Annotated in this window: 111 protein-coding genes, 1 tRNA gene and 1 pseudogene (1 of these 113 only partly in view); 38 read left to right on the top strand and 75 right to left on the bottom strand. The window is 68.9% G+C overall.

From position 1 onward, the window contains the following. From AB0B72_RS09655 to AB0B72_RS09605, 11 genes are all read right to left on the bottom strand, one after another. Positions 1-45: the start of a type II toxin-antitoxin system VapC family toxin gene (locus AB0B72_RS09655; protein ID WP_367738172.1), read on the bottom strand. It extends 381 nt beyond the left edge of the window; the window shows 45 of its 426 coding nt (coding positions 1-45); its start codon is at positions 43-45; its stop codon lies beyond the left edge, outside the window. Further along, a complete protein-coding gene (locus AB0B72_RS09650; RefSeq protein ID WP_367738171.1) occupies positions 35-262 on the bottom strand; it encodes an AbrB/MazE/SpoVT family DNA-binding domain-containing protein in 228 nt (75 codons plus the stop codon). The genes AB0B72_RS09655 and AB0B72_RS09650 overlap by 11 nt, the downstream gene beginning before the upstream one ends. A 143-nt stretch (positions 263-405) precedes the next feature. Next, on the bottom strand, positions 406-705 hold the full coding sequence (locus AB0B72_RS09645; protein WP_367738170.1) for a DUF1416 domain-containing protein: 300 nt from the start codon (positions 703-705) through the stop codon (positions 406-408). After that, positions 705-1544, bottom strand: coding sequence for a sulfurtransferase (locus tag AB0B72_RS09640; RefSeq protein ID WP_367738169.1), 840 nt, complete (start codon positions 1542-1544; stop codon positions 705-707). Before AB0B72_RS09640 ends, AB0B72_RS09645 begins: the two co-directional genes overlap by 1 nt. Next, complete coding sequence (locus AB0B72_RS09635) at positions 1541-1951, bottom strand: DUF4395 domain-containing protein (RefSeq protein ID WP_367738168.1); 411 nt, start codon at positions 1949-1951, stop codon at positions 1541-1543. The genes AB0B72_RS09640 and AB0B72_RS09635 overlap by 4 nt, the downstream gene beginning before the upstream one ends. A 55-nt stretch (positions 1952-2006) precedes the next feature. Continuing rightward, positions 2007-2090: a putative leader peptide gene (locus AB0B72_RS09630; RefSeq protein ID WP_352231756.1), complete on the bottom strand. Its 84-nt coding sequence runs from the start codon at positions 2088-2090 to the stop codon at positions 2007-2009. Between the two features lie 32 nt (positions 2091-2122). Then, on the bottom strand, positions 2123-2587 hold the full coding sequence (locus tag AB0B72_RS09625; protein WP_367738167.1) for a thioredoxin family protein: 465 nt from the start codon (positions 2585-2587) through the stop codon (positions 2123-2125). 63 nt (positions 2588-2650) lie between these two features. Next, the gene (locus tag AB0B72_RS09620; protein WP_367738166.1) at positions 2651-3427 is read right to left on the bottom strand and encodes an anti-sigma factor; all 777 of its coding nucleotides are present in this window, start codon (positions 3425-3427) and stop codon (positions 2651-2653) included. Then, positions 3424-3936 (bottom strand): sigma-70 family RNA polymerase sigma factor, encoded by a 513-nt coding sequence (locus AB0B72_RS09615; RefSeq protein WP_367738165.1) that lies wholly within the window; start codon positions 3934-3936, stop codon positions 3424-3426. The genes AB0B72_RS09620 and AB0B72_RS09615 overlap by 4 nt, the downstream gene beginning before the upstream one ends. A gap of 49 nt (positions 3937-3985) precedes the next feature. Then, positions 3986-4669, bottom strand: coding sequence for a DUF2993 domain-containing protein (locus AB0B72_RS09610; protein WP_367738164.1), 684 nt, complete (start codon positions 4667-4669; stop codon positions 3986-3988). Positions 4670-4712: 43 nt separating this feature from the next. After that, positions 4713-4961, bottom strand: coding sequence for a MoaD/ThiS family protein (locus AB0B72_RS09605; RefSeq protein WP_367738163.1), 249 nt, complete (start codon positions 4959-4961; stop codon positions 4713-4715). A 254-nt stretch (positions 4962-5215) separates the two neighbouring features. Between AB0B72_RS09605 and AB0B72_RS09600 the strand changes: the two genes are divergently transcribed. Next, positions 5216-5932 carry a winged-helix domain-containing protein gene (locus AB0B72_RS09600; RefSeq protein ID WP_367738162.1) on the top strand — a complete coding sequence of 239 codons (717 nt, stop codon included), beginning with the start codon at positions 5216-5218 and terminating at the stop codon, positions 5930-5932. A 134-nt stretch (positions 5933-6066) separates the two neighbouring features. On the opposite strand, the gene AB0B72_RS09595 is transcribed toward AB0B72_RS09600, so the two are convergent. After that, the gene (locus AB0B72_RS09595) at positions 6067-7788 is read right to left on the bottom strand and encodes a bifunctional UDP-sugar hydrolase/5'-nucleotidase (RefSeq protein WP_367738161.1); all 1722 of its coding nucleotides are present in this window, start codon (positions 7786-7788) and stop codon (positions 6067-6069) included. 131 nt (positions 7789-7919) lie between these two features. Here AB0B72_RS09595 and mshD point away from each other — a divergent pair, with 131 nt between their 5' ends. Further along, positions 7920-8825 carry a mycothiol synthase gene (gene mshD / locus AB0B72_RS09590; RefSeq protein ID WP_367738160.1) on the top strand — a complete coding sequence of 302 codons (906 nt, stop codon included), beginning with the start codon at positions 7920-7922 and terminating at the stop codon, positions 8823-8825. 117 nt (positions 8826-8942) lie between these two features. Here the strand turns inward: mshD and AB0B72_RS09585 are convergent, their stop codons facing one another. The 3 genes from AB0B72_RS09585 to dcd form a co-directional block, all read right to left on the bottom strand. Beyond that, a complete protein-coding gene (locus AB0B72_RS09585; RefSeq protein WP_367738159.1) occupies positions 8943-9941 on the bottom strand; it encodes an anion permease in 999 nt (332 codons plus the stop codon). A gap of 15 nt (positions 9942-9956) precedes the next feature. Beyond that, on the bottom strand, positions 9957-10574 hold the full coding sequence (locus AB0B72_RS09580) for a DUF47 domain-containing protein (RefSeq protein ID WP_367738158.1): 618 nt from the start codon (positions 10572-10574) through the stop codon (positions 9957-9959). A gap of 162 nt (positions 10575-10736) precedes the next feature. Next, on the bottom strand, positions 10737-11312 hold the full coding sequence (gene dcd, locus AB0B72_RS09575) for a dCTP deaminase (RefSeq protein WP_367738157.1): 576 nt from the start codon (positions 11310-11312) through the stop codon (positions 10737-10739). A gap of 141 nt (positions 11313-11453) precedes the next feature. Here dcd and AB0B72_RS09570 point away from each other — a divergent pair. Then, positions 11454-11527 (top strand) — tRNA-Gly (locus AB0B72_RS09570). Between the two features lie 80 nt (positions 11528-11607). Here AB0B72_RS09570 and AB0B72_RS09565 read toward each other — a convergent pair. Further along, positions 11608-11886, bottom strand: a complete 279-nt coding sequence (locus tag AB0B72_RS09565) for a tyrosine-type recombinase/integrase (RefSeq protein ID WP_367738156.1) — start codon at positions 11884-11886, stop codon at positions 11608-11610. Between AB0B72_RS09565 and AB0B72_RS09560 the strand changes: the two genes are divergently transcribed. Next, the gene (locus tag AB0B72_RS09560; protein ID WP_367738155.1) at positions 11803-12069 is read left to right on the top strand and encodes an inositol monophosphatase; all 267 of its coding nucleotides are present in this window, start codon (positions 11803-11805) and stop codon (positions 12067-12069) included. The two genes, AB0B72_RS09565 and AB0B72_RS09560, sit on opposite strands and share 84 nt — an antisense overlap. 119 nt (positions 12070-12188) lie before the next feature. On the opposite strand, the gene AB0B72_RS09555 is transcribed toward AB0B72_RS09560, so the two are convergent. Beyond that, entirely contained in the window at positions 12189-12557 is a 369-nt protein-coding gene (locus tag AB0B72_RS09555; RefSeq protein WP_367738154.1) for a hypothetical protein, read from the bottom strand. 502 nt (positions 12558-13059) lie between these two features. Between AB0B72_RS09555 and AB0B72_RS09550 the strand changes: the two genes are divergently transcribed. Then, positions 13060-13656, top strand: a complete 597-nt coding sequence (locus AB0B72_RS09550) for a DUF6461 domain-containing protein (RefSeq protein WP_367738153.1) — start codon at positions 13060-13062, stop codon at positions 13654-13656. 292 nt (positions 13657-13948) lie between these two features. Here the strand turns inward: AB0B72_RS09550 and AB0B72_RS09545 are convergent, their stop codons facing one another. After that, the gene (locus tag AB0B72_RS09545; protein WP_367738152.1) at positions 13949-14323 is read right to left on the bottom strand and encodes a hypothetical protein; all 375 of its coding nucleotides are present in this window, start codon (positions 14321-14323) and stop codon (positions 13949-13951) included. Between the two features lie 76 nt (positions 14324-14399). Between AB0B72_RS09545 and AB0B72_RS09540 the strand changes: the two genes are divergently transcribed. Beyond that, positions 14400-14984 (top strand): hypothetical protein, encoded by a 585-nt coding sequence (locus AB0B72_RS09540; protein WP_367738151.1) that lies wholly within the window; start codon positions 14400-14402, stop codon positions 14982-14984. A gap of 707 nt (positions 14985-15691) precedes the next feature. Here AB0B72_RS09540 and AB0B72_RS09535 read toward each other — a convergent pair. From AB0B72_RS09535 to AB0B72_RS09520, 4 genes are all read right to left on the bottom strand, one after another. Beyond that, complete coding sequence (locus tag AB0B72_RS09535; protein WP_367738150.1) at positions 15692-16180, bottom strand: hypothetical protein; 489 nt, start codon at positions 16178-16180, stop codon at positions 15692-15694. A 234-nt stretch (positions 16181-16414) separates the two neighbouring features. Next, complete coding sequence (locus tag AB0B72_RS09530) at positions 16415-16696, bottom strand: hypothetical protein (protein WP_367738149.1); 282 nt, start codon at positions 16694-16696, stop codon at positions 16415-16417. A gap of 354 nt (positions 16697-17050) precedes the next feature. Continuing rightward, positions 17051-17602, bottom strand: a complete 552-nt coding sequence (locus tag AB0B72_RS09525) for a GNAT family N-acetyltransferase (protein ID WP_367738148.1) — start codon at positions 17600-17602, stop codon at positions 17051-17053. A gap of 359 nt (positions 17603-17961) precedes the next feature. After that, positions 17962-18276: a replication initiator gene (locus AB0B72_RS09520; RefSeq protein ID WP_367738147.1), complete on the bottom strand. Its 315-nt coding sequence runs from the start codon at positions 18274-18276 to the stop codon at positions 17962-17964. 108 nt (positions 18277-18384) lie between these two features. On the opposite strand from AB0B72_RS09520, the gene AB0B72_RS09515 reads away from it, so the two are divergent. Genes AB0B72_RS09515 through AB0B72_RS09505 form a run of 3 tightly spaced genes read left to right on the top strand, consistent with a single transcriptional unit; the run spans position 18385 to position 19392 of the window. Then, on the top strand, positions 18385-18711 hold the full coding sequence (locus AB0B72_RS09515) for a PadR family transcriptional regulator (protein ID WP_367738146.1): 327 nt from the start codon (positions 18385-18387) through the stop codon (positions 18709-18711). Continuing rightward, the gene (locus AB0B72_RS09510; protein WP_367738145.1) at positions 18708-19064 is read left to right on the top strand and encodes a DUF1048 domain-containing protein; all 357 of its coding nucleotides are present in this window, start codon (positions 18708-18710) and stop codon (positions 19062-19064) included. Before AB0B72_RS09515 ends, AB0B72_RS09510 begins: the two co-directional genes overlap by 4 nt. Before the next feature lies 1 nt (position 19065). After that, positions 19066-19392, top strand: coding sequence for a DUF1048 domain-containing protein (locus tag AB0B72_RS09505; protein WP_367738144.1), 327 nt, complete (start codon positions 19066-19068; stop codon positions 19390-19392). Between the two features lie 430 nt (positions 19393-19822). On the opposite strand, the gene AB0B72_RS09500 is transcribed toward AB0B72_RS09505, so the two are convergent. The 7 genes from AB0B72_RS09500 to AB0B72_RS09470 form a co-directional block, all read right to left on the bottom strand. After that, positions 19823-20716, bottom strand: a complete 894-nt coding sequence (locus AB0B72_RS09500; protein ID WP_367738143.1) for a LysR family transcriptional regulator — start codon at positions 20714-20716, stop codon at positions 19823-19825. 573 nt (positions 20717-21289) lie between these two features. Beyond that, complete coding sequence (locus AB0B72_RS09495) at positions 21290-21721, bottom strand: DUF6247 family protein (protein ID WP_367738142.1); 432 nt, start codon at positions 21719-21721, stop codon at positions 21290-21292. A 395-nt stretch (positions 21722-22116) separates the two neighbouring features. Beyond that, entirely contained in the window at positions 22117-22938 is an 822-nt protein-coding gene (locus AB0B72_RS09490; RefSeq protein WP_367738141.1) for an NAD-dependent epimerase/dehydratase family protein, read from the bottom strand. A gap of 383 nt (positions 22939-23321) precedes the next feature. After that, positions 23322-23942: a hypothetical protein gene (locus tag AB0B72_RS09485; protein ID WP_367738140.1), complete on the bottom strand. Its 621-nt coding sequence runs from the start codon at positions 23940-23942 to the stop codon at positions 23322-23324. Between the two features lie 2 nt (positions 23943-23944). After that, entirely contained in the window at positions 23945-24235 is a 291-nt protein-coding gene (locus tag AB0B72_RS09480) for a hypothetical protein (RefSeq protein ID WP_367738139.1), read from the bottom strand. A gap of 331 nt (positions 24236-24566) precedes the next feature. After that, on the bottom strand, positions 24567-25541 hold the full coding sequence (locus AB0B72_RS09475) for a phosphotransferase (protein WP_367738138.1): 975 nt from the start codon (positions 25539-25541) through the stop codon (positions 24567-24569). A 219-nt stretch (positions 25542-25760) separates the two neighbouring features. Then, entirely contained in the window at positions 25761-26000 is a 240-nt protein-coding gene (locus AB0B72_RS09470; protein ID WP_367738137.1) for a winged helix-turn-helix domain-containing protein, read from the bottom strand. Between the two features lie 73 nt (positions 26001-26073). Between AB0B72_RS09470 and AB0B72_RS09465 the strand changes: the two genes are divergently transcribed. Further along, the gene (locus AB0B72_RS09465; protein ID WP_367738136.1) at positions 26074-26511 is read left to right on the top strand and encodes an NUDIX domain-containing protein; all 438 of its coding nucleotides are present in this window, start codon (positions 26074-26076) and stop codon (positions 26509-26511) included. 665 nt (positions 26512-27176) lie between these two features. Here AB0B72_RS09465 and AB0B72_RS09460 read toward each other — a convergent pair. Next, entirely contained in the window at positions 27177-27398 is a 222-nt protein-coding gene (locus tag AB0B72_RS09460; RefSeq protein WP_367738135.1) for a helix-turn-helix domain-containing protein, read from the bottom strand. Then, positions 27398-27883 carry a DUF2975 domain-containing protein gene (locus AB0B72_RS09455; RefSeq protein WP_367738134.1) on the bottom strand — a complete coding sequence of 162 codons (486 nt, stop codon included), beginning with the start codon at positions 27881-27883 and terminating at the stop codon, positions 27398-27400. Before AB0B72_RS09455 ends, AB0B72_RS09460 begins: the two co-directional genes overlap by 1 nt. 301 nt (positions 27884-28184) lie before the next feature. Here AB0B72_RS09455 and AB0B72_RS09450 point away from each other — a divergent pair, with 301 nt between their 5' ends. Then, a complete protein-coding gene (locus AB0B72_RS09450; RefSeq protein WP_367738133.1) occupies positions 28185-28562 on the top strand; it encodes a VOC family protein in 378 nt (125 codons plus the stop codon). 401 nt (positions 28563-28963) lie between these two features. Beyond that, entirely contained in the window at positions 28964-29332 is a 369-nt protein-coding gene (locus AB0B72_RS09445) for an ankyrin repeat domain-containing protein (protein ID WP_367738132.1), read from the top strand. Between the two features lie 588 nt (positions 29333-29920). Here AB0B72_RS09445 and AB0B72_RS09440 read toward each other — a convergent pair. From AB0B72_RS09440 to AB0B72_RS09410, 7 genes are all read right to left on the bottom strand, one after another. After that, a complete protein-coding gene (locus tag AB0B72_RS09440) occupies positions 29921-31648 on the bottom strand; it encodes an IlvD/Edd family dehydratase (protein ID WP_367738131.1) in 1728 nt (575 codons plus the stop codon). Between the two features lie 50 nt (positions 31649-31698). After that, a complete protein-coding gene (locus AB0B72_RS09435) occupies positions 31699-32574 on the bottom strand; it encodes a carbohydrate ABC transporter permease (RefSeq protein ID WP_367738130.1) in 876 nt (291 codons plus the stop codon). After that, positions 32574-33515 (bottom strand): carbohydrate ABC transporter permease, encoded by a 942-nt coding sequence (locus tag AB0B72_RS09430; protein WP_367738129.1) that lies wholly within the window; start codon positions 33513-33515, stop codon positions 32574-32576. The genes AB0B72_RS09435 and AB0B72_RS09430 overlap by 1 nt, the downstream gene beginning before the upstream one ends. 73 nt (positions 33516-33588) lie before the next feature. After that, complete coding sequence (locus AB0B72_RS09425) at positions 33589-34980, bottom strand: extracellular solute-binding protein (protein WP_367738128.1); 1392 nt, start codon at positions 34978-34980, stop codon at positions 33589-33591. A gap of 194 nt (positions 34981-35174) precedes the next feature. Then, entirely contained in the window at positions 35175-37340 is a 2166-nt protein-coding gene (locus AB0B72_RS09420) for an alpha/beta hydrolase (protein WP_367738127.1), read from the bottom strand. 186 nt (positions 37341-37526) lie between these two features. Further along, complete coding sequence (locus AB0B72_RS09415; protein WP_367738126.1) at positions 37527-38522, bottom strand: LacI family DNA-binding transcriptional regulator; 996 nt, start codon at positions 38520-38522, stop codon at positions 37527-37529. A 342-nt stretch (positions 38523-38864) separates the two neighbouring features. After that, positions 38865-41270 (bottom strand): glycoside hydrolase family 3 N-terminal domain-containing protein, encoded by a 2406-nt coding sequence (locus AB0B72_RS09410; protein WP_367738125.1) that lies wholly within the window; start codon positions 41268-41270, stop codon positions 38865-38867. 320 nt (positions 41271-41590) lie between these two features. On the opposite strand from AB0B72_RS09410, the gene AB0B72_RS09405 reads away from it, so the two are divergent. Continuing rightward, positions 41591-42460, top strand: coding sequence for a fumarylacetoacetate hydrolase family protein (locus AB0B72_RS09405; RefSeq protein WP_367738124.1), 870 nt, complete (start codon positions 41591-41593; stop codon positions 42458-42460). A 102-nt stretch (positions 42461-42562) separates the two neighbouring features. Here AB0B72_RS09405 and AB0B72_RS09400 read toward each other — a convergent pair whose 3' ends face one another. From AB0B72_RS09400 to AB0B72_RS09390, 3 genes are all read right to left on the bottom strand, one after another. Next, positions 42563-45424, bottom strand: a complete 2862-nt coding sequence (locus AB0B72_RS09400) for an AAA family ATPase (protein WP_367738369.1) — start codon at positions 45422-45424, stop codon at positions 42563-42565. Between the two features lie 200 nt (positions 45425-45624). Next, a complete protein-coding gene (locus AB0B72_RS09395; RefSeq protein WP_367738123.1) occupies positions 45625-46905 on the bottom strand; it encodes an MFS transporter in 1281 nt (426 codons plus the stop codon). Positions 46906-46916: 11 nt separating this feature from the next. Further along, complete coding sequence (locus AB0B72_RS09390; protein WP_367738122.1) at positions 46917-48026, bottom strand: MerR family transcriptional regulator; 1110 nt, start codon at positions 48024-48026, stop codon at positions 46917-46919. Between the two features lie 227 nt (positions 48027-48253). Here AB0B72_RS09390 and AB0B72_RS09385 point away from each other — a divergent pair, with 227 nt between their 5' ends. The 3 genes from AB0B72_RS09385 to AB0B72_RS09375 all read left to right on the top strand — a co-directional run bounded on the left by AB0B72_RS09385 (position 48254) and on the right by AB0B72_RS09375 (position 50076). Then, positions 48254-48889 carry a DJ-1/PfpI family protein gene (locus AB0B72_RS09385; protein ID WP_367738121.1) on the top strand — a complete coding sequence of 212 codons (636 nt, stop codon included), beginning with the start codon at positions 48254-48256 and terminating at the stop codon, positions 48887-48889. A 207-nt stretch (positions 48890-49096) separates the two neighbouring features. Then, positions 49097-49354, top strand: a complete 258-nt coding sequence (locus AB0B72_RS09380) for a hypothetical protein (RefSeq protein WP_367738120.1) — start codon at positions 49097-49099, stop codon at positions 49352-49354. A 53-nt stretch (positions 49355-49407) separates the two neighbouring features. Continuing rightward, complete coding sequence (locus AB0B72_RS09375) at positions 49408-50076, top strand: class I SAM-dependent methyltransferase (protein ID WP_367738119.1); 669 nt, start codon at positions 49408-49410, stop codon at positions 50074-50076. Positions 50077-50262: 186 nt separating this feature from the next. Here the strand turns inward: AB0B72_RS09375 and AB0B72_RS09370 are convergent, their stop codons facing one another. The 3 genes from AB0B72_RS09370 to AB0B72_RS09360 form a co-directional block, all read right to left on the bottom strand. Then, on the bottom strand, positions 50263-53118 hold the full coding sequence (locus AB0B72_RS09370; protein WP_367738118.1) for a glycoside hydrolase N-terminal domain-containing protein: 2856 nt from the start codon (positions 53116-53118) through the stop codon (positions 50263-50265). A 93-nt stretch (positions 53119-53211) separates the two neighbouring features. Beyond that, entirely contained in the window at positions 53212-53382 is a 171-nt protein-coding gene (locus AB0B72_RS09365; protein ID WP_367738117.1) for a hypothetical protein, read from the bottom strand. Between the two features lie 348 nt (positions 53383-53730). Then, positions 53731-54726: a zinc-binding alcohol dehydrogenase family protein gene (locus tag AB0B72_RS09360; RefSeq protein ID WP_367738116.1), complete on the bottom strand. Its 996-nt coding sequence runs from the start codon at positions 54724-54726 to the stop codon at positions 53731-53733. Between the two features lie 88 nt (positions 54727-54814). Here AB0B72_RS09360 and AB0B72_RS09355 point away from each other — a divergent pair, with 88 nt between their 5' ends. The 3 genes from AB0B72_RS09355 (at position 54815) to AB0B72_RS09345 (ending at position 58940) form a co-directional block, all read left to right on the top strand. Further along, on the top strand, positions 54815-55162 hold the full coding sequence (locus tag AB0B72_RS09355; RefSeq protein WP_367738115.1) for an ArsR/SmtB family transcription factor: 348 nt from the start codon (positions 54815-54817) through the stop codon (positions 55160-55162). Positions 55163-55215: 53 nt separating this feature from the next. Continuing rightward, entirely contained in the window at positions 55216-55716 is a 501-nt protein-coding gene (locus tag AB0B72_RS09350) for a GNAT family N-acetyltransferase (protein WP_367738114.1), read from the top strand. A 113-nt stretch (positions 55717-55829) separates the two neighbouring features. Then, entirely contained in the window at positions 55830-58940 is a 3111-nt protein-coding gene (locus AB0B72_RS09345) for a BTAD domain-containing putative transcriptional regulator (RefSeq protein WP_367738113.1), read from the top strand. Positions 58941-58946: 6 nt separating this feature from the next. On the opposite strand, the gene AB0B72_RS09340 is transcribed toward AB0B72_RS09345, so the two are convergent. The 9 genes from AB0B72_RS09340 to AB0B72_RS09300 all read right to left on the bottom strand — a co-directional run bounded on the left by AB0B72_RS09340 (position 58947) and on the right by AB0B72_RS09300 (position 68427). Continuing rightward, the gene (locus tag AB0B72_RS09340) at positions 58947-59795 is read right to left on the bottom strand and encodes an ABC transporter permease (RefSeq protein WP_367738112.1); all 849 of its coding nucleotides are present in this window, start codon (positions 59793-59795) and stop codon (positions 58947-58949) included. Beyond that, positions 59792-60760 (bottom strand): ATP-binding cassette domain-containing protein, encoded by a 969-nt coding sequence (locus AB0B72_RS09335; protein WP_367738111.1) that lies wholly within the window; start codon positions 60758-60760, stop codon positions 59792-59794. The genes AB0B72_RS09340 and AB0B72_RS09335 overlap by 4 nt, the downstream gene beginning before the upstream one ends. Before the next feature lie 142 nt (positions 60761-60902). Further along, complete coding sequence (locus AB0B72_RS09330; protein WP_367738110.1) at positions 60903-61346, bottom strand: DUF4259 domain-containing protein; 444 nt, start codon at positions 61344-61346, stop codon at positions 60903-60905. An 85-nt stretch (positions 61347-61431) separates the two neighbouring features. Then, complete coding sequence (locus tag AB0B72_RS09325; protein ID WP_367738109.1) at positions 61432-62949, bottom strand: aldehyde dehydrogenase family protein; 1518 nt, start codon at positions 62947-62949, stop codon at positions 61432-61434. Further along, positions 62946-64157, bottom strand: a complete 1212-nt coding sequence (locus AB0B72_RS09320) for a fumarylacetoacetate hydrolase family protein (protein WP_367738108.1) — start codon at positions 64155-64157, stop codon at positions 62946-62948. Before AB0B72_RS09320 ends, AB0B72_RS09325 begins: the two co-directional genes overlap by 4 nt. Continuing rightward, the gene (locus AB0B72_RS09315) at positions 64154-65335 is read right to left on the bottom strand and encodes a mandelate racemase/muconate lactonizing enzyme family protein (protein WP_367738107.1); all 1182 of its coding nucleotides are present in this window, start codon (positions 65333-65335) and stop codon (positions 64154-64156) included. The genes AB0B72_RS09320 and AB0B72_RS09315 overlap by 4 nt, the downstream gene beginning before the upstream one ends. Before the next feature lie 8 nt (positions 65336-65343). Further along, complete coding sequence (locus AB0B72_RS09310; protein ID WP_367738106.1) at positions 65344-66174, bottom strand: carbohydrate ABC transporter permease; 831 nt, start codon at positions 66172-66174, stop codon at positions 65344-65346. Continuing rightward, entirely contained in the window at positions 66174-67118 is a 945-nt protein-coding gene (locus tag AB0B72_RS09305; protein WP_367738105.1) for a carbohydrate ABC transporter permease, read from the bottom strand. The genes AB0B72_RS09310 and AB0B72_RS09305 overlap by 1 nt, the downstream gene beginning before the upstream one ends. A gap of 61 nt (positions 67119-67179) precedes the next feature. Continuing rightward, a complete protein-coding gene (locus AB0B72_RS09300; protein ID WP_367738104.1) occupies positions 67180-68427 on the bottom strand; it encodes a sugar ABC transporter substrate-binding protein in 1248 nt (415 codons plus the stop codon). Positions 68428-68572: 145 nt separating this feature from the next. On the opposite strand from AB0B72_RS09300, the gene AB0B72_RS09295 reads away from it, so the two are divergent. Both AB0B72_RS09295 and AB0B72_RS09290 read left to right on the top strand, forming a co-directional pair. Next, on the top strand, positions 68573-69349 hold the full coding sequence (locus tag AB0B72_RS09295; protein ID WP_367738103.1) for an IclR family transcriptional regulator: 777 nt from the start codon (positions 68573-68575) through the stop codon (positions 69347-69349). A gap of 1021 nt (positions 69350-70370) precedes the next feature. Then, positions 70371-71876, top strand: a complete 1506-nt coding sequence (locus tag AB0B72_RS09290; protein WP_367738102.1) for an endo-1,4-beta-xylanase — start codon at positions 70371-70373, stop codon at positions 71874-71876. 82 nt (positions 71877-71958) lie between these two features. On the opposite strand, the pseudogene AB0B72_RS09285 reads toward AB0B72_RS09290, so the two are convergent. Next, positions 71959-72126: pseudogene (locus AB0B72_RS09285) on the bottom strand (MerR family DNA-binding transcriptional regulator); the annotation flags it as partial. 152 nt (positions 72127-72278) lie between these two features. On the opposite strand from AB0B72_RS09285, the gene AB0B72_RS09280 reads away from it, so the two are divergent. Further along, positions 72279-73022: an SDR family NAD(P)-dependent oxidoreductase gene (locus AB0B72_RS09280; RefSeq protein WP_367738101.1), complete on the top strand. Its 744-nt coding sequence runs from the start codon at positions 72279-72281 to the stop codon at positions 73020-73022. Between the two features lie 73 nt (positions 73023-73095). Here AB0B72_RS09280 and AB0B72_RS09275 read toward each other — a convergent pair whose 3' ends face one another. From AB0B72_RS09275 to AB0B72_RS09260, 4 genes are all read right to left on the bottom strand, one after another. Then, positions 73096-73656, bottom strand: coding sequence for a hypothetical protein (locus AB0B72_RS09275; protein ID WP_367738100.1), 561 nt, complete (start codon positions 73654-73656; stop codon positions 73096-73098). Positions 73657-73805: 149 nt separating this feature from the next. Then, a complete protein-coding gene (locus AB0B72_RS09270; RefSeq protein ID WP_367738099.1) occupies positions 73806-74858 on the bottom strand; it encodes a hypothetical protein in 1053 nt (350 codons plus the stop codon). A 5-nt stretch (positions 74859-74863) separates the two neighbouring features. Then, a complete protein-coding gene (locus AB0B72_RS09265; protein WP_367738098.1) occupies positions 74864-75367 on the bottom strand; it encodes a SigE family RNA polymerase sigma factor in 504 nt (167 codons plus the stop codon). Between the two features lie 286 nt (positions 75368-75653). Then, entirely contained in the window at positions 75654-76637 is a 984-nt protein-coding gene (locus AB0B72_RS09260) for a zinc-dependent alcohol dehydrogenase family protein (protein WP_367738097.1), read from the bottom strand. Between the two features lie 84 nt (positions 76638-76721). Between AB0B72_RS09260 and AB0B72_RS09255 the strand changes: the two genes are divergently transcribed. Further along, positions 76722-77105 carry a winged helix-turn-helix transcriptional regulator gene (locus AB0B72_RS09255; protein WP_367738096.1) on the top strand — a complete coding sequence of 128 codons (384 nt, stop codon included), beginning with the start codon at positions 76722-76724 and terminating at the stop codon, positions 77103-77105. 134 nt (positions 77106-77239) lie between these two features. Here the strand turns inward: AB0B72_RS09255 and AB0B72_RS09250 are convergent, their stop codons facing one another. Both AB0B72_RS09250 and AB0B72_RS09245 read right to left on the bottom strand, forming a co-directional pair. Further along, on the bottom strand, positions 77240-77638 hold the full coding sequence (locus tag AB0B72_RS09250) for a MerR family transcriptional regulator (protein WP_367738095.1): 399 nt from the start codon (positions 77636-77638) through the stop codon (positions 77240-77242). A 48-nt stretch (positions 77639-77686) separates the two neighbouring features. After that, entirely contained in the window at positions 77687-78727 is a 1041-nt protein-coding gene (locus AB0B72_RS09245) for an NADP-dependent oxidoreductase (protein ID WP_367738094.1), read from the bottom strand. 73 nt (positions 78728-78800) lie between these two features. Here AB0B72_RS09245 and AB0B72_RS09240 point away from each other — a divergent pair, with 73 nt between their 5' ends. Continuing rightward, a complete protein-coding gene (locus tag AB0B72_RS09240) occupies positions 78801-79628 on the top strand; it encodes a phosphatase PAP2 family protein (protein ID WP_367738093.1) in 828 nt (275 codons plus the stop codon). A gap of 49 nt (positions 79629-79677) precedes the next feature. Continuing rightward, positions 79678-80673, top strand: a complete 996-nt coding sequence (locus AB0B72_RS09235; protein WP_367738092.1) for an NAD-dependent epimerase/dehydratase family protein — start codon at positions 79678-79680, stop codon at positions 80671-80673. Between the two features lie 103 nt (positions 80674-80776). Here the strand turns inward: AB0B72_RS09235 and AB0B72_RS09230 are convergent, their stop codons facing one another. The 7 genes from AB0B72_RS09230 to AB0B72_RS09200 form a co-directional block, all read right to left on the bottom strand. Next, positions 80777-81163, bottom strand: coding sequence for a TIGR03618 family F420-dependent PPOX class oxidoreductase (locus AB0B72_RS09230; protein WP_367738091.1), 387 nt, complete (start codon positions 81161-81163; stop codon positions 80777-80779). A 63-nt stretch (positions 81164-81226) separates the two neighbouring features. Then, positions 81227-82714, bottom strand: coding sequence for a serine/threonine-protein kinase (locus AB0B72_RS09225; protein ID WP_367738090.1), 1488 nt, complete (start codon positions 82712-82714; stop codon positions 81227-81229). A 124-nt stretch (positions 82715-82838) separates the two neighbouring features. Then, positions 82839-85112, bottom strand: a complete 2274-nt coding sequence (locus AB0B72_RS09220; RefSeq protein WP_367738089.1) for an FtsX-like permease family protein — start codon at positions 85110-85112, stop codon at positions 82839-82841. Then, positions 85109-85792 (bottom strand): ABC transporter ATP-binding protein, encoded by a 684-nt coding sequence (locus AB0B72_RS09215; protein WP_367738088.1) that lies wholly within the window; start codon positions 85790-85792, stop codon positions 85109-85111. Before AB0B72_RS09215 ends, AB0B72_RS09220 begins: the two co-directional genes overlap by 4 nt. Next, positions 85789-86313 (bottom strand): PadR family transcriptional regulator, encoded by a 525-nt coding sequence (locus AB0B72_RS09210; protein WP_367738087.1) that lies wholly within the window; start codon positions 86311-86313, stop codon positions 85789-85791. Before AB0B72_RS09210 ends, AB0B72_RS09215 begins: the two co-directional genes overlap by 4 nt. Positions 86314-86533: 220 nt before the next feature. Further along, entirely contained in the window at positions 86534-86962 is a 429-nt protein-coding gene (locus tag AB0B72_RS09205; protein ID WP_367738086.1) for a hypothetical protein, read from the bottom strand. 545 nt (positions 86963-87507) lie between these two features. Further along, positions 87508-88845 carry a PHB depolymerase family esterase gene (locus AB0B72_RS09200; protein ID WP_367738085.1) on the bottom strand — a complete coding sequence of 446 codons (1338 nt, stop codon included), beginning with the start codon at positions 88843-88845 and terminating at the stop codon, positions 87508-87510. 255 nt (positions 88846-89100) lie between these two features. On the opposite strand from AB0B72_RS09200, the gene AB0B72_RS09195 reads away from it, so the two are divergent. Beyond that, positions 89101-89556, top strand: a complete 456-nt coding sequence (locus AB0B72_RS09195) for a MarR family winged helix-turn-helix transcriptional regulator (protein WP_367738084.1) — start codon at positions 89101-89103, stop codon at positions 89554-89556. Positions 89557-89586: 30 nt separating this feature from the next. Here AB0B72_RS09195 and AB0B72_RS09190 read toward each other — a convergent pair whose 3' ends face one another. From AB0B72_RS09190 to AB0B72_RS09155, 8 genes are all read right to left on the bottom strand, one after another. Then, positions 89587-90543 carry a 2Fe-2S iron-sulfur cluster-binding protein gene (locus tag AB0B72_RS09190; RefSeq protein ID WP_367738083.1) on the bottom strand — a complete coding sequence of 319 codons (957 nt, stop codon included), beginning with the start codon at positions 90541-90543 and terminating at the stop codon, positions 89587-89589. Positions 90544-90588: 45 nt separating this feature from the next. Further along, entirely contained in the window at positions 90589-90804 is a 216-nt protein-coding gene (locus AB0B72_RS09185) for a hypothetical protein (protein ID WP_367738082.1), read from the bottom strand. Continuing rightward, positions 90801-91901 (bottom strand): Rieske 2Fe-2S domain-containing protein, encoded by a 1101-nt coding sequence (locus AB0B72_RS09180; protein WP_367738081.1) that lies wholly within the window; start codon positions 91899-91901, stop codon positions 90801-90803. The genes AB0B72_RS09185 and AB0B72_RS09180 overlap by 4 nt, the downstream gene beginning before the upstream one ends. A 43-nt stretch (positions 91902-91944) precedes the next feature. Beyond that, on the bottom strand, positions 91945-93471 hold the full coding sequence (locus AB0B72_RS09175; protein WP_367738080.1) for a long-chain fatty acid--CoA ligase: 1527 nt from the start codon (positions 93469-93471) through the stop codon (positions 91945-91947). A gap of 33 nt (positions 93472-93504) precedes the next feature. Continuing rightward, positions 93505-94890: an MFS transporter gene (locus AB0B72_RS09170; protein WP_367738079.1), complete on the bottom strand. Its 1386-nt coding sequence runs from the start codon at positions 94888-94890 to the stop codon at positions 93505-93507. A gap of 166 nt (positions 94891-95056) precedes the next feature. Further along, positions 95057-95515, bottom strand: coding sequence for a MaoC family dehydratase (locus tag AB0B72_RS09165; protein WP_367738078.1), 459 nt, complete (start codon positions 95513-95515; stop codon positions 95057-95059). Beyond that, the gene (locus AB0B72_RS09160) at positions 95512-96396 is read right to left on the bottom strand and encodes an amidohydrolase family protein (protein WP_367738368.1); all 885 of its coding nucleotides are present in this window, start codon (positions 96394-96396) and stop codon (positions 95512-95514) included. The genes AB0B72_RS09165 and AB0B72_RS09160 overlap by 4 nt, the downstream gene beginning before the upstream one ends. Positions 96397-96496: 100 nt before the next feature. Next, a complete protein-coding gene (locus AB0B72_RS09155; RefSeq protein WP_367738077.1) occupies positions 96497-97405 on the bottom strand; it encodes an SDR family oxidoreductase in 909 nt (302 codons plus the stop codon). Between the two features lie 110 nt (positions 97406-97515). Here AB0B72_RS09155 and AB0B72_RS09150 point away from each other — a divergent pair, with 110 nt between their 5' ends. From AB0B72_RS09150 to AB0B72_RS09095, 12 genes are all read left to right on the top strand, one after another. Further along, positions 97516-98352, top strand: coding sequence for a PaaX family transcriptional regulator C-terminal domain-containing protein (locus AB0B72_RS09150; protein ID WP_367738076.1), 837 nt, complete (start codon positions 97516-97518; stop codon positions 98350-98352). Between the two features lie 221 nt (positions 98353-98573). After that, positions 98574-100094 (top strand): pectinesterase family protein, encoded by a 1521-nt coding sequence (locus tag AB0B72_RS09145; protein WP_367738075.1) that lies wholly within the window; start codon positions 98574-98576, stop codon positions 100092-100094. Between the two features lie 114 nt (positions 100095-100208). Continuing rightward, positions 100209-101615 carry a cellulose binding domain-containing protein gene (locus AB0B72_RS09140; protein ID WP_367738074.1) on the top strand — a complete coding sequence of 469 codons (1407 nt, stop codon included), beginning with the start codon at positions 100209-100211 and terminating at the stop codon, positions 101613-101615. Positions 101616-101758: 143 nt separating this feature from the next. Next, positions 101759-102451, top strand: a complete 693-nt coding sequence (locus AB0B72_RS09135) for a response regulator transcription factor (protein WP_367738073.1) — start codon at positions 101759-101761, stop codon at positions 102449-102451. Next, positions 102448-103953 (top strand): sensor histidine kinase, encoded by a 1506-nt coding sequence (locus tag AB0B72_RS09130; protein ID WP_367738072.1) that lies wholly within the window; start codon positions 102448-102450, stop codon positions 103951-103953. The genes AB0B72_RS09135 and AB0B72_RS09130 overlap by 4 nt, the downstream gene beginning before the upstream one ends. A gap of 41 nt (positions 103954-103994) precedes the next feature. Next, positions 103995-104525: a hypothetical protein gene (locus AB0B72_RS09125; RefSeq protein ID WP_367738071.1), complete on the top strand. Its 531-nt coding sequence runs from the start codon at positions 103995-103997 to the stop codon at positions 104523-104525. After that, on the top strand, positions 104522-105637 hold the full coding sequence (locus tag AB0B72_RS09120) for a peptidoglycan-binding protein (protein WP_367738070.1): 1116 nt from the start codon (positions 104522-104524) through the stop codon (positions 105635-105637). The genes AB0B72_RS09125 and AB0B72_RS09120 overlap by 4 nt, the downstream gene beginning before the upstream one ends. Beyond that, positions 105634-106362, top strand: a complete 729-nt coding sequence (locus AB0B72_RS09115) for an ABC transporter ATP-binding protein (protein ID WP_367738069.1) — start codon at positions 105634-105636, stop codon at positions 106360-106362. The genes AB0B72_RS09120 and AB0B72_RS09115 overlap by 4 nt, the downstream gene beginning before the upstream one ends. Then, complete coding sequence (locus AB0B72_RS09110) at positions 106356-107579, top strand: ABC transporter permease (RefSeq protein WP_367738068.1); 1224 nt, start codon at positions 106356-106358, stop codon at positions 107577-107579. The genes AB0B72_RS09115 and AB0B72_RS09110 overlap by 7 nt, the downstream gene beginning before the upstream one ends. A gap of 274 nt (positions 107580-107853) precedes the next feature. Further along, on the top strand, positions 107854-110169 hold the full coding sequence (locus tag AB0B72_RS09105) for a xanthine dehydrogenase family protein molybdopterin-binding subunit (protein ID WP_367738067.1): 2316 nt from the start codon (positions 107854-107856) through the stop codon (positions 110167-110169). Further along, positions 110166-111101, top strand: a complete 936-nt coding sequence (locus tag AB0B72_RS09100) for a xanthine dehydrogenase family protein subunit M (protein ID WP_367738066.1) — start codon at positions 110166-110168, stop codon at positions 111099-111101. Before AB0B72_RS09105 ends, AB0B72_RS09100 begins: the two co-directional genes overlap by 4 nt. Continuing rightward, entirely contained in the window at positions 111098-111571 is a 474-nt protein-coding gene (locus AB0B72_RS09095; RefSeq protein WP_367738065.1) for a (2Fe-2S)-binding protein, read from the top strand. The genes AB0B72_RS09100 and AB0B72_RS09095 overlap by 4 nt, the downstream gene beginning before the upstream one ends. Positions 111572-111778: the final 207 nt, after the last annotated feature.

The following is a 111778-nucleotide window of genomic DNA, read 5'->3' as shown; positions in this document are numbered from 1 at the left end:
GACGAGAGTGACCTGCTCGCCGACCAGGCGGAGCCTACTCGTCACGGAGCAAGCCCATGATCTCGTCTGTGGTCATGGATGTGGTCGCGCTTCCCCGCAGCCGCTGCACGGCTCGCTGCCCACGAGTGGCGCCCCCCTCCCGGCGCACGATCTGCAGGGTGGTGCCCACCTCCACCACATCCATCTCGTCACCTGGATGCAGGCCGTATTTCTCGCGGATCTCCGCTGGGATGGTGAGTTGTCCCTTGCCGTTCAGCCGCATGGGGCCTGCTCCTGTCACGTACTACAGCTACCAAGTAGTACTACGCTCCACCGCCGGAACGCCGGAGGGAGCCGTCCCGGCCACGGGAGGAGCATGCGAAAGGCCGGCGCGTTGACGAACGCGCCGGCCTTGGGTTCAGCGAATCAGACGGCCACGGCGAGCTGGGCGACCTCACCGAGCTTCGCCTCGACCGGGACGTCCTTCGTGACGCCGCCGCCCGCGATGATGCGGACGGTCCACTGACCGGGGGCGGCGAAGAAGCGGAAGACGCCCTCGTCGGAGACGACGACCTCCCCGGTGAACTCGCCGGAGTGGTCGAGCAGGCGGGCGTAGGCCGTGTCGGCGCCGGAGACCACGCCCTGGATCACGGCCTGGGTCGACAGGTCGATGCCTGCCGGCAGTGCAACGGTCTGCTCCGGGGCAGCGCATCCATCAGCAGTCATCAGCGGGCCTCTCCCAGCTCGATCGGCACGCCCACGAGCGAGCCGTACTCGGTCCATGAACCGTCGTAGTTCTTCACGTTCGCCTGGCCGAGCAGCTCGTGCAGCACGAACCAGGTGTGCGCCGACCGCTCGCCGATGCGGCAGTAGGCGATGGTGTCCTTGCCGAAGTCGACGCCGGCGCCGGCGTAGAGCTCCTTGAGCTCGTCGTCGGAGCGGAAGGTGCCGTCGTCGTTGGCCGCCTTGGACCACGGGATGTTGCGGGCGGTCGGCACGTGGCCGGCGCGCTGCGCCTGCTCCTGCGGCAGGTGGGCCGGGGCGAGCAGCTTGCCGGTGAACTCGTCGGGCGAGCGCACGTCGACCAGGTTCTGCTTGCCGATCGCGGCGACGACGTCGTCGCGGAAGGCGCGGATGGAGGTGTCGGGCTCCGTGGCCTGGTACTGCGTGGCCGCCCGGCTCGGCACGTCCTCGACCAGCTCGCGGGACTCGAGCTCCCACTTCTTGCGGCCGCCGTCGAGCAGCTTGACGTTGTCGTGGCCGTACAGCTTGAAGTACCAGTAGGCGTAGGCGGCGAACCAGTTGTTGTTGCCGCCGTAGAGAACGACGGTGTCGTCGTTGGCGATGCCGCGCGACGACAGGAGGGCCTCGAAGCCCGCCTTGTCGACGAAGTCGCGCCGGACCGGGTCCTGGAGGTCGTCCCTCCAGTCGATCTTCACGGCACCGCGGATGTGGCCCTTGTCGTAGGCCTTGGTGTCCTCGTCCACCTCGACGAGCACGATGCCGGGCGTGTCGAGGTTGGCCTCGACCCAGTCGGCGTCCACCAGGACGGCGGAGCGGCTCATTGCAATCTCCCAGGTTGTAGACGGCGGATGATCAGGTACATCTCGCAGCCGAGGCAGAAGCCGAACGCTGCGTTGAGAAAGGCGGCCAGCAGTGCCGCTGCTGTCGCACCCAAGGCCAACGGCGCGATCCCTGCCGCGAACCCGATCAGCCCCGCGATTGCGAACCCGAAGCCCACGACCTGCGCGAAACGCGGCGGAGCCGCGTCCTCCAGCTCAGCCGGCGGCCCCAGTCGAGGGCGCACCAGCCGCCGGAACAGCAGTCCGTACGGTGAGGCGTCGAAGGCCCCCAGCGCGAACACGAGCGTCTGGACGGCGAGCAGCCAGGGGCTGCGCGTCACCAGGACGGCCGCGAGGACCACAGTGGTTATGGCCGCACCGAAGCGGGGGCCGCGAGGGTCGATCTGCATCGTGGGATGCTCCTGAAGGATTCTCGGAGTGCGGCGGTCGCCGCAGGAATCACCCTCAGGCCATGCGACAGAGCGCTGTAGCGACGCGGCAGAAATCAACCGCGCGCCGCTTCGTGAGCAGCTCTGTCGTGGGAGTCATGACCACGACAGTACCTTCCGTCTCGCCATCTGTCACACCTTGTCCGGAGGGTGAGACGCACTGTGAGACGCCGCGTCCACGGCCAGGCCGAGGGCGGCGATGACGTCGGCCTTCCTCGGCTGGCCCGAGGCCCTTTTCACCACGGTCCCGGAGCCGTCGAGCACCAGCACGGTCGGAGTCCGCAGCACGTCGAACCGCCTGACCAGGTCGAGCCGGGCCTCGGCGTCGATCTCCACATGGCGTACGCCGGGCACCATGCCCGCGACCTCGCCGAGGATCCGGCGGGTCGCCCTGCAGGGCTGGCAGAACGCCGTGGAGAACTGGACGAGCGTGGCCCGCTCGCCCAGTGCAGCGCCCAGATCGCCCGCCGTCACGGCGCCGTCCCCGGCGGGGTGCCCCTGCTTCACTGCACGGACCCTCCCGTCACGGCGCCTCATGGCCAGCCCGATCAGCACGCCCGCGGCGAGCGTGGCGACGAGGACCACGATTCCTGTCATCACGGTCTGGAACCGCGCGGGCGCAGCGATTAATTCCCCCTCCAGGGAGCCAGATCGCGACAGTCAGAGCGGGAGGGTCACGAGCCGTCGCCCGTCCGGCGTGGTCAGCTCGAAGCGCCGGATCTCGCCGGCCTGCAGGGCCGTCGCGCCCTCGAAGGTCGCCGCCCCGCCCTGGTACCCCCCGGGCCCGGCCAGCCAGCTCCCGACGGCCGTGACGGTGCCGTCACGGCCCACGGCCTGAAGCGAGCACACCGTGCCCGAGGGGACTCCGGAGACCTCCGCCACGACCTTCGTCCCCCCCGCCTGCGGGGTCAGCCGCACGGCGAGGCGGACGCCGGCGTTCTCCCGGCTGACCTCGGTCGGCGGCGCCGCCTTGGCCGCGCTCGGGTCGGGAGAGTCGGCGGCGAGGAGAGGGCTGGCGGGGTTCTGATCGGCCTCGACCCTGGCGGCCGAGCTGCGCGCGGGCGCCGCTCCCGCCGCGACGCCGGTGTCCGCGGTCGAGGGCCCGCCCGTCTGGTGCGCGGCCGACAGCCAGGCGGTGCCGCCCAGGGCCGCCACGACGGCCGACGCCGCGAGGGCCAGCAGCACGCGGGACCGGCGGCTGCGCCGGGCCGACGCGGCGACGAGCCGGTCGAGCACGGCGCGGGGCGGCTGGGCCGCGCGATCGATGTCGTCGGCCGACACGAGCGCGAGCCGCGACGGCAGCCCGGACAGCTCCGCGAGCTCGGCCCGGCAGGCGGGGCAGTCGTCCAGGTGGGCCTCGACCTGCGCGGCCTCGTCGTCGTCGAGGGCCCCGAGGACGTAGACGCCGAGCGAGATCCGTACGTCCTCGCAGGTCATGGCGCGAGCCCCCGTTCCTCCAGGGCGAGCTTCAGCGCCCGGAGCGCGTAGTAGGTCCGCGACTTGACCGTCCCCGGCGGGATGCCGAGGATCTCCGACGCCTCCTTCACCGATCTCCCCCGGTAGTACGTCTCCAGAAGCACCTCGCGGTGCTCGATCCTGAGTGAGGCCAGGGCCTCGGCCACTCCCCACGACTCGAGGGCCTTGTCGAGCTGGTCGTCGGCGGGCAGGACCGCGAGGGCCTCGTCGCCCGTCTCCTGGGGCCGCGCCATGCGGGCCCGGTGCTGGTCCACGACGAGGTTGCGGGCGACGGTGAACAGCCAGGCCCGCACCGGGCGGCCCTCCAGCACGCCGGGGTGCCGCCATGCCCGCAGCAGCGTCTCCTGCACCACGTCCTCCGCCCGCCCGGGGTCCCCGGTCAGCCGCAGTACGTAGCCGTACAGCGGCCCACCGTGTTCCTCGAAAAGAGCCCTTATGAGCACCTCGTCGGCGGTTCCGGCTGGACTCACACCCTCATCACGTACGGCGGGGCGGACCGGTTCACCAGGCGGGGTGTGCTCACCTGAGCGGGACATCGGTGGCCGTGCCCTCGATCGCGAGGCCCTGCGGCGTCGTCTTCACCCCGGTGATTCTAAGGTTCAGCGGCAGGTCCTTCACCGGCACGGTGTAGGTGATGTAACGCTCCGGGTTGGGCACGGGGATGGCGCCGGCGAGCTTCACGTTCACCGGCGTCAGCTTGACCCCGCCCTGGACGACGTCGAGCCGCATGTCCGCCGTGACGGGCACCTGCCGGCCGAGGAAGGTCAGCTCACCGGACACGCGCAGGGTGCCCCCGCCGCCGCCTCCTTCGATCTTGATGCCGCGCGGCGCCTGGGCGGACAGAGTCTTGTGGGAGATCACGACGGTCCCGGTGATCCGCTCGGCCCGGATGTCGGCCCCGGACGGGTTCTGGATCAGCTGGGACAGGGGGGCGGTGACGCCGTACAGCGTGGCGTCGATGCTCGACAGCTGCACGCCCTGCCTGGTCAGCGGGCCGATGGCGACGGCGATCTCGTCGTACCGGCCCGAGATCGCCTGAGTGAGGAACGGGACGCCCTTGATCTGGACCGACGGCGGGTCCGTGAGGTCGTACTGCGCCTCGACCTGCTTGGCGATCTCACGCTGGACTCCGACGACGGCCACCCGGTCCACGACGACGAGCAGGATGCCGATCACGATCAGGAAGACGACCAACTTGCGCATCCGACTCCTCCGGGGAGCTCGTCCTGGTGATCAGCGTAGCGGCTCATCCCCCCGCGAAGGGGGGCAAAACCTCGACCACCGCTCCCTCGGGCAGCGCGATCGTGAGCGGGTCGCGGGTGCCGGCGGGCGCCCCGTTCACCAGGAAGGACGAGCGGCGCAGGACGCGCTCGACCCGCGGGTCGGCGGCGATCTGCGCGAGCAGGTCTCCCAGCGTCTCCGCGTCGAACGGCTCCTCGGCGACTCCGGCGGCCTCCTTGGCCGCCGCCCAGTACCGGACCGTACCGTTGGCCATGTGCCCGTCGGCTCCCTTCGGCACCCCGCTCGGTCACCCCCGCGACGGCTCTGCGTAACCGTCACGTTACGCGGATTTGCCACGTGACTCGTTGTTCACACGGGGGACTCACATTGGACCTAAACATCCTGTGGGCTACCCTACGAGTTATTGGACCTGGGCAACGTGGCCCCCGGGTCCTTACGTGTTTGTACGGCTGTCGCGGTTTCCGGTGCTGCAAACGGCGCACGCCGACGAGGTGCAAGGAGGCGCATGTGAGCAACCTGCTCCTGCTGACCAACGCCCTGGAGCCGTCCGCGGAGGTGCTGCCGGCACTCGGACTGCTCTTGCACTCGGTGCGGGTGGCGCCCGCGGAGGGCTCCGCGCTGATCGACGCACCGCCCGCCGACGCCATCCTGGTGGACGCCCGCCGCGAGCTCGTGCAGGCCAAGAGCCTGTGCCGGCTGCTGCGGACGACCGGGATCGCCTGCCCGCTGGTGGCGATCGTGACCGAGGGCGGTCTGGCGGCGATGACGGCCGAGTGGGGAGTCGACGACGTGGTCCTCGACACCGCCGGTCCCGCGGAGGTCGAGGCGCGGCTGCGCATGGCGGCCGGGCGGCTGTCGCTGGCCGCCGCCGAGGAGGTGCCGGACGAGATCCGCAGCGGTGACCTGTCCATCGACGAGGCGACCTACACGGCGCGCCTGCGCGGCCGGGCGCTCGACCTGACGTTCAAGGAGTTCGAGCTGCTGAAGTACCTGGCTCAGCACCCGGGACGGGTCTTCACCCGGGCCCAGCTGCTCCAGGAGGTCTGGGGGTACGACTACTTCGGGGGCACCCGCACGGTCGACGTCCACGTCCGGCGGCTGCGGGCCAAGCTGGGCGCCGAGTACGAGGCGCTCATCGGAACGGTCCGCAACGTCGGCTACCGGTTCGTCCCGGACCGCGGCGGGGAGCAGCAGGCGGAGGCGGCCGAGCCGGCCCGGCGCTAGCCGCACAACCCGGCGCCGGCCGCACCCGCGGCCGACGCCGCACGTTGAACGACGCCGCACGCCAAACGACGCCGGCACGCTGAACGGCGCCTGGCCCGTCCCCCGGATGGGGGGCGGGCCTGGCCGTCGTCTTCCTACTTGATGAACGTGATCCGGTTGGCGGCCGGCGGGGCCACCGGCGAGTGCGCGGTCATGTAGGCCACGAACGCGTCGATGTCGAGCGGGCCGCTCCACAGGCCGGTGCCCTGCGTGAACACGGTGAAGCCGTCGCCGCCGCCGACGAGGAAGTTGTTGGCGGCCACCCGGATCTGCTGGGTGTCGGTCACGGCCGTACCGTTGATCTTGATGCCGGAGACCCGCGAGCCGATCGGCTGGGTCAGGTCCGCCGTGTAGGTTAGCGAGGCCGACGGCAGCAGCACCTTGGTGGACGTGGCCGTCCACTGCTGCTCCAGCAGCGCGTCGAGCTGCGCGCCGGTGAGTGTGACGACCTGCATGAGGTTGTTGAACGGCTGGACCGTGAAGGCCTCGCCGTACGTCACGACGCCGTCGCCCTCGGAGCCGCTCTGGGCGTAGGTGAGGTCGGCGCGGACGCCGCCCGGGTTCATCAGCGCGATCTCCGCGTTGCCGCCGGTCTTGGTGGCCTCAAGCTGCGCGTCGGCGATGAGGTCGCCGAGCGGGGACTCGCCCGCGCCGGTGGCGTCCCTGCCGATGTTCGCGGTGATGTTGCCGATCGGCTTGTTCGCGACCGTCGCGACCCTGTCCTTCCAGGTCTGGACGTACGCGGCCGTTTCGGGGTCGGGGGTGACCGTGCGCGTCACCACGTGGTTGTCGGCGACCACGCTGGAACGGATGACGTCATGCGTCTTGCGGTCCACCTGGAAGTCGATCTGCGTGATGACGCGGCCGAACGACGAGCCCTGGGTGTAGTAGCGGTCCTGGCCGGCCGGGTCCTTGGTCTTGCAGATGTACGCCTGGTGGGAGTGGCCGCTGACGACCACGTCGATCTGCGGGTCGAGGCCGCTCGCGATGCGCGACCCGGCACCGGGGACGACCGGGCAGGCGTCGGGGCTCTGGTTGGGGGTGACGTTGTCGCCCTCGTGGACCAGCACGATCTGCGCCTTGACGCCCGCGCGGGCGAGGAGCCTGGAGACCTTGTTGGCCGCCCCGATCTCCTCGGTGAACTGCAGGCCCTTGATGCCGGCGGCGGTCACGATGTTCGGCGTGGTCTGGGTGACGAGGCCGATGAAGCCGACCTTCACCCCGTTGATCTTCGCCACGTAGAACGGCGGCAGGGCGTACTTGCCGCTGCCCTCCTTGAGGACGTTGGCGCCCAGGTAGTCGAAGCTCGACCCCTTCCACTTGCCGGCGGGTGAGCACCCGTCCACCGGGTGGCAGCCGCCGTTCATGATGCGGTTGAGCTCGGTGATGCCCTCGTCGAACTCGTGGTTGCCGACGGCCGAGGTCTTCAGCCCGAGCCGGTCGAGCAGGGCGACGGTCGGCTCGTCGTGGTAGGCGGCCGAGATGAGCGGCGAGGCCCCGATGAGGTCTCCGGCGGCCACCATGAGGGTGTCGTCGTTGCGGAGCTGCTTGAGGTGGGTGGCGAGGTACGCGGCGCCGCCGGCGTCGACGGACTGACCGGTCTCGTCCACGATTTTGCCGCCCGAGCCGGTCGGCGGCTCCAGGTTGCCGTGCAGGTCGTTGATCGTGAGCAGCCGGACCGCTGCGGTCTTCGGGGCCTTGGGGGGTTTCGGCGTCTTGGAAGAGGGGGCGGCGTTGGCCGGGCCCATGGTGAGGGCGGCGACGCCCACCGCTGCGACTCCGGCGACAGCCAGGCGCGTGAGGGATGCTGGGGTCATGGTCTTCGACAGTAAAGCCGCGACTTAAGCATCCAATGGCGCAAAGGTAACGATTCAGGGGGGCTACGGATGGCGGGTATTGCCGAAGCCGGTGATGCCCTCCCCTCCTCCGTTCACCTAGTGTGCGGAACATGAACACGCGCGTGGAGATCCAGGGAAGACTCGGCGACGAGCAGGTGACGGCCGTGCTGGCCCTCGTGGAGGCGGCCACCGAGTCCGACGGGGTGCGCCCCCTCAACGAGCATGTGATGCTCCACCTGCGCTACGGCGGCGACCCCGGGGCGAGGGCCGTGCTGCTGTACGAGGGCGCCGACCTGGCCGGGTTCGCCCACCTCGACCCGACCGACCCGGTCGAGGGACCGAGCGGCGAGCTGGTGATCCATCCGGCGTTCCGGCGGCGCGGCCTCGGCCGGCTGCTGTCGCGGGCGGTGCTGGACGAGAGCGGCGGCCACCTGCGCCTGTGGGCGCACGGCGACCTTCCCGGCGCCGCGCGGCTCGCCGGCGACCTCGGCCTCGCCCGGGTCAGGTCACTGTGGCAGATGCGCCGCTCGCTGTTCGCGCCGCTGCCCGCGGCGCCCCTCCCCGAAGGCGTACGGCTGCGCGCCTTCGAGCCGGGACGCGACGAGGAGGCGTGGCTCGCGGTCAACGGCCTGGCCTTCGCCACCCACCCGGAGCAGGGGGCCTGGACGGTCGACGACCTGAAGCGGCGCGAGCAGGAGCCGTGGTTCGACCCCGCCGGCTTCTTCCTCGCCGTACGTGGGGACACCCTGGCCGGGTTCCACTGGACGAAGGTCCACGGCGGGGACCGGGAGCACGGCCACGAGCCGATCGGCGAGGTCTACGTGGTCGGGGTGGCGCCCGGTGAGCGCGGCTCAGGCCTGGGCCGCGCGCTGACCATCGCCGGGCTGGCACACCTGCGCTCCCTCGGCCTCGCCCAGGTCATGCTGTACGTGGACGAGGAGAACACGGGCGCGATCCGGCTGTACGAGGCACTCGGGTTCACCCGGTGGGACACCGACGTGATGTACCGCAAGTAGCGGCCCGCCACGTGCACCGCCGGTCATGCGACCGTACGGGCGGACCTCCCGCGGCGGCCCTGCGGGCGGCTCCGGTCCCGCGGCAAGGCCTGGCGAGGGCCGCAGCCGACCGACGGGCTATCCGAGGATCAGGTTGAGCAGGAAGTAGGCGATGGCGGCGACGACGGCCGCGGCCGGGATCGTCAGGACCCACGCCGTGACGATGTTCCCGGCGATGCCCCACCGGACGGCGGACAGGCGCCGGGTCGCGCCCACACCCATGATCGCGCTGGTGATCGTGTGCGTCGTGGAGATCGGGGCCCCGAAGCCGATGGCCGCCGTGTAGAGCACCGAGGCGGCCGCCGCCTCGGCCGCGAAGCCGTGGGGCGGGTCGAGGTGGATGATGCGTCGGCCGAGGGTCCGCATGATCCGCCATCCGCCGGCGTACGTGCCGAGCGAGATCGCCAGCGCCGAGGACGTGATGACCCATTCGGGGATGCCGCCGGTCGGGGACGCGTATCCGCCGACGACCAGCGCGAGGAAGATGACGCCCATCGTCTTCTGAGCGTCCTGCAGGCCGTGGCCGAGGGCCATGGCGGCGGCGGACACCGTCTGGGCGTATCGGAACCCTCTGCTCGCCTTGTGCGGGTTGGCCCCGCGGAAGATCCATAGAATGGCGATCATGATGATCCCGCCCAGCGCGAAGCCGACCAGCGGGGACAGGACCATCGGGATGACGACCTTCTCCACCACGCCGCTCCAGTGGACCGAGGCGGTCGCGGCGAGGGCCGAGCCCACCAGCCCGCCGATCAGCGCGTGGCTGGACGACGACGGCAGCCCGAAGTACCAGGTGATGAGGTTCCAGACGATGGCGCCGACGAGCGCGGCGCCCACGATGATCAGACCGTGCCTGCCGTCCGGGGCGTCGATGATCCCCTTGCCGACCGTCGAGGCCACGGACGTGCCGAGATGCGCGCCGATGAAGTTCATGACGGCCGCCATGAGCAGCGCGACCCGCGGCGTCAGCGCCCGGGTCGACACGGACGTCGCGATCGCGTTGGCCGCGTCGTGGAAGCCGTTGGTGTAGTCGAACAGCAGCGCGATGGCGATCACGCCGATGACGAGGGCGAGCTCCACTTAGTCTTCCCGACCCTAGCTTTCCTTCACGGCGATCGTCTCGACCGTGTTCGCCACGTGCTCGAAGGCGTCGGCTGCGAGCTCGAGCTGCTCGATCACCTCGCGCATCTTCATGACGGTGAGCGTGTCGTACTCCCCGCTGAACAGCTTGGCGAGGAGATGGCGGTAGATCTGGTCGGCCTGGTTCTCCAGCCGGTTGATCTCGATCCAGTACTCGTTGAGGTGCTGCATGGAGCGCAGCCGCGGCATGGCGTCCGCGGTCAGCTCGGCGGCCCTCTCGAGCACCTCCACCTGTCGTACGACCTCCTTGGGGAGGTGGTCGATCTGGTAGAGGACGATCAGGTCGGCGGCCGCCTCCATGAAGTCCATCACGTCGTCGAGATTCGAGGCGAGGCGGTAGATGTCCTCACGATCGAAAGGCGTGATAAAGCTCTCATTGAGCCTGTTCATGATCGCGTGAGTGCGTTCGTCACCCGCGTGCTCGCAGGCGCGCATCTTCTCGGCCAGAGCATCCCGGTCCGAACCGTCGCTGATGATCTCCACCAGCAGACGCGATGCGGTGACGAGGTTGTTCGCCGAGTCGGCGAACAAGTCGTAGTAACTGTCCTCACGGGGTGTGAGACGCAGGCGCACGTCATTTCTCCAGATGTGCGGGGACGGTCCGCAGAGAAGAGTACGGGTTACCAGTGGAAATGCGAAGTTCAGCCCTCACAGGGCCGCTTGTAACCCACTCTTCCCCTTCTCGTTGCCCGGATGGTGTGTCGTAACACACTCGTTGCCGTACCGCTGATGGATTCACACCCGTGTGCGGTGGAAGTTGAGGAAGGACCGGCTCGGTGTGGGCCCCCGCTGCCCCTGGTAGCGGGAGCCGTACTTCTGCGAGCCGTACGGGAACTCGGCGGGCGAGCTCAGCCGGAACATGCACAGCTGACCGATCTTCATGCCGGGCCACAGCTTGATCGGCAGTGTGGCGACGTTCGACAGCTCCAGTGTGACGTGCCCCTCGAAGCCGGGGTCGATGAATCCCGCCGTGGAGTGCGTGAGGAGGCCGAGGCGGCCGAGGCTGGACTTCCCCTCCAGCCGGGAGGCGATGTCGTCCGGAAGGCTGATCACCTCGTACGAGCTGGCGAGCACGAACTCGCCGGGGTGCAGGATGAAGGGCTCGTCGCCGTCCGGTTCGACCTGACGGGTCAGGTCGGGCTGCTCCATCGCCGGGTCGATGTGCGGGTACCGGTGGTTCTCGAAGACCCGGAAGTACCGGTCCAGGCGCACGTCGACGCTCGACGGCTGGATCATCGCCGGCTCGTAGGGGTCGAGCTTGACCCTGCCGGACTCGATCTCTGCGCGGATGTCACGATCGGAAAGCAGCACGGGTGCAAGGCTAACGGCCCGCTGACCGGGGCCGTCGTCCTGGTCGGGACGATCCCACGGACGAGTTGTGCTCAGGGACTGCAGGACCACGCGCGGTTTCCGCTACAGTAGGGGACGCGGCGGCCTTCACCGGCCGGACACGCGGGTGTAGTTCAATGGCAGAACATCAGCTTCCCAAGCTGACAGCGCGGGTTCGATTCCCGTCACCCGCTCCACGAGCGAAGGCCCAGGTCAGGAACAGTTTCCCGACCGGGGCCTTGATTGTTTTAGGGGTCATTTCGATCTCCCGTGCCCGTTACATGCCCGATCCGTCTGGATCTTGCTTGTTCAGCGCCTCCTCGGCGAGCTTCCCGAGCGCGTCAGCGATGGCCCGGTCACGCTCCATCGCGGTGTGCTGATAGATCAGTGCGGCCCGCGTCGTGGAGTGGCCCATGCGGTTCATCAGCTCCCGCAGCGTCGCGCCGGACTGCGAGGCGAAGGTGTTCCCGGTGTGGCGAAGGTCGTGAAAGTGGAAGCCCGTCAGCTTGGCGTCCTTGAGTGCCTTGCTCCATGTGCGGGTGAAGTTCGCCCTCACAAGCCATGGGACACCGCCGCAGGCGTCCTCATCGCCCGCGAAGCCGGAGCCATCGTCACCGACATCGACGGCAGCCCACACACCACCAACGCCCGCGCCACCATCGCGGCAGCCCCGAAGATTCTCGCCGACCTCGTCGAACTGGTCGCCGGAGCGGAAAAGGACGCGGAACGTAGGGCGTAGCCTGCCGAATCATGCAGCGCCGCTGCGTTTAGCGGCATGGGCTGGGTGCAAGCTCCGGGCGGGCACGACCGCGCCCGCGGCTTCCATGGTTGTTCGTAGGTACAGTCCCGTTGCTCTGTTTAGCTCCCGGACGCTACCGGTTGGCCCGTGGCGGCGTCGGGGTCGGTCTGCACGATGCGGTTGATCGCGGCGTGGGAGCGGCGGGCGTGCAGATCGGCTTTCTGCAGGAGATCAACCATCCGTCTCATGCGCTGCCGAACCTCGGCCAAACGCGCCTCCGGATCGGGGTCGCCGGTCGCATCGCGCAGAACATACCGCTTCCCCAGGGTCGCGTTCTCGGTTTCCACACGGATGGCCAGGGCGGCGGCGGCAAGGATCACCTCGCTCAGCACGCCACCGATCTCGTGCAGTTCGGCCAACTCCAGGGGGCGCAGCTCGGCTGCTGCCTGGACGAGCTCACCGAAGCGGGTCAGGGCTGGGTTGTCCATCGGCAGGCCTTTCGGAGAGAGCGATCGGACAGTGCCAAGATGCCCCAGCATCGAGCAGATGCCGGTCTTGACATCCAGCCTTCCTCCTTAGACACAGCGGCGTTGCCGAATTGTTCACATAGAGATCAAGCGGCGGCGCGGCGCGCCACCGTACCCCCGGCCCTCCGCCCGCCCGCCGGCCGGGCGTGCGGCCTGGGGGCCGGTCCCGGACGGCGGCGGGACACCGGGCCGGGCACTGCGCGCTGGCCCCGCCGTACTTACCGAACGCTCCGGCCGGGGTTGCCGCGCCGCTGCACAGATGCAGCCCTACGATCGCCACTGCATAGCTGGGTGCCGTACGTGCTTGGGGGCCCGATCGACGATCCAGGGTTCGTTCCTCACCCTGGCTCACCGGCCACCGTGGCTAGCGAGATTGTCGGACGCCACAGACATGCAAGACCATCTAAATGATGAAGTTCAGAGACATGGAATTGATCCGAGCTGCCGAGCGAAGGAGATGGCTATGAGTGGTGTGACGGCAGATGACTATCGCTGGTTGGAGGAGTTCAGGCACCGCTTCGACTCCGGCTTCTGCTTCACCTTCGTGAAGGCACTCGACCCCCAGGAAGTGCTGCGCCGCCTGCACGCGGTGGACGACCCCGACTACATCGGCCCGGGCGGCATCGATGTCGGGCCTGCACCGGGAGGAACCATCATGGTCGAGTGGGGAGGCTACGCCGGCATCATGCGAGACGTGGTTGGCGACTTGTCGGCCGACGCGGTCATCGCCAGCGTCGAGCGCAACGTCAACTGGAATGCCACGTTCCTCTACGTCGTCCACGGCCAGGTGCGCACCAGGTTCGATCCCAAGTACCGGGGTTACACTTCCACCCGCCACCCGGACGACCAACTTCTCGACGGCGAATACCTCGATATGATCCCCGGCTACCAAGATCCCGGCGACGGGTTCATCGATCGTCATCTCGAAGCCGCACTCGCCTTTGCCGAACACCGTACCGGCGTTCGCCTTGAACGTCGGCACCTGCAGTCGATGCCCTTGTACGCGTCCATCGCGCACTACTACTCGCCTGAGCATGGCGGCGCACCGGAACTTGCCTGACGTCCACCCCCGCAGTCCGCTCGTTCATCCCCGCAGAGCCGCCCTCCGTCGTGCCATCAGCGTGCCATTAAGGAGGGTAACGAGGGGGCAACCACGGTCACCCATGACCGGCGCGAACCGCAGGTCAGCGGCCCTACGAGCCGCAATCTATACACTTCCCAAGCTGACAGCGCGGGTTCGATTCCCGTCACCCCGCTCTCAGAGCGAAGGCCCAGGTCAGGACATCAATCCAGACCCGGGTTTTGATCATTTCTACGGGCTTTCCTCACTCGCGTGCCAGATTCGTGCCAGATCAGTTGATCTTGGCTTCCGTCGCCGCCTGGTCCTCATCGTCGTCCTCGGCGGAAGCGAGCCCCTGCTTGACGATCTCTCCCATGGCATCGGCTATCGCGCGGTCCCTGTCCTTGGCCGCGTGCAGATAGACCATCGCCGCCTTCGTGCTGAAGCGACCCATGCGGGTCATCAGCTCCTTGCGGATCGCCCCCGTGACCGCCGCCAGTGTGTTGCCCGTGTGCCGGAGGTCACGAATAGGGATCTCCGGGAGTCCGGACTTGGCGAACCGCTGAAGGTGCCAGACGAGGTCATCGACGATGATCTCAGTCAGCGTGACCACACGAGCGCCAGCATCCGACTTGGGCCGCCCGGTGATCAACTCCCCCGTCTTCATAGTGAACAGGACCGACGCGAGCGCTCCCGAGCATGGGAGGGGCAACGTGCCTCTTCACCTCTGCGATCATGTCCGCATGGTCGAGCGGGGATCGCGTTCCAAGCAAACGATGACGTTCATGCTTCCCGCGGATGTCACAGCCTTCAGCGAGGCGGTGGCGCCCTCGATCGCGGGATTCGCGCAGTGGGAGACTCACGAGCGGGACACTGGCGTCGTTATACACGAATCGCTTCAGGCCGCTATGAAGCACCATAGTGTGCAGGCGTTCCTCCGCCTTCTCGGGCGAGACGGCGGCACAGTCGGACCCATCATCCAGTACCTGCATACCTCCGTGTGGACCACGGACAACGACGTACTTACCTTCACCGGAGGCCGGTATCGCCCGGCGGAGGGTCGACCCGAGGAGATGATGCCAGGTCGCCTGGCATTCAAGTGGTTCCCGGACGACGAGCCGGAGTGCGTGCGGCGTGACTTCGCCGTCCTCGGCGGCCTGGCGTGGAAGGCGTTGCAGGCGGTGACGTCGCCCCACCTTGACACCATCACCGGCAAGCCTGCCCGTAGATATCGGATAGGGCCCGCCGCGAAGGCATGGGCGCTGGGCAAACCAGAACGGCTGGTGCGCGATTACGCGCTGCCTCTCAAGGTCAAGGATACTCGCTGATCCGTGCGGCGCTGGCGGGGATGCCACTCAAGAGAAACGCACTGTCATCGGCAGAAGAGGAAGTGTCGCCCGCCTCGCCGTGATCATGTAAAGCATCTGGTGGGGCACTCGCAAAGCCCCGACTTCTGTGAGAACTTTCTGTACGTCATCAAGGCGGCCCTAACCGGGCCGCACGCGCCGCCGTCACGGCGCACGCCGCCGCCTCCCGCTGGTGCTCCCGGCGGACAGCGCGCAAGCAACGCCGGACGGCTGGCGCGGATGAGTGGAAGGGCCGCCAGGCGACAGTACAAGTCCGCTCACAGGATGTCGGGCTGAGCTGGAAGTGCCCGCCAGGTGCCGGCCGCGCGTGGTGATGCCTCCGGCGGGGGCTCCGGCTCCGGGGTGGTGTTCGAACATGCATGCGGGTTGTGGGGTGGCTGGGGTGGGGTGTCCACCCCGCCCGCCATCGACCCAGGCAAGCCCAGCAGCCCGCCTCCGCCGCCGCAAGCCCGGCTGTGACCGTTGGCGTCCAATCACCGTGGAAGGTGCACAGGCGAAGGGACACGTCAAGCCGGGCTTGCAGCTCTGTCGCCGGCCCGCTGCCGCTTCGCGGTCGGGTCGACGGCGGACGGGGTGGACAGGTGGAGGTGCGGCGAGTACGCCCGCGAACTGGGCCGCCGAAGCTCACCCGAACAGGGCTAACCCAGCTGACCGGCAGGGAGCGTGACCTACGAACCCGAACGCAGGCCCAGGGCACTGTGTTGCACGGCCCCAGCGGGAACATGGGCGTTCCCCGACCTCTTGCGGGTCAGCTCCACGAGACTCTCGCGGAGGTCTTTCGCTGGCTCTCCAAGAACGATCGCGCTGAGCACCAGCTCAAGCATCAGACAGTCGTACTCGTCGTCGTTGCTGCGATATCGCTCCGGGTCGCGTTCCACCACAGCCTCGGCGATCTGCCAGCCACCTCCATCAGCCGGGGCGAAGGTTGCCGCGAAGACCCCGTTGCCCGTCCAGCTTCGATGCAGGAAGACAACACCGCCCTCAGCGAAGACGTCCCACTTCTCATCCATGCCTCGGGAGCAGTAACCGAGCTGGATGCGCCCCCAGTCCCCCTCCGACCAGATCCGGCGCGGCAAGAACGGCATCACACGAGGGACGGAGATCGGCTGGATACGGTCGGAGAACGAAGACCGGGTCACGCGTTCGTCAGCTGGCATGCCCCGATCCTAAGGAGGGTGATATTCGAAGCGGCAGCCTCATCGATGCTGCGATATCTACCAGGACCTGCGCCGTGCCCGTTGCGGGCCCGTACGGTCGGCAAGCAGCGGGGACTCACGGTCACTCGACCGGCATACGCGCAGGTCAGCGTTTTCCCAGCTCAGGCCGCATGGTGTTGAAAGACTTCCCAAGCTGACAGCGCGGGTTCGATTCCCGTCACCCGCTCCACACATCTAATTGGGTATCAGGCGAGCCAGGTCTTCTTTCGAGAAAGCAGCGATGGCCGCCTCCATGTGATCACGGGTGACAATCTCGATCACCACGAGGTTGGACTCCCGGAAGAACAAGCCGCCGGCGAGCTCATCGGAGATCGCTTGGCTGAGCCGTACCGGGTCGTAGAACACCGGTCGGATGCTTGTCCCGTTCCACTCCACCGTGACGCCGTCGAACCAGCCTTTGGATTCGACCTCCCAGGCGTAGTCATCGAAGTCATCGGGCCACCGTACGGTCAACATGGCAGGAGCGTACTGGCTGCACACCGCGTGATCACCGTGCAATTAGCGTGCAATTAGATAGGGTGACGAGGGGTCAGCCACGGTCACTCATGACCGACCGAACGCCCAGCTCGGCCGCCTCATCTGCCGTACTCGATGCACTTCCCAAGCTGACAGCGCGGGTTCGATTCCCGTCACCCGCTCCACGAGCGAAGGCCCAGGTCAGGATGAGAATCCGAACCCGGGCCTTGATCTTTATTGGGCTTGTCTCAAGCTGAGCTTGCACCTCCGTCACCCACCCGCTGCAGCTCCGCGGTCGGGTCGACGGCGAACGGGATGGACAGGCCGGGGTGCGGCTGTCGCCGCTGCGGGCATTTAAGCTCGGACTTCGTCCGCGAGAACACTGAACACGAGCAGATCGTGCAGGCCGTCATGTCCGCGCTGCGCCTGTCGCAACGTGCCCTCATAGGTGAATCCGGCCTTGGCCGCGACACGCTGGGACGCCTCATTCTCGAGAGTGGTGCGTAGCTCCACCCGATGGAGGCCCAGTGAGAGGGCCCAGTGCGTAACCGCGCCAACCGCCTCGGGTGCGATGCCCTTTCCGCGAGACTTGGGGCCCACGCCGTAGCCCACTTGAGTGATCCCGGCGTTCCAGTCGGCTCCATGCAGGCTGACGCCGCCGACCAGTTCGCCGTCCTTAGTGAAGATCGCAAGCTGCACGCCCTTGCCGGAGCGTCGCAATCCATGAACGCCGTCAGCGAGCCACTCCTTGACTTCCCCAACAGCAGAGGGACGGCCCGGCGGAAGGGCACTGGACGCATCCCCGTTCATGATGAGCGCGGCTACCTGGTCATGATCTGCTGGTTCGTGTGGCCGCACCACAAGGCGCTCGGTCTCCAATCGAACAGGAATATCGAAGGTGGTCACGCACGCTCCCTGTTGGACGACTTCGTCTGATGACGCTCTGGCGCGTGACCATACATGGGGCCACACCATCGACGGCAAGGCATTTATCCCTGCATACGCCACCCCGCTGTCCGGACAGTCGGCGTGCCCGTTGCGTGCCCGTACGGTCGGCGGCTCGCGGGGAACCACGGGGACTCACGGTCACTCGACCCCCATCTGCCCAGGTCAGCGTTCTCCCAGCTCAGAGCGCGTGATCTTGAAAGACTTCCCAAGCTGACAGCGCGGGTTCGATTCCCGTCACCCGCTCTCAGAGCGAAGGCCCAGGTCAGGACGTCAATCCGGACCCGGGCCTTGATTGTTTTCAAGGTCATCTCGACGTCTCATGCAGCCGACCGACTTGCCGAATGATCTTGTCCGTCTGCTTGGGCCTGTAGCTGGTTCATGTGGTTACGCCATCGCTGGCGTTCATGGACCGACCGCAGGAGCCGCACGGCGATCGGCGGCACGTTGGCGTCTCCACTGGGGACCGGCCGCCAGGTATAGCGGGTTTGTCGGGGGAGACCGAGGGCTTCCAGGCCCCAGGTACGCCGGTCCTGCTTGTGCTCAGTCAGGGTCTTGTTCGACCACTTGCAGGAGACGAGGACCCGCCGGCCCGCATAGCCGAGGTGTTCAGGCTTGTGCGCCTTGCCGTGCACCGACCAGGAGCTGTGCTCGCCGCTTGCTGGACATTGGCCCACTACTCGGTGGTACCGTATAGTGGTACTCAGTAGCACCAAGTACCAGGAGATCGAAGAGGACCCACGATGGACGACCTGACGGAGATGCTGAAGGGCACGCTTGAGGGCTGCGTGCTTGAAATCATCGGCAGCGAGGAGACCTACGGGTACGCCATCACGCGCCAGCTGAACGAACTCGGCTTCGCCGACGTCGTCGAGGGGACGGTTTACACCATCCTGCTGCGACTGGAGAAGAACAGGCTCGTCCAGGTGACGAAACGACCGTCCGGGCTGGGCCCGCCGCGCAAGTTCTATGCGCTCAACGACGCGGGGCGCGAAGAACTCGCGACATTCTGGGCGAAATGGGAGTACATCACATCACGGATCGACAAGCTCAAGGAGGGTGGGAGATGAACTTCTGGGAGACCATTACAGGCAGCGATCTCACCAGGGAATGGAAGGCGTTCGAAGCTCGGGCCGAGGCCTTGCCGGCCGACTACCGGGCGGCGTGGGAACAGATCAAGGGTCATCTTTTCTCCTACGGGGACTTCACAGGTCGAAACCTGATGCCGATTCTCGACGGTGCTCTGGGGCTGCTCGAAGAGACAGCGGCCGATGGGCAGAGTATTCACGAGGTGCTGGGTGACGACATCGGGGGCTTCTGCGCGGCATTGGCCGGCGGAGAAGGGGCTCGAAGCTATCGCGACCGGTGGCGCGAGCAGTTGAACAGGAACGTCGCAAGGAAATTGGGCCGGCTAGGAGGCTGACGTGGGCATCCAAGACATCATCGAGGGCAAGAAGCAGTGGCGGGCGCACATGGCGCGGGTCAAGGCGCTCCCGCCGGATTATCAGATCGTCTACAAGGAGATTCAGAAGTACTTCTTCAAGATCGGACCGATCGACTTGTTTGACGGGACCCTACTCTCAGGGATTGTCGATTTCTTCGAGGAGGGCGTCACGGCCGGCAAGGGAGTCCTGGAACTCATCGGCAACGACGTCGCCGCCTTCTGCGACGACCTGGTCAAGGACTCGCGCACCTACGCGGACATCTATCAGGAGTCCATCAGCGGGAAACCCGGCACGGCCGAGAAGTAAGACCGACCGGCAGATGGATCACTTGAGGCCCGTTCCGTCTCTGTTCCGCCAGAGCACGGAAAACTTCCCGAACTGTTGGCAACTGCTGGAACATAAATCCCAGCCCAAACCCTGTTTTGGAGATTAGCCGCAGGTCAGAGACACGCTGCGATCAGAACCCGGCCTACAGGCCGACTCGTCCGCTGTTTCCCTCTCCGAGCTGGGAGTTCTCCCCGCCTCATTCATGATCGGGGCACATCGAGCGCGGAACGGAACACGTTGTCGAGCGCCGTACGAGCTCGTTCGGACGCTATGGTTGGGTTCGCTCGACGGCTGGTCGAAGATCGACTGTGCGCATCGGGGCTTGGGCGGCGCCGGCAGTCCGGAGACACCACCGGACGCGGAGCTCCTCAACATGCGTGACCAACGCGACGTGCCCAGGGTGCGCGGCTCAGACGACGAGGGTGCCGATGTCGGCGGCGACTTGGGCAAGGGCCCGGATGCGCTCGTTCTCGGTCTCAGTACGCCACACCAGGGCAAACCGCAGGGCGTCGATGTCGCTGACGGGCAGGTAGGCGATGTCGGGCCGGTTCCAATAGCGCGTCATGTGAGCGGGGAAGAGGTTGACGAGCTCCCCAGCACTTGCCAGGGTGAGGATCTCCTCGGTGTTGCTTACCAAGGGGCCGCGTTCGATAGGGCGGCCCTTGCGGGTGTGGGACGGGATGAAGCTGTCGGCCCAGTAGTCCGGAACGGACATGGGCGGGGCGTCGCTGTGCTGGAAGTCGGCAAGCATCTCCAGTGAGACGGAGGTGCGCCGGGTGAGTTCGTGGTCGGCGGCCACGGCCATCACCCGCGGGTCGGCGAACAGGACCGGACCCACCGTCAGGTCGGGTTCTTCGACCGGTAGCCAGCAGATCAGGATGTCAAGATCGCCGCGGCGCAACCCGGCGAACGGGTCGATGTAGGGGGCGTGCTGGATCTGCAGTTTCCACTGCGGGTGGCGGGTGCGGAAGGTGTCCCAGTAGGGGCGCAGGTCGTGAGCGTTGAAGGGGATCATGCCGACGCGCAGCACGGCGGTGACGCCCTGGGCGGCCAGCGTGGCGCGGCGCATGCCGTCCTGCAGCCCGGTGTAGACGGGCGAGAGGTCGTCGCGGAGCTGCCGGCCGAGCGAGGTCAGCCGGACCGTGCGGCTGGTGCGCTCGAACAGCGGGGCGCCGATCCGGCGTTCCTGTTTCTTGATGGCCTGGGTGATGCGGGCGGGGGTGACGCGCAACCGTTCGGCGGTCCGCCCGAAGTGCAGCTCTTCGGCCAGGGTCAGGAAGATCTCGATGTCGCGAAGTTCCACGACTCCCTCTCGCGTTAACTCGGGGGGTTCATACGGCCCTGCGTAGTTTGCCGTTGTTTCGGGTGATAGTTCGCGTTGATCCTAGTCACCGGACGAGTCGAGCCACTTCTGCAGTGACGACATGACACCTTCGATGGGCAAACCTGGTGATGGCTTCGTTAACGACATCTTGTGCCCCTTGATGCGCGCATGCTCGTCTCCACTGAGGGCGCCGACCCTGCTCGGAAATCAGGTCACGCTCTTGATCGTGTGCTGCCCCGGCGACGAGGTCATCCGTGATCGACGGGCCATTAGCCAGGGCGACGAGGGGTCAATCACGGTCACTCATGGCCGCTCCGAAGCCCAGCTCAGCGAGCCTACGAGGCGTGATTCATACGCTTCCCGAGCTGACAGCGCGGTCCGATTCCCGTCACCCGCTCCACGAGCGAAGGCCCCGGTCAGGGACAGAGCGCGCCCCGGGACCTTAATCGTTGTCTTAAGGGTCAACCGGCCCAACCGCATCCCAGGGATCGCGAAGGTGTTCGATGAGACGCTCCAGCAGCGGGCCGTCGCGGACCTCCTCGGGCAGGCCGTTCAACTCGTAGAGGGCGCGTCCGTGGAAGCCATCGAACGTGTAGCTCGCACCCGGCCCTCCCACTCGGGTGGGGTGTAGCGAGTGAACATCTCCGTAGGGTCCTGGAGAGCGTCCTGGACGACCTCATAGCCCGGGCGCATGTAAGCGATCGCACGCAGGCGCCACTGACGCAATAACATCTGCACCTGCTTGAAGCGGACCAGGTCGTGCGCGGCTTCCAAAGCCTCGTCATACTCCGCCCGGAACCGGGCACGGTGCGACGGCGGAAGCACTTCGAAGATCGCGGCCGGATCCTCAGCCGGATCACGCGGAGCAACGGGCTCCACAGGCTGTACCGACAACCTATCCTCCCGCGCATCGGCAGCGGGCCGTTGTGTTCTCGCTGCCGGCAACGGCTGGGTGAACCGCAGATCAGCACGTCCACAGGACATGGCCCTCCACCCACCTCCAGAGAAACCAGCCGCGTCGTGTGCCCGTTGCGTGCCCGTACGGTCGACGATCAACGGGGGCCGAGGAGGACTCACGGTGAAGCGCTCCGGCTTCGATGAACATCACTCTGTATCGGTGGTCTCGGCGTGTCAACGACGCTCGAAAACGTTTCACGTGTCGTCGACATCGTCGTACTCGTCGAACCACACCGATGCGCCGACCTCAGCCAAAAACTTGGACGCGCCGACCGATGCCATCCAGCACGACAACCGCCACGGGGCGGCCGAGGTCTGTCGTGGTAGGGGGCGATCGACGGCCCGGGACTTCGTTCCTCAGCCCCGGTTGCACCAGGTGGCGGTGCTATCCGCCGCTCTGGCCCGCGTGGCCCCAAGAGCTGCTAACGGAATGATCTGTCGGTCGGCTGCTGCTCAAAGGCGTAACGGAGGGTGTAGTCGGCGGTGGCGTAGTCGCCGCCCTGGAGTTGGTTACCGGTGAAGTACCGTGCCGATCCAGGGATCCGGTCGGCGTAGGCTTCGGCGTCATCGCGGGGAAGGTAGCCGAGTTGGTCGTCGAGTTCCCAGACTCGGCGGGTGTTGGCCGAGACCGCGTACGCGGCGGTGAAGGTGATGCCGGGCCGGGTCAGCGCGGCCCAGACGAATCCGGCGCAGTCGCGCGGGCTTAGCCAGGTGGCCAGGTGCCGTGGCTCGCTCGGCTCGGGTTCGAGGCTTCCGATGCGCAGGCACACCACTTGCAGGCCGAACTTGTCGGCGTACAGCCGCCCCAGGGCTTCCACGGCGACCTTGCTGACGCCGTAGAGGCCGTCAGGGCGGGGCGGCATCTGCGCCGAGACCGTCTGCGCGACCGGGTAGCAGCCGGTCAGCCGGTTGCTGCTGGCCAGCACCACGCGTTTGACTCCCGTACGCCGCGCCGCCTCCAGCACGTGGTGAGTACCCAAGACGTTGCCGTCCAGGAGGTCGGCGAGCGGCGCCTCGTCCGGCACTCCGGCCAGGTGCACGATCGCGTCGGCGCCCCCGATGACCGACGTCACGTCCTCTATCTCGGCCAAGTGGGCTTGGTGGACTTCCTCGTCCGGCCCTTGAGCGGTCAGCGGCGCCCGGTCGACCGCGATCAGCCGGCGCAGTCGACGCCGCAGCGGTTCACGCAGCACGGATCCGACCTGTCCGGCGGCACCGGTGAGAACGACCGTCTCCATTGTCATGGGCCGGAGTATGGCAGTGGCTACCGACACTTCTGATCGGACAAGGTGCCGTGTTGATCATCCCGCCCGTTGCACGTCCTGGTGCCGCACCATTACATGCCCGTTACGTGCCCGATGGAGCGGCGATCAAGAGGGGTGACGGGGATTCACGGGGAGTCGCGCGCGGCGGCGCAGGTCAGTGAATACCTGAGGTCAGGAGCGTTGATCCGGAGAGACTTCCCAAGCTGGCAGCGCGGGTTCGATTCCCGTCACCCGCTCTCAGTGCGATGGTCCAGGTCGGACGCGAAACCCGAGACCTGTGATTTTTCGATCGCCTCAGCCCAGATCGTGGTGGAAGCGCTCCTCCTCGGCCGGGCCCCGTGCTCACTCACGAAGCCAACTCGTCAGTCATCGGACATGTGACGGCGCTTCCAGGTGCCGGCCTCCCTGCCCTTCACCCACACGGGCGGCGACCACAGGCACGGTCCCCCCTCTTCTCCGAAGGTGCTCACCGCCATCTCTGCCTCATCTTGCGGCGAGACCTCGAAGTAACCGTCATAGAACGGTTCAGCGAAATCGCGGCCAATCGACTCCGCGAGCCACGGCGCGAAGGTGATGTCCTGAGGGAAGAGCGCATGATCCAAGCAGCACAGATTGGGATCCCACCCCCACATCGCACCCTCGGGATCGCGACAATCCAGCAGGGACGCGATTGCACACCCCCAGTCCAGCAACTGGATCATGCCCGCGCATCGTCCGCTGGACTCAGCCCGAAACCCCAGAGCCGATTCAGTGATGTCCGCGAAGATGTCGCTCTTCCAGAAGTCATAGCCCCGTACACCGATGATGCCACCGCGAGGACCGAAACCTCCGTTCCCCACCTCCAGATACAGCCGCCGCAGCAGCGAAGGAAGCGGGTAACCGATGGCCTCTTCAGCCTCAGCGACCGCCTCGGACGAGGCCACCGGTAGCACATCAGGCCCAGGGTCCGACCGTATCGCTTCGAAGATCTCATCCTCGGTCATGATCAGTACTCCGCGTGCGGGGACCGCTGGAGGAGAGCCAGAAGTTGTCGACGTCCATAAGGCTGCATGCTGCCAGCTTCGACCGACAATGCCACAACACAGAAGCATCGTTCGCGCGCCAGATCCGTGCCAGAACGAGCGGCGATCAGCGGTGAATCACGGGGACTCACGGTCACCTGGAGGCTGACCTGCCCGCGCACGGCCGCGCGGTCCACCGCCGACATCTCGAACACGTCGAGCCAGTCCCTGATCTGCTGGTCGTCGCTGAGCGTGCGCGGCGACAGGTTCGACACGGCCTGGAGGTAATCCGGCCAGGCGCCCCGGTGCCCGTGACCAGGACGACCGGGTCTCCGGAGCCGTAGTCGTCGTAACCCAGGGTGATCCCGTTGATCCGGGCGACCGGCATCTCTCTCCTTCCGCCTACGCCTTGGCCGGCAGCCAGAACGGCCCGTCGTTGCTGATGACGAGGCCGCCGGGGAACATGGGGACGTCGGGCCCGAGATCCTCGCCGAGGAAGGCCCGGCTCTGCACCTGGCGCCCTCCTGCATCGCCTGCCGTACGGCCGACGACTTGGACAGCGGCGCGTCCCGCCGTATGGGCGCCGCACCGCCACCCGACCGCAGGTCAGTCTTGGCTGGATTCGAGATAGCCGGTGAGATAGTGCAACGATGCGGCGATGTCCTCGCCGGTGCCGTGCGGCCGCCGCAGCTCGTCAGCGAAGATGGCGATGTCGGCGAGCCGCCACCAAAGCGGATAGAGAGCGAGGCCGGCCGATGTGACGGCCCGGCCGGTGGCCCGGGTGTAACGGGCGAGCACGTCATCGTCGCCAACCGGGTTCTTGCCGAGCATGCGGGCGAAGGCGGAGGTGAGCATCCACAGGTCCCGCTCCGGCGGAGCGATCTGTACGGTGCCCCAGTCGATGAGCCGCAGTCCAGCCGGGGTACGCATGACGTTCCCGGGGTGCGGTTCGCCGTGCGTGACCACCCACGCCGCAGCAGTGGTCCGTACTTGATCGACGCGCCAATCGAAGTCGGCGAGCAATCGTTGGATTTGCCCGGCATGGTCGGACAGCAGCTTGCGGGCCGGCTCGGCATGAGGCCCGCCGGTCCACTCTCGATCGAGGTCCTGCAGCGCCTCCTCCAGCTTGTCCCGAGCGGGCAGCACCAGGTCAGCCCGTGATGCGGTCTCCGCCACGATCGGGGTTGCCTCGTGCAGCTCGGCCAGCAGGTCGATCACCTCGGCACGGTCCTCGGGCCGGTGCGCGCCGAAGTGCCCGGCAGCACCCGCCACCATTGGAAACACCGACAGGGCGTACCGCGAGGTCAGCCGCCGGATCGCGGCGCCGGTCGTGGTCGGGATCGGCGCAAGAACGAAGTCGAGCCCCGCGTCCCGGCGCAGTGCCAGGGCGGCGCCAAACGACTGGCCGAGCTGGCCGAACGCAGCATCACGTCCAGCGTCCTCGACGCCGAGGTCATCCACCTTGACGAACCATGCCGTCCCACATCGATCCACCACTGACCAGTGGTAGCTGCCTGCGCCCACCGTGAGGTACTCGACCGAGTGGGGCTCTATGCCCCAGCCCTCGGTCAGGGCCACCATCAGCTCGGCCTCCGCCAGACCTGCAGGTTTATCCTTCATGCGCCAGTATTCTGTCTCGCTTACCTCAGGGCCGCAGATCACTTTGGAGAGGGCTCTTGAGGCATTCTGACGCGACGCGGGTTGCTCTTCCTTGCCGCTTCTGCCTCCGACGGGGGCCTCGAGTTCAACTTGGTAGCCCGTCCTCCTCGCTGCCCAAGTGTCCCGGCCGTTCCCGCCGTGTCAAGGGCGCCTGCGGCGTCGCTTCGCGAGCAGGCCCTGGAGGAAGAACCGATCGCCTACGGCTGCCTGCCAGCTCCAGCCCAGACGATGCAGCAGGTAGCAGACCCCGCCCACGGTGTAGCTCACGCGGAACAGGCGCTGAATCATCTCGGCGATCCGGGCCAGGGTCCAGCACTGGTCGTCCCCCCAGCCGCCGCGCCGCCGACGGCGATGGGAGGCCGGCGAAGTATCCTGGCCCACACCCTATTCCGCCTCGCGTTGACTCAAGCCACCGGACTACAGCGCCTCCGCACATCCAGAGGAAGGAGGGGCCATGCGGGACAAGACCACCCGTGAAAAAGCGCTGTGCTACATCGTCCGAGACGGGCAGCTCCTCGTCTTCCGCCATTTGGACTACAGCTACGAAGAAGTCGGAATACAAGTACCCGCGGGTACGGTCAAACCCGGAGAGGACCCCCGAGACGCCGCACTACGCGAAGCACGAGAGGAAACCGGCCTCACAGCCTTCACTGTCGTTCGTAAGCTCGGAGTAGCTCACTACGACATCACTCCGTACCGCCCCGAGATTCAACGCCGGCACTTCTTCCAACTCGCTCTCCACCAGGAGACCCCCGACCGGTGGACGAGCGAAGAGGACCAGGATGGGATCGGAAAGCCTATCCGCTTCGAGTGCTTCTGGATTCCGCTCGAACACGGACACGTACTGCAGTCAGGTCAAGGTGCGCTCCTAGGGAACCTGATCGATCAATAACCCGCCTCCGGCGAGGGCGCTCCGGCTTCGGAGGACCGCCGAAGTGGCTCTCCTCTCGTACCGGGGAGACCTGACCTGAGAAGGGTTGGGCCATCGAGCAGCTCTTCGATTTCGGGCCGAACGTGGTGCGGTGGGCGGAGCAGGTGATGTCGCAGGCCGTCGCGGGGCTCGTCCGGCCGGTCATCGGGCAGACCTTTCCGTTGGAACGCGCGCGCGCACGCCGCGATCGAGAACCGTACCGCCGTGGGGAAGACCCTGCTACTTATCTGACGAGTCCGCCCAGGGCCTCGGCCGGCCACGTCTTCGAAGTCGAGCATGATCGGCGTGCGTCTTCGCAAGCAGGTGATCCGCCAGGCCTTCTGGGAGCCGCCTTCGGAGCTACCCACGCGGGCGATCATGAACTGAGATGAACGGGCCCGAACAGCCGAAGGACCGGCGACCAGCACGGTGAGCTTCCCCCGTTCTCCGGGCACCTGGCCTGAGGTCACCCTTGACAAAGAACTGACGAGGACGATTCACCGGATCTACGCCGAAACGCGCGGCAGCTACGGCTCACCACGGGTGCAGGAAGTGTTTCCGACCTGGGCGTTGTTCATTTATGGCGCCTTCTCGATCTGGGCGATCCACCGGTGGTGCCAAACGTTTTCACGCCCGCCCTGGGCGCGTCATCCGGCCGCCGCGTCCCCGGCCTCCCAGCGCAGCAGGTCGCCCGGCTGGCACTGAAGCACCTCGCAGAGCGCGGCGAGAGTCGTGAAGCGCACCGCCTTGGCGCGGCCGTTCTTGAGTACCGCCAGGTTGGCGGGCGTGATCCCCACGCGGTCCGCGAGCTCTCCCACGGACATCTTGCGCTTGGCGAGCATCACATCGATGTCGACGGCGATCGGCATCAGATCACCTCGTCCAGCTCGGCCTGCATCTGCGCCGCTTCGACGTCGCGCGCGACGGCCTGGGCGAGCAGCATCCGCAGCACGTACACGATGAGCGCGACCCCGAGGATGCCCACGCCAACCCCGCCCATGATGACGGTGACGCCCGGGTCGGCCCGCTGGCCCGGCGCGTTGAGGACCGTGACCGCGAACCACAGGAGGGCAGCCGCCACGATCGCACCGATCACGAGGTCCACGTACCGGAAGGCGGCGTGGGAAAACACGGTTCCACGTCGCACCATCGTCACCAGCCGCAATACGCACACCACAGCGACCTGGACCGACGCCATGCCGAGGATCGTGATCACGCGCAGCGGGGTCAGCGGGAGCGGCCCGTCCTCCGGGTCGGCGGCCAATGCCCACACCATTCCCGCCTGTATGAACGCGGTGCCGGCGAGCACCACCACGAGCACGGCGCGAAGCGCGCGCACTGCCAGCTTTCCCATGGCTCACCTTTCATCGATTCGCGATCATAATCTATCGAATATCGATAGATGAAGCAAGGCCGGGCGGAGGGTTGACGGTGGTTTGCACCACGGCGGGATCCCCCATGACATGGTGTACGCGCGAACCATCATGATCTTGCCGAAGTCGGCCTTGATTGAGCGCGAATCGGCTACGCCGAAGCCCTGAGCGCGGGATGATGCCTTTTGAACCCGCCGAACCATATCCAGGCGTCAGGTGACACGTTGGCGCGCTCGGCGGCCGGGGAGGGCTGAAATGACACCGAATGTGCATATTTCGCTCATGCTCGCGGTCCAGGACGCACCTGCCGCTGTCGACTGGTACAAGCGTGCACTCGGCGCGACGGAGCTGTGGAACCTTGGCGGCGTCGCCGGGCTGAGCATCGCCGGTGCCCCGGTTTTCGTGGGCCAGCCGGAGAACAACGGCTGGGACGCCCCGGCCGTGGCCGGCACCAGGACCGTGCGAGTCGAGGTCTTCACCGACGACCCCGACGAATTCATCGAGCGTGCCGTGGCAGCCGGCGCGGACGGCAGCATCGACGAGATCCGCGACCATCGGGCGCCATGGGGCATTCACCGGCAAGGAGGCTTCATCGACCCGTTCGGCCATCTGTGGCTCGTCGGGGACAAGTCTCCCCTGCAACGGTTTCCGGCCAACTGACCCGCTGCCGGCGAGGGCAGAGGCCAAGGATCCTCCGACTCGGCCGGCGCCCAGGTGCGTTGGAGACTTCCCAAGCCGACAGCGCGGGTTCGATTCCCGTCACCCGCTCTTAGCGGCTAAGGCCCAGGTCAGGGCGTCAATCGGACGCGGGCCTTGATTGTTTTCAAGGTCACGTTAATCTCCCGTGCAATCAGCCCGCCGGGACCAGGACACCGGCGATTCGCTCTTGCCCCTGGCGTCGGTCCCCGTCCTTGCCGATCACGTACGTGACGGTTCTGCCGGCACCGCGTACGGCGTGCTGGTAGATCATGCCGCCCGGACGTGTCGTGCCCCATCCAGGCCATCAGGTCCATGAGGCCGGCAACTCGGGCCACCCCGGTGGCGTCTGGCACACTCCGCGCATGGAGTGGAGCCCTGCCCATCACGCGGTCGAGCACGAGGACCTCCCGACGCTTCGCGACCTGCTCGACAACGGCCACGACGTTCAAGACTCCGACACACAGGGATGGAGCCTGCTGCACCACTCCATAGACGTGGAGATCGACGGACACCAACAGACCGGCGAGCCCTTACATGTGGATGTGACGGCGTACCTTCTTGCCCGTGGCGCGAACCCCTCGGCCGCATCCCACCGTTATGGAACTCCCCTCCAGATGGCAGAAGATCGCGGTCACTGGCTCGCCACCGAGCTCATCCGCTCCTGGCTGGCCCGGCCGAACAGCGGCAGTAAGGGCAGTGCCTCCAGCGGAGGCGCTCCGGCTCTGGGGTGATGGCCCGCTACTCGTGACTGGCCGAAACCGGCGGAGGTAGAGGCCTGGCCGCCCCGCCCACCGTCGCCCCGGGAATCCGAGCAGACCCCAAGCGTCGACAATCGATGCGGTGGTTCAGGAAATCCGCCGTTGGCATCCACCGGCATGGGTGCGATTGACCATCCGCGCCCGGGACTTGGACAGCTTTCGGTGGCCGTGCGACATCTGCGGTACGCCCACGATCCTGAGCCCGGGAGGCGATGGGGTGGTCATGGACGTCAGGAGCGCCGATGGCCCCGGCAGCCACGCCATCGTCGCCCATCGGGAGTGTCTGACAAGCCGTCTGAATGAGCGCAGCGACGAACGCGCTCGCGTCGACTCGGCAGGCCGAAGCTGAATGGGGATGGCGGACGGAGAGGCCGCGGCCGGCGACGTACGCAACCAGTGGACAGCCGCGTACCAGCTCACTGGCTCTGCGTACCTGCAAGAACCTGCTCGGGTCGATGAGGACGATCGCCGACCGTGTGACCGGCGAACCACTGAGAACGCAGCTTGATCAATGGCTGGAACTCTGGCCGCGTCTCCCCTGATCGTCATGCCATTGGTGGGTCAGTGTGAGTGACGTGGCGGGGCGCTGCCGCTGCCACCGACGAGGAAGTCCAGGTCCGCGCCTCTGTCGGCCTGAAGGACGTGCTCGCTGTACAGACGTACCCAGCCCCGGTCTGCGGCCGGTCGCGGGGGCTGCCAGGCGGCGCGACGGCGCTCGAGTTCCGCGTCGTCGACCAGCAGGTCCAGACGCCGTGTCGGGACGTCGAGCCGGATCACATCGCCGGTACGCGCGAGTGCGAGGGGGCCGCCCACCGACGCCTCGGGGGCCACGTGCAGGACGCAGGTGCCGTAGCCGGTCCCGCTCATCCGGGCATCGGAGATTCGCACCATGTCGGTGATCCCCTCGGTGAGCAGTCGCCGCGGCATGGGCACGTTCCCCACCTCGGGAAACCCGGGATAACCGCGTGGTCCGGCGTTCCGCACCACGATGACCGTGTCGGGGGTGACGTCGAGATCCGGGTCGTCGGCCACGGCGGCATAGTCCTCGATCCGGTCGAACACGAGCGCCGGTCCGGTGTGCCGCAGCAGATGGGGCGAGGCGGCGGAGACCTTCAGCACGGCCCCGGACGGCGCGAGCGACCCGCGCAGCACGACGGTCCCCGACCCGGCGGGCTGGAACGGCTCCTCCATCGTGCCGATGACCTCCCGGTTCCAGCACTGGGCACCGCTGATGTTGTCGGCCACGCTCTTCCCGCTGACGGTGACAGGGCCCAGGTGCAGCAGGGAAGCGATCTCCTTCATCACCGCCGGGAGTCCGCCCGCGTACGCGAAGTCCTCCATCAGGTACGTCCCGGAGGGCATCAGGTTCACCAGCATGGGCACATCGGCGGTGAGCGTGTCGAAGTCCTCCAGCGACAGGGGGACGCCGAGGCGCCCGGCGATCGCGAGCAGGTGCACCACGGCGTTGGTGGAGCCGCCGATCGCGGCGTTCACCCGGATGGCGTTCTCGAAGGCCTCCCGGGTGAGCACCGTGGACAGCCGCTGGTCCTCTTCGACCATGGCCACGATCCGGCGCCCGGCGGCGTGCGCGAGCGCGTACCGGCGGGAGTCGACCGCGGGCACGGCGGCGGCCCCTGGCAGCTGGACGCCGAGCGCCTCGGTCACGCAGGCCATCGTGGAGGCGGTCCCCATGGTCATGCAGTGCCCGCGGCTGCGGGACATGCAGACTTCCGCCTCGGCGCAGTCCGCCGCGGTCATCCGGCCCGCGCGCAGCTCCTCGGTGAAACGCCACACGTCGGTGCCCGAGCCGATGTCCCGGCCGCGGAACTTGCCGTTCAGCATCGGGCCGCCGGTGACCATCAAAGTGGGCAGGTCGACACTGGCCGCCCCCATGAGCAGCCCGGGCGTGGTCTTGTCGCAGCCGGAAAGCAGCACCACCCCGTCGAGCGGGTTGGCCCGGATCAGCTCCTCCGCCTCCATCGCCAGCAGATTGCGGTAGAGCATGGTCGTCGGCCGCATCAGCGGCTCCCCCAAACTCATCGCCGGAAACTCCAGCGGCAGGCCACCGCTCTCCCACACGCCGCGCTTCACCGACTCGGCCAGGTCGTGCAGGTGGGCGTTGCACGGCGTCAGCTCCGACCACGTCGTGGCGATGCCGATCACCGGCCGGCCGTCGAAGACGTCGTCCGCGAACCCCTGGTTGCGCATCCACGATCGGTGGATGAACCCGTTGCGGCCCTCCGCTCCGAACCACTGCCGGCTGCGTAGCGGGCGATTCGTCATCGACATCGGCACACCTCTCTGTCCATCTTGACTGACTGCTCGACGATCGGCCGCGGCTACCTCAGGCCTCCGACGGACAGTCCGCCGCGCCAGTGCCGTTGGAGGGTGAAGAAGGCGATGACGAGCGGGATCACCGACACGAGCGCGCCCAGAATGATGAGGCTCCAGAGGGAGGTGCTGCCCGAGTTGTTCGCCGAGGCGATTCCCTGCCAGAGGCCGAGGCCGACGGTGACGGGGAACAGGCGGTTGTCGGAGAGCATGGCGAGAGGCAGGAAGTAGTTGTTCCAGGACGCCACGGCGGACAGGAGCAGCACCGTGACCACCGCGGGCCGCATCAACGGGAACGCGACCTGGAGGAACGTCCGCATTTCACCCGCGCCGTCGACCCGCGCCGCGTCCAGGATCTCGTCGGGTACCGCGTCGCGCGCGTACACGTGCATGAGGTACACCCCGAACGGGTTGAGCAGCGACGGGAGGATCACCGCCCAGATGGTGTTCGTCAGGCCGAGCCCGGAGAACATCATGAAGGTGGGGATCACCAGGGCGGTCGCGGGCACCATCAACGCGCCGAGCAGGATCGAGAAGCTGAAGCGTCTGCCTGCGAACCGGTATTTGGCGAATCCGTAGCCGGCCATGACGGCCAGGATCGTGGCGCCGATTCCGCCTGCGAACGCGTACAACGTGGAGTTGAGAATCCACCTGCCGTAGATGCCGCCGTCGTAGGTGAACAGTCGCTCCAGGTTCCCGAAGTAGTCGACCCGATCGGCGAACCACAGGGTGTTGCTGCCGCTGAACAGGCCGGGGGCGTCTTTGGAACCGTTGACGATGACCCACCAGAACGGCACGAGGAAGTACACGACCAGGAAGCCGACAAGAATCTGCAGGGGGAGGTGGCGCTGGGGACGGCGGCGTGCGCCGGCGCTGCCGGTCATCAGAAGAAACTCCTCCGCTTACGGGTGAAGAAAAGGAAGGCGTAGACGCAGACGAACACGATCCCGCCGAGGGCGAAGGAGATCGCCGATCCGTAGTTGAAGTTCGCGAGCCCGAACGCCTGCTGGTAGGCGTACATGTTGGGCGTGAATCCCGGTGAGATCGTGCCGGCCGCGAGGTACCGCAGAATCTGTGGTTCGTTGAAGAACTGCAGGGTGCCGATGAGTGAGAAGACCAGGATCAGCAGCAGCGCGGGAGCGATCAGCGGGATTTTGATCCGAAGCGCGACCTGCCATTTACCGGCGCCGTCCATACGGGCGGCCTCGTAAAGTGTCGGGTCGATTCCCTGGAGCGCCGCATACAAAATGATCATGTAGTAGCCGGCCCACTGCCAGGTGACGACGTTGATCAGGCCGTAGAAGATCAGATTGCTGCTGAAGAAGTCGGGCGCGGCGGCGCCGAACAACCCGAAGACGTCGGAGAGCGGCCCGAAGCTCTTGCTGTACAGGAATCCCCACATGACCGCCCCGATGACCGTGGGAATGGCATAGGGCAGGAAGATCATGAGGCGGGAGAAGCGGATGAACAGCGAGGTCACGGCGTCCACGATGAGGGCCATCGCGAGCGCGATGATGATCTGCAGCGGGATGGCGACGAGCGAGAAGCGGATGACGAACCACGCCCCGGAGAGGAAGGTCGGGTCGGTGAACGCCTTCGCGTAGTTGCCGAGGAAGACGAAGCTGGTGCCGCCGATCAGCTTCTTCTGCCAGAGGCTGAGGTAGAACGCGTACGCGAGCGGCGCGATGAGAAGCGCCAGGAAAACGATCGCGAATGGCCCGACGAAGAGCCACCCCATCAGGTGCTCACGGAGGCGCACCTTGCCGCGGACCTTGTGCGCTTTCTGTTGAGTGCTCGCCGCACTCTCCTCGATAAGGAGGGTCATCTTGGGGCTCCGCAAAGTCGATGCCGGGGGGCGCGGGTGGGCCGGCCGGGGACGGACCGGCCCACCCGTGTTGTCACTGAACGGTGAATCCTTGTTCCTTGGCGTAGCCCGCCACGTCCTCCTGAAGGCGGTCGGCGGCCTGCGCACCGGTGGCGGAGCCCTCGATGATGGCACTGAGCTGCTTCGTCATGGCGTCGAGGTAGTACTGGCCGAACGGGGCGTAGGTCATGCCCTTGTAAGCGTTCGCCGCGGGGACGTAGACCTCCTTGTTCGCCTGCTGGCCGTCGAAGAACGCCACCTTGAGGTCCACGAACTTGGGATTGTTGAGCGCGTTGAGATTCAGCGGGAAGATGATCTGGTTGGTCCAGCCGTCGGTGAGCGACTCCTCGTCGGCGTAGAGGCCGTACGCCACCTTCGCCGCGAGTTCGGGGTTCTTGGCCTGGCTCGTCACCGAGAAGGCCGACCCGCCCCAGTTCACCTGCACCGGGTTGCCGGCATCCCACTGCGGGAGCGGCGCCACCGCGAACTTGCCGGTGTCCTTGCCCTTGCCCACGCCTGCGCCGGTGAGGTATCCGGGCGCCCAGGCCGCCGATATGTACGTCGCGTACTTACCGTTGACCACACCGGCGATGTACTCCGGCGTGAACTGGTCCTGCGTCCCGACCACGCCCTTCTTGGCGAGACGTCCCCAGTAGTCGAGCACATCCTTGGACGCCTGGTCGTTCAGCTTGATGCCGATCGACTCCGGCCGCGCCGGATCGTAGGTGAACGGATTCGCGCCCTTCTGGATCTGCAGCGACATCATGACGGCCGGCACGTTCGCGCCCAGGTCGCCGAACAGCGGGCCCCCCGCGTCCTTCACCTTCTGCGCCGCCTGCTCGTACTCGGCCCACGTCTTCGGCGGCTTGATGTCGTACTTGTCGAAGATGTCCTTCCGGTAGATCATCGCCATCGGTCCGCCGTCGACCGGCACGCCGTAGACCGCGCCACCGATCGAGACGTCCTTCCACGCTCCGGGGCCGTAGTTGTCCTTGACGGCGTCATAGCCGTACTTCTTGATGTCGACGAGGCCCTTCTGGATCTGGAAGGTCGGGATCCGGTCCGCCTCGATCATGATCACGTCGGGGGCGCCGGTGCCCGCCGAGATGGCCGTCTGGAACTTGTCGTACTCGTCACCCCCCTGGCCGACGTTGGTCCAGCAGACCTGCACCTCGTTGTTCTGCTTGTTGAAGTTGTCGACGACGAGCTGCGTGTTGGGGTACCAGCCCCAGAAGGTCACGACCGGCAGGTCCTTCTTGCTGATCTTGTTCGTGCAGTTGCTCGCGTTGTTCCCGCCCGCGTTGTTCGCGGCCGGGGCGCTTCCGCCCGCGGTGGTTCCGCCGCCTCCTGCGTCGGGGGCGCAGGAGGCGAGCGCGCTCGCGGCGGCGACCATGGCCGCCGTGACAAGTAATCTTCTCGTCTTCATTGACATATCTCCCTTTCGGGGTCACAGCGCACAAGGGGTCCATGCGCCGCCGCTGAGGCCGAGTGATCGGCCGGGACGGGGCGCGGACGACACGATCCGCGCCCCGTCCCTCCTGCCGATACTCATGTGAGCGCTCGCACGCTCCCGTGTCCGAAGACGGACCACCTCCCGGTGGAGCCCTCGGACGGACCCGACTAGCGCTTGAACAGGCGCGGAGCCAGGTCGATGAGGTTCTTCTGCCACACGTCCCAGCCGTGCGGCCCGGGGGTGACCCCGTCGAACTCGTAGTGGACGCCGAGACTGTCCATCGTGGTCAGTCCCGCCATGAACGACGGGTACACGAAGTCGGTCACGTCGCCGACGTACACGCGGAACAACTTGGTCTTGCTGTTGATCGCCGCCACGTCGACACCGGTGCCGCTGCCGAACCCGGCTGAGAACGCCGCGACGTAGGCGAACTCCCCCGGGTAGGCCTTGAGCACGCCGATCGCCTGCCCACCGCCCATCGAGAGGCCGGCGAGGGCCTGCCCTGACGGGTCGCTGGAGATGTGGTAGCGGGCACGGGCCGCCGGGACGATGTTCTCCAGCAGCTCCTTGTTGAAGTTGGACGAGTTGCCGTTGCCCATCACGACCACCATCGGCACCAGATCCCCGTCGAGGAACTCGTGGTCGAGGATCTGCTTGGCGCGGCCCATCTCGACCCAGTCCGTGTAGTTCTGGCCGCTACCGTGCTGGAGGTAGAGGACGGGATACGGCTCCGCGCGGTTCGGGTCGTAGCCGGGCGGGGTCCACACCAAGGCGGTCCTCTCCTGGTTCGCCACGGTGCTCTGGTACGTCAGGCTCTCGACCTTTCCGCCCTGACCCTCTGGAACGTCCGAAAGCAGGCGTGACCTCTCCCCGGAGACGAAGAACGTGCTCCACGTCGGCTCAGAGGTGATCTTCGTCGGGTTCGACGCGTCCTTGACCGAGACCCGGTCGACGATGAACTTGTAGTAGTAGAACCACGGGGCGAGCGGGCCCACGGTCGCCCGCCACCGGTCGCCTTCACGGGACATCGGAACGCGCAGCCAGCTCCCGCCGGGAGCGATGTTCGCCCACACCGTGACGTGCTGAGCGTCCGTGAAGTCCGTCGTGGTCTCGAAGGTGACGAAGCCGTCCTTGGTCACGAACGGCGTCGGGGTGGTGCCGGGCGACGGCGGGGCGAACTCGCCCTTCAGCGGCCCGTGACCGGCGCTCGGACCATGGTCCGGCACCTTGCGGAACAGGCGCGGCACGAAATCGATCAGGTTCTCCTGCCAGGCGTTCCAGTTCCCCCCGGCGTCCGGGTTGACCCCGTCGAACTCGTACCTGACACCGGCGCGCTCCAACGCCTTCGTCAGGCGGTTGGTCGCGTTGTACGCGGGATCGGTCACGTTCCCGGTGTACAGACGCACCAGCTTGAGGTCGCGGTTGATCGCCTTCGCGTCCGGCCCGCCGGCGCTCTCCGTGAGCAGGCCCGAGAACGAGCCGGTGTAGGCGAACTCGCCCGGCTTGGTCAGAGCGGCACGCAGCGCCTGCGTCCCGCCCTCGGACACACCGGCGATCGCCTGGTGCGCCGGGTCGCGGAGGACGTGGTACTTGTCCGCGACCACCTTGCGGAGGTCCTTCAGCCCCTTGTCGTCAGCCGGCCCGTCGCCGCCGCTGATCACAACCACCATCGGCTCCATGGAGCCCTGGACCGACAGGTTGTCGAGGATCTGCTTGGCCCGGCCGAGGTCGAGCCAGTCGGTGGCGGCCTGCCCCTCGCCGGACTGGAGAAACAGCGCCGGGTAATTCTTGGGACCTTTGGAACCCCCGGCCTGGTAGCCGGGCGGCGTCCACACCAGAGCCGACCGCTCCTGCTTCTTGACCTGGTAGGTCAGGGTCTCGACCTTGCCCCCCTGTCCCTGGGGCGCGTCCGCCAGCAGGCGCGCCGAGTCGCCCGCGACGAAGAAGGTGCTCCACAGAGGCTTGGACGCCACGCCGGCGCCGTTCGTCGGGTCCTTGAGGCCCTTGGTGTCATCGCCCGTGACCTGGTAGGAGTACAGCCCCGGCTTGAGCGGGCCGAGGACCCCCGACCAGACGTCGCCCCGGCGGGTCAGACCGAACTCCGCCCAGGTCGAGGAGGGGCCGAAGTTCCCCTCGATGACCACCTGCGACACCTGGCCCGCGTTGGCCTGGACGTAGGCCGCCGGGACGGTGAACGACGCGTAGCCGTTCTCCGAAACACTCAGCCAGGGTGTGTCCGCCGCAGCCGGTCGCGGTGCGAGTGACACCGCCGCGATCGCCATGACCCCGGCGGCGATCGCCGCCGAGAGCCGTCGCGCGCCCGTAGGACGCATACTGCTGTGATACGGTAACGCCATACCGAAACTCCTCTGATGGCCGGCAGCGGGTGGGCCGCTTAGCCGACCTAGTTTCTCGGTGATGTAACGCGGTTTCTGTGTGTCCGCACCTCCGTTCGTCGTGGGCTCGTTGTGTATTCGTGAACGCCAGGTGCACCCGAATGGTGCACCTGTGGCCGGGTGTCAGGGTCTCGTCGCGTGCTTCGGTGGCGCCGTGGAGCCGCGGACCACCAATCGGGTCGGGAGCACTATTTGGCGGGGGCCCTCCCACTCGCCGGTCACCAGCGACTTCAGCATGCGCGCAGCCTCGTGGCCGAGGCGGTACATCGACTGGTCCACCGTGGTCAGCGCCGGCTCGGCCAGCGCCGACTCCGGAATGTTGTCGAATCCGGCCACCGACAGGTCGCCGGGAACGTCGAGCCCCAGCCCCTTCGCGACCTCCAGGACCTTCAGGGCCATCCCGTCGCTCGCCGCGAAGATCGCCGTCGGCCGGTCCGGCCTTTCCAGCAACGCGCGCGCCAGCGGGATCGCGGACTCGGGATTGAAGTCCCCTCTGCCGATCAACGTCGGATCGACCGGAACTCCCGTTTCGGCCAGCGCCGTACGGTACCCCTCTTCACGCGACCATGCCGCCGCGAGGCTGGAACGGCCCGCGATGAATCCGATGCGCCGATGGCCCAGGCCGAGCAGATGCTCGACCACCTGGATGGCACCCGCGAGGTTGTCCGCCGTCACCGACGGCGCCGTCGAGTCCCTCACCGGATCGATGACCACGACCGGAGTGCTGCTCCGCACCTCACCCCAGGGCGTGACGACGATGCATCCGTCCGTGAGCGTGCCCGACAGGCGGGTCAGATGCCGCTGCTCCCAGCCCTCCGAATACGTCCCGTAGAGGTCGCTGTTGGCGTAGATGATCAAGTCGAAGCCTGACTGGGTCAAGGCCTCCATCACACCCTTGAGCACCTCGGCCGTGTAGGACTGGAAGCTGTGGGTCACCAGGCCCAGGACATCGGTACGGCTGCGCCGCAGGCTCGTCGCCACCAGACTCGACTCGTAGCCCAGCCGCTCAATGGCCGTACGGACCTGCGCGGTGGTGCCGGCACTGACGCCGTAACGCCCGTTGACCACCCGCGACACGGTTGCGACGGAGACGCCGGCCAGCCTCGCGACATCACTCATCGTCACCGGAGCTCCGCCATCGACCATGCGGCCCTCTCTGGTTGCAATCGTTATCGGTTACGTTTCCGGCTTTTAACGTAAGTGAGAACGAATGCAAACACAAGACCTTTTCGGCCTCTCACTATCCCGGCCGTGGGCCCTATAAGGACATGACCGGAATGCCCAGGCCGGCCGGTGCAGGGACGGCGCCACAGGCGTCGACGACCTGGGGAATGACCGGCGGTCGGCGGCGGACGGCCGGTGCCGGGCGCCTGTGTTGGGCGGATGACGAACGGCGGGTCGCGGAGTACCGCTCCTCCGCCACCCGCCCAGAGCCACGGCCACCCGTCTCGCCTCACACCGTCATCTCATCCGAGCGGGTGAGGTCTCCGGCGGCGGTTCGCCGGCACTGACTGTGCCCGTGTAGGCCTTGTGGACCTTCGGCCGGTCAGCGTCGCCGGTGATGGTGAACGTGCCCGCGAAGGTGTGGGTGTCCGAGGAGAAGCCAACGTATACCTCGATATGTCCGGTTTCTACCGTGTAGTCCATATCTCGGTCGTAGAAGCCAAGCTGGCCTGTGGGCAGGTGGAAACGTACGGCCGTTCGCTCCCCGGCACCGGCGGACACGCGGGCGAAGCTCTTCAGTTCGAGCACCGGCCGGGTGACCGTCGCCTGCGGGTCGCGAATGTAGAGCTGGACGACTTCCTCGCCGGCTCGATCGCCGATGTTGGCCACGGTCACCTCCACGGTGACGCCGTCCCCGGCGGGCACTTCGGTGCGGTCCAGCATGGCCTGTTCGATGACGAACGGGGCGTACCCGAGACCGTGACCGAAGCAGTATCGCGGGCTGACGGGCGAGTCGACGTAGTCGCCGTGCCAGTGTGACCGTCCGCCGGACACCTTGTGCCCGTAGAAGACGGGTATCTGGCCCACGGAGCGCGGGTAGGAGAGCGGCAGCTTCCCGCTCGGGTTCACGTCGCCGAACAGAACCTCGGCGATCGCCTGTGCCCCGGTCTGCCCGGGCAGCCAGGCCATCAGCACCGCGGCGCATTCCTCGTGCAGGAAGTCGCCGCCGACCGGCCGGCCGGCGACGAGCACCGCCACCACGGGGGTGCCGGTGGCGACGACGGCGCGTACGAGGTCCTCCTGGACACCGGGCAGCTCCAGGCTCGACCGGTCCCGCGACTCTCCCGTGGTGGCCTGGGTCGTCAACCCCGAACGGTCCCCCATGACCAGCACCGCGACGTCGGCCGCCGCGGCGGCCGCGACCGCCTCGTCGAAACCGTCCTTCGACGTGCCGGTCACGTCGCAGCCACGCGCGTAACGCACCCGGTCCCCCAGCCGGGCCGTGAGCGCGTCACGCACCGAGGGCAGCCCGTCCGAACCCTCCTCGAACTCAAGGTCGTCCGGGACCGTCATCATCTGGCCGAGCAAGCCCTGCCGTTCGCGCGCCTGCTTCAACGACTCGATGTGCGCCGCGAAGGAGTAGTCACCGAGCAGGTGCCGCGCGTCGTCGGCGTTCGGCCCGATGAGAGCGACCGTTCCGCTGCTGGGCCGCAGTGGCAGGATGCCGTCGTTCTTGAGCAGGACGAGGCTGCGGCGGGCGATTTCGAGCGCCACCTCCTGGTGCGGCTCGACGTTCACCGTCAACGCGACCGCGGCCTCGTCGACGTAAGGGTTCTCGAAGAGGCCCAGCTCGAACTTGTGCCGGAGAACCCGCGAGACCGCTTCGTCGAGGTCCCCTTCGCCGACCTCGCCGGCGTCCAGGGCACGTGCCAGCGCGTCCGTGTACGCATCCGTCGCCGGAAGCTCGACATCGGTGCCCGCGGTGAGCGCGAGAGCCGCCGCTCGCCGCTTGTCCTCCGCGAAGTGGTGATACGAATGTAGATCGTCGACGCCGAAGTAGTCCGACACGACGGTCCCCGTGAAGCCCCACTCCCCCCGGAGGACATCGCCGAGAAGCTCACGGTTGGCATGGCAGGGAATCCCGTCCAGCTCGTGGTAGCCGGCCATCACCGACTCGAGCCCCGCCTCGCGGACCGCCGCCTCGAACGGATACAGATACACCTCCCGCAGCAGACGAGGTGGCAGGTGCGCCGGCGCCCAGTTCAACCCGCCCTCGGAGGCCCCGTAACCGACGAAGTGCTTGGCCGTCGCGATGACGCCCTCCGTCAGAGAAGCGCCTTGAAGGCCCCGGACGAACGCCACACCCATGCGGGCCACCAGATACGGGTCCTCCCCGTAGGTCTCCTCCGTCCGGCCCCACCGCGGGTCCCGCACCACGTCCAGCACCGGTGAGAGCCCCTGGTGGCTTCCCATCGCGCGCATCTGCGTACGAACGGCGTCCGCCAGCCGCCGGTTGAGCTCCGGCTCCCAGGTGCTCGCGACACCGATCGCCTGAGGAAAGACGGTCCCCTCCCGTGCCATCAGTCCGGAGCAGACCTCCTCGTGCACGATCGCCGGTATCCCCAGCCGGGTCTCCGTCGTCAGGAACCGCTGGATCGCGTTCGCCACCCGCGCCACCTGATGCGCCTTCAGACTGGTGGCTCCCGCGATACGGGTCACGTGCCCCAGGCCGTGCCGGAGGACCGCCCGCGCCCGCTCCGCCGAGAACCGGCCACCCTCAATCACGGAGAACGCCCAGGCACTCCCCAACTGCGCGAGCTTCTCCTCCCGGGTCATCCGGGCCATCAGATCCGCCACGCGCTCCCCCACGGGCGTGGCCGGATCGGCGTAAATCGCTCCTGACTCCCGCCTCACAGTGGTCACCTAGTCACCCCAATCACCGCTGGGACCTCATTCCCGGCGTCATCGATCGCGTTGAACCCCCCGCCCGGCAAGACCGTCCCGCGCCCATCGCCACCCGGTGCCCGGCGCCGATCACCTGAATCTCGCCACCTTCGCAAACGTGATCGGTAACGTTTACAATCCAACCGTCCCCGATCACATCTGCTTTGTCCAGAGCTCGCACGGGAGACCTGCGCGACCGGCCGGCCCGACTTTCAACGTCAGAGTCGTCCACGGCCGGAGAGCCGCCGCGGCCTCCGCCCCCTGACGTCAACCACCTCAACACAGAGGGGAAGACCCGAGTGCACATCGTCCGATACCGGAGTGTCAGCGACTCCCGCCCACGCATCGCAGTGTTGAATGACGGCGTCCTGTCCACCCTGCCGGTCGCCGGAATGTTCGAGCTTCTGAACCACAGAGTTGAGGAGATCGAACGGATGTGCGCCGACGCCGTCCCCGACTCCTCGCTCAGCGAGGTGCGTCTGCTCGCCCCCGTGGACGGCGCCATGGAAGTGTGGGCCGCAGGCGTGACCTACCTGCGCTCCCGGGACGCACGGGTGGAGGAAAGCACCCTCAAATCGGTCTACGAGCTGGTCTATGACGCCGAGCGTCCCGAACTGTTCTTCAAGTCGCCCGCCTGGCGGGTGGTCGTCGACGGCGAACCCGTCGGTATCCGCTCCGACTCGGAGCTCAACGTTCCCGAGCCCGAGCTGGCTCTCGTGATCAACCGCTTCGAGCAGATCGTCGGCTACGTGGTCTGCAATGACATGAGCTCACGATCGGTGGAGGGCGAAAACCCGCTCTACCTACCGCAGGCCAAGCTGTACGCCGGAGCATGCGCCCTCTCCTCCGGCATCAGGCCTGCTTGGGAGGTCGAGCCCTCCGACCTCGCCATCCGCCTGACGGTTGCTCGCGAAGGCGCTGTCGTCTGGGATGGCACGACCTCCACAAAGCAGATCCGGCGCCCGTTCACCCAGCTGACCGCCTATCTCTTTCACTCCGAGAACCATCCCCACGGGGTCGTTCTCGCCACTGGGACCGGCCTGGTGCCTGATCTCGACTTCCGGATACACGCGGGCGACCGCATCACCGTGACGATCGACGAGATCGGCGAACTCCGCAATCCGGTTGTCGCAGGCAAGGGCCACTTCGACTTTCTGACGCCCCCGTGACGCCGGAAACGATCGCGTGTGAGGGAGAGGCGCGCTCATGCCCTCCTTTCGCGACCCGTGCACCGCGGCGGGCCGGGAGGCGAGAGAGCCTGAAACGGTCGGTTAAGCGCCCTTGATGAGCTCAGGGCATTCTTCGGCGACGATGCAGGCCAGCTCGGTACGGGATGCGATGTCGAGCTTGCCGAACATCCGGCGAAGGTGGGTGGACACCGTGTGGGGGGAGAGGAACATCCGCTCGGCGGCCTGACGGTTGGTCATCCCCCGGGCGATCAGGCCGGCCACCGCGCGTTCCGTGTCGGTGAGGCTGTCCCATCCGAAGGTCGGCCGCTGGGATTGAGTCCAGTGGCGACGCCGCACACCCAGCGCCCGCAGCCGAGCCCGCGCCCGAGCCACGTCCCAGAGCGCACCGATGCGCTCGTAGCCCTCGAGCGCCTCCTCCAGGCTCTCGACGGCCTTCGCGGCGGCATCGGCGCCGGGAACGCCGGCCCACAAGACCCCGAGGTCTTCGGCGACCAAGGCGCGTGCCCACGGTTCGGGCTGATCGGCGGCGGCGGCCAACGCGCCGGGGTCCTGATGGAGAATGCCGCGGGCATGGGCGAACGTGGTGGCGAAGACGGGGAAGTCCGGGTTGTTTCTGGCCAGGTACTCGGCCGTGTCAACGATGGCCTGCGCATACGGGCGGTTCGCCGCGGCCAGCGCCAGCCGGGTCATCCAGGCGGCCGTGAGAGGCGTCGTGAGGAGTGTCCAGCGCCGCTCCTCCTCGTCGGTGTAAATGGTGTGCAGCACCTCGATCGCCCGTCCGGTGTCACCTTGGGCCTCGGCCACCGCCGCCATCACCCACCTTTCCCACACCGATCCGAACAACATCTCGGGCGCGGCGGGTATGGACTGGAAGCGTTCGATGTGCCTGACCGCGGCGTCGAGGTCGCCCCGCCGCAGGGCAAGGACAGCGAGTATGGACAGCCCGACGCGGATGAATCCGTGTGTGCCCAGCTCTTCGGCGATCGTTTTCCCGGTCTGGGCCTCGGCGGCGGCGTCGTCAAGCCGGCCGGCGCCCAGGTTCAGAACGGAGCGGAACAGTGCGGGTTGTGCGGCGAGCACGGTCAGCCCGAGGTCGTTGATCTCCTCCTCGGCGGCCTGGATGGCGATGTCGGCCGCATCGAACCGACGCACGGCTCTGTAGTGGAGGCTCAGTATCAGGCGCGTATACGGGCGCTGGATGGCTTCGGCGGTGCCGCTGTCGGTGATGTGCAGGGCTTCGCAAAGATACGCGAACGAGTCGGCGATCCGCCCGTCGACCATCGCGAACCGGGCGAGCAGCAGGAGAGCTCCAACCACGGCGGCATCGGTGTGCCGCTCCCGATCGGCCAGAACGGCTTCCGCCTGTTGCCGTCCTTTCTGGAAGTCGTTCAGCCAGGTAAGCCCCCAGAACATCGTCCATTCGGCGATGCCGCGAAGGTCCTCGGGCAGGTCTTTCTGGGCGAGCAGGCTTTCTGCCTCGGATATCGCATCCGCCGGTCGGCCGCTCAGCAGCAGGATGTGGGCCAGCGCGCATCGCAGGCGAGGCGCGTGGCAGGCCGGGGCCCTGCCCAGTGCGGCACGGGCAAGATCGGCCGCCTCGGACAGCCGTCCGATGACCGTCAGGGCGTCGACCGCCGTGGCGGCGCGACAGAACCAGCCAGGGTCGGTGGAGCCGCTGAGTTCGAGCGCCCGCAGGGCGAGGTCGGCGGCGGTCTGAGGTGAGGACCGCAGCACCTCCTGCGCGGCTTGGTCCAGTGCGAGCAGTGCGGAGGCATCGCCGTGACCGGCGCTGTGAATCAGATGCGTGGCGGCCGGAACGGCCGACCCGCCTCGCTTGAGCAGCATCTCCCCTACGTCGTGGTGCAGGGCCCGGCGTACGGGGGCGGGGATGGACTCGACCACGGCCTGCCACAACAGATCGTGCCGGAAGGTCAGCTCGTCCCCGGAGGATTTGACGATGCCAGCCGACATCGCCTCCTCCAGCATCGGCAACAGCCCGCTGGTTGACTCGCTGAGCATTTCGGCCAGATCCCTCACCGAGAACGAACGGCCCAAGATTCCGGCGCACTGCAGCAGATGCCTGGTCCGTGCGGACAACTCCTCCAGGCGTTCTTGCGTGACCGCCTGAGCCTGCGGCAGCCGCGCCGAAACCATCCGCGCGCGATCATCGGTGATCTGGAAGACGCCCTCACTTTTGAGCTTCTCCAGGAGATCGACGAGCAGGAAGGGATTGCCGTCAACGATGTCGGCCAGGGCCAGCACGTCCGGCTCGGGCGCTGCTCCAAGGACATCGGTGACGACGTCCGCCACTGCTCGCTCGTCCAGCGCCTCCAGCGTGATCCGGATCGCGCCATCACGTTCCAGCACGTCGAACAGGCGATTGAGGCGGGAGTCGTCGCCGCTGCCGCTGGTGCGAGACAGCATCCAGACAATCGGGTAGGAGGCGAGATCTCTGGTCATCGACCGCAGCGCCAGCAAAGTCATCGGATCGGCCCAATGCAGGTCATCCAACGCGAGGAGCATCGGTTCCTGAGCCACCCGCTGCTCCAACGGTTCCTGCAGTTGTTCCACCAGCAGCAGTCGCTGATCGGCCGGACCGTAGATCTTCATGTGACCGCCCTTGGGAAGCGTGCGGCCCGATTTCCCGAGCGCCGATGTCAGCGGGGCCAATGGCACGAGCTGGGTCAGTTCGTCCGCGGCGCCTTGGGCGACTCCCAGCCCCGCCCTCGCTGCCGCGGCGGCGGTTATGCCGAGCATGCGACTCTTTCCGACGCCCGACCGGCCTTCGACCAGTAAGACCCCACCCCGCCCTACCTTGGCCGCCTGCAGCACTCCGACGACAAGCTTCCACTCCCGGGCGCGGCCCCGCCAGCCAGGCCACGATGATCGGCAAAAACCGGATCTGTCGCCAGTTTCACGGTCAACATGGGTGGAATGCCCCATAAATCCATAAATCACCCGCATGTCAGCCGTGTCAAGGGCGGGATCGGGGCTGCGGTTTCTCCGTGTTCGCGACGTCACCTTCAGGAGGCAGCCTTTGCTCGCTCGCGAATGCAACGCTTTTACCTGGATTTATCACTCTCAGGCCCTGAATCATGCGAGATCGCCTTAGGGCCAATACCGATCTCGAAAACAGTATTGGTTCACGGGTGCCGAGCGGTGTGGTGCCGCAGCTCGGGCACTGCCCATGCGATCACCGCCACGGTCACCGTGGCAAGTAGCCCACCAGCGCAGATCACCGTTCGGACACCGAAGATCGATGCGGCGGCCCCGTGCAGCAGGTTCGCTATCTGTGGACCCCCGATGAGCACGACGGTGAGCGACCCCTGGATCCGGCCGCGCATGGCATCGTCGGTGAGTGCCTGAGAGATGGCGTTGCGGAAGGTGCTCAGCACGAAGTTCACCGCACCGCCAAGGACGAGCGTCGCCAGCGCGATCCACAGCTGTGCGGCCAGTCCGAGGACCACGACGGTGATCCCCCATGCGGCGGCGGCCGCCGCCATCAAGGCGCCGTGGCGACGGGCGCGGGTGAACGTACCCGACAACAGGCCGACCGCGAAAACCCCGGCCGGGTAGGCGGCGTAAAGCAATCCCAGTTCCAGGCCGCCTCCCGCCAGGCCGCCGTAGGTGTGCTGGGCCAGCTCCGGGAACAGTGCGATCGGCATGCCGAAGGCCATGGCCGCGAGGTCCACCGCCAGCACCGCCACGAGCAGGCGGCTGGCGGCCAGGTACCGGAAGCCGGCCAGCACCTGGCCGATCACGGCACCACCTTGGCGGTACTGCGCCGCCGGGTCGTCCGCTGATCCTGTCGGGCGAGGGCGGGGCGGCAGCGACGGCAATTCGACGACGGCCCACACGACAGCCAGCAGCGCGACGGCGTCGAACAGATACAGCGTGCCCAGCCCGACAACCGGGATCAAGGCGCCGGCCAGCACCGGGCCCAGGATCGACCCCGCGTAGCGGACCAGGGAGCTGAGGCTGCTGGCCGCCGGTAACAACTCGACCGGGACGAGGCGGGGCACCACGGCACCCATCGTGGTCATGATCGCCCCGAAGCTCAGCCCTTGGCACGCCACCAACACCAACAGGACAGGGACCGAGGAACCACCCAGCGCCGCCTGGACCCACAAGGCCGCGTACGTCATCGCCAGGCCGCAGTTTGCGGCAAGCAGCAACCTCCGCCGGTCCATGACGTCGGCAAGGACGCCACCCCATAGCGCCGCCACGACCAGCGCGACGAACGACACCGCGCCGGCGACGCCCACCGCCGCCGACGAGCCGGTCACCGTGAACAGCTGCGTCGGTACCGCGGCCACGCTGAACGAACCGCCCACCGCGCAGACCGCCGAGGCCACCCACAACCGCCGGTAGGCCGCGATGGCCAGCGGGCGGCGGTCAACCGTGTAGGCGACGAGCGACCGCACCCCTGACGTGGTCACCATCCGGTGCCGTCACGGGTAGCCGGTGTTTCAAGCCTCACCACATCGGCGACCACGCAGGCGATGTTGTCGGGGGCGCCGGCGGCATACGCCCGCGCGACCAGTTCGTCGAGCACCTCCTGGGGGCCGCCCGGCCCGTTCAGCACCTCGCGCAGCGATCCGGCCGGTACGACGGTGGACAGCCCGTCGGAGCACAACAGGTACCGGTCACCGGCCACGGCCTCATGTAACGACAGGTCCGGCCGGGCCCCGCCTGTACCGGTCAGCGCCCGTACCAGCAACGAGCGTTGCGGATGCGAGGCCGCCTCCTCCGCACTCAGCCGGCCCTCGTCGACAAGCGACTGAACGTAGGTGTGATCCTGGGTGATCTGGAACAGCTCCCCGTCGCGCACCAGGTACGCCCGGGTGTCACCGATGTGCACCAGCGCCAGCCGGGACCCCGACCACAGCAGCGCGGTCAACGTGGTGACCGCCTCACCCGACGGTGTCGAGCCGGCGATGTTCCGGATCGCCCGGTCGGCCTCACCCACCGCATCGGCCAGCGCACCGAGCAGATCCTCGGCAGGCACGGTCAAGGTTTCCAGCGGCTTGAGCGCGTCGACGGCTGCGGTGCTCGCGCGGTCACCACCAGGACCGCGGACCCCGTCAGCCACCGCCAACAACCGGGCGCCGGCATACGCGGTGTCCTCGTTGCTCGTACGGACCAGTCCCAACTCCGACCGAGCGGCGTAACGGATCCCCAGCATGGTCGCGGCGTCTTCCACGGCGCTGCCTCTTCCCGACAGATAGTCGACGAGGAAGGTGGCCAACCGCCCGCGGGCGGCGGTCTCGGCCAGCACCTGCTCCCAGTAGCCGGCGACCTCCTCGGCCGCCGCCGGTGCAGGCAGGGCACACACCCGCCGGATACGGGCCAGCGGCATACCGACCCTCCGCAACCAGGCGATCAACCGGGCCTGCTCCAGCTGCGCCGGATCGTAGAACCGGTATCCCGACTCGCCGTCCACCGCGGCCGGCCGCAGCAACCCGAGTTCGTCATAGAGCCGCAGCGCCTTGGGCGACAGCCGGGCTGCCCGGGCGAACGCCCCGATCGTCAGCAGCTCCCGCACCACTCCTCCTCGCCCCGGCCACCGTAGCCGGTGCCGATGATGCTGCGGCTTCCCCCAAGGGGAAGGTCAACACAGCCCGCAGGCCCGCGCCCGCGGCAGCGCCGTCGGTAACGCCCCGCCGACCACCACCGCGCCACCGTGGGTGCCTCCGGCCGTCGGCTGTGATCGCATCGCACGTAGCATGGGGCGCACTCCACCCCTCCCGTTTGCAACTAAGGGGAACCGCTGTGCGTATCGTCGTACCGCTGTTCGATCGGTTCACCGCGCTGGACGCCGTCGGCCCCTACGAGGTGCTGAAATTCCTGCCGGAAGCCGAGATCGTGTTCGCGGCCGCCAAGTCCGGGCCGGTCCGGGATGTCCCCAAGTCCCTCGCCCTCACCGCCGATGCGGCCTTCGACGACATCGACTCATGTGACGTGCTGCTCGTCCCCGGAGGTCCGGGGACCCGCGGGCTGCTGGACGATGACGGACTACTCGACTGGATCCGCCGGATGCACGGAGGAAGTACGTGGACGACCTCGGTGTGCACGGGATCGTTGCTGCTGGGAGCCGCCGGGTTGCTCGTCGGTCTCTCAGCGACGACCCATTGGGGTGCGGTGGGCGTGCTGGAGTCCTTCGGCGCCATCTACACGCCCGAGCGCGTCGTGTTCCAGGAAAAGATCGTTACGGCCGCCGGGGTTTCCGCCGGGATCGACATGGCGCTCGCGCTGGCGGCCCACATCACCGATCAGACCACGGCCGAGGCGATCCAGCTCGCCATTGAATACGACCCGCAGCCCCCCTTCGACGCGGGATCTCCCGGTAAGGCATCTCAGGCGGCCAAAGACCTTATCGTCGGAGGCGGCCTCCGCCCTCCTCGCTGATTGAGCGTCCCGGCCGTGCCTGCCAAATCAGGGACGGCCCTCGTACCAGTCCTCGTCAGCGAACTGGTGACGAGTTTCGATGAAGGACGACGGACGGGGTGATCACCCGTTTCCGTCGGCCACGGCAGAGGGGCAGCGGACCGGCGACAGAGGCACCGGTCCGGCTTGACGCGCCCTGGTCACTTCTCGGCACGAAGGGTCTGCTTCATGAGCGAGTTCTTGCTTCCCAAGGTTCACATTGACGCCCTGCTGACCGCTGCTCTCGCATGGGAAGGCAAGGAGTACGAGCGATACCGTTTCAGGCGGAGATCGGCGGAGAATCCGGCCGTCCGAACGCAGGTGGTGCTCTCTCCGGAGACGGCCGACGAGCTCGGCCGGATCTTGTGGGGACAGAATTTCGACATGGCCGCCTGCCGGGCGCCCGTCAGGTCGCCTGGCCGATCGAAGATCGGGACATCTTCCTGACCTGGGCCTCCTGACAGCGACTTCTGCCCACCGATGGACTACAGTCCTCCGCCGTGGCCGAATCCTCCCCCTATCTCACCGCGACGGCGGACGCCTACGACGCCGTCGCCGATCTCTACACCGACTTCGTCCGAGGCTCGCTCGACCGCCTCCCGCTGGATCGCGCGATAGTCGCCGCGTTCGCCGAACTCGTACGGGCCGCCGGACCCCGGCCCGTCGCCGAGGCGGGCTGCGGTCCCGGGTACATGACGGCACACCTGCGCAACCTCGGACTGGACGCCTTCGGCGTCGATCTGTCTCCCGCAATGATCGACATCGCCCGCAGAGACCATCCTGACCTGCGTTTCGAGCTCGGTTCGATGGGCGCCTTCGACGTGGCCGACGGCGAGTTGGGCGGTCTGCTCTCCTGGTACTCCGTCATCCACGTCCCACCACCGGAGCTGCCGCCGTACTTCGCCGAGTTCCGCCGGGTGCTGGCCCCAGGCGGTTACCTCCTGCTCGGTTTCTTCGAATCCGAGGGCGGTCCGGTGCAGCAGTTCGACCACAGGGTCGCTCCGGCCTACCGGTGGCCGATCGACGAGGTGGCGGACTTGGCCCGCAAGGAGGAGTTCGTCGAGGTGGCGCGCATGTTGCGCGAGCCTCTGGAGGACGAACGATTCCGCCGCGGCCACCTGCTGATGCGCCGCGGCCCTACTACGGCAGACACAGACAGCATGGGATGAAAGCGCGACCGCTGACCGGCCGTAGGCCACGGAGGTGGCGCCGCGCCTGAGAGCCGGGAGGCACACGGCCCGGCCCGCAGCTGATCTGCTCATCGAGACGCGTATCGGCTCAGCGCTTCGCCGCGACCGGTGGCCGGTCGCGGCGAAGCCTGCGTACGCGTCAGACGTGCGGCGGGCCGTGACCCGTCACAGGTTCGTGATGGTCCACATGTTGTTGGCGTTGGTGTTCGGCGCCCACATGCCGACGTTGGAGCCGGCGGAGGTGTAGCCCATGCCGTCCAGGGCCGTGCCGGTGGTGCGGTTGATGATCTGGTAGCGGCCGCCGCCCGTGTCGTTGAGCCGCCACTGCTGGTTGTTGCTGCTGTTCCACGACGACTCCTTGGCGAGGGCGCCGTTGGAGCCGTTGCCCTGGCTGTCGATGACCAGGCCGTTGGTGCGGTTGACGATGCGGTACCAGCCGCTGCCCAGGTCGACGAGCTGGAACTGCTGGTTGTTGCCGCCGTTCCAGTTCCACTGCTTCAGGTTCGACCCGGAGGCGACGTTGCCGGCGCCGTCCAGCACCAGCCCGGTGGCGACGTTGGAGATCCGCACGTAGGTGGACGGCTGCGGCGACGTGCCGGTGCCCGTCAGCTTGTAGGTATGGCCGGCCTGGCCGGTGAAGCTGACGACGTCGGTCTCGGGCTTGGTGAAGGTGACGGCGCCGCCGCTCGCGGTGTCGACCACCTGGGAGGTGCCGGTGAAGATCCGGTTGCGCACGTTGACCGTGCCGTCGCGGTCGAACTTGACGAGGATCTCGGTGGCCGCGCCGGAGGCCCACGTCGTGTCCACGGTGTAGCCGCCGCGCCCCCGCAGGCCCTGCACCTTCCCGGCCGGCCAGGCGGACGGCAGCGCGGGCAGCACGTGCAGCTCGCCGTTGTGGCTCTGCAGCAGCATCTCGGCGATGCCGGACGTGGCGCCGAAGTTGCCGTCGATCTGGAACGGCGGGTGCAGGTCGAACATGTTCGGCGCGAGCCGGGCCGTCGTCACCAGCAGACGGATGAGCGTCTGCGCCCGGTTGCCCTCCTCCATACGCGCCCAGTAGTTGATCTTCCAGGCGAGCGACCAGCCCGTGCCGTCGTCGCCGCGCAGCTCCAGGGTCCGGCGCGCGGCGGTGTACAGCGAGGGAGTGCCGCGCTTGGTGATCTGGTTGCTGGGGTGCAGGCCGTACAGGTGGGAGATGTGCCGGTGGTTCTGCTCGGTCTCCACCCAGTCGTACAGCCACTCCTGGATGTTGCCGCGCGAGCCGACCTTCATCGGCGCGAGCCGGTCCCGGGCCGCCAGGACCCGCGTCCGGAAGTCGGTGTCGGTGCCGAGCACCTGGGCGGCCTGGGCGCAGCCGTTGAACAGGTCACGCAGGATCTGGTTGTCCATCGTGGGGCCGGCGCACACGCTGACGCCCGAGTGGTGCGGCAGTTCGGGAGAATTCGACGGGTTCGTGACCAGGTAGCCGAGGCTGGGTTCGGTCACCAGGGTGTCGAGGAAGAACTGCGCGGCGCCCTTCATCGCGGGGTAGTACTGCTGCAGGAAGCTCAGGTCGCCGGTGAACCGGTAGTGGTCCCAGATCAGGGTCGACAGCCACGCGCCGCCGGTCTGCCACATGCCCCACAGCGCGCCGTCGACGACCGACGTGGCGCGCCACGCGTCGGTGTTGTGGTGGGTCACCCAGCCGCCGGCGTTGTACTGCACCCGGGCGGTACGGGCGCCGGTGACCGCGAGCTCGCTGATCATCTTGAACACTGGCTCGTAGCACTCCGACAGGTTGGTGGTGTCGGTCGGCCAGTAGTTCATCGGCAGGTTGGCGTTGATGGTGTACTTGGAGTCCCACTGCGGGGTCAGCGAGTCGTTCCAGATGCCCTGCAGGTTGGCCGGCTGCGAGCCGGGGCGCGAGGAGCTGATCAGCAGGTAGCGGCCGAACTGGAACAACAGCGCCGAGAACTGCGGGTCGTTGGTGCTGTTGTGCTGGGCGATGCGCACGTCGGTCGGCTGGTCGGCCGCGGAGGTGCGGCCGAGGTCGAGCGTCGTGCGCCCGAACAACCGCTGGTAGTCGGCCACGTGCCGGGAGCGCAGGTCGTCGTAGGTCCTGGCGACGGCGGCGCTCAGGTTGTTGCGGGCGATGCCCTGGTAGTCGCCGCCGACGTTCTGGTAGTTGACGTAGCTGGAGCCGATGGAGATCAGCAGCGTCACGCTGTTGGCGCCGCGCACCTGCAGCGTGCCGCCGGAGCTGCTGACGGTGCCGCCGTCGGCGATCGCCCTGGCCAGCGCCAGGAACCGCACCGAGCCGCTCTTGCCCTCGAAGTCGCCAGAGATGCCGTCAAGGCCGACCGTCGCGCTGTCCGGGCTTGAGCGGGTCGTCCGCTGCGGGCTGTCGAACGTCGCGGAGAAGGTGATCGAGCCGGCCCGGTCGGCGGTCAGGCGGATGGCGATGACCTGGTCGGGTGCGCTGGCGAACGTCTCACGCCGATAGTTGATGCCGTTCTGCGAGTACGTCGTCGCCGTGGTGGCCGTGGTCAGGTCCAGCAGCCGGTTGTACCCCGAGACTCCGCTGGAGCCGCCGCTGAAGGTGAGCCGCAGGTTGCCCACGGTCTGGTAGGCCAGCTGCCCCGCGGGGCTCCCGAGCATGTTCTGGTCGATCAGGGTCTGGGCCTGGCTCCACTGGTTCTGGAAGACCGCCTGCCGGATCTGCGCCAGCGCGCCGGCGCCGCGCGTGTTGCTCTGGTCGTACGGCCCGCCGGCCCAGACGGTGTCCTCGTTCAGCTGCAACCGCTCGACGTCGACGTTCCCGAACACCATCGCGCCCAGGCGCCCGTTGCCGATCGGAAGCGCGCGCAGCCAATCGGTCCCGGCGCTCTCGTCGTACCACAAGGCCAGATCGTTCGCGGCGAGCACCTGCGCGGGCGCCACCGACCCGGCCCGCGCGACGGCCGTCCACTGCATCGGCAACAGCGCGGCTCCGGCTCCGACCGCGCCGAACCGCAGCAATTGTCGGCGCGACAAATCAGACATGTGAATTCTCCATCCCGAAGGGGTTGCGGACGGTGCTCTGGCCACGGCGGACACGGCGGACGTGGCGAGCGCCGCCGGGAGCCGTAGGTCTGGTCATCTGGTGATGGCGAAGGTGTCGATGTCGCACAGGTAGCCGGTGCCGATGGAAAGCGAATACAGCGGGCCGGAGACCGAGCGGGTCAGCCGCGGAAACGGCGACCGCGAGGCCGCGCGGGCCGGAAGCGCCGGCGCGGCCGGTGCCGGGAGCCACGGACGTCGGGACATAGGGATGGTTCCTTCCTGACATGAAGCAATCAGTCAGGCATGACGCACGCCGCCGCGCTGCCACATGTGCGTTGCTCGCAGAGAGTGCCGCTCTGCTTTTCTCGATGGATCTTGCCGCCAGACACCCGATGTTAAGTGCGCATTTCCGGGTGTCAAGCAGGGCAATAGCCGTACTGTGCGGGGACAGATCGGATCTCTATCGGGGAGCGATGTGCGGCTCGGCTCCCACCAGGAGTTTCGGCGCGGACGAGGGCAGAGGAAGGGCTTCTTCGGAAATGGAAAAGGCCGGACGCGAAGCGCCCGACCTGAAACTTTCACCTCAGCCAATTCGAAAACAGGCAGGAGCCTCTATTCCGTGGAGGTCACTCGTGCCACGTACTTGCCGTCGCCGCGGCCGTCGGCGAGCACCTGGTGAACGGCGGGCACGCCGGCGAGGGAGCCGACCTCGGTGACGGCGACCTCGAGCCGGCCGGTCGCGATCATGTCCAGCACGCGGCGCAGGGCGGCGGCGACACGCTCGGGAGCGGAGACGCTCAGGCCGCTGAGGCTGAACCCGCCGATCGCGACATTGCCGCCGATGAGCCTGCCCGCGGGCGGAAGCGGAGCGGGCTGCCCGCCGCCGGCATTGCCGAACAGCACGATCCGCCCGCCGGGCGCCGTGACCGCCAGATCGACATCGAGCATGCCGGTGCCAAGGGGGTCCAGGACGACGTCGACGCCACCTCCTCCGGTGGCCGCACGTACCGCCTCGCTCAGACCATCGCCACGAGCGATCACGACGTCGTATCCGCTCTGCCGTGCCGAGGCGATCTTGTCAGGGCGGCCGACGGTGCCGATGAGCAGGCCCCCGCCCATCGCGGGCGCCAACTGCGCGAGAGCGCTGCCCACACCACCGCCGGCCGAATGCACCAGCACGTTCTCACCGGGGGCGAGCCTGGCGGAGCCGGTCAGCAGCAGCAGGGCGGTCGAGAACGTGATCGGGGCGCCTGCCGCCGTGAGCGACGAGATCCGGTCTGGTAGCGGTACGGCGAGCACCGCACGCGTGAGTGCGACCTCGGCCAGGCCGCCTCCTGGAGTGATTGCGACCACCCGCTGCCCGACGGTGAGACCGCCGACACCCGCGCCGACCTCGCGTACGGTGCCCGCCACTTCCAGCCCCGGCACATACGGCCAGGCAGGCACGTATCCGACGTCGCCGCGGCGCGCCATCACGTCGAGGAAGTTCACTCCCGCACAGGCGACATCGATGGTCACTTCCCCCGGCCCCGGACGGGGGATGTCGATCTCTTGGACCTGTGTGCGGTCCGGCCCCTGCGACGGTGCGGTCATCACCAGAGCGCGCATCCCGGCTCCTCTTTCGATGTTCGACGTTTGTAGTAACTACGAAAGTCTTATCACCCATATACGATGTTTGTCGAAAGAGAGGTTCGAGATGCCCCGATCACACGGCCGCCGCGCGACGCTGGTCCACCCGGACGCCGCCGAGTTCGACGTGCTGGATGTGCTCCACGCCCTCGCCGACCCCACCCGCATGACTATCGTGCGGACCCTGCGCGCCGATCCGGAACGAGCCTGCGGCACCTTTCCTGTCGACGTCGCGCCTTCGACACTCACTCACCACTTCCGGGTGCTCCGAGAGGCCGGCATCATCCGCCAGCGCGAGGACGGCAACCGTCGCTGGACCGCACTTCGCTTCGAGGATCTCGAGGACCGCTTCCCAGGTCTCCTGGACACCATCGTCGACGCGTACGACCACCAGGCCGGCTCGGTCACCGCCTGACGCATCGGCGGGCCATTGTCGTAGCCGGTCGCTTTGTGGATAGCCTCGCCCCCATGAGCTGGCTGCCCGACGGTTTCGCCCACCCCGTCCACGTTCCACTGCCCGGCGGCGCACATCACCTGCGGCCGATCAGGGAGGACGACACCGACCTCGACTACCCGGCCGTGATGGGCTCCCGCGAGCGGCTGTGGAGCATCTTCGGTCCGGCGTGGGGCTGGCCGAAGGCGACGATGACCTACGAGGAGGACCGCGCGGACCTCCTCCGGCACGAGAAGGAGATAGCCGCCCACCAGTCCTTCAACTACGCGCTGTTCGACGCGGCGGAGACCGCCCTCCTCGGCTGCGTCTACATCGACCCGCCCGAGCGGGCCGGCGCGGACGCCGAGATCTCCTGGTGGGTGGTGGACGAACTGCTCGGCAGTTCGGTGGAGCGCGCGCTGGACACGCTGGTGCCGCAGTGGATCGCCGCCGACTGGCCGTTCCGGCGACCCCGCTACCTGGGCCGTGACATCTCATGGCAGGACTGGCTCCGGCTCGCCCCGTGGAGCGGCTGAAAGTCAACGTCGAGAGGCACTTCGAGCGCTTCGGCGAGGCGTTCCAGCATGCGGCTTGCGGGTCGTCAAAGGTGAGAACGGGTGGACGGCTCGGCGGAGCCTAGACTTGCGGCATGCCGATCGACCTGAGCCTGCTCGACGGTGTGCGGTGGCGGGCGCAGCCGGTGGTCGGCGAGAGGGCGCAGGCGCTGCTCGCAGCCCTCACGCTCGCCTCCCGGACCGTGAACGCGGACCAGCTCGTCGCGGAAGTGTGGGGAGACAGCGAACCGGCCAATCCGGCGAAGGCGTTGCAGGTCCTGGTGTCCCGTACGAGGTCGATCGTGGGGCCGGAGTCGCTGGTGACGGAAGGAAGCGGCTACAGGCTCGAGGTTCCGCCCGACCGGGTCGACGCCGGCCGGCTGCACGGTCTGACGGGCCGTGCGAGGACACTGCTCGCGGAGAATCCGGCCGCGGCGGGCGCGGCGGCGCAGGAGGCGCTCGCGCTGGGCATCGGGGCGTTGCCGCCCGAGGGGGGCGGCCCGCTGGCCGAGGTGCGCCGGCGCGCGGAACGCGACCTGGCGTACGCGCGGGTCGTGCTCGCCCGGGCCCGGAGCCGGAGCGGCGACCACGGCCCCGCCCTGCCCGAGCTGGAGGAGGCTGTACGCGTCCACCCCGAGGACGAGGGGCTGCTCGCCGACCTCCTGCGCAGCGAGGCGGCGGCGCGCGGAACGGGCGCCGCGCTGGACCGCTTCGAGCGCTACCGGTCGGATCTGCGCGACCGGATCGGCGCCGACGTCGGCCCGGAGCTGCGGCGGGTCCAGCGTGAGCTGCTGGCGCTCGACAGCCCGGTGCGTGCCGGCGTGCGGTTCGACACGACCCACCTGCTCGGCCGCGACGACGACCTCCGGCGGGTACGTGCACTGCTCGCCACCTCCCGGGTGGTCTCGGTCCTCGGCCCGGGCGGGCTCGGCAAGACCCGGCTCGCCCATGCCGTCGCCCGCGACGCCCCCCAGCCGGTGGTGCACTTCGTCGAGCTGGTCGGCGTGACCGCGCCCGAGAACCTGGTCGGCGAGGTCGGGTCGGCGCTCGGGGTCCGCGACTCGGTTACCGGACGACGCACTCTCACGCCGCAGCAGCACGCCGACGTACGCGCCCGGATCGCCCAGCAACTCGATCTGGCCCCGACGCTGCTGGTGCTCGACAACTGCGAGCATCTGGTGGAGGCGGTCGCCGACCTGGTCGCCTATCTGACCGCGACCACACGGGAGCTGCACGTCCTCACCACAACCCGCTCGCCGCTGGCGATCGCCGCCGAACGCGTCTATCCGCTGCCCCAGCTGGGAACCCGTGACGCCGTCGAGCTGTTCCGCGACCGCGCGACCGCGGCCCGGCCCGGCGTGCACCTCGACGAGGACGACGTGCGCGCAGTCGTGGCCCGCTTGGACGGCTTGCCACTCGCGATCGAACTGGCCGCCGCCAAGGTGAGGGTGATGTCACCGGCCGAGATCGCCCGGCGGCTGGAGGACAGGTTCTCGCTGCTGCGCGGCGGTGACCGGAGCGCCCCCTTCCGCCACCAGACGCTGCTCGCGGTGATCGACTGGTCCTGGAACCTTCTGAACGAGCGGGAGCGCCGGGCCCTCCGCCGTCTCTCGGCCTTCCCGGACGGCTTCACACTCGACGCGGCAGAGGAGGTGCTCGGCGACGACGCTCTCGGTGACGTCGGGGAGCTCGTGGAGCAGTCCCTGCTCACGGTCGTGGAGACAGCCGGCGGTGTCCGGTACCGCATGCTCGAGACGGTGCGCGAGTTCGGCCGGATGCGGCTGGACTCGGCCGGCGAGACCGCCGGCGCGCGGACCGCCGTACGCGCGTGGGCCGTCGGGTACGCCGACCGGCACGGCACACGGTTGTACTCGCGGGAACAGGTCGACGCGATGGACCGGCTGCGTTCCGAGGAGACGAACCTCGCCGACGTCCTGCGTGAGGCTCTCGCCGACCCCGACCCGGACGCGGCCGTGGTGCTGTTCTCCGCTCTGGGCGGCTACTGGACGATCTGCGGGGACCACACGCGCAGCATCGTCCTCACCCCGGCCGTCGCCGCCGCCCTGAGCGGCTGGTCGCCGCCGCCCCGGCTCCTCGACCGGACCCGGCTGGCCGTGTGCATCGCGCTGTTCAGCACCACCATCGTGGCCTTCGACGAGACCGGGACGCTGACGCGGCTGCTGTCCGGGCTGGGCGCCGACTCGGCGAACCCGGCCGTCCGGGCGCTGGTGATCGCGCTGCTCACCACGGTGTCGGATCCCGAGTGCGGCTTGGACAAGCTGTCCACCGATCCGGACCCCATGGTCCGCCGGATCGCGCTGCACTGGCTGAGCCACGGCCGGGAGAACAGCGGCGACCCGGCCGGCGCGATCGAAGCGGCCAGAGCCGCCCTCGAACTCGTCGGCGACGACGGCGGTCCCTGGCACCGGGCGGTGCTGCACACCCAGCTGGCCGGCCTGTACGCCCACCTCGGTGACTCGGCGTCGGCCTCCAGGCATGCCGCCGAGGCCCTCCCGGCGCTCGAACGACTCGGGGCGGTGGACGACGTCGTCCACATCCGCACCGCCCTCGCCATGGCGGCGCTCGCCGAGGGCCGCCGCGACGAGGCCGCGCGGATGCTCGACGACCTGGAGGCACTCGCCTCCCAGGCCACCTACGGCGGGGTCCTGGCGGTCGCCGCCGGCAGAGCGGAGCTGGCCCTCGCCGACGGCGACATCGCCGATGGACTGCGGCGGCACCGCGAGACCGCCGAAATGCTCAGGAACCTGTGCGTGCCCGGCACGGCGGACGATTTCACACCGTGGGCCGTCCTGGGCCAGATCGTTGCCCTCTCGGCGTTCGCGCAGTACGGCGAGGGCGACGACGGCGTGGACCTCCTGCAGTCGGTGCGGGCCGAGATCCTGGTCGCGTTCGACTCCGACCACAGTTTCAAGGACTACCCGGTGCTGGGGATGGTGCTCGCCGGGCTGGGCATCTGGAGCCTGCTGAAAGAGGCGCTGCCGGTCGAGGACGCGGTGCGGCTGCTCGTGCTCGCCGACCGGTTCGCCTACAACCGGTTCACCCCGACGATGCAGTGGTCGGTGCTGTCCGCGCACGCCGAACGGGTCGCCCCCGGCTCCATCGCCCGGATCGAAGCCGAATACGGCGAACGACGCGGCCCCGACCTGCTGGCCGAGGCACGCGCCGTACTGGAGCGGATGATCTGACGTCGTCTACATCTTGCGGGAGTAGGAACGGACCGCCAGCGGAGCGAAGATCGCGACGACGACCACACAGCCGATGACCGCCCAGCCGACCTCGGCCGTCACGGCCCCGTCGTTGAACAGGTCGCGCACCGCGGAGACGACGTGCGACACCGGGTTGACCTTCACGAACGCCTCCAGCCAGCCGGGGAGCGTCTCGGCGGGGACGAAGGCGTTGGACAGGAAGGTGAGCGGGAACATGATCATCATCGAGATGCCCTGGACACTCTGCGCCGAGCGCGCCATCGTGCCCAGCCAGGTGAAGATCCACGCCAGCGACCAGCCCGCAACAATGGTGAGTGCGACGCCCCCGACGCAGCCGAGCACACCACCACCGGGGCGGTAACCGATGACCAGGCCGGTGACGAGCGTCAGCACCGACGCGATGCCGTAACGGATCAGGTCGGCGATCATCGGCCCGGCCAGGGGGGCGATCCTTGCGATCGGCAGGGACTTGAAGCGGTCGAAGACCCCCTTGTCCATGTCTTCGCGCAGCTGCACGCCTGTCGCCATGCAGACGGTCAGGGCCGTCTGGGCGAGGATGCCGGGGATCAGCACCGGGAGGTACTCCGACACGCTGCCGGAGATCGCGCCGCCGAAGATGAACGCGAACATCGCCGTGAACAGCAGGGGCTGGATGAGGACGTCGAAGAACTGCTCGGGCTTGCGGCGCATCTTCTTCAGAGCCCGCCATGCCATCGCCAGGATCTGGCCCCAGGTCGCCTGCGGCGAGCTCCGGGACGTGGTGCGTGCGACCACGGCGGACGGGTCGATGCGCTGGGGGGTGGGTGTGGCGGGGGTCAGGGTGTTCGTGGTCATCGGGCCGCCTCCATCTGGGGTTCGTCGGCGCCGTGGCCGGTCAGCGCCAGGAAGACCTCGTCCAGCGTCGGCTTGGCGACGCTCACCGAGGAGATGCCGAGGCCTGCTTCCCGCAGGCCGATCAGGACGTCCGCGGCCCGGTCGGGGTCGGCGAGGGGGACGTGCATGCGTCCTGACTCCGGGGTCAGGACCGGGTCCTCACCCAGCAGCCGGCGTACGACGTCCGCGGCCAGGGCGGTGTCGGAGCCGTCCACGAGTCTGAGCTGCAGGGTCGAGTCGCCGACCTGGGTCTTCAGCGCGTCGGGGGTGTCCTCGGCGACCTTCCGGCCTCGGTCGATCACGGCTACGCGGTCGGCCAGTTGGTCGGCCTCGTCGAGGTACTGGGTGGTCAGCAGAATCGTGGAACCGTCGGTGACCAGCTCGCGGATGGTGTTCCACATCTGACCGCGGGTTCTCGGGTCGAGGCCGGTCGTGGGCTCGTCCAGGAAGATCAGGGGTGGCCGGGTGATCAGGCTTGACGCCAGGTCCAGGCGGCGGCGCATGCCGCCACTGAACTGGGACAGGGGACGGTTGGCCGCCTCCTGAAGGTCGAAGCGTTCCAGCAGGTCACCGGCGATGCTCTTGGCCCGGGTGCTCGGCAGGCCCTGCAGGCGGGCGAACAGCCAGAGGTTCTCCCTGGCGGTCAGGTCCTCGTCCACCGAGGCGTACTGGCCGGTGACGCCTACCAACTGCCGGATGCGGTGGGGTTCCCGCTGAACGTCGACGCCGAAGATCTCCGCACGGCCGCCGTCGATCGGAAGCAGGGTGGCGAGCATCCGGAGCATGGTGGTCTTCCCTGCTCCGTTGGGGCCCAGGACCCCGAAGATCTCGCCTTGCCGTACGTGAAGGTCGATTGCGTCCACGGCCCGGAAGTCCCCGAAGTTCTTGACAAGACTGTCGGCCCGGACGGCACTGAGGTCCGCCATGACGCGTCTCCTCTCTCCGCCGGGTACCTCCCGGCGTACAAGAAGAGCATCCGCGTCGCCGGCTTCATCGCGGCTTCACGGCGGTTTCACCTCTGACCTGGCGGTTTCACCGGCTTCGCGGTTCTTCTATGAGCGCACGGCCCTACTCCGACAGAACGCGCAGGTAGGGCTCAAGCTCGGCCCTCGCCTCGTCGATCCCGTCCGAGAGCGTCCACAAGTCGTACCACTCGTTGCCGTCGGGCGTCAGTGCCCGCCGCACCGTCCGCTCAGCCTGATGTCTCAACTCTTCCGTGACCTCAAGCCGGATCGGCTCAAGGTCTTCGTCGACGTCCAGCGGATGCCCTCGTTGAGCGGCGAAACAGTAGGCCACCAGCGCCGCCCCGGCCAAGGCCTGTTCGGTCTCCCAGCCGTCGAGATCGCCTTCGACACCGATCACACGTCCGAACGTGGACCGCAGGAGATCGGGCAGGTCCTCCGGCCGGGCCCGCTCCAGCTCATCAAGAAGATCACCGGCCGCATCGTTGTCCAGCGGGCCAGTGCCCCATGCCCCCATGACCCGCCCTCTCCTCTGCCTGCCGCCCGGCATGATCCTTAGAGTATGCCGGGCGGCGGGGCCTCGGCTCGGCGTGATCGTCCTCGTCGGCTCGGCTGATGTGCCTGCCAACAGTCCGCTACGGGCGGCCGGGCACGAGCCTTCCGTCGACTCGCCTCACAATCCCGGAGAAGTCATCCCGAAGTTCCTCGGGCAGGATCCATTCCGGAGCGTCCTGCCAGGCCAGCGGACGCAGGAATCGGCGAATCGCAGTGGCTCCCACCGACGTGTGGAGGGAGTTGGTCGACGGCCAGGGACCGCCGTGATGCTGGGCCCACGAGACGCGGACCCCGGTCGGATAGCCGTTGAAGACGATCCGTCCCGAGCGTGCCGCGAGTTCACCGGCCAGTCGGCGAACGATCGCCTCGTCGTCGCCCGGTCCGGAGTGGATCGACCCGGTGAGCGAAGGCGGGACGACCGCGAGGGCCGCGTCGAGGTCGGGGACTCCGTCATACCGGACCACGATCATCAGCGGGCCGAAGCACTCGTCGGCGATCTCGGCGGACAGGCGGGAGCGCTCGATCTCCAGGAGCGCCGGCGCCACGGTGAAGCCGGAGGCCGGAGCGATCTCGGGTCTCGCCGACACTCGAACGCCCGCCCGCCTGAGCTCCGCTTCCCGTTCGGCGTACGCGTCGCGGATCCGCTCGTTCAGCAGGACGGCGCCGCCGGCCGAGGCGACCCGCTTCTGGAGCGCCTCGACCAATCGGTCACCGTCAGGACTCGACGGGACGAACGCCAGCCCGGGCTTGGTGCACAGCTGCCCTCCGGATCCGGTGAAGGAGGCGAAGAGGCCTTCGGCGATCTGTTCTCCCCGCCCGGCCGCGGCCGACGGCAGGATCACCACCGGGTTCGCACTGCTGAGCTCGCCGTACAGCGGGATGGGATCGTCGCGCTCGTCGATCGCCGCCTGGATGGCTCGGGCCGCACCGATCGAGCCGGTCAGCGCGACGGCGCGGACGGCGGGGTGACGCACCGCCACGAGGCCCGCCGGCTGCCCGTACACGATGGCCGGCACTCCGGCGGGTCCGTGCATGCCGCGTACGGCCGCGGCGATCGCCTCCGCGGACGCGTGCGAGGTCAGCGGATGGGACGGATGGGCCTTGACGATGACGGGATCGCCGGCGGCGAGCGCGGACGCCGTGTCCCCGCCCGCGACCGAGAAGGCGAACGGGAAGTTGCCTGCGCCGAAGACGACGACCGGTCCGAGCGGGACGAGCATGCGCCGCACGTCCGGAGCCGGGCCGAGGGGTGTCTCGGCGGCATGGTCGATGGCGGCCTCCAGATATCCGCCGTCGCGCAGCACGTCGCCGAACATGCGGAACTGAGTGATCGCTCGCGTGAGCTCGTGATCGAGTCGTGCGACGCCGAGGCCGGTCTCGGAGTCGGCCGTGGCGACGAGGTCCGTACGGCGGGACTCGAGCGACGCGGCGATCGCGTCGAGCAGCCCGGCGCGGCCGAGCCGCCCGAGGCCGCTGAGCCATTCCGCCGACTCCGCGGCGAGGGCGACGGCCGATTCCACCGCCGCGTCGCCGGTCTCCTTGAGGCCGGTCTCGCGGCGCCGGCCGTCCCTTGGATCGACAGTGGTCACTGTGCTCACAGCAGTCCTCTCTTCATGAGATTTCCCATGAGATCGCGGACTCCGAAGTCCCAGGGCACGCAGTCCTCGGCGTGCCGGACGCGGTTGACCAGGGTGCCGAGAGCGGGAGAACCGATCCTCACGATGTCGCCGACCTTGTGCGTGAATCCCTCGCCGGGGTGGTCGCGGTCCTGGATGGGCGCGAACATCGTGCCGAGCATGAGGACCGCGCCGTCGGGATACTGATGATGCGGGCCGATCAGTTGCCGTACCAACTCGCCCGGGTCGCGTGACATCCGCGCCATCTCCGAGACCGCCCCAAGGCGGAAGCCGTCCACGCCTTCGATGTCCAGGCGCACCGCGAGGCCGCGTACCTGTTCCATGCCGAACCGCTCGTCGAAGAGCCGGATGAGGGGGCCGAGCGCGCACGACGCGTTGTTGTCCTTCGCCTTCGGCAGCAGCAGCGCGGATCGGCCCTCGACATCCCTGAGGTTCACGTCGTTGCCGAGGGTCGCCCCCACGATCCGGCCGCTCGACTGGATGACGAGCGCCACCTCGGGCTCCGGATTGTTCCAGGTCGAGGCGGCGAGCACCCCGACGGGCACCGCGGTTCCCACGGCGGAGAGGATCTGCCCCTTGGTGAAGATCTCGGCGTCCGGGCCGATCCCGACCTCCAGATACTGGCTCCAGGCGCCTTCGGCGACGAGCAGGTTCTTCAGCCCCGCCGCCTCCTCGGAGCCTGGCGACAAGTCCTGGAAGTCGGCCCCGAGGACGGCGAGCATCCTCTCGCGGATGTCCGCCGCGAGTGCCATGTCGCCGCCGGCCCGCTCCTCGATGACACGCTCGATCATCGACACGGCGAAGGTCACCCCGGCGGCCTTGAGCGCCTGGAGGTCGACCGGTGCGAGCAGCCAGGGCCGGGTACCGTCCCGGTCCGCGGCGCCGGTGTTGGCCAGCACGTCCGTGAAGTCGCCGACCCACCGGCCTGCGAGCCTGGAGACCACGGCAGCCGGTTCCGGCAGCTCGCAGATGTCGCGGACCGTCGGAAACTCCGCGCTGATGTCGAGGACCTCCCCGTCGCGGACGACCACGGGCGACGGCCCCTCGACGAGGGGATCCCAGATCCGGCCGATCAGGACGCTGTCCGCGGCGTCATCCGGCAGCGCGTCGGCGGCCGTCCCGAACCAGCCGGCCTCGGCGGCGGGCTCATCGGGCGATGGCTGGGTCATATGCCGTCTCTCAGATTGAAGAAGGACCGCTCGTCCGCGGGCCGGATGTCGAAGACCGCGTCCTGGAACATCCGCAGGGGGTGGGGTGTGAAGGGATGCCGCGCGATCGCCTCGAGATCGAGCTCGATGCCGAGACCGATTCCCGTCGGGATGAGGACGTCACCCTCCTCCGTCAGCACGAGTCTTTCGTTGGTGATCTCCGGGCGCCATGGGACGTCGGTCGCCATGATCTCCAGGTATCTGAAGTTGGGCAGAGCGGCCCCGAGCTGCAGCGTCGCCGCGGTGCTGAGCGGCCCGCTGGGATTGTGCGGCGCGAAACCGACGTAGCCGGTCGCGGCGAGCGTCGAGATGAAGGCAAGCTCGGCGATGCCCCCGGCGTGCGTCACATCGGGCTGGACGAAGTCGACCGCCTGACGGGCGAGCGCCGGCGCGAAACCCTGTCGTCCGAACCATCGCTCCCCGGCGGCGATGGGCACCGGCGACGCCCGGCGGATGTCGACGAGGGCGTCGAGGTTGTCCGGAGGGCACGGCTCCTCGAACCACACCGGTTCGAACTGCGCGATCTCCCGCGCGACCTTGATGGCGTGGTTGACGTCGAACCGGCCGTGGCCCTCGATGAACAGCTCGACGTCGCGCCCGACAGCGGAGCGGACGGCGTCGACCTGCGCGAGCACGCGGTCCAGTTGCCGGGAGGTGATCGTGAGGTCGTAGTTCTCGAAGGGATCCCACTTGAGACCGCGAAAGCCGCTGTCGACGGTCCTCCTCGCGGCGGCCGCGTAGTCCTCGGCCGTGACGGCTCCCGAGAACCAGCCGTTGGCATAGGCGCGCACCCGGTCGCGGGTGGCGCCGCCGAGCAGCCGGGAGACCGGGACACCGAGCTCTCGTGCCGAGATGTCCCACAGTGCCATCTCAAGCGAACTCAGCGCGGTCATGATGACCGGGCCGCCTCGCCAGTACCAGTCCCTCGCCAGCTCGTACAGGATGCCGGATATGCGGGTGGGGTCCATCCCGACCACGGCTTCGGCCACTTCGGCGACGGCGCCTTGGACGGCGCGTTCCTTGCCCTCCAGCGTCGCTTCGCCGAGTCCGACGATTCCCTCGTCCGTCGAGACGCGAACGATCACCAGGTTGGTGCGGTAGAAGTCGACGACGAGGGTGTCGACAGAGATGATCTTCATGTTCCGGCTCAGCCCTTCACCGCGCCGGCGGTCATGCCGGCCACCACATGCTTCTGCGCGAACAGGTAGAAGACGACGGCGGGCAACGTGAACATGAAGGCGACCGCCATGACCGTCTGGATCGGCGTGCCGAGCTCGCCGATGAAGTTGGCGATGCCGACCGACGCCGGCTGCATCCCGGGGGTGAAGATGAACGTCACGGCGAACACGTACTCGTTCCAGGCGTGGAAGAACGCGATGACCGCGGTGGCGGCGAGCGACGGAGCGATCAGCGGCACGTTGATGCGGGTCAGCACGGTGAGGGGTCGCGCTCCGTCGACCCGCGCCGACTCCTCCAGCTCGCGAGGTATGCCGTCGATCGCGCCTTTGAGGATGAGGGCGGCGATCGGCAGGACGAAGGCGGAGTTGACCAGGATGAGGCCCCCGAGGGAGTCGAGAAGGTCGAATCGCCGGAAGAGCGCGAACAGCGGCACGACCATGAGAGCCTCGGGAAGCATCTGCGTGAACAGCAGCACGACGGTCACCAGGGCCTTCCCCTGGAACGAGAACCGCGAGAGCGCGTAGCCGAGCGGGATGCCGAGGCCGATCGACAGGACTGTCGTGCCGATGGCGATCACCAGGCTGTTGCGCAGCCAGCTCGTCGCCTTGCCTTCGGCCAGCGCGTCGACGAAAACCCCTAACTGCGAGAAGTCGGGGACGAGCCGGGCCTTGTGCGCGAAGAGATCCGAGTTGCTCGACAGCGCGGTGACGAACATCCAGTACAGCGGGAAGACCGCGATCCCGAGCACGACGAGGACGGCGACGATCCGCAGGGTCAGACCGAAGCGGGGTAGTCTCATCAGCGAGCCTCCCTCTCGGCGGCACGGGCGACGAACCGGCTGCCGGCGATGACGATGAGCGAGATGACGACGCCGACCATGCCGACGGCAGCCGCCGAGCCGAGTTGTTTCGAGTCGAAGGCCTGCGAGTAGAGGTCGATGACCAGTGTCTTGGTCGCGCCGACCGGTCCCCCCTTCGTCATGAGCCAGATGAGCTCGAACCGCCGCAGCGACCAGATGGTCATGAGGAGGACGAGCAGGCCGACGGTCGGCTTGATGGCCTGCCAGGTGACGGCGCGGAAGGTCCACCACCTCCCCGCGCCGTCCACCGTCGCGGCCTCGGTGAGGTGCGGGGGGACGGACTGCAGCGCGGACAGCAGCACCACCGAGGTGAACGGGAACAGTTGCCAGATGGTCGTCGCGAGGACCGCCGGGAGGGCGTACCGCGGGCTGTCGAGGATGGCGCCACCCGGGACGCCGAGGCCGACCGCGTCCAGGAGCCGGTTCACGATTCCGTAATCGGGGTTGAGCATCCACATCGCGATGAGCGCGACCGCGATACCGGGGGCCGCCCACGGAACGGTCACGAGCGCGCGCGCCAGCCCCCGGCCGCGGAAGCCCTTGTTGAGGAGCAGGGCCATCGCGAGCCCGATTCCCACGGCGCCGGCGACACACACGACGACGTAGACGAGGGTGATGAGAAGAGTCCGGCGGAAGTCCTCGTCGCCGAAGATGCGGACGAAATTGTCGAACCCCACCCAGGTGCTGTGTGTGGGGTTCAGCAGCGAGGTCCGCGTGAAGCTCAGGAAGATCTCCTGCGCGAGCGGAACGACCTGGAACACGAGGATGAAGAGGGCTGCGGGGGCCAGGAAGAAATAGGGTGTCCATTTGCTTCCAAGCGGGCTGCCTCGACGCCGGGTCCCGGATCGAGGCCCTTTGATCTGCTGCTGTTCCAGCACGGTCATCGAGTTCGGTCCTTCGAGTAGGACGCCGCCGGCGGGGGGGCTCACCGGCGGCGTCGTCCGGTCAACCGGCCAGTTGGGTCGCTTGTTGCTGGGCGTTGTCCAGCGCGGTCTTGAGGTCGACCGTGCCCTGGAGCGCCGCGACGACGTTCTTGACGACGATCTTGCGGATGTCCGGAGTCTTCGCCTCGAACCCCTGGACGATCTGCGGCAGGCTCGACTGGGTGAGATCGTCGAAGACCTGGAGGAAGGGCGTCTTCTCAAGCTGCTCAGGGCTTCGCTTGGTGACCGTCGCCACGCTGCTGGCGCCGAGGATCTCCTGCAGCTCGACCTGGTTGCCCGGCTCGAGCGCCCACCGGATGAAGGAGGCCGCCGCCTCCTTCGCCGGGCTCGCCTCGTTGATGACGATGGGGGCGAGGATCGCGCCCTGCTTGCGGACCGGGAACGGGATGGGTGCGACGCTGAAGTTCAGATCGGCGTTCTGACCGCGCGTCGCCGTCACATAGCCGCCGTTGTTGAGCTCCATGCCGACCTTGCCCTCGGCGAACATGCGGCGGAACGTCGCCGCGTCCGCGCCACGCGGGATCACTTTGGCGTCGTACAGGTCCTTGTACGCCTGCAGGCCCTTGAGGTTCTCGGGTGAGTTGATCGTCAGCTTCTTGCCGTCCGACCACGCGCCGCCGAAGCCGTAGACGTAGTTGAAGATGTCCTGCCACACACCGGCTTCCTCGGCCTCCGTCTGACGGAACGCCAGGCCGTAGGTGCCGCCCTTGGTCAGCGACTTCGCCGTGTCGAAGAACTCCTCATAGCTCGTCGGGGGTTTCGGGATCAGGTCGGCGTTGTAGAACATCGCGTAGTTCGACGCCTCGAAGATGATCCCGTGACGCTGGCCGTCGTGAACCATGAACTGGTCCGGCTGCTTGAGCAGGTCGTACTTGCTGACGTCGATCAGGTCGTTGAGCGGTGCGATGAGGCCGGCCTCCGAGGCGGACTCGAACTCCGGCATGTCGAAGCGGATCAGATCGGGCCCTTTTCCGCTGCCCATCTGGGTCAGGACGGTCTGCCCGAAGGTCGGGTACGGCACCGCCGCGGCGGAGACCTGCACCTTGCTCTGGCTCTTGTTGAACTTGTCGAGCCACTTCATGAGCAGCGGCCCGCGGCCCGGATCGCCGAGGGTCGAGGCGGCGAACGTCAGCTTGGTGACGCCGCCTTCGGATCCACCGTCGGAGCCGCAGCCGGTCAAGAGGGCGGCGGCCATACACGTGACGCCGGCCGCCGCGACCAACCTGCGGCGAACGCGATGCAGCCTCATTGTTACTCCTGAGTAATATCCGGTTACTTCCCCGAAACCTGCGATCGGATTGCAACGATCGTAGTGACATGTGCAACGAAGTCAAGTGGCGGTTGCACATCGCATGAGCTACATTGCAAGTTATGCAACGCAAGGAGGACGGTAAGTGGCGCAATCGGTCCAGCGCGCGATCAACCTGATCCGACTGGCGGCGGAACACCCGCTGACACTCGCGGAGGCCTCGGACGTGCTCGGCGTCCACAAATCCACGGCCCTCCGGATCCTCCAGACGCTGGAGGCCGCGCGATTCGTGCGTAAGACAGGGGCAGGGACGTACGTGTTCGGCAGCGGGCTCATCGAACTGTCGGAGCTCGCGCTCGGCTCGATGGACCTGCGTCAGTTCGCGTCCGTGCACCTGCGCCGGCTTCAGCGGCAGACGGGCCATACCGTGCATCTGGCGCAGCTGACCGGCGACGAGATCATCTACGTCGACAAGGTGGACAGCCCCGCGTTCGACGCGGTGAAGCTGCCGTCCCGGATCGGCCGGGCCGTCTCGATCTACGCGAGCGCCGTGGGCAAGGTGATCCTTGCCCACCTCTCCCGGGAGGAACGCGATCGGCTGCTCTCGCACGTCACCTTCGAGCGGTTCACCGACACCACCTTCGCCGACCGCGACTCCCTCGAAACCGAGCTCGCCGGCGTCGCCGAGCGTGGCTGGGCCGTCGATGACGGCGAGCACGACGCCTACGTCGCGTGCCTCGCCGCACCGATCAGGGATTCGCGTGGACAGGTCATCGCGGCCGTCTCCATCACCGCGATCGAGGTGATCGCCAGCTTGGACAAGCTGAAGGAGAGACTTCCGCTCCTGCTGGAGACCTCGGCACTGATCTCGCAGGAGCTCGGATACACACCCGAGCCTTCGCCGGCGCCGGCAGCGACCTGAGACGCGGCCTTCATACTCAGCCGCGGACGGTCCGGCACCTCGCCACGGCGCCTCTGAGGTGGGAGGCGCCGTGGCAGGGCCCTGCCGGATCGGGAGGGTGGGATCAGCCGGCGTTCACCTGCACGCTCCGCGACGCGTTGAACAGTTCGCCGCCCTGACAGCGGGCGACCACGGGAGCCGCTGACGCTCCGGTCGCGACCCCTGCCCCGACCGTCGGGCCGGCCAGGAACGATCTCGGCCGTCCGCTCCATCGGGATCTCGTCGGACGACGGGGATCCGTCGCGTCGCGCGACGCCCTGCGCGACATGGGCCTCCGATACGGCAGGCCCCCGCCCGCAGCCGCACCGGCCGCCCGGCTCTCTCCGCTGCGTTGGAGAGGACCTCCCTGTCAAGAGATCGACGACTGCGAGGACGGGTCCTGGGACGTGGTGTCGTTCCGAGGTCTCTCGCCACTCTGGTCGCCGGGCGCCTCAGGGCACGGCGCCGTTCTGTTAGCGCGGACGTCCGGTGTGCCGGGTGGACTCCCCTCTCCATCGGGTGGGTGGAGGTGGTGGTGGTGCGCCGAAGCAAACATGAGCCGGGGAGGCGAGTCAAGGGTCCGGCCGCGTCCCCTGCCCGCCGGCGGGAGCGAGCATAGGTTTCTGCGGCGTTACGGCGGTTGTCCCACCTAACCGGCCTGGGCCGTGTGATGAAAATTTCATCGACTTCGCGCCTCCCAGGGAGACGAGGTCGCCGCAAGGTTTCAGGACGTCGAAGCACCGGTGCGGGGGACTTACAGGGACCGGCCAATGGCTGAGATTCCGAAACTTTCTGGCGACCCTTGACACATTTCGGGAAGGTTTCCACACTGAGTCCCCAAGGCGGTCCCCCTCTGCTGCCCGGTGGTGGTGCGACGCGGGGGGCCGCCGCCTGCGACGTCCTCGTGGTGTGCGTCCCGTAGTGCAGGGACGCGGCGTCGATCCCTCGGGGCCCGTCCCCGCGTTTCCCGTCTCTCAGTGAATTCAGTTATGGAGGCTCAGGCATGGGCACGAATGCTTTACCCCCGCCTGGTACCCGCACATCCGTCAAGGGCCTTCGCCGGGCCCTGATCGCCGGCGCCCTCGGCGTGCTCGGCGCGGCCACGGTGCTGACGGCGCCGGGCACCGCCAACGCCGCGGCGAGCACGCTGGGAGCGGCGGCCGCGCAGAGCGGGCGGTACTTCGGCACCGCGATCGCCGCCGGCAAGCTGGGCGACTCGCAGTACACCACCATCGCGAACCGCGAGTTCAACATGGTGACGCCCGAGAACGAGATGAAGCCCGACGCCACCGAGCCCAACCAGAACCAGTTCAACTTCAGCAGCGGCGACCGCGTCTACAACTGGGCCGTCCAGAACGGCAAGCGGGTACGCGGGCACACCCTGGCCTGGCACTCCCAGCAACCGCCCTGGATGCAGCGCATGGAGGGCAGCGCGCTGCGCCAGGCGATGATCAACCACATCAACGGCGTGATGGGCCACTACAAGGGCAAGATCGCCTACTGGGACGTGGTCAACGAGGCGTTCGACGACAGCAACGGCGGCCGGCGCAACTCCAACCTGCAGCGCACCGGCAACGACTGGATCGAGGTGGCCTTCCGCACCGCGCGGGCCGCCGACCCGGCCGCCAAGCTCTGCTACAACGACTACAACATCGACAACTGGTCCTGGGCCAAGACCCAGGGCGTCTACAACATGGTCCGCGACTTCAAGCAGCGCGGCGTGCCGATCGACTGCGTCGGCCTGCAGGGCCACTTCAACAGTCAAAGCGCCTACAACAGCAACTACCGCACAACGATCTCCAGCTTCGCCGCGCTGGGTGTCGACGTGGCGATCACCGAGCTGGACATCCAGGGCGGCTCGGCCAGCACCTACCAGGCCGTGACCAACGACTGCCTGGCCGTCGCCCGCTGCGTCGGCATCACCGTGTGGGGCGTACGCGACAGCGACTCCTGGCTCGGCGCCAACACCAGCCCCCTGCTGTTCGACAGCGGCGGCAACAAGAAGGCCGCCTACACCTCGGTCCTCAACGCCCTCAACGCCGCCTCGCCGAACCCCAGCCCCACCCCGACGGTGACTCCGACGGCGACTCCGACGGCGACTCCCACGGCGACTCCCACCACAGGGGGGAACGGGGCGATCAGGGGTGTCGCGTCCGGCCGGTGCGTGGACGTGCCCAACGCCGCCACCACCGACGGCACCCAGGTGCAGCTCTGGGACTGCAACGGCCAGAGCAACCAGCAGTGGTCGTCCACCTCGGCCGGTGAGATCAGGGTCTACGGCAACAAGTGCCTGGACGCCGGCGGCACCGGCAACGGCGCCGCGATCCAGATCTACTCCTGCTGGGGCGGCGACAACCAGAAGTGGCGCGTCAACTCCGACGGCAGCATCACCGGCGTTCAGTCCGGGCTGTGCCTGGACGCCGTAGGCGCCGCCACCGCCAACGGAACCCGCCTCCAGCTCTACTCCTGCCACGGCGGCAACAACCAGAAGTGGACCTGGACGAGCTGACCCCCGCCCTCTGATCCCTGTCCCTTCCTGAGAGAAGAAGCCTCCGGTGCGGCGCGACCCGCCGCACCGGAGGCATGCCGGTGGCCCGCAGCCTGGTGCAGACGACGATCCAGTCGAGATCGAGCTGCTGGTAGCGACGCCGGCCGCCGTGGGTGCGGTCGACGGGAGTGACGACCAGGCCGGCGCGTTCGTAGTAGCGCAGGGTGTGCACGCTGACCCCGCTGCGACGGGCGGCCTCGGCGATGCTCACGCCTGCCTCTCGGCGAGCAGGCCCGGGTTCCGGCTGCGGCTTGACTTCGAGCGCGGTCTAGAACCTAGCGTCGAGGTCATGAGTGCTTCAACACTGCTGAAGACCACGGTCGGCGAGCGCGGACGGGCCGTTCACGGAACGGTGGTATCCCGATGAAGGTGCTGGTGACCGGCGGGACGAGCGGATTGGGGCTCGCCATGGCCTCCGCCCTGGCCACCGCGGAGGCGACGGTCGCGCTGACCGGCCGATCCGGCCGGCGGGCGAGCTCGGTCGCCGCCAACCTGCCGGGGGCGGTCGGCATCGAACTGGACGTACGCGACGAGTCGTCGGTGGCCAAGGCGGTCGACCAGGCGTGGTCGCGGCTCGGCGGCATCGACATGCTGGTGAACAACGCCGGGATCGGCATGCGGACGGTCAATCCAAGCTTCATGACACACCCGCAGGGGTTCTGGGAGGTGCCGGTCGACGGCTTCCGCGCGGTGATCGAGACCAACCTGACCGGCTACTTCCTAGTGGCGCGTGAGGTCACGCAACGGATGCTGGCGGCCGGCGGCGGCCGCATCGTCAACATCTCGGTGAGCCATTCGACCATGCACCGATCCGGGTTCGTCCCGTACGGGCCGTCGCGCGCCGGCAGTGAGGCGCTGTCCCGGATCATGGCCGCCGACCTGCGGGACACGGGGGTCGTCGTCAACCTGCTGCTGCCCGGCGGCCCGACCGTCACGGGGATGCTTCCCCTGGACGCCATGCCCGAAGGCCGGGAGTTCCTGAAGCCCGCCGTTATGGGGCCGCCCATTGTCTGGCTGGCGTCCGACGACGCGGCCGGCGTGCATGACGAGCGCATCGTCGCCACCGAATTCGAGCGCTGGCTGCGAGACCGGAACGGCGGACGCTGAGGCAGAGCCGGGTCATCCGCTCGGGCCAATCGCTCGAACGAGGGCCGTCCGAATGCGGTCCCGGTCGCCGATTTCAGCCCATAGGCGGAAGGCACGACAGGGAACGGGACGACTGGCGGGAGGTGAACGTCCTCGTGATGGTCAGCGGCGTTCCCGACCGGAAGTCGACCGTGCCCGTGATCCGTCCCGTGTAGTAGCCCGGAGGGCATGACCCGCCTGTGGTCGTCAGCCCCGCCATCAGCGACTGCGCGGGATTGCTCAATGTGCTGACCGTCCTGCTGGCGACCACCTCGTTGGCGTCACCCGTGACACCGTTATAGATGAGTTCGAGCGTGAACTGGATCCTGCGCACCCCTCCGTTGCAGGTGATCCCCTCGGTGTAGACGACGGTGGATGCGTCGTAGTTTTTCGGCTCGTTATCGCCGTTGGAGAACAACCAGCAGAGATGACCGTCGGAAAGGGAGGCCAGCTGCCGATTCGGTGCGGCGCCCGCCGGGCTGAAAGCGGCTGTGCCACTCATCGCCAGAGCGTTCACCGTCGCCGCCGAAGCGACGGGACTCATCACACCGGCCATACCGGACAGCATGACTGCAGCGATGGTCACCGTTGCCCATTGGCGATTGCGGAGTTTCACCGAGACGGCCTTCCCTTCTGACGAGGCAGATCTGTCGCACGCATGGACCGATGAAAAAATGAATCCGCGACTCGGTCAAGACCCGCTACAAAAGGGACAATTTCGGCTACTACGTCTGCGAGCACGTCCCGGCCGATCTCGTCACGTGGTCACCCGGGCTTGCCGTAGACGGCCACCGTCAGCGTTCCCGGCCGCTGCCGGTATTCGGCGATCTTCGCCACCAGCCGGACCTGGATGGTCACGGTCTTCTGGCTGCGCGGCTTCGGCCCGCCCAGGTCGGTGAACGGGATCCTCCGGTCGGCGGTTCCGGCGATGCATGTGGTGGAGCCCTTGACCGGACGGCCGTTCACCCGGACCTCCTGTATGAGGCGGCGGGCGATGTCGCCTCCGCAGTACGCCACGAAGGCGAGCGATCGTCCCCTGTTGGGCACTGTGATCGTCACTTCACGGGCGGCAGGCCAGGTGATGCTCTTCTTCGCGACCAGGGTGAACTCGTGCGGCCGGCCGCCGATGGCAGGAGGCGGCTCGGCCGGTGGCGACGCGGCCTTCATGGTGGGGGGAGGCGTCCACTCGTAGACGCCGAACCGCCATCTCTCCGGGCGGTCGTGCGGAGCGATGTTCTTGAACCCCGTGGGCGCGTCGATGGTGAACGTCGCCCGGCGTGTTCCGGCCGGAAGCGGTGCCACGTCGACGGGCACGGCCCCATTCCTCTCGCACCCGGCGCCCAGGAAGGACACCGGCGACAGGGTGAACACCTTGAAGACATCCGGGACCCGTACGGCGACCTCCGGCGCCATCACCCCCGAAGGCGTCGGGCAGTCCGCGAGGACGGCCAGCGGCTTGCCGTGCACCTCCACATCGAACGTCACCGACTTCTCGCGGGGCGCGTCGAGTGTCGCCGTGGCCACCCTGCGGTAGACCGTGCCGTCCGCCTCCTCGAACTGAGCCGGGATCGAGCCGGCGGCGGACGCTGCGATCTGTCCGTCTTCATCGGTTCCGTGCAGACTCAGCACGCCTCCCGAAGCCACGACCGCCACGGCCGTCACGGCCGCCACCGCGGCGGCACCCGCGACAGCGGTGAAACGACGGCGCCGGGCGCCGGTTATCCCCGTCCGCAGCGACTCCCACGGGATCGGACGCCCGGCCGCCGGCCGGCTGCGCTCCTCCAGAAGATCATGAAGGTCTCGCTGATCGATGGGCATGCGGCTTACCCCCTTCTCGCGTACGTGGACGCGAACGAGTCGTCGACCCGCAGCTTGGCCAGCGCTTTGCTGGTCTGGCTCTTGACCGTCCCTACGCTGCATCCCAGCGTCTCCGCGGCCTGGGCCTCGGTCATGTCCTCGAAGAACCGCAGCACGACGACGGCTCGCTGCCGGGCGGGCAGCCGTCCCAACGCCTGCCAGACGACGTCGCGCTCGTCGGCCCGTCCCATGTCGTCGGCCGCTCCCGTCCGGTCGGGCGGAGATCCGGTCGTCACCTCCACCTGTCTGCGACGCCGTCGCCACCACGACACGTGGACATTCACGATGATCTTCCGGACGTATGCCTCGGGCTCGTCCTGGATGCGCGGCCAGGCCAGCCACGCCTTGATCAGCGCCGTCTGCACCAGGTCCTCAGCCACCGCCCAGTCTCTCGACAGCAGGTAGGCGGTGCGGAGCAGGCGTTGCCACGCCACCGCGACGAACGCGTCGTACTCCGATCGATCCGCCATTCATGGGCCTCCCTCGAATCTTCACGTCGCCCCTACGACGCCGGCGACGACCGAGAAGGTTGCCTCATGAAATCGAGGCGGCTCGACACGACGCCGCCGCACTGCAGAGCCCAGTCACTGAACGTGATGCATCGCGGAAGGCCGGGTGCGGGGACGGCCGACGTGTCCGCGCACCCGTACCTTGTCCAGCATCCCGGCAGCGTCGTGGTGGGCCCGCGCGGTGGTGGAGTCGACACCGACCAGGGACAGATCCACCTCGGCCCGCTTCCACGACCGGATACACGCCTTAGACCGTGACGACGATCTTCTTCCCGGCGTGGAGCCCCTTCTCGAGATGGCGGTGTGCCTCGACGACGTCGTCGAGGGCGAACACCTTGTCGATGGCGGGCCGCAGTGCACCGAGGCGTACACCGGCGTTCAGGAAGGCCGCCATGCGCTTCACCACGACGGCGTCGACGGTGTGCTCGAAGCTCCGGTAGCTGAAGATCGTGAGCGGCGTGCTTCTCGGAAAGGGGGTGGGCCGAGGGTCCAGGAAGCCCGCCGCGACCAGCGTTCCGCCGGGGCGGGCCGCCTTCAGGAGATCCTGCTGGCCGGGGCCCATGACAACGTCGAGGACGATGTCGGCGCCGGTCCCGCCGGTGTGGTGGCGGACGGCTTCGACGACGTCCACGTCGTCGGTGGCGATGACCGCGGCGGCGCCGGCGGCGAGCAGGTCGGCCTCCCTCGCAGTGTGCCGGGTGACGGCGATGGGCACGGCGCCGATCTGATTGGCGATCTGCATCGCCGCCCGGCCGACGCCGCCGGATGCGGCAGTGATGAGGATGCGGTCGCCGGGCCGCATCTTCGCCTTCTCGACGAGCGCGCCGTAGGCGGTGGAGTACGCGACCCAGATCGCCGCCGCCTCCGTGATTCCGAGCCCGGCCGGCCGGGCGACGACCCGGCTCGCGGGGACCGTGGTGTATTCGGCGTAGCTGCCCCTGACGCTCGCGTCCGGAATGGCCGTGAGGATGACTGGATCGCCGATCTCCAGTCCGGTGATCTCGGGGCCCAGCGCGTCGATAACGCCGGTTCCTTCGACGCCGAGGCGAGCGTGTGGCAGCGGGACGGTTGCGGGCAAGGTACCGGAACGCATCATCTGGTCGAGCGGGTTGACGGCGAACGCCTCGATCCTGACCCGTACCTCGCCGGCTGCGGGTTCGACGACCGGCTCCTCGACGACGTGCATGACATCCGGCCCGCCGAACTCGTCGAACACGACGACTCGTGGCATGGTGACTCCTCCGCATCTGGTGGTTTTGTTGCTCGCGGAAGACGTTACGGAGCGGTGGGGTACCTCCTGGTACCTTCGATTTTCATGCAGAACACGGCTGGGCCAGCCTTCCTCGCCGACTGCCCCACGCGCCTGGCGGTCGAGATCATCTCCGACAAATGGGCCGTGCTCGTGCTCTTCGGGCTCAGCCATCAGCCTCGCAGGCACGGTGAGCTCGTCGACCTCATCGGCGGTGTCTCGCGCAAGGTCCTCACCCAGACGCTGCGCCGGCTCCAGCAGTACGGTCTGGTCGAACGCCATGCGGAAGCGCCACGGCGGGTCGAGTACCGCCTCACCGACCTCGGTCGGACCCTCGTCGAGCCCATCGAGGTCCTGACGAACTGGGCGAGGGACTACGGCGGGGCCATCGTCGACTTCCAGGAGGCGGCGCAAGCCGCTACTTCTGCTCGGGCTCGCGCGGCGGGTTGATCTTGACAGGTGGACCGGAGGTGCGGCGGATGCGGATTGGCGGCCTGAACGGCGGGAAGATCGTGATCGTGCTACCGGAGAAGAAGCGGGTGCCTTCGTGATGCGACCATCCAGGCCGGAGAGTCCGTGGCACCTCACGACCAGGCAGCCCGCTCCTCTCCGGTGTCGCCGGACGCCGCCAGCCAAGGCATGCGCTGGACAAGGCTGTCGCGCAGCCGAGTGAGGGTGGCGATGCGCTCCTCCAGCTCAGCCACCCGCTGCGCGGCGACGGCGTTGCTGGCGGCGCACGGCGGCGTATCGCCGAACACCGCGGGCAGCTCGGCGTCGAGGTGCTTCAGGAACGACTTCACATTTTCGACGGTGAACCCGCAGGCCAGCAGCTCGCGAATGTTGCGGACGCGGAGGGTCGCACCGGGCTCGTAGACGCGATACCCCGTGCTCGTACGACCGGGCTCCAGCAGGCCCTGCTCCTCGTAGTAGCGCAGGGTACGGGTCGTGGTCCCGGCCTCCGCGGCCAGTTCACCGATGAGCATCACAGGCACCTCCGAGTCCAACCGCACGGCTTCTCGTACGTGTCAAGGTCAAGTCCCGAGCCGGACCACGGTCTTCCCGGTGTACGCGCCCTTCACCAGACCGAGGAGGGCCTGCGGCGCGCTCGCGAGCCCGTCGATCACCGTCTCGTCGTGGACGATCGCCCCTTCGCTCAGCCAGGTACGGAGCTGCGTGCCGAACTCCGGAGCACGCTCAAGATGATCGCTCGTGGTGAAGCCACGCATGGTGAGGCGCTTGCCGATCACGCTGAGCAGGTCGCCCGACCCGTCGTCAGGACGGCTCTTGCCCTGCCGGTTGAGGGCTCCGCACAGCGCGATGCGGCCATGCGGGTTCATCACCTCGATCGCGGCACGCAGGTGCTCGCCGCCCACGTTGTCGAAGTAGACGTCGATGCCTTCGGGGGCGGCCTCGCGCAGCCGGTCCACGATCGGGCCGTCGTGATGGTCGAAGGCCGCATCGAACCCGAGTACGCCGGTCAGACGGGCGACCTTCTCGGGTGATCCGGCGCTGCCGATCACCCGAGACGCCCCCTTGAGCCGGGCGATCTGACCCGCCATGTTTCCCGTCGCTCCAGCCGCGCTGGAGACGAAGACGGTGTCGCCGGGCCGTAGCTCCGCGGCGTCCATGAGCCCGACATACGCCACCAGCCCGGAGCCCAGGTGGACAGAAGGCGTCGGGTAGGCGTTCCGGTCGACGCGGCGGAACAGCCCGGCCCGCTCCACGGCGTACTCGCGCCAGCCGAACCGATGCGTCACCAGGTCGCCCACGCCAAGTGACGGGTCGGCGGAGACGACCACCTCGCCGATGGCGGCTCCGTACATCACCTCGCCGATCTCGTAGCGGGGCATCGGCAGACCGGAGATCCCCGCTATCAACATGAGCATGCCGGGCTCGAGCGACATGAACAGATTGCGGACCAGCACCTGACCCGGTGCGGGTTCGGGGACGGCGACCTCGGCGATCTCGAAGTCGCCGGGAGTGGGCAGGGCATCCGGACGTGCGACAAGCCAGACCTCCAGCCCGGTGCGGGGGACACCGGAGAATGCCGCGTTCATCGAAGGTGCGTCCATGCCGACGACGGTAGGGATTGACCCATGCGTGAAGGTCAAGCCGTCCGCCCGGTGACGCGGCTATGGTGACCGCATGAGTCCACCGCCGGATCTCAGAAACTGGCGGCGTGAGATTGCCACCGCCGGGTTTTCGCGCCTGATCGAGCGTGCCCGACCGGGCGTGCGTGCCGGAGGCGGGCGTGGGCAGCCCACCGTGCTCGTCGAAGTGATCGTGCTGGCGCTCGCGTTTCTGCTCTTCACGCGTCTTCACGCCGCCGTGGCCAAGGATTTCGCGTCCGCCACCGCGAACGCTCTGGCCCTGCAGTCCCTGGAACGCGGCCTCAATATGGACATCGAGCGGACGGCGAACGAGTGGCTCACCGAGCATCCGGCCCTGATCCAGCCGTCGGTGTACTACTACCGCTTGTACTACGTCGTGCTCGCCGGTGTGCTGCTGTGGGTTCTCTTCCGGCACGCCGATGTCTACACAAAGGTCCGCCGGACCCTTCTCGCGATGATCGCCCTCGTTCTGCCGGTCTACTGGGCGCTTCCCATGTCGCCCCCGCGCTTCGCCCTGCCGGGTGTCGTCGACATCATCGCCGAGCACGACATCCTGGGAAGCCATTCCGCGGCAGGGGCTCAGAACTACACGGCCATGCCCAGCATGCACGTGGGATGGTCGGCGTGGTGCGCGTATGCCGTGTGGTCCGCGCTCCGGGCCTGTCACCCACGGGCGGCGCTGCTGGCGTGGGTGTTCCCGCTCGGCATGGTGGCCGACGTGCTCATCACGGGGAACCACTACGTGCTCGACATCGTCGGAAGCGCCGTCCTGCTCGGTGTCTCCATCGCGGCCGCCTCGGTGTGGGGCCGCCTCGCCGATCGCCGGCGCGAAGGTCCGCCGTCAGCGAACCAGGTCCGCTGAGAGTGAACCGGCCTGGGGTGCCCGGTGTCCGCACTGCTTGGGTGTCGGGATGGAGATCCTGATTCTGGGCGGAACGGCGTGGTTGGGCCGGGAGCTGTCACGGCGAGCGGTGGAGCTCGGTAACCGGGTGACATGCCTCGCCCGGGGTGAAAGCGGAGAAGTCGCCGCCGGGGCGACGCTGGTGGCCGCCGATCGGCGCGATCCTTCGGCGTACGAACCGTTGCTCGACCGCGAATGGGACGCGGTCATCGAGGTGTCGTGGCAACCGGGGTTCGTTCGGGGAGCGCTCGACGCACTGGGCGGCAGGGCCAGGCACTGGGCCTATGTCTCATCCGTGAGCGCCTATGCCTCGCATGCCACTCCGGGCGCGGACGAGTCCGCCGCCCTGCTCGCCCCCACCGATCGAGACGAGGCCGACCGCGAGTCGTACGGCGAGGCGAAGGTCGCCTGCGAGCAGGCGTCGGCGGACGTCGTGGGCGACCGCCTTCTCATCGCACGCGCCGGTCTCATCGGCGGCCCGGGGGACCACAGCGGGCGTTCCGGATACTGGGTGGCCCGGGCCGCACGCGACCCCCACGGGCCGATGCTGGTCCCCGACGCGCCGGCCGGGCCGACACAGGCGGTCGACGTACGCGACCTCGCCGCCTGGCTGCTCGACGCCGCGGAGGCGGGAACCACCGGCACATACGACGCCGTCGGTCCGGTCGTTCCGTTCGGAGAGTGGATCGAGCTGTCCCGCGCCGTCGGCGGGCACACCGGCCCGGTCGTCACAGCCGGCTCGGCATGGCTCCTGGCGAACGGCGTGGCCGAGTACATGGGGGCCGAGTCGCTGCCGATGTGGCTGGCGGAGCCGGGCTGGGAAGGGTTCTCGGCCCGGGACGGATCCGCGGCGCGCGCCGCGGGGCTCCGTCATCGCCCCCGGGCGGAGTTGCTGGCGGACACGCTTGTCTGGGAGCGCGAGCAGGGTCTGAACCGGGAACGGCGTGCCGGCCTCAGCGCCCAGCGCGAGCGGGAGTTGCTCGACGCTCTCACTGACGGCCGGTGAACCGATCAGGCCGATCAGTTCCGTCAACGCGGCACGAGTCTCCCGGCCATCCGGGAGGCGGTCCCACGACCGGGTGCCGCCGCCCCATGATCCGAACCGCCGGTCACACGTTGCCGAGCACGCGGGTGATCCGGATCTCCAGCACCACCCGGGCCGGGTTGGGCCGGGGCTCCCGGTACCGCTCGGCGTAGCGCCGCTCCGCGTCGGCCACCGCGTCCGCGTCGGCGCGTACCACCGCCGTGCCCTCCAGGGTCGACCAGCGCCGGCCGTCCACCTGGCAGAGCGCGACCCGGTCCGCTCCGGCGGCGACGAGCCGGGCCTTGTACGACGTGCCCGAGGTGATGACGCGGGCCGTCCCGCCGGGGATGTCCAGCGTCGCGCCGACCGGCACCACATGGGGCGTGCCGTCGGGACGGACGGTGGTCAGCGTGCACAGGTGCCGCTCCCGCCAGAACTCGGCGAAGCCGGAGCCGTGGCCGTCCAGGTGCATGTGTCCCTCCGATGATGTGAGGACACCATCGAAGCAGTACGGCCCCGCCCCGGGCGGCGCGAGTCAGAACGTGATCTCCACCGCCCCGCCGGCCAGCGTGAGGCGGGCGGGGGTGCGGCCGGAGGGCATGTCGAAGACCATGAAGCCCTCCACCGAGCTGAGGGCGGAGACCGAGGTGGGCGCGGGGTCCGACACGTCGCTCGGGCCGTACTCCGACCCCTGGTCGTCGACGAGGGTGACGGTGCTCGCCTCGACGGACGCGTCTTCGGAGGCGTCGTTCTTGAGAGCCCACTTCAGCACGCAGAACCGGCCCTGCGCGCTGGGAGTGTCGCCGTACGACGTCCACTCGCAGTTGGGCGCCTCCGCGATCAGGAACCGCAGGGGAGTGCCGTCGATCTTCGCCCACTCCCCCACGCCGACGCTCGCCGAGGAGGCCGGCTCCTCCGGCCCGGCGGACGCCGAACCACTGGCCGCGCCGGCCGTGGTGGGCACGTCTCCCCTGCCCGAGGGGATCACCCGGACGAGCACGGCCACGCTCGCCGCGAGCGCCAGCACGGCAGCCACGATCCCCAGCGTCCACCGGTTCACCCGGCGGCTCGGCGGGGCCTGCGCCGGCACGACATCGGCGATCCTCGTGGCGTCCTCGGCCACGTTCGCCGGCGGATCCCACGACCGGGTGAGCGCCGCCGTCACCGCTCCTTCCCGGACCTGCGCGGTCCGGGGCCCGGACAGATCCCCGCCCACCAGCGCGATCATCAACTCCTGCGCGCCGGGCCGTACGGAGGGATCGCGGTCGGTGGCACGCGCGGCGAGGTCGTCGAGCGGGGCCGGCAGTCCCTCCAGGTCTGGAGGGCCGGTCAGCACGCGGGCCGCCAGCAGCGCGGCGTCGCCCCGGCCGAACGGATGGCGGCCCGTTCCGGCGTACGCGACCAGGCAGCCCCAGGCGAAGATGTCGGTCCACGGGCCGACGGGATCGCCGTTGACCTGCTCGGGGGCCCACCACCCCGGGCTGCCGAGCACCTCTCCCGCCCGGGTGGGGCCCTGCGCGGCGTCCATGACCCGGGCGATGCCGAAGTCGATCACGCGGGGCCCGGACATCGACAAGATGACGTTGGCGGGCTTCAGATCGCGGTGCACCAGCCCCGCCACGTGAATCGCGGCCAGCGCCGTCGCCACCCCCACGGCCACCCCGTGGAGCTGCCCCGGCTCCAGAGGGCCGTGCGTCGCGACCTGGCGTGAGAGCGGGGTGCCGGGGATGTACTCGGTCACCATGTACGGCCGCCCGTTCTCCGCCGTCCCGTCGTCGAGCACCCGCGCGGTGCAGAACGACGCGACACGGCGGGCACCCGCCACTTCGGCGTGGAAGCGCGCGGCGAAACCCTCCCCGTCGAGTCCCTGCCGGACCACCTTCACGGCCACCAGCCGTCCCTGCTCGTCCGAGCCGAGGTAGACCGTCCCCATGCCGCCCTCGCCGAGCCTGCCGAGCAGGCGGTACGGGCCGATGTGAGCCGGATCGCCGGGCCGGAGCCCTTGGGTGGCCGTCGAATCCATGAGGGACCTTTCGCGTGATCCCCCTTCCTACACGCTCCGCCCGCCCCGGGGGAAGCCCGCGGTTGGCACGTGCCACCGTACGGCGGTCGTGGAAGGGGGGCTCGCATCGCCACGGCGGCGTAGGTCACTCGGTACGCAGGCCGTCCGGCCGGGTGATCCGCCACAGCGTGGGCAGGCTCAGCGCGGTCGTCAGCAGCACGGTGGCGGCGCCGAGGCCGACCGACCAGCCCACCGCCGCCCAGCTGACCGTGACCCGCACGGCCGCGATGCGCAGCAGCACGACGCCGAGCCCGAGACCGAAGCCGACCGCGAGCACCAGCCCGACCAGCACCGGCAGCACGGTCTGCCAGAGCACCGACAGGCTGAGCGAACGGCGCGGGGTGCCCAGGGCGACCAGCATGGCCAGCAGCCGGCGGCGTTCCCGCAGTTGCTCCAGCACGCCGACGAGCATGCTGGCCGCGATCAGCAGCAGGGTGACCACGATCCCGAGGTAGAGGCCCCGCCGGATCGACGCGAACCGGTGGGTCTCCCGCACCGCGCTGAGCGCGGAGACCTGGGCGAACGGGTCGTCCTCCAGCGCGGTGCTGCGCACCCGCTCCAGCGCATCCGGGTCGCCCGGCACAATCCGGACGAAGGTGGTCGTCTCCGGCTCGGGCAGGCTGCCCGGGTCGAGCGCGCCCGGCGTGGCCAGGATGGCGTCCCGGGGGGCCACCGGTCCCTCCGTGCGGGCCGGCACCCGCCGGGCGTCGGCGGGCACCGTCCAGCGGCGGCCGTCGTCGCCGAGGGCGACCCAGCCGCCGGGGCGGACCTGCGACGCCGTGACCGGGCCGCCTTCCGGCGAGCGGACCAGGAACGTGTCGCCGTTGGCGCACCGGCCGAGATCGGCGAACGCGGCCAGTTCGGCACAGTCGCCGACGAGCAGTTGCACGCGGTCGGGCCCACCGTGCGCAGGCACCGCGGGGATCTCGTGCGTGCCCACGGCGCCGGCCACGCCCGGCGTGCCGCGCAACCGGGCCAGCGACCCCGGCAGGTCGGTCCGGCCGAAGGTCCGCACGATCGCCTGGGCCCAGGTCACGTCGTCGCCCGCCGTCCTCGACCGGTCCTCCACCGCGGCGAACAGCATCTGCAGGCCGATGGTCCCGGCCACCGCGACCGCGATCCCGCCGACCAGGCGGGCCGAGGCGGCGCTGTCCAGCTGGAGCCGCCGCACCGCGAGCTGCCAGCCCACCGGCCCCGCACCCAGCCGCCGTACCACCAGGTCGATCAGCCACGGCAGCAGCGCGACCGCGCCGGCCAGCAGCAGCACCGTCCCGGCGGCGGCCTGGTACTCGGCCGGCGCCGCGGCGACGCCACCCCCGTCGACCAGCGGGGCGAGCAGCGCCAGGCCGGCGGCGGGCAGCAGCAGCCGCCACCAGATCCGGCGGCGTGGCGGGACCGCGCGGCGGGTCACCCCGAGCGGTTCCACGGCGACGCCACGCAGCGCGGCCAGGCTCACCGCGACCGCGAGGGCGGGCACCGTCAGCCCGATCGCCACGACCAGCGGCAGCGCGGGGCGCACGTCCCCGGCGTACAGGCTGATGTCCCAGAGGGTGACCAGCGGCACCAGCCGGCGGCCGGCCAGGAACAGCAGGCCGCCGACGGCGAGCCCCAGCAGCGCCGCCGCGACGGTCTCGCCTGTGGCGATCCGCCGGGTCATCCGCCGGTCGGCGCCGACCAGCCGGAGCGCCGCCAGCCGCCGGTCCCGGCGTTCTCCGCCGAACCGCATCGCGGCCCCGATGAACACCGTGATCGGCAGCAGCAGCACCACGAAGATGATCACGATGAGCAGGGTGAGCAGGGGGCCGAAGCCCTCGCCGTCCGGCAGCGGTTCGCCGAACCGGTCCAGCCGGACCGCCTGTTCGGTGCCGAGCGTGTCGCTGCCCAGGTAGAAGGCGAGCTCGCCCGGCCCGAGCAGCCCCTCGTCGCCGATCACGCCGGTCACCCGCGCGCCGCCGAGGCGCGGCGCGAACAGCGGACCCTCCGGCGAGCCGAGCAGGTCCCGCAGTGCCGGCGACACCACCGCCTCCCCGGCTCGGGGCAGTGCCTTCAGCCCCGGCGGCACCGGCGCGTCCGGCCCCTCCGCGCGCACGACCTGGCCGTACACCTCCTGTTCCCGGAACGTCGTCTGCACGCTCGCGACGAGCACCGTGCCGGGGCCGGCCGGCAGCGCGCCGCCGGCGTGGAAGCCGATGCGGGCGTCGCCGCGCTCGTCACGGGACTGGAGCGCGCCCGGCACCGAGGCGGCGAGCAGCAGCAGCGCCACGCCGACGCCGACCCCGATCGCGGTGAGCAGGGTGCGGGTCCAGCCGTCCCGGCCGCCCGCGACCGCGAACCGCGCGCCGAGCAGCAACTCGCTCACAACGCACGCTCCAGGTCCCTGGTACGGCCGTCGCGGACGACGACCTCGCGGTCGGAGTAGCCCGCCACCCGGGGCTCGTGGGTGACCAGCACCACCGCCGCGCCGGTGTCCCGGGCCGCGGCCGTGAGCAGCCGCATCACCCGCTCGCCGTTGAGCGAGTCGAGCGCGCCGGTGGGCTCGTCGGCGAACACCACCCGGGGCGTGGTGACCAGCGCCCGGGCCACCGCCACCCGCTGGCCCTGCCCGCCGGACACCTCGCCCGGCCGCTTGCCGGCCACGTCGCCGACCTCCAGCCGGTCCAGCCACTCCGCGGCCCGGCGCTCCGCCTCGCGCCGCGGCACCCGCTCCAGCCGCAGCGGCAGCGCCACGTTCTCCACGCAGGTCAGCTCCGGTACGAGCTGCCCGAACTGGAAGACGAACCCGAACCGAGTGCGGCGCAGCGCGCTGCGCGCCGCGTCCGGCATACCGGACAGCTTCTGGCCGTCGTACCGCACCTCTCCGGCGTCCGGCACCACGATCCCGGCCAGGCAGTGCAGCAGCGTCGACTTCCCGGACCCGGACGGCCCCATGATGGCCACCACCTCCCCGGGTCCCACCGCCAGCGAGGCCCCGTCCAGCGCCGGCGTCGGCCCGTACGACTTGCGCAGGTCCGCCGCGACCAGCAGCGGCGAGCCGGTCACGAGCGCACCCGCGCGGCCAGCTCGTCCAGCCGCGCCGTGGTCAGCTCAAGCCAGCGCAGGTCGGCCTCCAGGTGGAACAGCGCGTGATCGCAGATCAGCTGTTCGGCGAGGTCGTCCGTGGCCTTGCGCCGGGTCAGCTCGCGCATCAGCCGCAGGTGCTCGGCCCGCTGCACGTCCAGCAGGTCGGCCGCCGGCCGGCCGGTCAGCACCGCCAGCACGACCTTGGTGTACAGCGTGTTCTGCAGGTACGGCTCCGGCTTCTCCGGCGTGCCCAGCCAGCGGTCCACGTCGGTCACCCCTGCCGAAGTGATCGCGTACCGCTTGCGCTCCGGCCCCTCGCCGGGCTCGACCGCGTCCAGCTCGACGAGCCCGTCCTTGAGCAGCCGCGACAGTGTCGCGTACACCTGCCCGTAGTGCAGCGGCTTGGTGTTGCCGAACCGGTCGTCGTAGGTCCGCTTGAGGTCGTACCCGTGCCGGGGGCCGGACTCCAGGAGCCCGAGGAAGGTTTGTCCGAGTGACATGGGGACGACTATACACATCACGTATACATGCCATGCACACGCAGGTCAGAGGTGATCTACCTCCCTGCGCACCTCATCGAGCTCCGCTCCACACGAAGGCCCGGGCCTGACGTGCCGGAGATCGACGGGGCCGCCTCCCGCGCCCGGGAACCCGAGAAGACCTCGCGGAAAGGGATCCGGCGAGGTCTTCACGGTGGTGCGGACCGTCAACGAGTCCGGCTCAGTTGAAGGGGTTGTCGTACGTCGCGGTCCTGGTGCGCTCGCGGTAGACGTTGTTGTTGAAGTCCGAGCCCACCAAGGTGAGGGTCAGGTTCATGACCGTGCTGCCGTTGTCCACCTCGGCGGCCAGTGGCGTCGCGGTGTAGAAGGCCGGGCAAAGAGCCGTCGACGAGCCGCCGCTGTAGTACAGCGTGTTCTTGTACACGCCGTTGACGTAGACGCTGACGTGCGGCGCGACGAAGCTGGACACGCGGCACAACTCAAGGTTGTACAGGTACTTCGTGTTCCCGTCGTCGAACTGCACCGTCCCGTCCAGCCTGGCCAGGAGCTGGCTGCCCGTCGGCCCGCCGTACACGGCCATCGACACGGGCTGGGGGGCGCCGTAGGCCGCGTGCGCCGGTGTGACGGACAGGAGGGCCGCGACGACCATCAGAAGAGCGATGACCGCGGACCTTGTCGCGTGAAGCCGCCGAGTGCTCGATAGCAAATTCGCAACCTCCATTGACTTGACGGCGGCGAAACGCCACACGCCGGGTAGTCGCATACCGCGGAACTCGAAGCGATCCGCACCCGGAGATTATTGTCGCCGCCGGGGGCTGTCTAATGCGCACTCCCGACCCGGAGGATCGCACACTCCGCGAATCCCAACAGGTAAGACGGCACTTATATGCGGCGTCCTTTGATCAGGCCGGATGGCGCATATCAATCTCTTCATCACGCGCGTTGATCCATGTAAATTTCATACGGCAACCACATAGTGGAACGAGGTGGCGGCCATCGGCGCCGCACAGGCGATCGCCGTACTCGGATTCGGCGCGCCACTAAAGCGGGATACCGAGACTGAAATCCCGGGTGACAATTCTATTGCCCGTCCGGCTTCATTCCCGTTACCCATTCGACTATTGGGGATACGGTCAGCCGGGCCGGTGACCCGGCTGACCGGGGAGCTGATCTGCGACTGTCCCCGGATGGGGGTCAGCCCCTCGTGCAGGCGGCGCCGTTGAGGGTGAAGGCGGCCGGGTCGGAGTTCGTGCCGCTGTACTCGGCCTGGAAGCCGAAAGTCGTACTGGCTCCGGCGGCGATGGTGCCGTTGTAGGCGACGTTGCGCGCGATGACCTGCGTGCCCGACTGGGTCACATCAGCGTTCCAGGCGTTGGCGACACGCTGGTTGCCCGTCCAGGACCAGGCGACGGTCCAGCCGTTGACGGCGGCACTCCCCGTGTTGGTGATCGTGATGTTGGCGGTGAACCCGGTGTTCCAGGTGTTCGGGACGTAGGTGATCCGGCACCCGGTCCCCGGCCCGGGGTCCGACGGCGAGGGGCTGGGGGACGGAGAAGGGCTGGGCGACGGGGAGGGGCTGGGGGAAGGCGAGGGGCTCGGCTGGCCGGTGATGCCGAAGAACTGGATGGCGGCGGCCGCCATGCCGCTCATCGGGAGGCTGTGGCCGGCGCCCTGGATGCTGTAGGCCTCGACCTTCACCGCCCCGGAGGCGTCGGCGTAACGGCGGCGGTTCCAGTTGGCCTGCGGCGTGTCGGTGCTCGTGGGGGTCTGGCTGAGACCGAACACGTTGGTCCACTGGTCGATCTCCTGCTGGAGCTCGGCGTAGTAGACGAGGTTGTCGGCGGTGCCGTGCCAGAGCTGCACGCGCGGCCGGGGCCCGCTGTAGCCGGGATAGGCGGCGCGGACCAGGTCTCCCCACTGCTGCGGCGTCTTGCTGATACGCCCCGAGGCGCAGTTGCTGGCGCCGGGCGAGGGGATGTAGTCGGCCTCGTTGGCGAAGCACCCGAACGGCACGCCCATGAACGCGGCCCCGGCCTTGAAGACGTCCGGGTAGTCGCCGAGCATGATGTTGGTCTCCATGCCGCCGGCCGAGCTGCCCGTGACATAGATGCGGTTCGAGTCGCCGTTGTACCGCTGCCGGGTGTAGGTGATCATGGACATGAGCGAGACCGGGTCGCTGCCGCCGTTGCGCACGTGGGACTCGCTCGACCAGGAGTCGAAACAGTTGCCCTTCTTGGACGCCGACGGATAAATGACGATGAATCCGTATCGATCGGCGAGGGAGGCGAACTCCGAGCCCGAGTAGAAACCGGGGCCGGAGCCGCCGCACCCGTGCATGGCGAGCACGATGGCCGGGCTCTGCTGCACGTTGTTCGGCACATACAGGTGCATGCGCAGATTCCCGGGATTGGACCCGAAACCGGTCACCTCGGTGAGGGTGGCGGCCAGGGTGGGCGGCGCGAAGATCAGGGCCGCGGCGGCGTAGAGCACCGTGGCGCAGGCGGCGGCCAGCACTGCGATCAATCGCTTCATCGGCTGTCCTCTCCTTGATGGGCGGGAGGTGTCCTCTGGTCGGTACACGGGGCCGCGGCGCCGCCGTCTCACGCGGAGAAACTTCCACCGGTATAGGGGTTTCCCGACAAGCCGGTCAACGCGCGCCCCGGCGGGCCGGGGTGAGCCGGGCCTGGAGAAAGCGCCTTTCCGCTGCTTATCAAGTGTCTTGATATCAAACGGCTTGATATAGGGTCGAGAAACTTACATCCCGAGAGCGCACGTTATCGTCGTTCGGTGACCTTCAGCCGTAGCGATCCGACCGCCCCGCCGGCCTCGCCCGCACCGCGCCTGAGCTACCTGGTGTATCGGCTGGAGCGGCGCATCCGTGCCCGCCTGGACGAGGAGCTCGCCCGGCACGGCGTCAGCACCACCGAATACATGGCGCTCAGCGAGCTACGCATGCGGGACGGGCTGTCCTCGGCGGAGCTGGCCCGCATCACCTTCGTCACGCCGCAGGCCATGAACCTGGTCATCCGGGAGCTGGAGCAGCGTGGGCTGATCCGCCGCGACCCGCATCCCGACGGCGGCCGGATGCTGTGCTCCAGTCTCACCGGCGCGGGGCTGGCCGCGCTGCGGCAATGCGACCGCTCGCTCGACAGCATCGAGGAGGTCATGCTCGCGGGGATCGACGAGACGACGCGCGAGGCGATCGTCGAAGGTCTCACCGTGTGCGCGGGAGCCCTGCGATAGCCGACGCGCGGGTTCCCGAGAGGCTGGATTTCAGATCTCCAGGACGAGGCGCGGCGAGCGGGCACGGGACACGCAGATGAACATGATGTCCCCGGCCGCGCGCTCCTCCTCGGTGAGCAGGAAGTCGCGATGGTCGGGGACGCCGTCCAGTACGGTCGTCTCACAGGTGCCGCAGGTCCCCTCACGGCAGGAGGACAGCACCGGTACGCCGGCCTCCTCGACCACCTCCAGGATCGAGCGGTCCGGCGGCACGGTCAGCGTCGTGCCGGTCAGGGTCAGTTCCACCTCGAACGCGGCCGAGGGCTCGTCGTCGTCCTTCGCCGCGGGCACGAAGCGCTCGACCCTCAGCGCGCCCTCCGGCCAGGAGGCGCACCGCTCCCCGGCGGCCACCAGCAGCGGCTCGGGCCCGCAGCAGTAGACGACCGTGTCCGTACGCGGCACGCCGAGCAGAAGGTCCAGGTCGAGCAGACCGGTCTCGTCCTGGGGACACAGCTCGACCCTCCCAGGATGGTCCCGGGCGAGCTGATCGGCGAAGGCCATGGAGGCCCGGGTGCGCCCGCCGTACACCAGCCGCCAGTCCGCGCCGCGAGCGTCCGCTTCGGCGATCATCGGGAGGATCGGCGTGACGCCGATGCCGCCGGCGATGAAGAGGTAGCGCGGAGAGTCGACCAGGGCGAAGCGGTTGCGGGGGCCGCGGGCCCTGAGCGTGTCTCCCTCGGCGAGCCGGTCGTGCACGTGCTCGGAGCCGCCGCGCCCTGCGGCCTCCCGCAGCACCGCCACCTGGAAGACGGACCTGTCGCGCGGATCGCCGCACAGTGAGTACTGCCTGACCAGGCCGGGAGCGAGCAGCAGGTCGACGTGCGCGCCGGGCGTCCACGCGGGCAGCGGGTCGCCGCCGGGGCGTACGAGACTCAGGAGCACGACGCCCTCGGCGATCGGCCGCTTGACCGCCACCTTCAGGTCGAACTCCGGTTCCTCGACGGGCATCGCCGGCCGGTCCCCCTTCCTGCCCCGCTCCCGGGTGTCGGCATGTCAGACGAGTACGGCGGCGGGGGCCGGCGGATCCGGCACCGGGCGGGACCGGTGTCCCTCGGGGTGGCCGAGCAGCCAGTCCCACAGGACCACCGGATCGGTGAACTCCTTGTCCGCCCCGCAGAAGCAGACGGCGTGCAGCCGGTCGGTCCCCGGCACCCAGTGGATGCGGTGGACCCTGCGGGCGGCCGGCGCGCCGAGGTCGTCCGCGTTCATCGGGCGGCGGCCTCCGGCCGCGCTGATGACTGCGCTGATGACCGCGCCGACGGCCGCGCTGAGCCGGTCTGTGCCATCCGGGTGAGGAGACGCCGGGCCGCCAGGCCGCCGGTGTCGATGTTCACCGACAGCTCCTGGTAGCGGTCCGCCTCCTGCGCGAGGACCTGCTCCAGCGTGTTGAGCGCGGTGACGTCCTGGAGCACGACGGTGCGGTTGCTCTCCCGGAGGAAGTCGGAGACCTTCTGGTCGTCGAGCGCGAAGTCACGGGCGACGGCCCAGAAGTCGTAGGTGGAGTTGTCCGTCGACGGCGTGATCGCGTAGACCACCTCGACGTGGAAGGCGTGCGGGTCGCCGTCGGGCGCGGGCGGGGGCGACCCGACGGGGGCGACCCGGCTGTGCAGCAGGTACAGGCACGGCGGGTGGTACTCGATGTCCTGCCAGCGGGTGATCCGGCCCTTGATGCCGGTGGACTCGGCGTAGAACGGCGGGCAGGCCGCGTCGTCCATGTGCCTGCTGACGTAGACGACGCCCGCCTCCTCGTCGACCTCGGTGGTGATTGGGGTCTCTGCCACCTCCGGGGTTCCGATGTACCCGCCGTGCAGGTACGTCTCATGGGACAGGTCCAGGAGGTTGTCGACGAGCAGGCCGTACCGCGCGTTGAGCGGCTCCATCCCGCAGACCGTGGCGTAGCCGGGCGAGGTCAACCACGGTGCGCGCGGGGGCAGCGTGCCGCCCGGCTCCCGGTCGCCGATCCAGACCCACACGAACGAGTCCTGCTCCACGACGGGGTAGGCGCGCAGGCGGGCGGTGCGCGGGATGCGCTGCTGCGCGGGAACCGCGACGCAGACGCCGTCGGGGCCGTAGGTGAAGCCGTGGTAGCCGCAGACCACCCGGTCGCCCACGAGGTGGCTGGGCGACTCAGACAGCGGGAACCGGCGGTGCACGCAGCGGTCCGCCATCGCCACGGCCCGGCCGTCCTCGGTGCGGTAGAGCAGTACGGGCTCGTTGAGGATGGTACGGCCGAGTTGCCGCCTGCCCACCTCGTGGCTGTAGGCGGCCACGTACCACTGGTCGCGCGCGAATTCGGTGACGGTCACAGATGCTCCTCGTGGTTGGGGACCGGGCCGGCCGGACACCGGATCATCCGGCCGGCAGGGGGATCCTGCGCAGCTCGGGTTTGCGGATCTTGCCTGAGCCCGTCCTCGGCAGCGCGTCGACGATGTCGAGATAGCAGGGGATCTTGTACTTGGCCAGGCGGGGGCGGAGGAACTCACGCAGGTCGGCGGGGGTGACGACGGCGCCGGGGCGGGGGACGACGAACGCCCGGCCGACCTCGCCCCACTTCCCGTCCGGCACGCCGACCACGGCGACCTCGGCCACGGCCGGATGCTCGAACAGCACGCCCTCGACCTCGGCAGGGTAGACGTTCTCCCCGCCGGAGATGTACATGTCCTTGACCCGGTCGACGATGTGGAGATGCCCCTCCTCGTCGAGGACGCCGAGGTCGCCGGATCTCAGCCAGCGTCCGTCGGCGAACGCGGCGGCGGTCGCCTCGGGGTCGCGCCAGTAGCCGGGGGTCACGTTGGGCCCCTGGATGAGCACCTCGCCCGGCTCACCGGGCTCCACGGCCGTGAGGTCGGGCCGGACCACGCGCACGTCGGCGAAGAACACCGGCACCCCCGCCGAGCCCACCTTGCGCACGCTCTCACCCGCCTCCAGGAAGGTCGCGCCGGGCGAGGTCTCCGTCAGCCCGTAGCCCTGGCAGAAGACCAGGCCCCGCTCCTGATAGGTGCGGATCAGCGCGACCGGGATCGCGGCTCCCCCGGACATGAGGGTGCGCAGCGACGACAGGTCGGCGCCGGCCCACCGCTGCGACCGCGCGAACGCCGCGAACATCGTGGTGACCCCGAACATCCAGGTGACGCGGTGCCTCTCGATGAGGTCGTAGCAGGCGTCCACGTCCCAGGACGGCATGATCACCGAGCGGCCGCCCTTGAGGAACGTCGGCAGCATCGTCTGGTTCAGGGCCGCGACGTGGAAGAGCGGCGCGCTGATCAGCGTCACCTCGCTGCCCGCCACATCGACCCCGATCATGATGTGGAAGCAGTTCCACACCAGGTTGGCGTGGGTGAGCATCGCCCCCTTGGGACGCCCGGTGGTGCCGGACGTGTAGAGGATGAGCGCGACGTCGTCGAGCGCCACCGGGGTGTCGATCGGCGTGGGGTCGCCCTCCGCCAGCCACGCCTCGAACTCAGGCTCCCCGGCGGCCGGCGACTCCAGCGCCACGACCGTACGCAGGGCCGGCATGACCGGGAGGGCTCGTACGATGGCGGCGCACTCGGGCGCGTAGACGAGCACCGAGGGGCCCGCGTCCTCAAGCATGTACGCGGCCTCGGGCGCCGCCAGCCGGAAGTTCAGCGGCACGAAGATCCCGCCGAGCACGTGCGTGGCGAACATGGTCTCGATGAAGGCGGTGTGGTTGGGGCCGAGGTAGGCGACCCGGTCCCCCGCTTCCACCCCCGCGTCGCGCAGCCGCGACGCGAGCATCGTCGTCCGCTCGTGCACCTCGCCGTAGGTGACCGGCCGGTCCGCGAAGACGAACGCGGTGCGGTCCGGGCTCATCTGCGCGCGGCGGGCGGGCCAGCCCCCCACTCCGGCGTTCCGCATCCGTGTCACCCCTGTCGGTTGGAGTTCGGGAGGTCAGATGGACGGCTGTCCGGCCGCGCCGGTGACGCCGCCCGGGGCCGGCACGGGCGTGGCGACCGAGGACAGGTCGCGGCCGCTGGTCTCCCGCAGCGCGAGGACGCAGCCCACGGTGAGCAGGCAGAAGGCCGCGATGATCACCGAGATCGTCGTCGTGTCGCCGCCGCCGGTGGACTCGTCGATCGTGGCGAACAGCAGCGGGGCCAGGCCGGCCCCGAGACCGGCGATCTGGTAGCCGAGCGAGGCGCCGGTGTAGCGGCTCCGGGTGGCGAACAGTTCGGTGTACAGCGCCCCGAGCGGGCCGTACATCATGGGGTGGAGGAGCGACTGGCCCAGCACAAGGGCGATGGTAAGCACGGCGACGCTGCCGCTGTCGACCATCGGGAACAGGATGAAGGCGAACACCGCCATGAGCAGCGCTCCCGCGAGCACGACGGGGCGGCGCCCGACCCGGTCCGACAGCGCCGACCACGCGATGATGCTCACGACGGCGAGGGCGGACGACAGCGTCAGGCCGTTCAGCACCGCCTGGCGGGGGAAGCCGGACCGCACTCCGTACGCGATGAGGTAGGTGGTGAGCGTCCCCTGCGCCACGAAGGCGGACAGCCCGACTCCCACGCCGAGCAGCAGCGTCTTCGGGTGGTCGCGGAGCACGTCGAGCAGCGGCGCCCTCTGGGGGACGGTGCCGGCCGCCGCGGCCTTCCTGGCGGCCTCGAAGACCGGGCTCTCCTCGACCTTGAGCCGGACGAACAGGCCGACGGCCAGCAGGACGACGCTCAGGAGGAACGGCACCCGCCAGCCCCAGCTCAGGAACGCCTGTTCGCCGACGACGGCGGCGGTGCCGGTGAGCGCCCCGGTGGAGAGCACCATGCCGAAGGGGGCTCCGGCGTTGGTGAAACTCGCCCACAGGCCCCGGCGGCTGGTCGCGTGCTCGGCCGACATCAGCACGGCGGCGCCCCACTCGCCGCCGACCGCGACGCCCTGGAGAACGCGGAGCGCGACGAGCGCGACGGGAGCGAGGACGCCGATCTGCGCGTACGTGGGGAGAACGCCGATGAGGAAGCTGGCGACGCCCATCAGGGTCATGGTCAGCACGAGCATGCGCTTGCGCCCCAGGCGGTCGCCGAAGTGACCGAAGACGACGCCGCCGAGGGGCCGGGCGAGGTAGCCCGTGGCGAAGGTGCCGAAGCTGGCCGCCGTCGCCGCGAGCGGGTCGAGGGAGGAGAAGTAGATCTTGTTGAAGACCACCGCGGAGGCGGTGGCGTACAGCAGGAAGTCGTAGTACTCGATCACGCTTCCCAGGAAGCTGGAGGCGACCGCGCGCCGGAGCCCCCTCGGGTCGGAGCGGCTCGGGTCGGGGGGTTTGGCTGACAGGTTCGGCATGACCGAGCTCCTCATCCGGGAGCAGTCCGCACCGCTCCGCTGTGCGCGAGGTTAGGCAGATTCCATGCGACGGTCAAGACTGTGCACGACGTTTGGGCCCTCGGACGGATGGCCGTGAAAACGAGCAGGAGCGGGCGCGCACCGGCACGTGAGGGGGCGTTTCCCGTCAGGCGTAGTGGCGGTAGACGACCCGCGCGACGCAGGCCGGCTTGGCCGCGCCGTCGATCTCGACGGTGAAGTCGAGGCACATCTGGACGCCGTTCCCCGCGACCTCCTCCACGGACACCACGGTGGCGGCGAGGCGGATCCTGTCGCCGACCCTCACCGGGCTGGGAAAGCGGACCTTCTCCAGGCCGTAGTTGACACTCATCTTCACGCCCCGGGTGTCCAGCAGCTCGTTGAAGAACGGGATGACCAGGGACAGGGTCAGGTACCCGTGGGCGATGGCGGCGCCGAACGGCCCCCGCTTCGCCCGCTCGGGATCGACGTGGATCCACTGGTAGTCGCCCGTGGCGTCGGCGAAGGCGTTCACCCGGTCCTGGGTGATCTCCAGCCACCAGCTGTGGCCGAGCTCCTTGCCGGCGAGCGCCTTGATCTCTTCGAGCCCGTGCACGGTGATCGTCATGGCCGCGCCGTCCTTTCCCCCGCACCCAGCCCGAGCAGGCGTACGGCGTTGTCCTTGAGGATCTTGGGGCGGACCTCCGGCTTGATCTCCAGCTTGCCGAAGTCCGACAGCCAGCGGTCCGGGGTGATGACCGGGTAGTCGGATCCGAAGAGCACCTTGTCCTGCAGCAGCGTGTTCGCGTAGCGCACGAGCTGCGGCGGGAAGTACTTCGGCGACCATCCGGACAGGTCGATGTGGACGTACGGCTTGTGCGTTGCGACGGCCAGCGCCTCGTCCTGCCAGGGGAACGACGGGTGGGCCAGGATGATCCGCAACTCGGGGAAGTCCACCGCCACGTCGTCGACCAGCATCGGGTTGGAGTACTTCAAACGGATGCCGCCCCCGCCGGGCACGCCGGCGCCGATGCCGGTCTGGCCGGTGTGGAACAGCGCGATCGCGCCCATCTCCTCGATCGCCTCGTACAGCGGGTAGGCCATCCGGTCGTCGGGCGAGAAGCCCTGGATGCTGGGGTGGAACTTGAATCCGCGCACACCGTGCTCCTCGACGAGCCTGCGCGCCTCGCGGACGCCCGCCCTGCCCTTCCAGGGGTCGATGCCGGCGAACGGGATGAGCACGTCCGCGTGCTTGGCACAGCTCTCGGCGATCTCCTCGTTGGAGATGCGGGGATGCCCGGTGGCGTGCTCGGCGTCGACGGTGAACACCACCGCGGCCATCTTCCGCTCGCGGTAATAGGCGGCCATCTCAGGAACGGTCGGCCTGGGGTGCTCCTTGAAGTACTTCTCCGAGGCGCCGAACAGGTCCGCGCTCAGCGAGGCGTGGCCGTCGGCGGAGATCTCGGCGTGCGTGTGCACGTCGATCGCGACCAGCTCGTCGACATCCATTACCGAGCCGGTGTTCACGGAGGAGTCGGTGTTCACGGAGGAGTCGGTGTTCACGGAGGAGTCGGTGTTCACGGAGGAGTCGGTGTTCGCAGGCGACATGTCATGACTCCGGCCTCTTCGGCGCGGGCACTCCGACCGTCTCGGGCTCGGCGCCGACTCCCATCCCCCACGACTCGGCGATGGCGTCCGCCTTCCACCCGCCGTCGGCGTAGGCCACGGCCTTCTCCGCCGGATGGGCCCACAGCGCGAGCTTGTCGCCGCCGATGCCGATGGCCTGGCCCGTCACGTCCGCGGAGGCGTCGGAGGCGAGGAAGACGATCAGTTGCGCGACGTCCTCGACGGTGCCCATCCCGTCCGCGCGCAGCCACTCGGGGAACGGCCGCCCGGTCCGCTCGGACTCCTCGATGATCGGGGCGAAGAACGGAATCGTCCTGGTCATCTCCGTGGCCGCCACCGGGACGACCGCGTTGACGGTGATGCCCGCCTTGGCCAGCTCCATCGACCACGTCCGGGCCATGGCGACGACGCCCGCCTTCGCTGCGGCGTAGTTGGTCTGGCCGAAGTTCCCCCGCTGGCCCGCCGGCGAGGAGATCAGGATCAGGCGGCCGCCGGTCCCCTGCTCGCGCATGCGGACGGCCGCGGCGCGAGCACAGGTGAACGTGCCGCGCAGATGGACCTCGATCACCGCGTCGAAGTCCTCGTCCGACATCTTCCACAGCACGCGGTCCCGCAGGATGCCCGCGTTGGTGACCATCGCGTCCAGCCGGCCGAACTCCTTGACGGCCGTGTCCACGAGCCGCTGGGCGACCTCGCCGGAACCGACAGGCGCGACGACCGCGACGGCCCTGCCTCCCCTTTGGGCGATCCCGCCGACGACCCGCTCGGCCGACTCGGCGTCCACGTCGTTGACGACCACCGCCGCGCCGGCGGCCGTCAGCGCCTCGGCGTACGCGCGCCCGAGCCCCCGGCCCGCACCCGTGACGACGGCCACCTTGCCCGACAGATCCATGTACTTCACCTCTCGTTGCGGGAAGCGCGCGACACCTCTCGAACTTATTGCACATATCTGACGCCAGTCAAAGAATTGCATAACGTAGCTGACGGTCTACCCTTTTGCCTGTGACCTTCGGTGACGAGGACGACCACCGGGCGCCGCCGGCGCGCCCGCAGTCCCTGATGTTCAGCTTCCTCGGCGTCTACGTGCTCGGCCGCGGCGTCGCCGTGTACTCGGGAAGCATCATCGACGTGTTCGCCCGCCTCGGCGTCTCCGAAGAGGCCGTACGGTCGACGCTCGCCCGCATGGCGAAGCGGAACCTGCTGTTACGGCATCGGCGAGGCCGGAAGGTGTACTTCGGCCTCACCCCGCACGCGGTCAACGTGCTGGAGGACGGGCGCCGGCGGATATGGGAGACCGGTGCGGTGAACCGCGCCTGGGACGGCACCTGGACGCTCGTCGGGTTCTCGCTGCCGGACAGCAGGCGCAGCACGCGTCATGACCTGCGCTCCCGCCTCATCTGGGCGGGCTTCGGCCTGTTGCAGAGCGGCCTGTGGATCGCTCCGGGCACGAAGGACGTGATCGGCGTCCTCGACTCGCTGGATCTCGGCGACCACGTGACCGTGCTTACCGCAAGGGCGTTCAAGCCGACCGAGACGGCCGACCTCGTCCGCAAGGCGTTCGACATCGAGCAGATCGCCCGGCGCTATCAGGCGTTCCTCGCACAGTGGGACACGCCCCGGCCGCTTCCCTCCGCGCCCGACGACCTCGCGCGCCAGCTGCTGCTGCACACCGACTGGCTGCAGCTCGTCCGTCAGGACCCCTACCTGCCGGCCGAGCATCTGCCGCGGAACTGGCCGGCGATCCGAGCCGAGCAGGTCTTCCGCTCGCTCGCCGGGGAGTACGAGCCGAGTGCCGCCGAGGTCGCCGAGGGCGTGCTGGACCTGCTGTCGCCGCGGTAGTGACGGCCACCCGGTCACACCGGACCGGGAACGCGGGACGTGCGAAGACGTGCCACCGCCGCGAGGACGGCGAACGCGAACGCCGTGAAAGTATCACGAACGCCCGCTCGTTTGATCCTTTTGACCTGCGGAAACGCGTTCGCGATCCGGCAAACCTTTTCCTCCGGAGGATCGGGACCCGATGATTCGAACCGATACGCATGCCCCGAAGGGATCCCTCGATGAGAGCAGCGGACAGAGCACGCCTGTCGACGGCGGTGGACCGGCGTCGCCGCGGCGGTCCGGGCGCACGACGTTGGGGACGCCGTACGGCCGCCGCCGTGACCGCGCTGGTCGCGGGCGGCCTTGTCGCGGGGATGCCCGCCACCCAGGCGTCCGCGGACACGGGCTGCGCCGTCACCTACGCCACCACCGACTGGTCGGGCGGCTTCACCGCCTCCGTGACCATCCAGAACCTCGGCGACACCGTCAACGGCTGGACACTGGGCTTCGCCTTCCCCACCACCACCCAGAAGATAGGCGACGGCTGGTCGGCCACCTGGTCCCAGAGCGGACAGAACGTCACCGCCACCAACCTCAGCTGGAACGCCTCCCTCGCCACCGGCGCCTCCACCTCTATCGGCTTCAACGGCACCTATTCCGGCACCAACCCCAAGCCGGCCGACTTCACCCTCAACGGCGTCACCTGCACCGGCACCACCGCCACACCGACGCCCACGCCCACACCGACACCCAGCCCGACGCCGACACCCAGCCCGACACCGACGCCGACGCCAAGCCCCACACCCACCCCCACGCCGACCCCGACGCCGACCCCGACGCCGACGCCGACGCCGACGCCGACGCCGACGGGCGGGACTCCCACGGTGGCCTCGGACGGGACCGGCAGGTACCGGACGGTGCAGGCGGCGATCGACGCCGTGCCGGCGGGCAACTCCAGCCGTAAGGTCATCACGATCAAGCCCGGCACCTACCGGGAGATCGTCACGATTCCCAAGGACAAGCCGTACATCACCCTGCAGGGGCTGGGCTCGTCGGCCAGGGACGTCGTGATCGTCAACAACCACTACGCCGAGGTGTACGGCACCTTCAACAGCGCCACCGCGTTCGCGTACGGCCACGACTTCGCCGCCACCAACCTGACGATCTCGAACGACTACGTCGAGACCTCGTCCACGAGCGGCCAGCAGGCCGTCGCGCTGCACCTCAACGCCGACCGCGCGACCCTCACCAACGTGCGGCTGCTCGGCGACCAGGACACCTTCCTGGTCAACGAGGCCGCCCGCGCCTACGTGACCGGCTCCTACATCGAGGGCACCGTCGACTTCATCTTCGGCGACGGCATCGTCGTGATCAACAACTCCGACATCTACGAGAAGCGCAGCACCGGTGGCCCGCTGACCGCCGCCAGGACCCCCGCCGGCAAGACCTACGGCTTCCTGATCTACAAGTCACGCATCACCGGGGCCACCGCCAACACCACCACGTTGGGCCGCCCCTGGGGCCCCACCGCCCAGGTGCTGTTCCGGGAGTCCACCCTCAGCTCGACGATCAAGACATCGCAGCCATGGACCGACATGTCGGGTAACTCCTGGAAGAACGCCCGTTTCTTCGAGTACAGGAACACCGGCGCGGGTGCCGGCGTCAACTCCAACCGTCCGCAGATGAGCGACTCCCAAGCCGCCAACTACACGCCGCAGAAGTACCTGGCCGGATCCGACGGCTGGAACCCGATCGGCTGACCCCGCCGGAGGAGCCGTGCGAGGCCCTCTCCAGGCCGTTCGGCCCCGGGCGGACGGCAGACCCCGGCACGGTTCCATCCGAACCCGACTTGTCCACCCATCGGAGGAGCATCGATGCATCTGACCATCCCTCGGTCCTGGGCGGGCCGCCTGGCGGCCATCGCGGCGGCGATCCCCCTCGCCGCGTCGGCGCTCGCCGCCGCGGCCCCCGCCCAGGCGGACACGGGCTGCGCCGTCACCTACACCACCACCGACTGGTCGGGCGGCTTCACCGCCTCCGTGACCATCCAGAACCTCGGCGACACCGTCAACGGCTGGACACTGGGCTTCGCCTTCCCCACCACCACCCAGAAGATAGGCGACGGCTGGTCGGCCACCTGGTCCCAGAGCGGACAGAACGTCACCGCCACCAACCTCAGCTGGAACGCCTTCATCCCCTCCGGAGCGAACATCTCCATCGGCTTCAACGGCACCTATTCCGGCACCAACCCCAAGCCGACCGCCTTCACCCTCAACGGCGTCACCTGCATCAGCACCACCACACCGCCCCCTACGCCTACCCGCTTCCCCACACCGACCCCCACACCGACCCCGACGTTGTCACCTACTCGCTTCCCCACGCCGACCCCCACGCCGACCCCCACCCCCACCCCCAGCCCCAGCCCGACGGGTGGCACCGGGCCGGGTCTGGTCGGCTGGGCCACGCAGAACGGCGGGACCACCGGCGGCGGCAACGCCGCGACCGTGACCGTGACCAGCGCCTCGGCGCTGACCAGCGCGATGGCGGGGACCTCCGCCTCGGTGGTCAGGGTGAGCGGGACGATCTCTTGCTCCGGCATGCTCGCGGTCGGGTCGAACAAGACGATCATCGGCGCGACCGGGGCCACCATCGCCGGCTGTGGCCTGAACGTCTCCCACGCGAAGAACGTGATCATCAAGAACCTGATCTTCCGGAACTGGAACGACGACGCGATCAACGTTCAGTTCTCGACGAACGTGTGGCTCGACCACAACACGTTGTCCAACGGGTATGACGGCGCGATCGACGTGAAGCATGCCAGCGACTTCGTCACCGTGTCGTGGAACCACGTCTTCAGCCATGACAAGACGATGCTGCTCGGCCACAGCGACGACAACGGGGCGGAGGACCGCGGCCACCTGCGGGTGACCTACCACCACAACTGGTTCGACGGCACCACCCAGCGCCACCCGCGGGTGCGGTTCGGCAACCCGGTGCACGTGTTCAACAACTACTACTACAACAACAGCGGGTACGGCGTGGCCTCGACGATGGAGGCCGGCGTCCTGGTCGAGGGCAACTCCTTCGAGAACGTCGACGACCCCTACCACCGTGGTGAGGCCGCCTCTCCCCCCGGCAGCCTGGTAGCCCGGAACAACTACAAGGTGAACTCCGGGGCCGGGGACACGGGCGGCAGCGTCGCCTCCATCCCCTACTCGTACACGGTCGACACCCCGGCGAACGTGAAGTCCATCGTGAAGAGCGGCGCCGGCGCGCACTGACCGCGCCGCCGCGCCAAAACCGCACCGGCCACCGTCGCACACGCGACGGTGGCCGTTCGCTCTGACACGGGGCGGCGACTCGCGTCTCGTGCGGCGTCGTTCTTTGAGCCGGCATTGAAGATGCTCGGGTACACCTTGGAGCTATGGACCGGCCCCCCAAGGTGCTCGTCGTCGACGACGAGCCGAACATCCTCGCCCTCCTGTCACAGACGCTGCGCCTGGTGTCCTTCGAGGTGCGCACGGCCGAGAGCGGGATGAAGGCTCTGACCGTGGCCAGGCAGTTCCAGCCGGACATCGTGGTGCTCGATGTGATGCTGCCCGACGTGGACGGTTTCGAGGTGGCACGGCGGCTGGGCGAGATCCCGGTGCTCTTCCTGACCGCGCGCGACACGGTGGAGGACCGGGTCCAGGGGCTGAGACTCGGCGCCGACGACTACGTGTCCAAGCCGTTCAGCCTGGAGGAGGTCGTGCTGCGGATCCGGGCCATCCTGCGCCGCAGCCTCACGCCGGCGTCGCCCAAGGACGGCCTGCTTAGGTACGCCGACGTGGAGCTGGACGCTGATTCCCACGAGGTACGGCGCGCGGGCGTGGTGGTCGACCTGTCGCCGACCGAGTTCAACCTGCTGGCCTACCTGCTGGCCAACGCCGGCCGGGTGGTGAGCAAGGCCCAGATCCTCGACAGCGTCTGGCGGTACGACTTCGACGGCGACTCGAGCATCGTCGAGTCCTACGTGTACTACCTCAGAAAGAAGATCGACAAATGGGATCCTCCGCTGATCCGGACCGTACGCGGGGTCGGTTACACGCTCAGGCTGCCCCGGGACGGCGAGTCATGAGAGGGCCGGCCCGTTGGACCCTGCGTACCCGGCTGGTGGTGGCGGCGGTGGCGCTGACGGCGGTCGCGGTGGCGCTGGCCAGCACCGCGGGCCTGGTGCTGTTCAACCGCTACCTCACCGACCGCGTCGACGATCAGCTCATGGGTGTCCCCAAAATGGAGCAGGCGCTGAAGGAGGCGGCCGCCGCCGCCCGACCGCAGGACAAGCCGGATGGCCGGCGGGTCGACGCGATCGTGAACCCGATCATCGAGCGGGTCGGCCGGGAGAGCCGGAGCTACCTGTTCAGCGCCGACGGGCGGCTCATCGAGGAGTCCCCGGCCGCCGATCCCGCGACCGGGCCCATCCTCGGGTCGATCGCGGCTCTCCCGCGCGAGAAGGCGAGCACCGTGCCGGGCAGGGACGGCCGGCCGTGGCGGGTGAAAGCGGCCAACACCGTGGACGGCGGTGTGGTGGTGATGGCGGCGTCCCTGGGGGGCGTCGCGGAGATCAGGAACTGGCTGCTGACGATCGATCTGGGTGTCATGGCCCTGGTCCTGCTGCTCCTCGGCCTGGTCGGCACGGCGGTCGTACGGCTCGGGATGAGGCCCCTGACCAGGATGGAGGAGACGGCCGCGCTGATCGCCGGCGGCGACTTCAGCCGCCGCCTTCCCGGCCCCGACCCGCACACCGAGCCGGGCCGCCTCGCCGCCGCGATGAACGTCATGCTGGACCGGCTGGAGGCGGAGATCGCCGCGCGGGCCGACTCCGAGGAGCGGATGCGCCGCTTCCTGGCCGACGCCTCCCATGAGCTGCGCACCCCGCTGACCTCCGTACGGGGCTTCGCCGAGCTCTACCGCAGGGGCGGGACCCCGCCCGGCCCGCCCATGGACGAGGCCATGCGCAGGATCGAGGACGAGGCCACCCGGATGGGCCTGCTGGTCAACGACCTGCTCTCCCTCGCCCACCTGGACGAGGAGCGTCCCCTCGACACCCGTCCCGTGGACCTGCTGGAGATCGCCGCCGACACCATCCGCGACGCCCTCGCCCGCATGCCCGACCGGCATGTACGGCTCGCCGGGCTGGACGCCACGTTGATGCCGGTCATGGTGATGGGCGACGAGGCGCGGCTGCGGCAGGTCGCGGCCAATCTCGTGACGAACGCACTGGTCCACACCCCGGCCGACGCGAAGGTCACCGTCCGGGTCGGCGCGGGACCGGCCACGCCCTCACCCGCGGCGGCGGTCGGCGCCGAGTTCCCCGCCTCACGCGTCCTGGGGGTGCTCGAGGTCGCCGACACCGGCTCCGGCATTCCCCGCCACCACGTCCCGCGCATCTTCGAGCGGCTGTACCGGGTCAGCCAGAGCCGGTCGCGCGTGGACGGCGGCGCGGGGCTCGGGCTCGCGATCGTCGCCGCGATCGTCCGGGCGCACGGCGGCCGGGTGGAGCTCCGCTCGGCGCACGGGACGGGCGCCGCGTTCCGGGTGCTGCTCCCGTTGCGGGACTCCGAGCCGGCTCCGAGGTAACTCCCGGGGCACTTCCATCCGCCCTCAGCAGCATCGCCCATATGAGAAGACTCTTGACGACGGCGGCGCTGCTGGCGCTCGCCGCGGGATGCGCCCAGTCCCCGTCCACGGATGGGGTCGCCTCGGTGAAGCGGACCCAGAGCGCCACGGCACAGGCGAGCGCGAGCCCGACCGCGCCGATGGACCCGGAGGAGCAGGGCAGGAAATACGCCCAGTGCATGCGGAGCAACGGCGTCAACATGTCCGACCCCGAGCCCAACGGCAAGGGCGGCTTCAGGTTGAGCATCACGGGGAGCAAGTCCGAGGTCGACCGCGCCAAGGTCGACAAGGCGGCGAACGCCTGCCGCGCCCTCGACCCCGGCCGTGGCAAGGGAGGACCGGTCGCTCCCGAGGATCTGGAGCGGGCTCGCGCCTTCGCCAAGTGCATGCGGGACCACGGCGTCGACATGCCCGACCCCGATTCCTCAGGCAGGAGTGAGGGCCTGCCCCCCAGCAAGCTCAAGGACCCCAAGGTCAACCAGGCCATGAGGACCTGCAGGTCAGCGGCGGGCGAACCGGGGAAGACCAAGTGACCGACCTGCGATCCGAGCGGGCGGTGAGCCCGGTGGAGGAGCCCCGAGCGCCCAGGCCGCGCCGTCGCGGGCGGGGCGGAGCCCTCGCGGTCGCGGGCGGCGCCGCGCTGCTCGCGGTCGCGGCGGCCGCGGCCGCGATCGGCGTCGGCGGAGACACCGGCACGCCTGCCGTCCAGCGGACTCCCCCGGCGACCGCCAAGGTCACCCGCACCACGCTGACCGAGACCAAGACCGTGGACGGCACCCTCGGCCACGGCGCGGTCGCCACGCTGACCGGCCGGGGCCAGGGCACGATCACCTGGCTGCCCTCGGCCGGCTCCACGATCACCCGGGGTCGCGCCGTCTACAGCGCCGACGCCCGCCGGATCCCGCTGCTGTACGGCACGATGCCGCTCTACCGCACGCTCAGCAGCGGCATGAAGGGCCGGGACGTGAAGATGCTGGAGCGCAACCTGGCCAAGCTCGGCTACGACGGCTTCACCGTGGACAGCGAATTCACATGGGCCACCCGCGAAGCCCTCGAGGAGTGGCAGGACGACCTCAACCTTGAGGTGACCGGCACTCTCGCCCCGGAGGCCGTCGTGGTCCACGACGGCGCGCTGCGGGTCAGGGAGATCAAGAAAGAGCTCGGCGACCCGGGAGGCGGGCCGATCCTGACGTACACCGGCACCACCCGCGAGGTCTCCATCGACCTGGACGTCGCCGACCGGCACCTGATCAGGAAGGGGCTCAGGACGACGGTCGAGCTGCCGGACGGCGCCACCGTGCGGGGCACCGTCACCGGCATCGGCAAGGTGGCCACCACGCAGACCCAGGACCAGGACGAGACCACCACCACGATCAAGGTGACCGTCTCGGTCTCCGGCGGCGGCAAGAAGCTCAAGCCGTACGACACGGCGCCGGTGGAGGCGACCATCGTCTCCGCCCGGCGCAAGAACGTGCTGGTCGTGCCGGTCGGCGCGCTCATCGCCCTGGCCGAGGGCGGATACGGCGTCGAGGTCGTGGAGGGCCCGGCCACGCGTTACGCGGCGGTCACGACAGGGATGTTCGCCGACGGCCAGGTCGAGATCACCGGAGTGGACGAAGGCGCCACCGTGGTGGTGCCCGCATGACGGCCCATCACGAACCGGGCGGCGACGAGGCGGACCACCGGCCTCTCGTGGAGCTCGTCGACGTCAGCAAGGTCTACGGAGAGATCACCGCGTTGCGCGGGGCCACGGTGACCATCCAGGCCGGGGAGCTCGCCGGCATCGTCGGGCCGTCGGGCTCCGGCAAGTCCACGATGCTGAACATGATCGGCACTTTGGACCGGCCCTCCGGCGGGACCGTGCGGATCGACGGGTACGACGTGGCCGCGCTCTCCGACCGGCAGCTGTCGGCCCTTCGCGCCCGCACGATCGGCTTCGTCTTCCAGCAGTTCCACCTGACCGCCGGGATACCCGTCCTGGACAACGTGGCGGACGGGCTGATCTATTCGGGCGTCCCGCCCCGGGAGCGTCTCGATCTGGCCGAGGAGGCGTTGCTGCGGGTCGGTCTCGGGCACCGGCTCGGCCATCGCCCCCATGAGCTGTCCGGCGGCGAGCAGCAGCGCGTGGCGATCGCCAGGGCGGTGGCCGGAGGGCCGGACCTGCTGCTCGCCGACGAGCCCACCGGCAACCTCGACTCCACGTCAGGCGCGGGGGTGATGGCCCTGCTCAGGGAGCTTCACGCGGCGGGCACCACCGTCGTGGTCATCACCCATGACCGGGACATCGCCGCGAGCCTGCCCCGGCAGGTGGAGATGCTGGACGGCCGGGTCGTCGCGGACTCTGCGAGAACGCGGGAGCCGGCGTGCTGACGACACCCGTGCATCGGCGCGGCACCCGGCTGGCCCATGTCCGGCTCCGGCCGCGTGACGTCGTCCGGGTCGGCGGGGCGGGGCTGCGCGCGCGGCCGCTGCGGGTGTTCCTGTCCGCCCTCGGCATCGCCATCGGCATCGCCGCGATGCTCGGCGTGGTCGGCATCTCCGCGTCCAGCAAGGAGGACCTGAACCGGCAGCTCGCGGCCCTCGGGACCAACCTGCTCCAGGTGTCGCCCGGTCAGACAGTGTTCGGCGAGGACTCCCACCTTCCCGCGGAGGCGGAGGGGATGATCGCCCAGATCGCCCCGGTCACGGCGGTGACCTCCACCGGTGTGGTCGACGCGAAGGTCTACCGCAACGAGCACATTCCCCGGGCCGAGTCGGGCGGCATCTCGGTCCTGGCCGCCCGCCTCGACCTGATCAGGGACATCGGCGTGTCGGTCGTGAGCGGCGCCTGGCTGAACGAGGCCACGCACCGCTACCCGGCCGTGGTGCTCGGGACCAAGGCGGCCGACCGGCTCGGCGTCACCCGGGCCGGGCCGGGGCAGCGCGTCTGGCTGGGCGAGCAGTGGTTCACCGTCGTGGGCGTGCTCGCCCCGTCCGTGCTGACGCCCGAGCTCGACACCGCCGCCTTCGTCGGCTGGCCGGTCGCCGAGCAGAGACTCGGTTTCGACGGTTATCCGACCACCGTCTACACCAGGTCCCAGGAGGAGTACGTCGTGCAGGTGCGCGACGTGCTTGCGGCCACCGCCAATCCGGAGAACCCCGGCGAGGTCGAGGTGTCCCGCCCGTCCGACGTGCTGGCCGCCAAGGACGCCACCGACGCCACGCTCAACGCGCTGCTGCTGGGCCTCGGCGGTGTCGCGCTGCTGGTCGGCGGAGTCGGTGTGGCCAACACGATGGTGATCTCGGTGCTGGAACGGCGTGCCGAGATCGGCCTGCGCCGGTCCCTGGGCGCGACACGAGGGCAGATCCGGCTGCAGTTCCTGTCCGAGGCGCTGCTGCTGTCGGCGATCGGCGGAGTGGGCGGGGTCATGCTCGGCATCGGCGTGACCGCCGCCTACGCCGTCTCCCAGGGGTGGCCGGTGATCGTGCCGGTCTGGGCCATGGCGGGAGGCGTGCTCGCGACCCTGGTCATCGGCGGGATCGCCGGGTTCTATCCCGCCGTACGCGCGGCACGCATGTCGCCGACGGAGGCCCTGGCGACCCCGTGAACGCCGCCGGCCTTCTCGCCCCGGCCCCGTGAGGCCAGGGGTCCGGCGCCGTACGGTCCAGGGAAAATCAGCCCGGAATTTCCCCAAGGCTAACCAAAACCGCTTCGAATCGATATGTAATGGAGGTGGACACAATCCGTTCGGGCCCTTCTGACGCGCTCGAAATCGGCCCACTGAACGCGCCACGGCCGGCCGCGAATGTCCGTCGATTTCTTATCGCATCTCACTGAGCGACAGGGCATTCCCCTCGATACGCGGCGCGGAGGTGTCGGTCGTGGAGCCATGGTCAAGGCGTGAGGACGAACGGCTGCTCACCGGCGAAGGCCGCTATGTCGCCGACATCAAGGTGCCGGGCTGCCTGGACGCCGCGTTCGTGAGAAGCGATGTCGCTCACGGCACGGTGCGCTCGGTGGATTGCTCCGCCGCTCGTGAGGTGCCGGGAGTGGTGGGGGCCTGGTCCGCCGCCGATCTGCTGGAGATGCCCGCGTGCCCGCATTCGGCCGCCCGGCTGCGGGACCTGCCTCCGGTTCCGTACACGCTGCTCGCCAAGCTGTCCACGCAGGAGGCCGTGGCCGGCCGGGAATGGCCGGTCCTGGCGAAGGATCGTGTGCGGTACCCGGGCGAGGCCCTGGCGGTGGTCGTGGGCGAGGACCGCTACCGGGCCGAGGACGGGGCCGCCGCGGTCGCCTTCCGGATCGATCCGTTGCCCGCGGTGGTGACGGCGTCGGCCGCGGCGGACGACTCCGTCCGCCTGTTCGACGGTCTGAGCAACATCGCTCTGCGGGGGGAGACCGGGGAGCCGATCGAGGAGCCGGTCTGGCAGGAGGCGGCGGCCGTGGTGGAGGGCCGGTACCGCCAGCAACTCCTCATGCCCACCCCCATGGAGTGCAGGACGATCCTCGCCGTGCCCGAGGACGACCGGCTGACGGTGTGGTCCGGTCATCAGATGCCGCACCGGCTGCGCAGGGAGCTGGCCACGCTGCTGGACTGGCCGGTCGAGCAGGTGCGCGTGGTGGTGCCGGACACCGGAGGCTCGTTCGGGTCGAAATGCGCGACGTTCCCGGAGTTCGTCGCGGTCGTCTTCCTGGCGGTGAAGCTGGGACGTCCCGTCCGATGGATCGAGGACCGTCTGGAATCCATGAAGGTCGCCACCCGGGGCCGGGGCCAGGACCAGAAGACCCGACTCGCCGCCGACGCGGAGGGACGGCTGGTCGCGTACGAGCTGAACATCGACGCCGACGTGGGCGCCTACCCCCACCTCGGAGTCGGCCTGCCCATGCAGACCGCCTGGATGGCGACCGGTCCGTACGGCACGCCGCGGGTTCATGCCACCGTCCGGTCGGTGCTGACCAACACGATGGTGACCTATCCCTATCGAGGCGCGGGCCGTCCTGAGGCGACGATCGCGCTGGAGCGTTCGATGGACATGCTGGCCCGCCGGCTGGGGATGGACCCGGCCGAGCTGCGGCGGCGCAACTTCATCCCGCCCGAGAGCTTCCCGTACGACACTCCCACCGGACGGCGCTACGACAGCGGCGACTACGCCGGCGCGCTCGACCTGGCGCTGAAGACTCTCGGCTATGACGGGTGGCGGGCCGCGCAGGCCCGCCGCCGTACGGATCCGCAGACCCTGCCGCTGGGGATCGGCCTGGCCTGCTACGTGGAGCGTTCCGGTGGCGAGCCGGGAGGGCTGCACGAGTTCGGCGGCGTCGAGGCGCATGAGGACGGCACGGTCGTCGCCCGGTGCGGCACGGCCTCCAGCGGGCAGAGCCACGAGACGGTCTTCCCCATGCTGGTCGCCAGGACTCTCGGGGTGGACGAGGCGCGGGTCCGGCTGGTCGAGGGCGACACCGACGAGCAGCCCGAAGGGCTGGGTTCCTTCGCCAGCCGTTCGGCGCAGGTGGCCGGCGCGATGCTGCAGCACGCGTCCATGCTGCTCATCGAGGAGGCGCGGGCGCGGGCCGCGGCGCTGTGGGGGATGCCGGTGGAGGAGGTGGCGTGGTCCGACGGCGCCGTGCACGCCGCCCACGGCGGCTCGGCGGCCATGGACCTTGCCGAGCTGGTGAAGGCGACCGGGCCGATGCGGGTGGACGACCGGTTCGAGTCGGGCATGGCGTTCCCGTTCGGCGTCCACGCGGCGGTGACCGAGGTCGATCCGGAGCTGGGCACCGTACGGGTGCTGCGACTCGTGGCGGTGGACGACTGCGGAGTGGTGCTGAACCACGCGGTGGTGCGGGGGCAGGCCTTCGGTTCGGCCGTGCAGGGCATCGGCCAGGCGTTGTACGAAGGCATTCCCTTCGGCGACGACGGCATGCCCTTGCTCCCCGGCGGTCTGCTGGACTACCTGGTGCCCACGGCGTCCGAGATCCCACCCATCACGATCAAGGAAACCTGTACTCCGAGCCCCCGCACGCCGCTGGGCGCCAAGGGGGCGGGAGAGTCGGGATGCATCGGCACTCCGGCCGCGATCGTCAACGCCGTGGCGGACGCGCTGCAGCTCGCCGACCCGAGCCTGCTTCAGACGCCGCTCACTCCCGACGTGGTCTGGCGTGCGGCGCGGGCGCCGAAGTATCAGGAGGCGGCCCGGTGAAAGCCGCCGCCTTCGACTACACCGCGCCGCGTACGGTGCCCGAGGCCCTGGACGCGCTCGGCGACACCCGGCGGACGGCGCAGGTGCTCGCGGGCGGGCAGAGCCTGATCCTGGAGATGCACCTGCGGCGCGGCGGCCCCGATCTGGTGGTGGACATCAACCGCGTCGCGGAGCTCGACCACATGCGCGTGAACGGCGGCGCGCTCCAGGTCGGCGCGCTGGTCCGGCACCGCGTCTTCGAGTCTCCGCAGGCCGTGCCGGGCGCGCTCGGCAGGTTGCTCTCACTCGCCGTGGTCAACATCGCCCATCCGCCCATCCGGGCCCGCGGGACCATGGTGGGCAGCCTCGCCTGGGCGCACCCCGCCTCGGAATGGTGCGCCGTCGCAGTCGCCCTCGACGCCGACATCGTCCTCCAGGCTTCCGGCGGCACCCGTGTGGTCGCGGCCCGGGACTTCTTCCACGGTCCGCACCTGACCGCGCGCCACCCGCGGGAACTCATCACCTCCGTACGGTTCCCGCTGCTGGGGGACGACACCGGGGTCGGCTTCGTCGAGCACCGGCGAACGCATTTCAGCTTCGCCCAGGTGGCAGTGGCGGCGACGCTGACCGTACGCGACGGGGTGATCGGTGATGCGAGGATCGGGCTCGCCAACTGCGCCGGCAGCCCCCTGCGGGCACGCGCCGCCGAGGAGGCGCTGATCGGCGCCGAAGCCGGACCGTTCACGGCCGGATGCCGGTTGCCGGGCGATCACCCGTTCACCCGTGCCGGGCGGATCGCCGCGGAGCGGGACGCCGCGCCCCTGGCCGAGCCGTACGCCGATGTCGAGTACCGGCGGCAGGCCATCGCGGTCGTCGTCCGCAGGACGCTGTGCCAGGCGGCGGACGGGTGGTCGCCTGGCGGGCCCGGAGGACCACAAGGAGATCACCGGTGAAGATCACTCTCACGGTCAACGGCGACGCCTACCCACTCGACGTGGAGCCCCGGCGTGTGTTGGCCGATGTGCTGCGCGAGGACTGCCGGCTCACGGGTACGCACCTGGGCTGCGAGCACGGCGTGTGCGGGACCTGCACGGTGCTCGTCGACGGCGAGGCCGTGCGATCGTGCCTCATGCTGGCCGTGCAGTGCGACGGCCGTTCGGTGCGTACCGTCGAAGGTCTGGCGGGCCCCGGCGGTGAGCCACATCCCCTGCAACTGGCCTTCTCCGCCGAGCACGCGCTCCAGTGCGGCTTCTGCACACCGGGCTTCCTGATGGTGGCCGCGGGGGCGCTCGATGCCGACCCCGCCGTCGGCGGCGACGCCGAGCGCGTGCGCGCTCTGGTCGAGTCCGGCATCTGCCGTTGCACCGGTTACGAACCCATCCGGCGGGCCATCATGCGCGCCGCGGCCGATTACAGGCGCTGACCCGGCGGCGTGGCCGCCAGGGCGACGGCGTGGTCGCCGAGGCGGCCACGCCATCGCGTCGTACCCGGGGAAGAGGCGCTGATCCGAGCGCTCGCGCTGATCCGGGCTCGCGCTGATCTGAGGTCCGTGCTGATCTGAGGTCCGTGCTGATCTGAGGTCCGTGCTGATCTGAGGTCCGTGCTGATCTGAGGTCCGTGCTGATCTGAG

Source organism: Microbispora sp. NPDC049125 (genome assembly GCF_040802045.1).
Taxonomy (GTDB): domain Bacteria; phylum Actinomycetota; class Actinomycetes; order Streptosporangiales; family Streptosporangiaceae; genus Microbispora.
The sequence above is the reverse complement of the archived record's forward strand: the minus strand, read 5'-3'. Positions and strand labels throughout refer to the sequence as shown.

What these genes read in the sequence shown, in the direction of transcription:
- AB0B72_RS09650 (WP_367738171.1), bottom strand. Translation starts at nt 262, where the DNA reads ATGCGGCTGAACGGCAAGGGACAACTCACCATCCCAGCGGAGATCCGC.
- AB0B72_RS09645 (WP_367738170.1), bottom strand. Translation starts at nt 705, where the DNA reads ATGACTGCTGATGGATGCGCTGCCCCGGAGCAGACCGTTGCACTGCCG.
- AB0B72_RS09640 (WP_367738169.1), bottom strand. Translation starts at nt 1,544, where the DNA reads ATGAGCCGCTCCGCCGTCCTGGTGGACGCCGACTGGGTCGAGGCCAAC.
- AB0B72_RS09635 (WP_367738168.1), bottom strand. Translation starts at nt 1,951, where the DNA reads ATGCAGATCGACCCTCGCGGCCCCCGCTTCGGTGCGGCCATAACCACT.
- AB0B72_RS09630 (WP_352231756.1), bottom strand. Translation starts at nt 2,090, where the DNA reads ATGACTCCCACGACAGAGCTGCTCACGAAGCGGCGCGCGGTTGATTTC.
- AB0B72_RS09625 (WP_367738167.1), bottom strand. Translation starts at nt 2,587, where the DNA reads ATGACAGGAATCGTGGTCCTCGTCGCCACGCTCGCCGCGGGCGTGCTG.
- AB0B72_RS09620 (WP_367738166.1), bottom strand. Translation starts at nt 3,427, where the DNA reads ATGACCTGCGAGGACGTACGGATCTCGCTCGGCGTCTACGTCCTCGGG.
- AB0B72_RS09610 (WP_367738164.1), bottom strand. Translation starts at nt 4,669, where the DNA reads ATGCGCAAGTTGGTCGTCTTCCTGATCGTGATCGGCATCCTGCTCGTC.
- AB0B72_RS09605 (WP_367738163.1), bottom strand. Translation starts at nt 4,961, where the DNA reads ATGGCCAACGGTACGGTCCGGTACTGGGCGGCGGCCAAGGAGGCCGCC.
- AB0B72_RS09595 (WP_367738161.1), bottom strand. Translation starts at nt 7,788, where the DNA reads ATGACCCCAGCATCCCTCACGCGCCTGGCTGTCGCCGGAGTCGCAGCG.
- mshD (WP_367738160.1), top strand. Translation starts at nt 7,920, where the DNA reads ATGAACACGCGCGTGGAGATCCAGGGAAGACTCGGCGACGAGCAGGTG.
- AB0B72_RS09555 (WP_367738154.1), bottom strand. Translation starts at nt 12,557, where the DNA reads ATGGACAACCCAGCCCTGACCCGCTTCGGTGAGCTCGTCCAGGCAGCA.
- AB0B72_RS09550 (WP_367738153.1), top strand. Translation starts at nt 13,060, where the DNA reads ATGAGTGGTGTGACGGCAGATGACTATCGCTGGTTGGAGGAGTTCAGG.
- AB0B72_RS09545 (WP_367738152.1), bottom strand. Translation starts at nt 14,323, where the DNA reads ATGAAGACGGGGGAGTTGATCACCGGGCGGCCCAAGTCGGATGCTGGC.
- AB0B72_RS09540 (WP_367738151.1), top strand. Translation starts at nt 14,400, where the DNA reads ATGGTCGAGCGGGGATCGCGTTCCAAGCAAACGATGACGTTCATGCTT.
- AB0B72_RS09535 (WP_367738150.1), bottom strand. Translation starts at nt 16,180, where the DNA reads ATGCCAGCTGACGAACGCGTGACCCGGTCTTCGTTCTCCGACCGTATC.
- AB0B72_RS09530 (WP_367738149.1), bottom strand. Translation starts at nt 16,696, where the DNA reads ATGTTGACCGTACGGTGGCCCGATGACTTCGATGACTACGCCTGGGAG.
- AB0B72_RS09515 (WP_367738146.1), top strand. Translation starts at nt 18,385, where the DNA reads ATGGACGACCTGACGGAGATGCTGAAGGGCACGCTTGAGGGCTGCGTG.
- AB0B72_RS09510 (WP_367738145.1), top strand. Translation starts at nt 18,708, where the DNA reads ATGAACTTCTGGGAGACCATTACAGGCAGCGATCTCACCAGGGAATGG.
- AB0B72_RS09495 (WP_367738142.1), bottom strand. Translation starts at nt 21,721, where the DNA reads ATGTCCTGTGGACGTGCTGATCTGCGGTTCACCCAGCCGTTGCCGGCA.
- AB0B72_RS09490 (WP_367738141.1), bottom strand. Translation starts at nt 22,938, where the DNA reads ATGACAATGGAGACGGTCGTTCTCACCGGTGCCGCCGGACAGGTCGGA.
- AB0B72_RS09485 (WP_367738140.1), bottom strand. Translation starts at nt 23,942, where the DNA reads ATGACCGAGGATGAGATCTTCGAAGCGATACGGTCGGACCCTGGGCCT.
- AB0B72_RS09475 (WP_367738138.1), bottom strand. Translation starts at nt 25,541, where the DNA reads ATGGTGGCCCTGACCGAGGGCTGGGGCATAGAGCCCCACTCGGTCGAG.
- AB0B72_RS09465 (WP_367738136.1), top strand. Translation starts at nt 26,074, where the DNA reads ATGCGGGACAAGACCACCCGTGAAAAAGCGCTGTGCTACATCGTCCGA.
- AB0B72_RS09460 (WP_367738135.1), bottom strand. Translation starts at nt 27,398, where the DNA reads ATGCCGATCGCCGTCGACATCGATGTGATGCTCGCCAAGCGCAAGATG.
- AB0B72_RS09455 (WP_367738134.1), bottom strand. Translation starts at nt 27,883, where the DNA reads ATGGGAAAGCTGGCAGTGCGCGCGCTTCGCGCCGTGCTCGTGGTGGTG.
- AB0B72_RS09450 (WP_367738133.1), top strand. Translation starts at nt 28,185, where the DNA reads ATGCTCGCGGTCCAGGACGCACCTGCCGCTGTCGACTGGTACAAGCGT.
- AB0B72_RS09445 (WP_367738132.1), top strand. Translation starts at nt 28,964, where the DNA reads ATGGAGTGGAGCCCTGCCCATCACGCGGTCGAGCACGAGGACCTCCCG.
- AB0B72_RS09440 (WP_367738131.1), bottom strand. Translation starts at nt 31,648, where the DNA reads ATGTCGATGACGAATCGCCCGCTACGCAGCCGGCAGTGGTTCGGAGCG.
- AB0B72_RS09435 (WP_367738130.1), bottom strand. Translation starts at nt 32,574, where the DNA reads ATGACCGGCAGCGCCGGCGCACGCCGCCGTCCCCAGCGCCACCTCCCC.
- AB0B72_RS09430 (WP_367738129.1), bottom strand. Translation starts at nt 33,515, where the DNA reads ATGACCCTCCTTATCGAGGAGAGTGCGGCGAGCACTCAACAGAAAGCG.
- AB0B72_RS09425 (WP_367738128.1), bottom strand. Translation starts at nt 34,980, where the DNA reads ATGAAGACGAGAAGATTACTTGTCACGGCGGCCATGGTCGCCGCCGCG.
- AB0B72_RS09420 (WP_367738127.1), bottom strand. Translation starts at nt 37,340, where the DNA reads ATGCGTCCTACGGGCGCGCGACGGCTCTCGGCGGCGATCGCCGCCGGG.
- AB0B72_RS09415 (WP_367738126.1), bottom strand. Translation starts at nt 38,522, where the DNA reads ATGAGTGATGTCGCGAGGCTGGCCGGCGTCTCCGTCGCAACCGTGTCG.
- AB0B72_RS09400 (WP_367738369.1), bottom strand. Translation starts at nt 45,424, where the DNA reads ATGGGGCATTCCACCCATGTTGACCGTGAAACTGGCGACAGATCCGGT.
- AB0B72_RS09380 (WP_367738120.1), top strand. Translation starts at nt 49,097, where the DNA reads ATGAGCGAGTTCTTGCTTCCCAAGGTTCACATTGACGCCCTGCTGACC.
- AB0B72_RS09370 (WP_367738118.1), bottom strand. Translation starts at nt 53,118, where the DNA reads ATGTCTGATTTGTCGCGCCGACAATTGCTGCGGTTCGGCGCGGTCGGA.
- AB0B72_RS09365 (WP_367738117.1), bottom strand. Translation starts at nt 53,382, where the DNA reads ATGTCCCGACGTCCGTGGCTCCCGGCACCGGCCGCGCCGGCGCTTCCG.
- AB0B72_RS09360 (WP_367738116.1), bottom strand. Translation starts at nt 54,726, where the DNA reads ATGCGCGCTCTGGTGATGACCGCACCGTCGCAGGGGCCGGACCGCACA.
- AB0B72_RS09355 (WP_367738115.1), top strand. Translation starts at nt 54,815, where the DNA reads ATGCCCCGATCACACGGCCGCCGCGCGACGCTGGTCCACCCGGACGCC.
- AB0B72_RS09350 (WP_367738114.1), top strand. Translation starts at nt 55,216, where the DNA reads ATGAGCTGGCTGCCCGACGGTTTCGCCCACCCCGTCCACGTTCCACTG.
- AB0B72_RS09345 (WP_367738113.1), top strand. Translation starts at nt 55,830, where the DNA reads ATGCCGATCGACCTGAGCCTGCTCGACGGTGTGCGGTGGCGGGCGCAG.
- AB0B72_RS09340 (WP_367738112.1), bottom strand. Translation starts at nt 59,795, where the DNA reads ATGACCACGAACACCCTGACCCCCGCCACACCCACCCCCCAGCGCATC.
- AB0B72_RS09335 (WP_367738111.1), bottom strand. Translation starts at nt 60,760, where the DNA reads ATGGCGGACCTCAGTGCCGTCCGGGCCGACAGTCTTGTCAAGAACTTC.
- AB0B72_RS09330 (WP_367738110.1), bottom strand. Translation starts at nt 61,346, where the DNA reads ATGCCGGGCGGCAGGCAGAGGAGAGGGCGGGTCATGGGGGCATGGGGC.
- AB0B72_RS09320 (WP_367738108.1), bottom strand. Translation starts at nt 64,157, where the DNA reads ATGACCCAGCCATCGCCCGATGAGCCCGCCGCCGAGGCCGGCTGGTTC.
- AB0B72_RS09315 (WP_367738107.1), bottom strand. Translation starts at nt 65,335, where the DNA reads ATGAAGATCATCTCTGTCGACACCCTCGTCGTCGACTTCTACCGCACC.
- AB0B72_RS09310 (WP_367738106.1), bottom strand. Translation starts at nt 66,174, where the DNA reads ATGAGACTACCCCGCTTCGGTCTGACCCTGCGGATCGTCGCCGTCCTC.
- AB0B72_RS09305 (WP_367738105.1), bottom strand. Translation starts at nt 67,118, where the DNA reads ATGACCGTGCTGGAACAGCAGCAGATCAAAGGGCCTCGATCCGGGACC.
- AB0B72_RS09300 (WP_367738104.1), bottom strand. Translation starts at nt 68,427, where the DNA reads ATGAGGCTGCATCGCGTTCGCCGCAGGTTGGTCGCGGCGGCCGGCGTC.
- AB0B72_RS09290 (WP_367738102.1), top strand. Translation starts at nt 70,371, where the DNA reads ATGGGCACGAATGCTTTACCCCCGCCTGGTACCCGCACATCCGTCAAG.
- AB0B72_RS09280 (WP_367738101.1), top strand. Translation starts at nt 72,279, where the DNA reads ATGAAGGTGCTGGTGACCGGCGGGACGAGCGGATTGGGGCTCGCCATG.
- AB0B72_RS09270 (WP_367738099.1), bottom strand. Translation starts at nt 74,858, where the DNA reads ATGCCCATCGATCAGCGAGACCTTCATGATCTTCTGGAGGAGCGCAGC.
- AB0B72_RS09265 (WP_367738098.1), bottom strand. Translation starts at nt 75,367, where the DNA reads ATGGCGGATCGATCGGAGTACGACGCGTTCGTCGCGGTGGCGTGGCAA.
- AB0B72_RS09260 (WP_367738097.1), bottom strand. Translation starts at nt 76,637, where the DNA reads ATGCCACGAGTCGTCGTGTTCGACGAGTTCGGCGGGCCGGATGTCATG.
- AB0B72_RS09255 (WP_367738096.1), top strand. Translation starts at nt 76,722, where the DNA reads ATGCAGAACACGGCTGGGCCAGCCTTCCTCGCCGACTGCCCCACGCGC.
- AB0B72_RS09250 (WP_367738095.1), bottom strand. Translation starts at nt 77,638, where the DNA reads ATGCTCATCGGTGAACTGGCCGCGGAGGCCGGGACCACGACCCGTACC.
- AB0B72_RS09245 (WP_367738094.1), bottom strand. Translation starts at nt 78,727, where the DNA reads ATGGACGCACCTTCGATGAACGCGGCATTCTCCGGTGTCCCCCGCACC.
- AB0B72_RS09240 (WP_367738093.1), top strand. Translation starts at nt 78,801, where the DNA reads ATGAGTCCACCGCCGGATCTCAGAAACTGGCGGCGTGAGATTGCCACC.
- AB0B72_RS09235 (WP_367738092.1), top strand. Translation starts at nt 79,678, where the DNA reads ATGGAGATCCTGATTCTGGGCGGAACGGCGTGGTTGGGCCGGGAGCTG.
- AB0B72_RS09230 (WP_367738091.1), bottom strand. Translation starts at nt 81,163, where the DNA reads ATGCACCTGGACGGCCACGGCTCCGGCTTCGCCGAGTTCTGGCGGGAG.
- AB0B72_RS09225 (WP_367738090.1), bottom strand. Translation starts at nt 82,714, where the DNA reads ATGGATTCGACGGCCACCCAAGGGCTCCGGCCCGGCGATCCGGCTCAC.
- AB0B72_RS09210 (WP_367738087.1), bottom strand. Translation starts at nt 86,313, where the DNA reads ATGTCACTCGGACAAACCTTCCTCGGGCTCCTGGAGTCCGGCCCCCGG.
- AB0B72_RS09205 (WP_367738086.1), bottom strand. Translation starts at nt 86,962, where the DNA reads ATGGTCGTCGCGGCCCTCCTGTCCGTCACACCGGCGCACGCGGCCTAC.
- AB0B72_RS09200 (WP_367738085.1), bottom strand. Translation starts at nt 88,845, where the DNA reads ATGAAGCGATTGATCGCAGTGCTGGCCGCCGCCTGCGCCACGGTGCTC.
- AB0B72_RS09190 (WP_367738083.1), bottom strand. Translation starts at nt 90,543, where the DNA reads ATGCCCGTCGAGGAACCGGAGTTCGACCTGAAGGTGGCGGTCAAGCGG.
- AB0B72_RS09185 (WP_367738082.1), bottom strand. Translation starts at nt 90,804, where the DNA reads ATGAACGCGGACGACCTCGGCGCGCCGGCCGCCCGCAGGGTCCACCGC.
- AB0B72_RS09175 (WP_367738080.1), bottom strand. Translation starts at nt 93,471, where the DNA reads ATGCGGAACGCCGGAGTGGGGGGCTGGCCCGCCCGCCGCGCGCAGATG.
- AB0B72_RS09170 (WP_367738079.1), bottom strand. Translation starts at nt 94,890, where the DNA reads ATGCCGAACCTGTCAGCCAAACCCCCCGACCCGAGCCGCTCCGACCCG.
- AB0B72_RS09165 (WP_367738078.1), bottom strand. Translation starts at nt 95,515, where the DNA reads ATGACGATCACCGTGCACGGGCTCGAAGAGATCAAGGCGCTCGCCGGC.
- AB0B72_RS09160 (WP_367738368.1), bottom strand. Translation starts at nt 96,396, where the DNA reads ATGGATGTCGACGAGCTGGTCGCGATCGACGTGCACACGCACGCCGAG.
- AB0B72_RS09155 (WP_367738077.1), bottom strand. Translation starts at nt 97,405, where the DNA reads ATGGATCTGTCGGGCAAGGTGGCCGTCGTCACGGGTGCGGGCCGGGGG.
- AB0B72_RS09145 (WP_367738075.1), top strand. Translation starts at nt 98,574, where the DNA reads ATGAGAGCAGCGGACAGAGCACGCCTGTCGACGGCGGTGGACCGGCGT.
- AB0B72_RS09140 (WP_367738074.1), top strand. Translation starts at nt 100,209, where the DNA reads ATGCATCTGACCATCCCTCGGTCCTGGGCGGGCCGCCTGGCGGCCATC.
- AB0B72_RS09135 (WP_367738073.1), top strand. Translation starts at nt 101,759, where the DNA reads ATGGACCGGCCCCCCAAGGTGCTCGTCGTCGACGACGAGCCGAACATC.
- AB0B72_RS09130 (WP_367738072.1), top strand. Translation starts at nt 102,448, where the DNA reads ATGAGAGGGCCGGCCCGTTGGACCCTGCGTACCCGGCTGGTGGTGGCG.
- AB0B72_RS09125 (WP_367738071.1), top strand. Translation starts at nt 103,995, where the DNA reads ATGAGAAGACTCTTGACGACGGCGGCGCTGCTGGCGCTCGCCGCGGGA.
- AB0B72_RS09115 (WP_367738069.1), top strand. Translation starts at nt 105,634, where the DNA reads ATGACGGCCCATCACGAACCGGGCGGCGACGAGGCGGACCACCGGCCT.